This window comes from Tepidiforma thermophila (assembly GCF_002563855.1).
GTDB classification, from domain to species: domain Bacteria; phylum Chloroflexota; class Dehalococcoidia; order Tepidiformales; family Tepidiformaceae; genus Tepidiforma; species Tepidiforma thermophila.
This window is the reverse complement of sequence record NZ_PDJQ01000001.1, coordinates 1,226,223-1,336,508: the sequence shown is the minus strand read 5'-3', so window position 1 is coordinate 1,336,508 and position 110,286 is coordinate 1,226,223. Positions and strand designations below refer to the sequence as shown.

The following is a 110,286-nucleotide window of genomic DNA, read 5'->3' as shown; positions in this document are numbered from 1 at the left end:
GGCTGGCTGCAGCGGCCGGCTGGCCTGCCGGGGAGATCATTCGAACAGTCGATGGCGCGGCAGCAGTGACGGCAGCAGCCGGGGGCGCGACCTGGACGTGCGAAACGTGGCTGCCCGGAAAGCGGCGAGAGGTGCGGTCGGTGGCGGGCTGGCGGATTGTCGGCCGGCTGCTGGGGCGGCTGCACAGCGACCTTGCACGGGCGGACCCGGGGACGCAACGGCCGGGGCTCGGCAAGGCCTGGGAGCTGGACGTTTTGACCGAGGCGGCGGGAGCCGGGACATTCAACCGGCTGGTGGCGGCGTTTGGGCACGCGTATCCCGAGGTTGCGGCAGCGGTCCGGCGGGAGCGGTACCGGAACCTGCGGGAGCTGGCTCGGCTGGGCTATCCGGACCTTCCGGAGCAGCCGATCCACGGGAGCTTTTCGCCGGGGCACTTGCTCTGGACCGGGGGTGAACTGACCGGCGTCATTGGCTGGGAGTTCGCACGACGCGACGCGGCGATGTGTGACCTGGCGCCGCTGCTGATGCCGGATGGGCCGCTGGAGCTGCCCTTTGCGCAGGCACTGTTCGAGGGGTACGCGACCGTTCGACCGGTTTCGAACCAGGAGTTCGGCCTGCTGCCTGCGCTGGTGCGGGCGTGGCTGCTGTGGCAGGTGACGGTGCTGCTCATCGGCTGGCGGCTGGCGGGCGGGGACCCGGCCGGGGTTGTGCACACGATGGAGGAGCGTTTCCCGGCGTTTGAGCGGTACGCGCTGGAGCTGGGGATGCTGCGGGCGAACGTCACCGGGTAGCCGAGGGCTCGTCCGGGGCGAGGACCTCGACGGTTTCGTCGGGGGCGGGCCGGCCATTGGCGCGGCGGTCGAGGTAATAGTCGAGGACGACCCTGCCAGCGGCGGCGGCGGGGAGTGCCAGGAGGACGCCGACGACGCCCATCAGCTCGGCGCCGGCGAGCACCGCAAGGAGGACCACGAGGGCGGGGAGATTGAGGGTTTGCCCGTAGATCCGGGGCACGAGAAGGCGGTCTTCGAACTGCTGGTAGACGAGCAGGGCGACGAGGACGATGAGGGCCTGGGTGGGAGATTCCTGGAAGGCGGCGATGGAGGCGGGGACGACGGCGATGATGCCTCCGACGAGCGGGATGATATCGGCGAAGGCCGCGAGGACGCCGAAGGCGATGGCGTTCGGGACCCCGACGAGGAGCATGACGACGGTGGTGTAGACGCCGATGATGAGCGAGGTAATCAGCTGGCCGCGGACGTAGCCGCCGACGACGCGCTCGAGGGCGCGGAGGAAGTGGTGGGCATCGGCCTCGCGGTCCGGGGGAATGAAGCGGAAGAGGAAGGTGCGGAGGCGGTGGGTTTCGACGAGGAGGTAGGCGGTGATGACGGCAACGGTGAGGCCGGTGAGGATGCCAACGAGGACGCGCTGGCCATAGTCGACGACCTGGCTGCCGGAGATGATGCGGTTCCAGTTGATCTCGGCGGCGCGCTCGGGGAGGTCCCAGCGTTCGGTGTTAAAGCCGAGGTCGGAGGCGAAGGTCTCGACGTCGCGGGCGTACTCGGGGAGGTTGTTGCGGAGGTCGCGGAATTCGTCGACGACGGCCGGTGCGACGATGGCAATCATGGAGCCGAGCACGGCGAGGATGGCGACGAGGATGATGACGACGGCGGCCACCCGGTTGATGCCGCGCCTGACCATCCACTCGACGTAGGGCAGGAGGGCGGCCATGAAGATGAAGGAGGTGGTGACGATGAGGAGGAGCGGCCAGAGCTGGACGAGGAACCAGAGGCCAACCAGAACGAGGGCGATGGCGAGGATGCCGCGGAAGGAGAGTTCGAGGCGAATCATGGCGCCGCCAGGGCGGGGATGTAGCGTAGGATGCGGGGGCAGCGGGGAACTGTGCAATGCGAACTGGAGGAGAGGGAGTGTTCCGATCGGTCGATGCGTTTCTGCGGTACTTCGAGGGGGTGCACCGCCGCGCCGTGCGCGATATCGGCGCGCTGCCGCCCGAGGCGGACGGCTGGACGCCACGGACGGGGGACGGCGAGCGGGCGTGGAGCATCAACAAGCTGGTGGGGCACATGTGCGGTTCGCGGCTGTACTTTGCCAGCGCCTACCTTGGCCGGGGGTGGATCAGCCCGCCACCGCCGGATGTCAGCCGGCGGGAGCTGTGGGTACCGGCGCTGGAGGCGAGCTTCGCGGAGTTCAGGGAGCTGCTGGCAGGAACGCCGGACGCGTGGCTCGAGCGGCGCATTCCGATGATCGACAGCGACGGGACGCTTTCGGGATGGCGCATCCTGATGATGATGGTTGAGCATGACATCCACCACCGCAGCCAGATTGACACGTATGCGGGACTGAACGGCTGGGAGGTGCCGCAGATTTACAACCGGGCAGCGGAGACGATCGGCGCGCTGCAGGAGCAGGAGCGGGCGAAGCACGGGGTGAGCGGGCCGGGCCATCCGCTCTGACGTGCGCGGGGGCGATGACGCAGCGAGGGCCCCCGGCAGTCCGGGGGCCCTCGGCGTGGACCCGGGCGAATGGCGGTGCCGGCGCTCAGTCGCTGGAGAACGGGAGTTCGCCCTCGACGCGGCGGCCCTGCTTTTCGTGGATGCGGGCGATGGGCTCGGGCACGGGCTCGTGGACCGTGGTGGTCTTGGTGCCGCGGACCATGGCGATGCGGCCGGTGCGGGAGAGTTCGCGGATGCCGTACGGCTCGCACATCTTGATGAGGCCGTCGATTTTGTCTTCGTCGCCGACGACCTGGAGGATGATGGAGTTGGTGGCGATATCGACGACGTCGGCGCGGAAGACGTTGGCGATGTCGAGGAGCTCGTGTCGGTTCACGTTGTTGCAGCGAACCTTAATCATGGCGAGTTCGCGGGCGACGATGTCTTCCTGGCTGAGGTCGCTGACTTTGACGACGTCGATGAGTTTGTAGAGCTGTTTTTCAACCTGCTCGACGGGGGCGCTGTCGCCATCGACGACGATGGTCATGCGGCTGAGGCCGGGCATTTCGGAGTGGCCGACGGTGAGCGATTCGATGTTGAAGCCGCGCCGGCGGAAGAGGGAGGCGACGCGCATGAGGACACCGGGCTTGTCTTCGACAATGGCGACGACGGTGTGGTGGTTGGCGCGTTTGCGGGAGGCGTGGCCGTTGCTGGAGGGGTTCACCGTGCGAGCTCCTCAGCGGGGGCTTCGATGGTTTCGGAGAGGGCGGCGCCGGCGGGGACCATCGGCCAGACGTTTTCCTCCTGGTCGATCATGAAGTCGAGGAGGATAGGGCCGCGGTACGCGCGGGCTTCGCGGATGGCGGGTGCGACCTCGGCTTTGGTTTCGACGCGGATGGCGCGGATGCCGTAGGCCTCGGCGATTTTGCAGAAGTCGGGCTGGGTCATGGCAACAGCGACGAAGTTGCGGTCGTAGAAGAGCTGCTGCCACTGGCGGACCATGCCGAGGTAGCCGTTGTTGAAGATGGCGATTTTGAGCGGGAGGTTCTCGTCGACGACGACGGCGAGCTCCTGCATGGTCATCTGGAAGCCGCCATCGCCGCAGATGGCCCAGACTTCGGCATCGGGGACGGCGATCTGGGCGCCGATGGCGCCGGGGAGTTCGAAGCCCATGGTGCCGAGGCCGCCGGAGGAGATGAGCTGCCGGGGGCGCTTGAAGAAGTAGTGCTGGCCGGCCCACATCTGGTGCTGGCCGACGCCGGTGACGATGGTGGCGTTGCCCTCGGTCTCTTCGTAGAGGGTGCGGACGACGTACTGGGGCAGCATGCGGCGGCTTTCGCGGATATGGAGGCTGGGGTGCTCCTCGCGGACCTGGTCGATCCAGTTGAGCCACTCGGTGTGCTTCGCCTCGCGGACGTGCTCGGTAAGGCGAGGGAGGACGTTCTTGGCGCTGCCGACGATGGGGACGGCGGTTGGGAAGTTCTTGCCGATTTCGGCGGGGTCGATGTCGATGTGGATGATTTTGACGCCGGGGTTGAAGTCCTTGAACCGGCCCATGGCGCGGTCGTCGAAGCGCATGCCGACGCCGATGACGAGGTCGGCGTTATCGGCGGCCATGTTGGCGTAGAACATGCCGTGCATGCCGAGCCAGCCGTAGGAGAGGCGGTGCGCTTCGGGGAAGGCGCCGATGCCGAGGAAGGTGGTGATGACGGGGATTTCAGCTTTTTCGGCGAGGGCGACGAGTTCGGCCTGGGCATCGGACCAGATGACGCCGTGGCCGGCGATGATGATGGGCCGGCGGGACTGGTCGATGAGTTCGGCGGCGCGGCGGATCATGCCGGCGTGGCCTTCGTAGGTGGGCCGGTAGCCGCGGAGGTGGATCTTTTCGGGCCAGTCGAACTCGGCGGTTTCCTGGAAGACGTCTTTGGGGATATCGACAAGGACGGGGCCAGGGCGGCCGGTGCGGCAGATGTGGGCGGCCTCGCGGATGGTGAGGGGGATTTCCTCGGCGCGCATCACCAGGTAGTTGTGCTTGGTGATGGAGTGGGTGATGCCGGTGATGTCGGCTTCCTGGAAGCCGTCTTTGCCGAGGAGGGTGCGGCTGACGTTGCCGGTGAGCGCGAAGACGGGGACGGAGTCCATCCAGGCGGTGCAGATGCCGGTGACGAGGTTGGTTGCGCCGGGGCCGCTGGTGCCGAGGCAGACGCCCATCTTGCCGCTGGCGCGGGCGTAGCCATCAGCCATGTGGGCCGCACCCTGCTCGTGGCGGACGAGGACGTGGCGGATGCCGGGGTACTGGGGGAGGGTGTCGTAGAGGGGGAGGACGACGCCTCCGGGGTAGCCGAAGATGACTTCGACTCCTTCGCGCTGGAGGCCTTCCAGCACCATTTGTGCGCCTGTCATGCGCGCCATGGGAAACCCTTTCCGCGGAGCGAACGCTCAAGCCGGCTGAACCCGGTGGGGAAGCCGGCTGCCTGCCGCGCCGTGCGGTCGCGGCTGCCCGTGGGGTGGGCGCTGGCGGGAGGGGTGGCCGGTAAGCCGATTGCCCTCCGTTCGTTCCGCAGAATACGAGATTACGTCGATATTTCGGCGGAGGGAAGGCCGCCGAGGCGTGCGCGGATGGCGTCAATCTCGGGGATGGGGAGGGGGTCGACGCCGCGTGCGATGGCGAGGTGGAGGGAGAGGGCGTCGACTGCAACAAGGCCGGCGAGGACCTGCTCGAAGGGATCGGCACCAGGTATGTCGAGTTGCTGCCAGGGGATGCCTCGGTCGGCGGCGAGGTCGGCGACGGCGTCGAGGTAGGGTGCGGCGGGGTCGCCGGCAGCGGCGAGGGCGATGATGGCCCAGTGCCTGGCAGCCAGGGGGTCGAATCCGACGACGAGGTTGTGGGCGGCTTCGGGGAGGATGGCGGCTGCGGCGAGGGTCTTGGCGTTTTCGGCGAGCTGGTTGCGGGCGCGCTCGGCGACCGGGGCGAGGCGTGCGCCGGCAAGGACGAGCGGCACCCGGCCGGCCAGTGCTTTGGCGGCGGCGCGCACCGGGTTGCGGTCTGCCGGGATGCGGGGGGCGAGCGCTTCGGCGTAGCTGGTGCACAGGGCGCCGGCGGCATCGACGGCGGGGGTGGTGACGACGTAGAGACCGAGCCGTTCGAGGATGCGGAGGAGGGGCGCGAGGATGTGGGCGACGGCCGCGCGGGGCGGGGCATCAGTAGTGAAGGCCCAGACCGGGATGCCGTCGTCGGCGCAGCGTTCGCCGAGGCGGCCGCCACGGGTGATGGCGAGGAGGCTGGCATCGCGCCGCCATGCGTCGTCGTAGAGGGCGAGGGTTTCGGCGGTGTTGCCTGAGCAGGAGACGGCGACGACGAGGGAGCGTTCGCCGACGAAGTTGGGGAGCTGGCGGCCGCGGACGACGCAGACAGGGATCTCGCTGGTCGCGGCTGCGAGGCCGGCGACGATATCGCCGGCGGCGGCGGAACCGCCGGTTGCTGCGATGACGAGGTGGTCGGGCTCGCGGTTGGTCGGGAGTTCGAGGTCGGCGGCGCGGCGCCATTCGGCGCGGAGGACATCGCCAAAGGCGGCGATGTGCCGCCACATGGGCGAGGGGTCGGCGTGGGGCTGGCCGGCGGGCCGGCTCACGCAGGGACCCCGGCGATCGCGCGGCCGGCTTCAAGCACGGGCCGGACGAGGGCTTCGTCGGTCACTTCGGTGTAGATGCGGAGGAGCGGCTCGGTGCCGGAGAGGCGGAAGAGGAGCCAGCCGCCATCGAAGAGATAGCGCCAGCCATCGGTGCGGTCGGAGGCGGTGACCCGACGGCCGGCGATCTCGGCGGGTGCGGCGGCATCGAGGGCGGCGCGGACCAGCTCGCGCTGGCCGGGTTCGAGCTCGTAATCGTCGCGGGCGTAGAAATGGGGGCCGGTGATGGCGAAGACGTTTTCAAGCAGTTCGGAGGGCGGTTTGCCTGTGGCGGCGACGTAATCGAGGAGGAAGAGGCCGGCGAGGATGCCATCGCGCTCGGGCAGGTGGCCGCGGAAGCCGTAGCCGCCAGATTCTTCGCCGCCGATGAGCGCGTCTTTCTCCATCATGAGCGGGCCGATGAATTTGAAGCCGACGGGGGTCTCGAAGCATTCGACGCCATAGTGGGCGGCGAGGAGGTTGGCCATGCGGGTGGTGGTGATGGAGCGGACGATGGGGCCGCGGAGCCCGCGTTCGCCGAGGAGGTGGTTGATGAGGAGGGCGAAGGTGCGGAGCTGGTCGACGTAGCGGCCCTGTTCGTCGACGAGGCCGACGCGGTCGGCGTCACCGTCGTTGGCGATGCCGATGGCGTAGCGGCCGGTGGACATGAGGAGCAGGAATTCGGAGAGGTTGCTTTCGATCGGCTCTGGTGCGCGGATTCCGGGGAAGAGAGGGTTCCGTTCGCTGTGGATTTCACGGACGGTGGTGGAGCCGCCGGAGAGCAGTTCGCCGAAGAGGCCGGCGCCGGCGCCGTACATGGGGTCGACGGCGACGCTGAGGCCGGCGGCGCGGATGCGCTGGAGGTTGACCTGCCGGCCGAGTGCGGTGAGGTAGCCGGGCAGGGGATCGAAAGGCGTGATGGCGTCGGAAGCGGATGGCGCGAGGCGGATGCGCGCAGGGTCGGTGAGGATTTCGGGGACGCGGCGCTCGATGTCGGCGACGATTTCGGGGCTGGCGCTGCCGCCGTAGTGCGGTTTGACTTTGATGCCGTTCCAGTTGAACGGATTGTGGGAGCTGGTGACGACGACGCCGCCTGCGGCGCCGATTTCGATGATGCGGTAGCTGATGGCTGGGGTGGGGGCGGGGCGGGCGGCGAGCTGGACGGTGAACCCGGCGCCGGCGAGGACGCGAGCGACTTCGCGGGCGAAGTGGTCCGAGAGGAAGCGGGTATCGAACCCGACGACGAGGGGTCGGGATGTGCCGCCGTGTTCGGCGAAGTGCTCGGCGACGGCGCGGGCGCAGGCGCGGACGTTTTCGAAGGTGAAGGTATCGGCGATGATGGCGCGCCAGCCATCGGTGCCGAAGCGAACGGGGTTATCCGGCATGGGGCTCATGATAGCTGGCACCTGCGTCAACGATCGTCCCCGCGGGGGGCCGGCTGCCGGGGGCGATGGCCCCACCGGGGCCAAGGACGCACCGGTCGAGGATGGCGCCTTCGCCGACGGTGGCGCCATCGGCGATGACGGAGTCGCGGACGACGGCGCCGGGGCCGATGCGGACGTTCTCCCAGAGGACGGAGGCAGAGAGTTCGGCGCCGGGGGCGATGTCGCAGCCGGGGCCGACGGCGGTGCCCGTGATGCGCGCGCCGGGCGCGATGCGGGCGGCGGGGTCGATGGCGTTGGCTGCGCCGAGCAGGGCGCGATGGAGGGCGAGGTAGCGCGCCGGGGTGCCGAGGTCGGCCCAATGGCCTTCGAAGCGATAGCCGAGGACGGGGCGGCGCCGTGCGACGAGGGAGGGGAAGAGGGTTTCCTCGACGCGGACGGCGCCCGGGGGGATCTCGTCGACGATGCGGCGCTCGAAGATCCAGGCGCCGGCGTTGACGAGGCGGCCGGGGGCCTCGCCGGGGGGCGGTTTTTCGACGAAGCCGGTGATGAAGCCGTCTGCGTCGCAGACGGCGACGCCGAACTGGGAGGGGTCGTCGACTTCGTGGAGGGCGACGGTGAGGTCGGCGCGGCGGGCGAGGTGGGCAGCGAGCGCAGCGGAGAAATCGAAATCGAGGTAGACGTCGCCGTTGAGGACGAGGAAGCGGTCATTGATGCCGGCGACCTGGACGGCGTTGCGGATGGCGCCTCCTGATTCGAGACGGGTGGTTTCGATGACTGGCAGGAGTTCGAGGGGCCCGCGGGGGCCGGCGGGGTAGCAGCGGGCGAGGTCTTCGTTGGCGAGGCCGAGAGCGAGGACGACGCGCTGGATGCCGGACCGGGTGAGCCAGTCGAAGAGGTATTCGATGGCGGGCCGGTTGCAGACGGGCACGAGACTTTTGTGGCGCCGTGCGGTGAGGGGGCGGAGGCGGGTGCCCTGGCCGCCGACCAAGAGGATGGCGTCCACGGTGGCTAGCGACCGGCGGCTGCGCGGAGGTCGGGTGCGCGGGAGGTATCCTCCCAGGGGAGGTCGAGGTCGGTACGGCCGAAATGGCCGTAGGCGGCGGTGGGGCGGTAGATGGGCCGGCGGAGCTGGAGGTCTTCGATGATGGCGCCGGGGCGGAGGTCGAAGACTTTGCGGACGGCGGCGAGGATTTCGGAATCGGGGATGAGGCCGGTGCCGAAGGTTTCGACGCCGATGGAGGTGGGGTGGGCGACGCCGATGGCGTAGGAAAGCATGAATTCGCAGCGGCTGGCGAGGCCGGCGGCGACGATAGTCTTGGCGACCCAGCGGGCGGCGTAGGCGCCGGAGCGGTCGACCTTGGTGGGGTCTTTGCCGGAGAAGGCGCCGCCGCCGTGGCGGGCGACGCCGCCGTAGGTATCGACGATGATCTTGCGGCCGGTGAGGCCGGCGTCGCCGCGGGGGCCGCCGATCACGAAGCGGCCGGTGGGGTTGACGTGGATGATGACGTCCTTACTGAGCAGCGGGCCGGCGACGGGTTCGATGACGTGCTTTTTGACCTGGGTCGTGATGAACTCCTGGTCTTCGACATCGGGGGCATGCTGGGTGGAGATCACGACAGTGTCCACCTGGATGGGGTTCCAGTGCTCGTCGTATTCGACTGTGACCTGGGATTTGCCGTCGGGCCAGACCCAGGGGAGGAGGCCGGTTTTGCGGACTTCGGCGAGGCGGCGGGTGAGCCGATGGGCGAGGGAGATGGTCAGGGGCATGAACTCAGGGGTTTCGCGGCAGGCGAAGCCGATCATCATGCCCTGGTCGCCAGCGCCGATGTTGCGGGGGTCGCTGTTGTTCACGCCCTGGGAGATATCGGGGGACTGTTCAGAGATGGAGGTGATGACGCCGCAGGTGTGGCCGTCGAAGCCTTTGACGGAGGAGTCGTAGCCGATATCGACGATAGTTTTGCGGACGAGCTTGTTGATATCGACGTAGCCGGAGGTGGTGATTTCGCCCATGACGAGGACGAGGCCGTTGGTGGTGGCGGTTTCGCAGGCGACGCGGGCCTGGGGGTCCTGCTCGAGGAGTGCGTCGAGGACGGCATCGCTGACCTGGTCGCAGAGCTTATCGGGGTGGCCTTCGGTGACGGACTCGGAGGTGAGGAGCTTGCGTTCGGACACGTGCTGCCCTTTCGGTGATGGAGTTGCCTTCGCGCGGGCATGAAAAATCCCCTCGCGCCGGTGGGATTGGCGGCGAGGGGCGGGCCTTCCCGCAAGCCCGCCTTTTGTTGCCCGTGCGGCCGAGGCCGCGGGGCCGCGTCGGTTTGGCACCTTGGAGGCATAACCAGGTTGCCGGGCACGAACGCCCTCTTGACGCTTGCAGCAAGGGTAGCAGGCGGGCTGTCGTCGCGGAAGATGCGGGGGAGAGCGTCAGGCGGCGGGGGCGAGGGCGAGGACCTGGATATCGCCCCAGGGGGTTTCCTGGAGGGCATCGGCTTCGCCGGTTCGGAGGAGTTCGAGGACGGCGAGGAAGGAGACGACGACTTCGACGCGGGTGGCGCACTCGAGGATGGCGCGGCGGAAGGAGAAGCGGCCGCGCCGGCGGAGCCGTTCGCGGAACTGTTCGAGGCGCTGGGCGAGGGTGATGGTGGTATCGCGGGGGAGGATGGCGCGCGGGCGTGCTTCGCGGGGGCGGCGCTGAAGGAGCTTGAGCATGAGGGCGTGGAGGCGCTCGATGCTGACGCCTTCGAGGGGGGAGGCTTCGGGCAGGGCGGGCGGGGGAGCGAGGCGGGTGTAGATGCGGAGGCCGGCTTCCTGGCGCTCTTCGAGGAGTTCGACGACCTGGAGGAAGCGGCGGTATTCGCGGAGGAGTTCGACGAGCTCGGCGCCGACGTCGTCGTCTTCGAGGGAGGGCGCCTCCTCCCCCTGGGGGCGGGGGAGGAGGGCACGCGATTTGAGGTAGACGAGGCGTGCGCCGACGGCGACGAACTCTGCGAGTGCGGAGGGGTCGAAGCCTTCGCCGTTGTGGATGGCGGCGAGGTACTGGTCGGTCACCGCGACGAGGGAAACGGCGGTAATATCGAGGTCGTCCTTCTCGATGAGGTGGAGAAGGAGGTCGAGCGGCCCCTGGAAGACGGGCAGCGAGATTTCTGCCATAGCTCCTGCCGGCGCGATGCCCCCCCGCTGAGGCGGCGCCGGTACGGTCTTGCGACCGTGTGTGCTGTTACGCGCTGGCAGGCGCCCACACCCCCGGGAGCGTCCGCTCGACTGCAGCGGCGACAGCACCGACCGAGCGCATCATGGAAGCGAAGCGTTCGTATGTCAACGACTGGGCGCCGTCGGAGAGGGCGTGGTCGGGGTTGTTGTGGACTTCGATCATGAGGCCGTCGGCGCCGGCGGCGATGGCTGCCATGGCGACGGGTGTGACGAGGGAGGCCTTGCCGGTGCCGTGGGAGGGGTCGGCGATGATGGGGAGGTGGCTGAGCTCGCGGACGAGCGGGATGGCGTTGACGTCGAAGGTGTTGCGGTAGGCGGTTTCGAAGGTGCGGATGCCGCGCTCGCAGAGGATCACGTTGGGGTTGCCCTGGGCCATGATGTACTCGGCGGCGAGGAGCCACTCTTCGATCTGGCCGGAGAGGCCGCGCTTCAGCATGACGGGTTTCTTTGCGCGGCCGACTTCATCGAGCAGGATGAAGTTCTGCATGTTGCGTGCGCCGATCTGGATGATGTCGGCGTACTGGCAGACGGCGTCGATGTCGCGGACGCTCATGAGCTCGGTGATGACGGGGAGGCCATGCGCCTTGCCGGCGGCGTGGAGGTAGCGGAGGCCCTCTTCGCCGAGGCCGCGGAAGGTGTAGGGGGAGGTGCGGGGCTTGAAGGCGCCGCCGCGGAGGATGTTGGCGCCAGCGGCTTTGACGGCGCGGGCGGAATCGAAGATGTGCTCTTCGTTTTCGATGGAGCAAGGCCCGGCCATGATGGCGAGTTCGGTGCCGCCGACTTTGACGCCGTAACCGACATCGATGACGGAGTCAGCAGGGTGGAACTCGCGGGAGGCGAGTTTGTAGGGGCGGGTGACGCGGTGGACCGATTCGACGCGGGGGAGCGCCTGGAAGATGTCTTCGAGGCCGGGTTCATCGGACCCGATGACGCCGATGATGGTGCGCTCCTGGCCGACGGAGAGGTGGGCCTGGCGGCCGGTTTCTTCGATGCGCTTGATGATGACGTCGATGTCATCGGGGGTGGCTTCGGGGGAGACGACGATGATCACGGGTAAGGCTGCTCCGTTTGTGGTTGGGGTTGTGCTAGGGGACGTTGGACGCGAGGTCGGGGCGAAGCCGAGCGGCCTCGCGCAGGTAGATGTGGCGGATTTCACTCTGGGCTTTGTCGGTATTCCAGTGGAGGAGCACCCGGATACAGCGCGGGAGCATGCCGGGGACGGACATCTCGTGGCTCTGCATGAGGGGGACGAGGGTCCAGCCGAGCTGGCGTGCGGCCACGGCGGGGAATTCGGCGTAGACGTCGGGGGTGGTGGTGAGCCAGGCGGAAGCGATGTCCTCGATGCGGATTCCGTTGGCCTCGACCATGTGGATGAGGAGTTCGCGGGTGCGCTCGAGGATCTCTTCTTTCTGGTTGCGGTCGACGGTCGTCGCGCCGCGGACGCCGCGGACGGGCATACGCGCAGGTCCTCCTGGGTGTTCCTGGGGGTGGGATGGCAGGCTTCAGGACGGGCGGGCGCCAAAGGCCCCGGCCGGGGGACTGCCATATGCACGGCCCACAGGTGGACGCGGCCACGCCTGTTGAGGCGCAGCCGGCCGTCTGTGGGCCGCGATCACCTGTCCGCTACCGGCCGGAGACATCCTCCACGAACTCCCTGACGCGCTGGGCGCGGTGGTTTTCCTCCGCAGCGTCGATGGCGGTGATTATAGCAGAGCCGACGACGGCGGCATCGGCGACCCGGCGGACGGCCTCGGCCTGCTCGCGGGTGTTGATGCCGAAGCCGACGGCGAGCGGGAGGCTGGTCCGGGCGCGGACGCGGCTGATGAACTCGGGGAGGGTATCGAGGGCGACGTTGCCTTTGCCGGTGGTTCCGGTGACGGAGACGCAGTAGAGGAAAGCATCGGCAACGCTGGCGATGCGGGTAATGCGCTCGTCGCGGGTTGTGGGGGCGACGAGGGGGACGAAGCTGAGGTCGTGGGCGCGGCAGGCCTGGAGGAAGCTGCCGGCCTCTTCGGGCGGGAGGTCGACGACGATCCAGCCGTCGGCGCCGGCGGCGGCGGCTTCGGCGCAGGCGCGTGCTTCGCCGCGGGCGAGGATGGGGTTGTAGTAGCCCATGAGCAGTACGGGGACGGTGAGACCCTGCTCGCGGGCGGCACGGACAAAGGCGAAGCAATCGGCGAGGGTGACGCCCTGCTGGAGGGCGACCTGGTTGGCGTGCTGGATGGTGGCGCCGTCGGCGAGGGGGTCGGTGAAGGGCACGCCGAGTTCGATGACGTCGGCGCCGCCTTCCTGCATGGCGAGGAGGATGGGGACGGTATCGGCGCGGCGCGGGTAGCCCGCGGTGATGTAGCCAACGAAGAGCTTGCGGCCGGTTTCGCGGGCGCGGGCGAAGGTTTCGCGGAGACGCTGGGACATGGGCGGTTTCAGGACCTCGCGAGGAGCAGGATAAAGCTGAGCCCGTTGAAGAGCACATGGAAGGCGACGGCATCCCAGAGGCTGCCGGCGCGCCAGTAGAGCCAGGCGAGCACGAGCCCGATGGCGAAGAAGGGGAGGAGGGTGGCGGGGTCGCGGTGGCTGAGGGCGAAGAGTGCGGCGCTGAAGGCGGCGGCGGGCCAGAAGCCCCAGCGGAGGGTGCCGGTGAAGGCGAGGCCGCGATAGACGGCCTCTTCGCTGAGCGGGGCGGCGATGACGGTGGCGAGCCCGTAGAGGGCGAGGGCTGCAGGGTCGCGGAGGACTGGTTCGACGGTGGCGGGGGACGGCACCGGGACGAGGGGGCCGATACCGAGCGCCTCGACGGCGGCGGCGTAGACCCCGGTGAGGGGGTAGCTGATGGCGACGCAGAGGGCGGGGAGCCAGAGGCGCCCGGCGTCGAAGCGGTCGAGGCCGAGGGTGCGGGCAAGCTGACGCGGATGCTGACGCGCGCCGAGCAGGAGGGCGCCGAGGAAGAGGGCAGAGCTGACGAGGGCCATGGCCCAGGCGACGCGGACGGCGACCGGGTCGGCGAGGAGGCGCGGCGGCGCGGGGAGGGGGTTCCCGGCGACGGCGCGGGCGAGGGCGAGGTCGGCGTAGGCGGCAATGCGGGAGGCTTTTTCGAAGGCGTCGCCGGCGTCGCGGAAGCTGGCTTCGGCGCCGAGCAGGCGGGCGATAGGGTCGATGAGGGCGAGCGGAAGGAGGTAGGCGGCAACAGCGGCCCAGAGGCCGAGCAGGACACTGAGTTCGTTCCAGGGCGCGGGGCGAAGGCGGTTGGTGGTCATCCGAAGGCGAGGATGGAGAAGCTCACGGCGTTGAAGACGAAGTGGAAGAGGATGGGGTACCAGAGCGTACCGCTGCGAGAGAAAAGCCAGGCGAGGGCGACGCCGATGGCGAAGAAGGGGACGACGCTGCCGGGATCAAAGTGGACGAGGGAGAAGAGAATGCCGGATATGGCGGCGGCAGGCCAGAATCCCCAGCGGCTGAAGCCGCCAAAGACGAGGCCGCGGAAGAAGAGCTCTTCGGTGAAGGGGGCGCCGACGAGGGTGACGGCGGCGGCGATGCTGAGGGTGAGGTCGTCGCGGGTGATCTCGATGGGGACGGTGCTGCGGGGTTCGAGCCAGGTGATGCCGAGGCGGTCGACGAACTGGACCCAGGCATAGGTGCCGGCGTAGGCGAAGAAGACGGCCGCCAGCGGGAGCCAGGCCCCGGGCCAGTCGAAGCGATGGAGGCCGAGCGCGCGGGCGAGGTCGCGGGCGGAGCGGCCGGTGCTGATGCCGACGATGGCGATGACGGCGGCCTGGGAGACGGCGGTGACGATAAAGAGCACCTGGAGGCTGGCCTGGTCGGCGAGGAGGTTCGGCGGGGCGGGCAGGGGGTCGCCGCGGGAGGAGGCCGCGAGGCGCTCATCGGCGTAGGCGGCGATACGGGCGGCCTTTTCGAAGGTGTCGCCGACGTCGCGGGTGCGGAAGTCGAGGTCGAGGGCGAGCGCGACGCCGAGGGCGACGACGTTGGTCAGCACCATGAGGGCGATGAACGCGGCGAGGCCGGCGACGGCCTGGCGGGGCCCCCAGGGGATGAGGGACCGGCGGGCCCCAGTGCTCAGAGGGTCACTCCGAGGGCGGCTGCCACGGTGTGCATGTCCTTGTCGCCGCGGCCGGAGAGGCCGACGAGGATGTCCTTGCCGGGGCCGAGCTCGCGGGCGAGGCAGATGGCGTGGTAGATGGCGTGGCTGGGTTCGAGGGCGGGGATGATGCCCTCGGTGCGGGTGAGGGCCTGGAAGCCTTCGAGGGCCTGGCGGTCGTCGACGGCGACGTACTCGGCGCGCTCACTGGTCTTGAGCCAGGAGTGCTCGGGGCCGACGCCGGGATAATCGAGGCCGGCGGAGATGCTGTGGGTTTCGAGGATCTGGCCGTTGTCGTCCTGGAGGAGGTAAGTGCGGGTGCCGTGGAGGACGCCGGGCCGGCCGGCGACGAGGGTGGCAGAGTGCTTGCCGGTACCGACGCCATCACCGCCGGCTTCGACGCCGACGAGGCGGACGGGGTCGTCGATGAAGGGGTGGAAGAGGCCGATGGCGTTGGAGCCGCCGCCGACGCAGGCGACGGCCACATCCGGGAGCTTGCCGGCCTGCTCGAGCATCTGGGCGCGGGCCTCGCGGCCGATCACGGACTGGAAGTCGCGGACGATGGTAGGGAAGGGGTGAGGGCCGATGGCGGAGCCGATGATGTAGTGGGTGGTGCGGACGTTGGTGACCCAGTCGCGCATCGCTTCGTTGATGGCGTCTTTCAGGGTCTTCGAGCCGGAGTCGACGGAGACGAGGGTGGCGCCGAGCATCTTCATGCGGAAGGCGTTGAGCGACTGGCGCTTGATGTCCTCGGAGCCCATGTAGACGACGCATTCAAGGCCGAGCATGGCGCAGACCGTAGCGGTGGCGACGCCGTGCTGGCCGGCGCCGGTCTCGGCGATGATGCGGGTCTTGCCGAGGCGGCGGGCGAGGAGTGCCTGGCCGAGGGCGTTATTGATTTTGTGGGCGCCGGTGTGGGCGAGGTCTTCGCGCTTGAGCCAGATGCGGGCGCCGCCGACTTCGCGGGTGAGGCGCTCGGCGAAGTAGAGCGGGGTGGGACGGCCGACGTAGTGGCGGAGGAGGTGGTCGAGCTCCTGCTGGAAGGCAGGGTCGCTGCGGGCGTCGAGGTAGGCGGCTTCGAGGTCTTCGTGGGCGGCGACGAGGGTTTCGGGGATGTACCGGCCGCCGAATTCGCCGAAGCGGGGCGGAAGCTGGGTCGCAGTTTCAGATATCACGGCTGGCACCTTTCGCCGCGCGGATGAAGGCGCGGATTTTCTCGGGGTCTTTGACGCGGCCGGTTTCGACGCCGGAGGAGACATCGACCGCCCAGGGGCGGACGGTGCGGACCGCCTCGGCGACGTTTTCGAGGGTGAGGCCGCCCGCGAGGATGATGGGGAAGCGGGCGGCAACGTCTTCGGCGATGGACCAGTCGAAGGCGAGGCCGGTACCACCGAGGGCGGTGTCGTGGGCGGTATCGAGCAGGGTTCCGGCGGCGAGGCCGGGCACGATGCGCTCGGTGATGTCGGCGGGGTCATCGCCCTGGCGGACGTGGATGGTGCGGAGGACCGGGCGGCGGATGGCGCGGACGAAGGCGTTATCTTCTCCGCCGGAGAGCTGGACGAGGTCGATGCGGGCGGCCTCGGCGATGTCGTTGACCTCGTCGGAGGTCATGCGGGCGAAGACGCCGACGAGGAGGGGCCGGGCGCGGGCGAGGGCGAGTTCGATGGCGTCGGCCCAGGCGGGGAACCAGCTGCGGGCCGAGACTTCGCCGAGGGCGGGGCCCGAAAGGGCGAGCGGGGTTTCAGTGCGGCGGCGGCCGGCGATAGCCTCGACGATGTCGTGGCAGTCCTGCGGGGTAACCTGGCGGCGGGACTCGGCGAAGACGAGGCCGATGAAGTCGGCGCCGGCATCGGCGGCGGCGAGGGCGGTGGCTGCGTCGCGGATGCCGCAGATTTTGACGAGGGTCATGGGGCGGCCCCGGGGGCGGCTGCAGGGACGCCGCGGAGTTCGCGGATCTTTGCGGCGGGGTCCGGCGCAACCATGAGGGATTCGCCGACGAGGACAGCTGCGGCGCCTACGGCGGCGAAGCGTTCGACATCGGCGCGGGAGCTGATGCCGCTGAGGGCGGCGAGCGTGGCACCGGGCGGGGCGAGGCTGGCGAGGCGGTCGGTGGTTGCGAGGTCGACCCGGAAGCTGCGGAGGTCGCGGTTGTTGATGCCGACCAGGGCGGCGCCGAGTTCGGCGGCGCGGGACATTTCGTCGGCGTTGTTGACCTCCACGAGGGCCTGCATGCCCAGCCGGACGGCTGCGGCGTACAGGTGCCGGAGCCGGGCGTCGTCGAGCGCGGCGACGATGAGGAGGACGGCATCGGCGCCGTGGACGCGGGCTTCGAGCAGCTGGTAGTCGTCGATGATGAAGTCCTTGCGGAGGATTGCGGGACGGTCCGGACCGAGTTCTTCGACGGCGGCGCGGACCGCGGCCATATCGGCGAGGGTTCCCTTGAACCAGGTGGGTTCGGTGAGGACGGAGATAGCGCTTGCGCCGCCGCGGGCGTAGCGGAGGGCCTGGGCGGCGGCATCCATGCCGGGGGCGATGTCGCCCTTGCTGGGGGAGGCGCGCTTGACCTCGGCGATGACGGCGATGGGGGCGTCGCGGCGGAGGCGGGCGATGAAGTCGATGGCGGGCGGAGCCTCGGCGAGGCGGGCTTCGAGCTCGGACGGGGGCACGGCGGCCTTCGCCTCGGCGACGTCGCGTTCGCGGCGGGCGAGGATGGTGTCGAGGATGGTGGGGCTACCCACCGGCGGCCTCCCGGGAGAGCGCGATGTAGGTATCGAGGACTTCGCGGGCGCGGCCCGAGGCGACGGCCTCGCGGGCGAGGCGGACGCCTTCGCGGAAATCGGCGGCGCGGCTGGCGACTACGAGGGCGGCGGCGGCGTTCATGAGGGTGAAGTCGGTCTTCGGGCCTTCAGCGCCATCGAGGATGGCGAGGATGTCGCCGGCGTTGGCTGCGGCGTCGCCCCCGGCGACGGCGGACAGTGGGGCGGTGGGCAGGCCGAAATCGGCAGGGCTGATGGTGCGCTCGGCGACGGCGCCATCGGCGACGACCCATGCGCGGGTCGGGGCCGCGGGGCTGATTTCATCGAGGCCGTCTTCGGAGTGAACGACAAGGGCGTATTCAACGCCGCGGAGGGCGAGGGCCTCGGCGACGAGCGGGCCGAGGGGGGCGGCGCCGACGCCGACGAGCTGGCGGGCGGGCGCGGTTGGGTTGGAGAGCGGGCCGAGGATGTTGAAGACGGTGCGGATGCCGATTTCGCGGCGGGCGCCGCCGACGTGGCGCATGGCGGGGTGCATGCGCTGGGCGAAGAGGAAGCAGAAGTTGCAGGCATCGATGATGCGGGCGATGGCCTGCCCATCGAGGTCGATGCGGGCGCCGAGGGCTTCGAGGACATCGGCGCTGCCGCACTTCGAGCTGGCGGCACGGTTGCCGTGCTTGGCGACGCGGACGCCGCAGGCGGCGACGATGAATCCGGCGGCGGTTGAGACGTTGATGGTATCGATGCCGTCGCCGCCGGTGCCGCAGATGTCGATGGTGCCGGCGGCGGGCACGGGCTCGGCATGGCGGAGCATGACCTCGAGGCAGGCGGCGATTGCGGGGGCTGATTCGCCGCGGATGCGCCATGCGGCGAGGAAGGCGCCGACCTGGGCGGGGGTGGCGGCGCCGGTCATGAGCTCCTCGAGGGCGGCGGCGGCGAGCGCCGGGGGGAGGTCTCCAGCGTCGACGAGGGACTTGATTGCTTCCTGGACGGCCATCAGGCGGGACCCCGGGCAGGGATGCAGGTTCCAGTGTGGCGAATCAGGCGGGCCATTCGCCACCCTCCATGCGGAGGAAGTTCGCGAGGAGCTCCTTGCCGTATTGCGTGGCGATCGACTCGGGGTGGAACTGGACGCCTTCGACGGTGTAGCGGCGGTGGCGGACGCCCATGATGATGCCGGATTCAGAGCGGGCGGTTACTTCGAGCTCGGGCGGGAGCGTCTCGGGGGTGCCGCAGAGGGAGTGGTAGCGGACGGCTTCGAAGGGCGAGGGGATGCCGGCGAAGACGCCGCGGCCATCGTGGGTGATTTGCGAGGTTTTGCCGTGCTTGATTTCGCCGGCGCCGGCGATGGTGCCGCCGTAGACGTCGTAGATGCACTGGTGGCCGAGACAGACGCCGAGGACGGGGACCCTGCCGGCGAAGGCGCGGATGACATCGCGGGAGATACCGGCGTCGTCGGGGTCGCCGGGGCCGGGGGAGATGACGACGTGGTCGGGCTCGAGCGCGAGGCACTCCTCGAGGGTGACCTGGTCGTTGCGGAAGACGCGGACATCGGCGCCGAGTTCGCAGAGGTACTGGTAGAGGTTGTAGGTGAAGGAGTCGTAGTTATCGATGAGCAGGGTGGTCACTGGTCGAGGGCTTCCTCCCGGTGGAGATCATCGGCGATGAGGCGGAGGACGGCGGCGAGCTCTTCGGGCGTGTAGCCGTAGCCGCGGCGGTCGAGGCGGAACTTGGCGGCGAGGTAGGCGGGGTCGAGCGCGGCCGGCGAACGGAGGTCGAGGGGGTAGGCGGTCCCGGGCTCGCCGATGAGGGCGACGAGGAAGTAGCCGTCGCCGGCGGAGCGGGTGAAGGGTGCGGATTCGCGGAGGAGCGGCACGAGGGCGAGCTCGACGCCGCCGGAACGGTAGAAGCGGACGGCGACATGGGCGATGTACTTCTGGAGGGGCGGATAGGGGGCGCTCATCGGCCGAACCCCTGTTCGACGACGAGCTCGAGGACGTGTCCCGGGGTGCGGGCGGTGAAGTCGGGGAGGGCATCGAGGGTGGCGGCGGCATCGATGCTGCCCCAGAGGGCTGCGACGGAGCGGATTCCGGCATTGCGGGCGGCCCAGATGTCGGCGGGGCTGTCGCCGACGATGACGGCGCGTTCGGGGTAGTCGGCGAGGAGGCGGTCGAGCGCGGCGTAGACCGGCTCGGGGTCGGGTTTGTGGCGTTCGGTATCGTCGAAGCCGATAACGGCGCGGAAGTATGGGAGGAGGCCGGCGGCCTCGAGTTCTTCGACGGCGCCGTACGAGACCTTTGAGGTGACGACGGCCATGGGGATGCCGGCGGCGTGGAGGGAGCGGAGGACGGCTTCGATGCCCTCGAAGGGGCGGGGCGCAGGGCGGCCGGGGGCGTAGTAATGCTCGCGGTAGGCGCGGGTGAAGCGCTGGTAGTCGTCGCCGAGGAGGCGGCGGGCGAGGTCTTCGAGGGTGCCGCCGCGGTTGGAGCGCCAGAGCTCGACGGGGTCGACGGGTTCGCCGAGGACGACCTGGTGGGCGTGGGCGAGCGAGGCCATCCGGGCGGGGAGGGTCTCGAGGAGGGTATCGTCGAGGTCCCAGAGGATGGCGCTCACGGGGCGGCCTCCGTGCGGCCGGGCCGGGGGATGCCGCGGCGGGCGAAGACCTCTTCCATGACCGGCCAGGCTTCGAGGGCTGCCGGGAAGCCGGCGTAGACGGCGACCATACGGAGTACTTCGATGACCTGGGCCGGGGATGCGCCATGGTTGAGGGCGCCTTCGACGTGTGAGCGGAGCGGGCTGCCCGTACGGCCCTGGGCGGCGAGCATGGCGATGACGAGCAGGCTGCGGGTGCGGCGGTCGAGGACGGGGCTGGACCAGCCGCGGGCGAGGGCGAAGTCGACGATGTCCTCGGCGAGTTCGGGGGCGGTGCGCCGGAGGTCCTGGAAGGCGGCGCCCGGGTCGCGGCCGCCGAGAGTCCGGAGGACGTCGAGGCCCGCAGCCCGTGCTGCGGAGGAGGCGGGGGCTGCTGGTTCGCGCACGGCTTCGGCGAGCTCTGCGCCGAGGGCTGCGAGGATTTCGCCGGTGCGGTCGGGCGGCTGGACGAGGCCGAAGGCTTCGAGGATGGCCTGGCGGACGCCGGGCAGGAGGTCGATGGCGTCGAGCTCGTCGAGGGTGAACCAGCCGCTGCCGACACCGGGCGGGGGGGCCGGTTCGCCCTGCCAGCCGGTGGGGGCGTAGAGGTTGTAGACGACCTGGCCGTCCTCGGCGGGGAAGTAGTGGGTCTGGAGGAAGTCTTCTTCGACGGCGGGAGCGTGCACGCCGAGCCGCTGGAGGATGCGGTCCATTTCTTCGTCGACGTCGTCGACGCCGGGCGGGAGGGGGCCGGAGGGGAGCTCCCAGGGCGCGCCGGGCTGCGGCCGGACGAGGAAGATGCGTCCGCCGCGCTCGAGGATGGCGGCCATGGTGATGTGCTGTTTCATGTGGTTTTGATTGCGATCGTATCGAGGACGGAGAGGAGGAGGATGCGGAGCGGTGGGGGGAGGTCGGCGCGGAGGACGTCGTCGCGGCCGAGCCAGCGGCCGGCGGAAGGGGGCGGGTCGGGCTGCCACTGCCAGACGGTGTAGAAGCCCGAGAACCAGGGGCGCTCTTCGGCGGGGTCGCGGTAGTCGAAGGCGCCCTGGGCCCAGATGGCGGAGGCTTCGATGCCGAGCTGGTCCCAGAGGTGAGCACGGAGCTCAACCTTGCGGTCTTCGGCGAGGGGACGGAAGACGCCGCCGGGGAGGCCGAGCGCGCCGTTGACGTCGCGCAGGAAGACCTGCCCGGGGCGGACGAGGATGCCGTAGACGCGGTCGGGGCGGCGGTCGGACATGGGGCGGCTCCGTTGGTCAGCCGTAGCCGATACTCCCGGTTTTGAGCTGGGCGGCGGCGACTTCGGCCTGGTCGATGGCGCGCATGAGGGCGCGCATCTTGTTGACGGTTTCCATGTATTCGGTTGCGGGGACGGAGTCGTAGACGATGCCGCCGCCGGCCTGGAGGTAGGCGACGCCGTCCTTGACGACCATGGTGCGGATGGCGATGCAGGTATCGAGGCTGCCGGCGAAGCTGGCATAGCCGACGGCGCCGCCGTAGATGCCGCGGCGGGAGGGTTCGAGCTCGGCGATGATCTCCATGGCGCGGACCTTGGGGGCGCCGGAGAGGGTCCCGGCGGGGAAGACCGAGCGGAAGGCATCGAAGCGGGTTTTGTCGGGGGCGAGCTGGCCGGAGACGTTGGAGACGATGTGCATGACGTGGGAGTACTTCTCGATGTGCATCAGGCTATCGACGCGCACGGTGCCGGGGCGGGCGACGCGGCCGATATCGTTGCGGCCGAGGTCGACGAGCATGATGTGCTCAGCGCGCTCCTTTTCGTCGGCGAGGAGTTCGGCGGCGAGGCGTTCGTCCTCTTCGGGGGTTGCACCGCGGGGGCGGGTGCCGGCGATAGGGTGAGTGGTGACGATGCCGTCTTCGACGCGGACGAGGAGCTCAGGCGAGGCGCCGACGACCTGGAAGCCGCCGAGGTCGAGGTAGAACATGTAGGGCGAGGGGTTGATGGTCCGGAGCTGGCGGTAGATGTTGAAGGGGTGGACGGCAGTGGGGCGGCGGAGGCGCTGGGAGGGGACGACCTGGATGGCGTCGCCGGCGATGATGTACTCCCGGATCTTCTCGACCATCAGCTCGTAGCCTTCGCGGCCAACGTTGGACTCGGCCTGGCCGTTGGTGCGGAGGACGGCGGCGATGTCCTGGTGGGGGAGAGGGACGGTGGGGTTTTCGAGGCGCTCGACGATGGCGTCGATCCGGAAGGCGGCCTGGCGGTAGGCGCTCTCGACGTCACCGTCGAGGCGGCAGTGGGCGATGACCTTGATGGTGTGGTGGATGTGGTCGAAGACGACCATGGCATCGGTGAAGAGCCACATGGACTCGGGGATGCCGATTTCATCTACCTCGGGCGGGCGGACGCGCGGCTCGAAGTGGCGGACGGCATCGTAGGCGACGTAGCCGATGGCTCCGCCGGTGAAGGCGGGGATGCCGGGGGTGACGACCTGGCGGAAGCGGGCGAGCTCCTGCTCGACGGGGATGAGGGGGTCGCCCTCCCACTCCTGGCCGGGGCCGGTACGGAGCACGCGGTAGGGCTGGGTGCCGATGAAGGAGTAGCGGGCGAGCCGCTCACCGCCCTCGACCGATTCGAGGAGGAAGGAGTAGGGGCCGTTCGCGACCTTCAGGTAGGCGGAGACGGGCGTCTCGAGGTCGGCCGTGACCTCGCGGTAAACGGCCACGAGGTTGCCCTGGCCGGATTGGGCGAGCTGGCGGACCTCGTCGAGCGTTGGGCGGAGCATCAGTACTTCTCGAGGTAGTTGAGGTCGAGGGCGTCGTGGACCATGTCCATCGTTTCGCGGGCGATACGGCGCATCCGCTCGGAGCCGGAGGCGAGGGCATCGCGGACGAGCCGCATGTGCGCCTGGTAGTAGGCGCGGCGCTCGCGGAAGGGGTCGAGGAGGTCGTTGAGGACCTTCGTGAGGCGATCTTTGAGGACTTTGTTGGGGACGCCGCGAGTTTCGTACTCGCGCTCGAGTTCGGCGAGGCCCTCGGTGTCGGGGTCGAAGGCGCGGAGGTAGAGGAAGATGGGGTTGTCGTCGCAGCGGCCGGGTTCGTTGGCAGCGCGGGGCGGGCCGCCGTACATGGCGCGGACCTTGCGGGCGACGGTTTCGGCGTCGTCTTTGAGGTCGATGGTGTTGCCGCGCGATTTGCTCATCTTGGCGCTGCCGTCGATGCCGACGAGGCGGGGGACGCGGCCGACGAGGGCTTCGGGCTCGGGGAAAACCTCTTTGAAGCGGCGGTTGAAGCGGCGGGCGGTTTCGCGGGTGAGTTCGATGTGGGGGAGCTGGTCTTCGCCGACAGGCACGAGGTGGGCGCGGGGCATGAGGATGTTGGCCACCTGCATGACCGGGTAGGTGTAGAAGGCGACGGGCACGGACTTGCGCTCGGTGGAGCCGTCCTCGGGGTTCTCCATGGCGGCCATTTCGGCCTTGAGGGTGGGGTTGCGCTCGAGCATGGAGACGGGGAGGAACCAGCCGAGGAGGGTGGCAAGCTCGGCGTGTTCGGGGACGAGGCTTTCGATGACAAAGGCGGAGCCTTCGGGGTCGAGGCCGACGGCGAGCCAGTCGAGGGCGACCTCCCAGACGGCCTCGCGGACGCGGGGGATGTCGTCGGCGTAGTCGGAGACCTGGTAGTCGGCGATGAGGAAGTAGCACTCGTAGTCGTGCTGGAGCCGCACCCAGTTTTCGAGGGCGCCGGCGTAGTGGCCGAGGTGGAGGGCGCCGGTGGGGCGGATGCCGGTGAGGATCCGCTTGCGGTCGGTCACCGGGGGCCTCCGAGGCGGCCGGGCGGGCGGCCCGTGCCGGACTGGGGGCCGGGCGGCCGGCGGCGGGCTGACGCGCGGGAGCGCCGGCAGCGCCGGCGCGCTCGGCGACGCGCAGGTAGGCGTTGATCTGTTTGCCGGCCTGTTCGATGAGTTCGAGCTCATCGGCGAAGACGGTTTCGGGCTCGTTGGTGAGCGCGGCGAGGACGTGGAGCCAGGAGCGGCAAGCGGCAAGCGCACCGCGCGCCTCGCGGAGGATGGCGGCCTGGGCCTGCCCCTCGCGGGCGCCGGCTTCGGCGATGCGGGCGGCGGCTTCGCCTGCGGCCTCGAAGGCGCGCTCGTGGGCCTCCTGGGAGGCGCGCAAGTTCGAGCCGATCTTCAGGCGGCCGATGGACGCGGCGAGCCGGATGGCCGTGTTCCAGGCCTCGATGTCGTGGTGGTCGGCGGACGTCATATCAGGCGGCAGCGGCGTAGCAGCCGTCGAGGAAGGCGAGGAGGCGGTCGCAGGCGGTGTCGACGGCGCGGATGACGGCGTCTTCATCGGTGCAGGCCTCGGCGATGGCCTCCATTTCGGCGCCGGAGTGGGCGATATCGGCGACGAGATGGACGGAGAAGAATTCGAACTGCTTCGGCTCGAAGCCGTAGAACTCCGTGAGGCCTTTGATCTTCTGCCAGGCGATGGCGGGGACCTGCCCTTCGTAGGCGAAGAGGGTGCCGAGCGCCTCGGCGATGGGGGCGGTGGAGGTCACCTGGCGGAAGTGGTCGACGAGGGCGCGGGTTTCGGGGCGAAGCTCGGCGGTGATGACCTCGTCCGGTTCGACGCCGACGGCGCGGGCGAATTCGAGCCAGAGGGTTGGGTGGTTCCGTTCGCCGTGCTCTTCGTCCCAGAGGTTATCGAGGATGAGCTGGCGGATCTTGGGGCTCTCGGTGCGGGTGTGGATGGCGGAGAGGAAGCGCGGGAAGGCGGCCTCGAAGTGGTAGTACTGGCGGGCGTACTCCTGCATTTTGTGCATGGGGAGGGTGCCCTGGGTCCACTCGACGTAGAAGGGGTGCTTGAGCATGGACTTGGCCTCGAGGACGGCCTTGAGGCGGGCTTCGAATTCGGTGGAGACGGCGAGCATGGACACGGCGGGTACTCCGGGTGTGGTCTGGGGTGTGGTGCTTTCAGGATAGCTGGCGCGGGCGTTAGATGACGGGGAGGTCCTTCATCGCCTCGCGGACCTTCTCTTCAGGGTAGAAGTCGTCGATGAGTTTGCCGGCGAGGTAGTCGTCGTAGGCCTGGAGGTCGAGGAGGCCGTGGCCGGAGAGGTTGAAGAGGATGACGCGGGAGCGGCCCTCCTCGCGGGCCTGGATGGCTTCGTCGATGGCGGCGCGGATAGCGTGGGAGCTTTCGGGGGCGGGAACGATACCTTCGGTGCGGGCGAAGAGGGTGGCGGCTTCGAAGCAGGCATTCTGGGGGTAGGCGCGGGCTTCGATGTAGCCCTGGTCGTAGAGGTGGCAGATGAGCGGGGCCATGGCGTGGTACCGCAGGCCGCCGGCGTGGATGCCCGGGGGCATGAAGGTGTGGCCGAGGGTGTACATCTTCATGAGCGGGGTGAGCCCGGCGGTATCACCGAAGTCGTAGCGGTATTCACCCTTGGTAAGAGAGGGGCAGGAGGCGGGCTCAACGGCGAGGAAGCGGGTGGCGGTTTTGCCGGCGAGGCGGTCCTTCATGAAGGGGAAGATGAGTCCGGCAGCATTTGAGCCGCCGCCGGCGCAGCCGATGACGACGTCGGGGTATTCGCCGGCCATCTCCATCTGGGCGATGGCCTCCTGGCCGATGACGGTCTGGTGGAGGAGGACGTGGTTGAGGACGCTGCCGAGGGAGTACTTCGTGTCTTCGCGCATGGCGGCGTCTTCGACGGCCTCGGAGATGGCGATGCCGAGGGAGCCGGAGTTTTCGGGGTCTTCGGCGAGGATTCTGCGGCCGGCTTCGGTGTCGGGGCTGGGGCTGGGGACAACGGTGCCGCCCCAGACCTGCATGAGGGAGCGGCGGTAGGGTTTCTGGTTGTAGGAGACGCGGACCATGTAGACCTTGCATTCGAGGCCGAAGATCTGGCAGGCGAATGCGAGGGAGGACCCCCACTGGCCGGCGCCGGTTTCGGTGGCGATGCGCTTCACGCCTTCCTGTTTGTTGTAGTAGGCCTGGGCGACGGCGGTGTTGGGCTTGTGGGAGCCGGAGGGGGAGACGCCTTCGTATTTGTAATAGATGTGGGCCGGGGTCTGGAGCGCCTGCTCAAGGAAGGTGGCGCGGAAGAGCGGCGAGGGGCGCCAGATGCTGTAGATGCGGCGCACTTCTTCGGGGATTTCGATGTAGCGCTCGGTGCTGACTTCCTGCTTGATGAGCTCCATGGGGAAGAGCGGGGCGAGCGCTTCGGGGCCGATGGGCTGGTGGGTGGCGGGGTGGAGCGGCGGAGGGGGCGGCGTGGGGAGGTCGGCCGCAATGTTGTACCAGTGGGTGGGGATGCGGTCGTCGCTGAGGAGGAATTTGCGGGTTGCCATGGGAGTCCCCTCCATGCGGGTGATGCGGGATGCAGGCGGAGGCCTGCGAAGCAAAACGACCCCTCGTCAGCCAAAGGACGAGGGGTCGCTCGCGGTGCCACCTTTGTTCCCCGCGGCTTGCGCCGGCGGGGCACTCTTCAGCCGCCGCGGGCGAATGCCCGCGAGGGCCATGGCTGTGATAACGGTGCCACTCCGCCGCAACCTACTGCCCCGCGGGGTGCGAGGGTTGGGCTGCGGGGCTCCCGGGCCCATTCGCCTGCTGCGCCGCCGCCGGTTTTCAGCTGCCCCGGCTCTCTGGAGGCTCGCTTCGCAGGGTACTTTTCCCGTTCGTCGCCTGCTCTTCAGTTGAGGTGCTCAAGGTAGGACGGCGGCGGACGGCTGTCAACGGGAGGGCGGCCTCAGGCGCCTTCGGCGAGGAAGGTTTCGAGGGCCTTCCGGGCCTCCGGCTCGACAAGGAGCGGGGCGTGGCCGACGCCGGGGACTTCAACGAGGCGGGCGCGGGGGTTCGCCTCGAGCATTTTGCGGGCCGTCTCGGCGGAGAGGACGTCGCTCTGGGCGCCGCGGATGATGAGCACGGGGCACTCCATGGCGCGGAAGGCGTCCCACGGGTCGAGGGCCGGGGGTTTCGGGGGGGCGGTGCGGACGGCGGGGTCCATCTTCCAGACGTAAACGCCGGAATCGGAGCGGCGGACGTTGTAGCGGGCGAACTCGGCGAGCTGGTCGTCGTTGAGGTGGGCGACCATAGGGGCGTAGTGTTCGCGGTAGTAGCGGACGACGGCTTTGAGGTCGGCGAACATCTCAGGGGCGTTCTGGACGTAGGCGAGGATGCGCTGGAGGCCGGCGGGGTCGATTTCGGGGCCGATATCGTTGAGGACGGCGCGCGAAACCCGTTCGGGGAAGCGTGGGGCGTACTGCATGGTGATGAGGCCGCCCATGGAGGTGCCGACGAGGGCGAAGCGCTGGAGGCCGAGGGCCTCGCGGACGGCTTCGAGGTCTTCGACGTAGGTGTCGATGTTGTACTGGTCGGGCGGGCCCCATTCGGATTCGCCGCGGCCGCGGACGTCGAGGCAGTAGACGTGGTAGCGGGCGGCGAGGATGTTGGCGATGGCGTCGAAGGTGTGGGCCTGGCCGGCGAGGCCGTGGATCATGAGGACGACGGGTGCGCCGGGGGCGCCGCGGGCGAGGAGGTGATGCCGGAGGCCGTTCGCCTGGACGAAGATATCGCGCACGGGGTAGACGGTGGACATGCTGCGGCTCCCGCGGGGTGGTTGGCGGGATTATAGGGAGTCCGGGGGAACGGTCAGAGCGGCTGGCGGCCGGCGTAGCCGGCGTCGACGTCGTGCCAGCTGGTGATGGTGGGTTCGCCGAGCTCGTAGCAGAGGTAGACGATGCGGTCACCGCGGCGGTGGGGGAAGTCGATGAGGCCGCGGGCGGGGTCTTTGAGTTCGATGCCGCGGGCTTCGAGCGCTTCGATGGCGGCGCGGATGGCGGCGCGGAGGGGACCGGCGGGGTCGGACTCGGCGGCGGCAAAGGGCGCGGCGAGGTCGTGGCCGTCGGCGGTGGCGCCGCGGGCGGCGGCAGCCCGGGCGGCGGCGATGGCGCGGAGTTCGAGGGAGGCCTGCCGGAGCCGTTCGAGGATGGGGATGACCTCAGGGAGGGTGGCGCGTGCTTCTTCGAGCGTGAAGAGGCGCATGGCGGGCGGCATCAGACGAAGAGGTGGAGGGGGATGTGGGTGGGGTGGACGGAGGCGCCGGATTCGAGTTCTTTGAGGTCGGCGAGTTCTTCGTGGACGCCGGGGCCGACGACGACGTTGCGGCCGATGCGGAGGCCGGAGGGGATGGTGGCGCGCTTCCCGATGATGGAGATGCCGGTGTTGACGATATCGGGCCGCTCGCGGTTGGGGATGTTCGGGTCGCCGGTGCCGATGACGCAGCCGGCGCCGACGGAGACCTCTTTATCGAGGATGCAGCGGTCGATGACGGTGCCGGAGCGGATGACGCAGCGGTGCTGGATGATGGATTCGCGGACGACGGCGCCGGGTTCGATGACGACGCCGGGGGAGATGACGGAGCGGTAGACCTCGCCGTCGATGCGGGCAGAGGGAGAGATGAGCGACTCGGTGACGCGGGCGTTGGGGCCGAAGCGCGCCGGCGGGGGGATGGAGCCGGCGGTGCGGAGCTTCAGGTCGGGGTCTTCGAGGTCGAGCGGGGGGTTGGGCTGGAGGAGGTCCATGTGGGCGGCCCAGTAGGATTCGATGGTGCCGACATCGCGCCAGTAGTCGTGGTACTGGTAGCCGAAGACGCGGTGGGTGCGGAACATGCGGGGGATGATGTCTTTGCCGAAGTCGTGGGAGCTGGCTTCGCCGAGGTCGGCGTCGGCCTGGAGCTGTTCGACGAGGACATCTTTGTTGAAGACGTAGATGCCCATGGAGATCCAGGAGCCGCGAGGCTCTTTGGGCTTCTCCTGAAAGTCGATGACGCGGCCGGAGGGGTCGAGGTCGAGAACGCCGAAGCGGTGGGCTTCGCTGCGGGGGACACTGTAGACGGCGACAGTGGCGTCGGCGCCCTGGGAGCGGTGGTAGGCGACGAGGTTGCGGTAGGAGGTGAGGTAGATATGGTCGCCGGCGAGGATGAGGATTTCGCGGACGCGGGCTTCTTCGATGACGTAGAGGTTTTGGTAGACGGCGTCGGCGGTGCCCTGGTACCAGTCGGCGTCGGCTTTGCCGAGGTAGGGCTGGAGGATCTGGATGCCGCCCTCGGGGGTGTCGTAGCCCCAGGGCCTGCCGGCGCCGATATGGTTGAAGAGCGAGCGCGGGCGGTACTGGGTGAGGACGGCGAGCTTGCTGATGTCGCTGTTGGCGCAGTTGGAGAGGACGAAATCGATGATGCGGTAGTTGCCGCCGAAGACGACGGCAGGCTTGGCGCGCTGCTCGGAGAGGATGGAGAGCCGGTCGCCCTGTCCGCCGGCGAGGATCATCGCGAGGACGTCGTTCACGGGCTGCCTCCTGCCGCCGGGGTTACGACCCATTCTACGGGCGGCAGCCGGCCCCCGAAACCGGGGACCGGCTGCCTGCGAGGGGCCCGGGTTAGCTGGCGCGCATAGCTGCTGCCTCGGAGCGGAGGACCATCGCGAACGCGCAATCTCGACAAATCACGGTCGCGTAGCTGGTCCGGCGCGTGCCGATGGGTTCGACATCGGCGATGAGGATGCGCGAGTGTGCGCGCGCCTGGCGCCCGCAGAGCGGGCAGGGGCTGAAGGAACTGGTGTTTCGAGTCATCTCCCTACCTCGAAACCCCGCCGGGTTTGAGATTGGCAGAGGTGGGGGCCGGCGTGAATCGGGAGGAGCGCCTAGGCGAAACCCTGATTCGGGGCGGCAGAGACCCGGATGCGCGCACCGGCCCACAGGGTGGCCGGGGCATATACTCGCGGCGAGGAGGCGACGATGAAGGCGCTGCGGCTGGGACTGGCGCAGATCAACACAACGGTGGGAGACCTCGAGGGGAATACGGCGAAGATCCGGGAGCAGCTGGCGGCGGCGCGGGCAGCGGGCTGCGACGTGGTAGCGTTCCCCGAGCTGGCGGTCACCGGGTATCCGCCGGAGGACCTGGTGCTGCGGCGGTCGTTCTGCGAGGCGTCGCGCGAGGCGGCGGCGGAGCTGGCGGAGGCGACCCACGGGCTGGTGGCGGTGGTCGGGTTTGTGGACTGGCGGGACGACGACGCGTACAACGCGGCGGCCGTGTTTGCAGACGGGCGGTGGGTTGATACGTACGACAAGCAGCGGCTGCCGAACTACGGGGTGTTCGACGAGGAACGGTACTTCCGGGCCGGGCGGCGGACGGCGGTGTACCGGGCGGGCGGAGTGCGGTTCGGGGTGAGCATCTGCGAGGACATCTGGTACCCGGGGGCGCCGCTGGATGCGATGGCGCTGGCGGGCGCCGAGCTGTGCATCAATATCAACGCTTCGCCGTATCACCGGGGGAAGGCGCGGGAGCGGGAGCGGATGCTCGCCACGCGGGCGGCCGACAACAGCATTGCGGTGGCGTACCTGAACGCAGTGGGCGGGCAGGACGAGCTGGTATTCGATGGGGCGTCGGTGGTGATGGACGCGGAGGGGCGGGTGGTGGCCCGGGCGCGGCAATTTGCGGAGGAGCTGCTGGTGGTGGACGTGGACCTCGACGAGGTGGCGCAGCGGCGGCTGCACGACCCGCGGCGGCGCGTGGAGCTTCGGGCGCGGGACTGGGAGACAGGCGCGGAGTTCGTGGACCTGCGGACGGCGCTGGAGACGAGCCGTGAGCCCGCCGCCGGGGGGCCGGTCGCGGAGCTGATGGGTGAGGAGGAGGAGGTGTGGTCGGCGCTGGTGCTGGCGACGCGCGACTACCTGCGGAAGACGGGCTTCGGGGAGGCGATCGTCGGCCTTTCGGGCGGGATTGACTCGGCGGTCGTTGCGGCGGTTGCAGTTGATGCGATCGGGGCGGAGCGGGTGATTGGCGTTTCGATGCCGAGCCGGTATTCGAGCGAGCACAGCAAGGCGGATGCGCGGGCGCTGGCGGAGAACCTCGGCATCCGGTTCCTGACGATCCCGATCGAGCCGGCCCATGCGGCAATGCTGGAGATGCTGGCGGACGTGTTCGAAGGATCGGACCCGGGGACGGCGGAGGAGAACCTGCAGGCGCGGCAGCGCGGGAATGTGCTGATGACGCTTTCGAACAAGACGGGCGCCATTGTGCTGACGACCGGGAACAAGAGCGAGATGGCGACGGGGTACGCGACGCTGTATGGCGACATGGCGGGCGGCTATGCGGTGCTGAAGGATGTGCCGAAAACGCTGGTGTACCGGCTGGCGCGGTGGCGAAACGCGCGGGCGGGGAAGCCGTGGATCCCGGAGCGGTCGATTACGAAGCCGCCGAGCGCTGAGCTGCGGCCGGGGCAGCTCGACCAGGATTCGCTGCCGCCGTATGAGGTGCTGGATCCAATCCTTGAGGCGTACGTGGAGGACGACCGGACGGTGGACGAGATTGTGGCGATGGGGTTCGAGCGGGCGACGGTGGAGCGGGTGGTGCGGATGGTGGACCGGAATGAGTACAAGCGGCGGCAGGCGGCGCCGGGCGTGAAGATCACGCCGCGGGCGTTCGGGCGGGACCGGCGGCTTCCGCTGGCCGCGAAGTACCGCTGAGCGGATTACGCACGGCGGGGTGCGGGCGTGGTAGGATCGGTGCGGCAACGAGTGTATACAATCTGCGGGTTCCGCCGCGAGGGGGTAGGCACGTGACCGAGGTGATTGCACGGGGGCTCGAAGGCGTCAACGTCACAGCGACGAAGCTGTGCCGGATCGACGGCCAGAAGGGCGAGCTGATCTACGCCGGGTACAACATTTTCGACCTGGCAGAGCATTCGACGTTCGAGGAGACGGCGTTCCTCCTGTGGAACCTGCGGCTGCCGACGCGGGATGAGCTGGAGCAGCTGAAGGCGGACCTTCGGCGGGAGCGGCCGCTTTCGGACCTGAACGCCAGGGTGCAGCGGGAGATCGTCGGCAAAATCCGGCCGATGCGGGCGCTGGAGATCTCGGTGATTATCGCGGGGGCGCTGGATCCGAAGTCCAGCGACCTTTCGCAGGAGCAGCTGAAGAAAACAGCGGCGCTTCTGACGGCGCGGATGCCGACGGTGCTGGCGCAGTATCACCGGCTCCGGCAGGGGCTCGACCCTGTGCCGCCGAGGGATGACCTCGGGCATGCGGCGAATTTCCTCTGGATGCTGAAGGGCGAGGAGCCGAACGAGCTCGAGGCGCGGGTGTTCGACGTGGCGATGATCCTGCACGCCGAGCACGAGATGAATGCCTCGACCTTCTCGGCGCTGGTGACCGCGTCGACGCTCAGCGACATGTACTCGGCGATCGCCTCGGCGATTGGGACGCTGAAGGGGCCGCTGCACGGCGGCGCGAATGAGGCGGTCTACCGGACGCTGGAGGCTATCGGCACGGAGGAGAATATCCCGCGGTACGTGGACGACCTGCTGGCCCGCGGCGAGCGGGTGATGGGCATCGGGCACCGCGTGTACAAGACGACCGACCCGCGGGCGATCATCCTCGAGCAGCTGGGGCACAAGCTGGCGGCGACATCGCCGGACCGGAAGTACTTCGACCTTTCGCTGAAGCTGCGGGACTACCTGGCGAAGAAGCTGGAGGGAAAGCCGCTCTACCCGAACGTCGACTTTTTCAGCGCGTCGGTTTACAAGATGCTGGGCATCCCGAGCGACCTGTACACGCCGATCTTCGCGATGTCGCGGATTGCGGGGTGGACGGCGCACCTGCTGGAGCAGTATGCGGACAACCGGCTGGTGCGGCCGAACGCGCTCTACGAGGGCGCGGACCCGCGGCCGTACGTGCCGCTCGAGCAGCGGTAGCTCCGGAGACTTCGAGCAGCCCGCGAGGCCGGTCGCATGCGGCCGGCCTCGCGTCGCTGTTGCGGGGCACGGCTCACCCGGATTCTGCCTGGAGCCGCTGGCGGTAGCCTTCCTCGCCTTCGAGGCGCCGGAGCTCGGCCTCCCGGGCTTCGCGCTCGAGGCGGGCTTCGCGCTCCTCGGGGGTTTCGGCGATGAGTGCGCCGTGTTCATCGACGTGGATGACGGCCTCGAGGGGGTCACCGATGACGGCGTACCGGTTGCCGCCGATGAACACGAGGGGGCTTTTCTCGCGGGAGGCGAGGAGCCAGTGGCCGGCGTAGGCTTCGTCGTCGGCCTGGACTTTGACCGGCTCGGCGACGAAGAGGGTGTGGTCGCCGGTCTTGATCGCGTCCTGGACGAGGCATTCGATCCAGGCGAGGCAGTCGCGGATGAGTGGCGCGTCGATGACGAGCGGGGCGAAGGTCTCGAGGCCGGCGGCTTCGAGCTTGTTGGTTTCGAGGCCGGTGAGGGAGCCGAGGAAGGCGGTGTGCTTGAGGAGGGACGGGCCGGGGATGTTGATGGCGAAGGCGCCGCTGAAGCGGATCATGGCGGCGGTGTGGCGTTCGGGGGCGACGACGACGCCGAGGCGGGGCGGGTCGATGGAGAGCGGCGTCATCCAGGCGATGGGGGCGGCGTTGGTATAGCCGCGCCAGGCGGTGGTGATGATGCCGACGGGGCCGGGGTTGAGGAGACGGCGGGCATCGGCGGGGTCGCAGAGGCGGCGCATGGGTTGGCCTCCGGTGAGGGTACTGGGCCGGACGGCGAAACAGCCGGGCAGGGGCCCGGCTGTCGCAGCGGTGTTGTGAGCCGGCTGTCGGTCAGTGGCGGCCGGAGCCGTTGGCGGACATGCGGCGCCAGCGGAGGAAGTTCCAGTACTGGAGGAGTTCGGGCAGGTCTTCGGGGTGGCGCTCCAGTTCCTGGATGAGCTGGGCGATTTCGCTGTCCTTGACGTAGAGCATCTCGCCCTCTTCGCCGAGGAAGTAGTGGAGGGGGCGATTGAGGATGCGGGCGACGTTGAGGAGCATGTCGATGCCGACAGAGCGCTGGCCTGCTTCGTAGAGGCTGATGGCGCTCTGGGTGGTGTTGAGCGCCTGGGCGAGCTGGCCCTGGCTCATCCCGGCATCGCGGCGGGCTGCCCGGATGCGGCTCCCGAGGCTCGCGGAGACAGGGGGCTTACCGGTTTCGGAGGACGTTCTCATCATGCGTGCAGGACTCCGTGTAGGGACGGTGGAATAGGGGCGCCGTGGGCTGTGGCCGAGGCGTTTGCAGGGACAAGGTAGCCAGCGGCTACCTAGTGGTCAATCAGCCGCATAAGGTTGCGCAATTGCGGATGGCGGTGCTGATGGCAGCGAAGGCGGGCTTAGGGCGTTAGCGAACGGGGGCCTATACTGGCCTCATGGCAGAAGAGGTGGCAATCGAACTGGCTTCTTCGAGCGAGGAGGAGACGCGGGCGCTGGGGGAGCGGCTGGGGCGCCACCTGCGGCGCGGGGACGTTGTGCTGCTCAGCGGGGACCTCGGCAGCGGGAAGACGTGCCTGACGCAGGGCATCGGCCGGGGGCTCGGCTGCCGCGGGCAGGTGAACAGCCCGTCGTTCGTGCTGATGAACGAGTATGCGGGACGTGAGGTGCTCTACCACGTCGACCTGTACCGGATCGAGGACGTGGAGGAGCTGGACGAGCTGGGGTTATGGGACTACGCGGAGAAGGGCGTGCTGGTGATTGAGTGGCCGGAGCGTGGGGCGGAGCTGCTGCCCGGGGACGGGCTGGTGGTTGAACTCCGCCCGGGCGAGCAGGGGCCGCGGACGCGGCGGCTTCGCTTCATCGCCCGGGGTGCGCGGGGCCGTGAACTGGTGGAGGCGCTGAAGGCAGCGTGAGCACCATCCTGGCCATTGATTCAGCATCGGACCGGTTTGCCGTGGGGGTCGACCGCGTCGGCCAGCGGGAGATCGTTGTGGCCGAGGAGGAGCGGAGCCATACGACGGGGCTGCTGGCGGCCATCGAACGGCTGCTGGGCGGCGAGCGGCCGGCAGCGATCCTGGTCGTGACGGGCCCGGGCTCGTACGCGGGGCTGCGCGTGGGCATCGCCACGGCGCAGGGCCTTGCGCTGGCGACGGGCGCGCCGCTCTATGGGGTCCGGACGTTCGAAGCGATTGCGCTGGCCGCCGGCGGGGACGGGGCGGTGACGGCGATTCACCCGGCAGGCCGGGGGGAGTGGGGCGTCCAGCGCTGGGCGGGACGGGAGCCGGCGGGAGAGATTGCCCTTGTGGCGGCGCTGCCTGGGGGCGACCGGCTTGCAGGCGAAGGAGCCGGCGCGCTGGGCGGCCTGGAGGTTGGCCCGCGCGAACGGGTGGCTGCCATGCTGGAGCGGCTGGCGCCGGCCGCCCGGCGGGGCGAACTTGCGACGGGTGCGGAACCGTTCTACCTGCGCGAACCTGCGATCACCATCTCCCGGCGGCAGCGAACGGCCGGGTAAGGAGGGCCCTGTTGGAAACCACGGAGCGAACGCTGTTCCTGATCAAGCCGGACGCGATGCAGCGGGGGCTGGCGGGAGAGATTATCGCGCGGCTGGAGCGGCGCGGGCTGAAAATTGTGGGGATGAAGCTGCTGCGGGTTACCCGGGAGCTTGCTGAGCGGCATTACGCGGAGCATGTCGGGAAGCCGTTCTTCCCGGGGCTGGTGGAGTTCATTACGAGCGCGCCGGTCATCGCGATTGCGTGGGAGGGACAGGACGCGATCAAGGTCGTGCGGGCGACCATCGGGGCGACGAACCCGGTGGAGGCGGCGTCGGGCACGGTGCGCGCAGACTTCGGGCTGGACAAGGGGCGGAACCTGGTGCACGCGAGCGACGGCCCGGAGAGCGCGACGCGGGAACTGGCGCTGTTCTTTGCACCGGACGAGCTGCTGAGCTGGGACCGGGATGTCGACCGGTGGGTCGCTGAGTAGCGAGCCCGCGCCGGCGGTGGCGGTGTTCTGCGGTTCGAGCGCAGGGCAGCGCCGGCAGCACCTCGAGGCAGCGCGGGAGGCGGGACGGGAGCTGGCCCGGCGGGGCGTCACGATCGTCTACGGCGGGGCGTCGGTGGGGCTGATGGGGGCGCTGGCGGACGCGTGCCTGGTGGCCGGCGGGCGGGTTATCGGGGTTATCCCGCGGCAGCTGGTGGACCTGGAGCTGGCCCATACGGGGCTGACGGAGCTGCATGTGGTGGAGACGATGGCCGAGCGGAAGGCGCTGATGGCAGGGCTGGCGCAGGGCTTCCTGGTGCTGCCGGGGGCGTACGGGACCCTTGACGAGGCGTTCGAGATGGTGACCTGGCGGCAGCTGGGGCTGCATGCGGGGCCGCTGGTATTCGCGAACGTGGGCGGGTACTACGACGGGCTGCGGCAGTTCCTCGACCGGGCCTGCGAGGACGGCCTGCTCTCGCGCGCGAACCGGGGGCTCGTTTCGTTCGAGGCGGACGTGCGGACGGCGATCGCGCGGCTGCTGGCGGAGCTGGGCGGCTAGCGCGCGAGGAAGTGCTCGATGATGCGGGCGGCAAATTCTGCGCCGAGCGGCAGGGCGTCTTCGTCGATGACGAAGCCGGGGTCGTGGTGGCGGCCGGCGATGCCCCTGGCTTCGTTGCGGGCACCGAGCCAGAAGTAGCAGCCGGGCCGGGCTTCGAGGAAGACGGACATGTCTTCGGCGCCCATGGTCGGAACGCCGATGATGCGGTCGGGGCCGAAGTAGCCGCGGGCGAGCTCGAGGACGTCGGCGGTGACGACGGGGTCGTTGACGAGGGGCGGACAGGAGGTTTCGTGAGTGAGGGTGAAGGTTGCGCCGAAGGCGGCGCAGACGCCGGCGAGGATCTCTTCGGTGCGGCGGATCATGAGGTCGCGGACCGAGGTGCTGTAGGTGCGGATGGTGCCGGTCATGACGGCGGATTCGGCGATGACGTTGCCGCGGAAGCCGGCCTGGATTTTGCCGATGGTGAGGACCGCCTGCTCGGACGGGGGGAGTGAGCGGCTGACGACGGTCTGGAGGGCGGTCACGGCGTGGGCGGCGACGACGACGGCGTCGACGGACTGGTGAGGGGCTGCAGCGTGGCCGCCGCGGCCGGTGATTTCGATGCGTATGGCCGTCGGGGCAGCGAAGAAGGGGCCGGGGGCGAGGTTGATGGCGCCGATGGGGATATCGGCGCTGATATGCAGGCCGAGGGCGACCGCGACGCGGGGGTTTTCGAGGACGCCATCGGCGATGCAGGCGGCGGCACCACCGGAGGCCTCTTCTGCGGGCTGGAAGACGAAGCGGATGGCGCCGGGCAGTCGGTGGCGTTCGGCCTGGGCCCAGGCGGCGAGGGCGAGGGCGATGGCCATGTGGGCATCGTGGCCGCAGGCGTGCATAACGCCGTCGTTTTGCGAGGCGAAGGGGAGGCCGGTTTTTTCGGGGACGGGGAGGGCATCGATGTCGGCGCGCCAAAGGACGCAGGGACCGGGGCGGCCGCCCTGCACGAGGGCGGTGGCGCCGGTCCGGGCGATGGGGCGGACATCGGCGAGGCCGATTTCGGCGAGGCGGCGGAGGAGGTAGCGCTGGGTTTCGTGCTCCTGCCAGGAGCATTCGGGGTGCTGATGGAGGTGGCGCCGGTCGGCGATGAGCCGGTCGGCGAGGGCGCGGATGGCGGGGCGGACCGGCGGGAGGCTGGCAGTTGCCATGGCGGGAGCTTAGCAGGTACGGGCGAGGGCTACTTGCCGAGCGCAGCGGAGCCGGCGGACTCGGGCGGGCGGGCGCCTGGCAGGCGGAGGACGCCCTGGACAAGGAGTACGCCGGCGAGGATGACGCCGAGTCCGGCGAGGAGGTTCCAGCTGATGGCCTCGCTGAGGAAGGCCCAGCCGAAGAGGACACCCCATGGCGGGATGAGGTAGGTCACGAGGACCGAGCGAACGGCGCCGATCTGCTGAATGAGGCCCATGTAGGCGACCACGGCGAGGCCGGAACCAAGGATGCCGAGGGTCGCGGCCGAGGCGACGACATGAGGGGACCAGTCGACGCCGGCGAAGGCGCCCGTCGCTGCTGCTGCGGGGAAAAGGGCGGCTGCCGCGGCGGCGACCTGGCCGAAGGCGATGACTGCCGGCGAGAGGTGGCCGAGGGCGCGGCGGATGGCGATAGCGGACGCGGCGTAGCTGAGGGTGGAGGCGAGGACGAGAGCCACGCCGGCGGCATCGCTGGAGAGGTGCACGAGGGATGCCGGGCCGGCCAGGATGACGATGCCGGAGAAGCCGAGCACGAGACCGACACCCTTCGTACGGTTGACGCGTTCCTCGCGGAGGAAGGCGACGGCGAGGACGGCAGCCCAGAGCGGCGCAGTGGAGTTCGCGATCGAGGCCATACCGCTCGAAATGTGGTGCTCGGCGAGGGCGATGAGCGTCCAGGGGACGGCGAAGTTGGTGACGCCGAGGGCGGCGAGGAGGACGGCATCGCGCGGGGCGGGCCGCGCCCGGCGCACGGCAGCGGCCGCGAACGGGGCGAGCGCGGCAGCGCCGAGGAGAGTCCGGACGCTGGCGACGCCGAGCGGGTCGAGGCCGGCGTCCAGCTGGACCTTGATGAACAGGAAGGAGGCGCCCCAGACGACGGAGAGGAGGGCCAGCGTGAGGATGTGGCGGGTGGTCATACGCGGAACAGGGTGCATCCAGCGTAGAGCGCCGGGGCTGCGCGGGACAGGGCCGCCGTCAGGCAAGATTCCGCTGGAGGTGGTCGGTTTCGCGGAGGAGGTGGAGCCAGTCGGCCGGGGCGAGCGGCGGGCCGGTGAACCCGGGGCAATCGTCGTGGCCGAGGAGGAGGGGCACAACCGGACCGGAGGCTGCAGCGGCTTCGAGGGGCGGCAGCGACTGGTAGACGGGGCGCTCCGTTTCGACGTTCCAGTAGACGACGAAGTGGGGATAGAGGCGGCAGGCGGTGGGGCGCGCCTCATAGACGCCGCAGTGGTGCGCGGGCTGCAGGAAACGGCAGCGGCCTTCGTCGCGGGCGAGGAGGTAGGGCTGGGCGAGCGGGAGGCGTACCGGCTGGCCTTCTTCGAGTTCGAGGAACTGGACCGGCTGGAGGCCGGTGGTGCGGGCGAAGTGGTCGACGTCGCGGTCGTGCATGGCGACGGAGAAGACGCGGCAGCAGGCGGCCTCGCAGGCATCGGTCTTACAGACGAAGGCGGGCGACCCGGGCAGGATGAGATGGTAGGCCCGGAAGCGGGAGGCGGCAGCCTGCCAGGCGGCGCGCATGCGGGATTCGAGGGCCGGGGCATCGATCGGCGGGGCGGGCATATTGTGATCGTACGCCGGGCGGGAGCATGGCGCGGGGGTTTGCCCGTGGGGGCGCGCGGCCGTATCCTTTCCGCTTCGCCGGGCGGGTAGAAAGCGACGGAAGATGACGAACGAGACGACCCACGACGAGATGACGCCCGAGGCACGGGCGAAGCTGAAGAAGCAGCTGACGGACCAGGCGGTGAAGCTGGCGGTGAACGGCCGATGGCAGGAGGCCGTGCAGGTCAACCGCGAGTACATCCGGCTCTTCCCGAACGAGGCGGAGGGGTACAACCGCCTGGGGAAGGCGCTAAGCGAGCTGGGACAGGTGCAGGATGCGCTGGATGCATACCAGAAGGCGCTGGACCTCGATCCCACTAACCTCATCGCGAAGCGGAACATCGACCGGCTGGCCGCGCTGCGGGACCGGCCGGTGGATGCGCCGCCGACGCACGTTGACACGCGGCTGTTCGTCGAAGAGACGGGGAGTGCGGCGGTCGCTTCGCTGCAGGCGGTTGACCCGAAGGTGGCCGCGGTGCTGGATGCGGGCGACATCGTGCAGCTGGAGGTGCAGGGGAACGCGGTGAACGTGCTGACCGTGCGCGGCGAGTACGTGGGGATGATCGAACCGCGGATTGGACTGCGCCTGGCGCGGATGATGAAGGCCGGGAACCGGTACAGCGCGGCGATGGTGAGCACGGGCGAGCACCCGAAGGTCATCCTGCGGGAGACGTTCAAGCACCCGTCGATGATCGACAAGGTGAGCTTCCCGCAGTCGCGCATTTCGGACATCCGGCCGTATACGCGGCGCGGGCTGCTTCGGCGCGAGGAAGAGGAGGAGTGGGGCTACGAGGAAGAGGAGGAGATCGAGGACGAGGTGGAGAACGGCTGGAGCGAGACCGGCGAGGACCTCGAGACGACCCCGGACGTGGACGTCGAGAGCGACGAAGACGAAGAGTTCGCGTAAGCTGCCGGCGCACGGCGGGCTCGCCGGCGCGCGCACGCGAACATTGAAGGGGGAAGCGCATGATTTCGAAGCAGGAACTTGCGGACGGGATCCGGTTCGCCGGTCGGCGGGCTGCCGCTGCGGCTGAGCGGACGAAGGACTGGGACTACCAGCTCGGGCACCAGTGGACGAGCGGCGACGCCTTCCGGCACATTGCAGCGGTAGCGGGCGGGGCGGCCGGGCTGTACCCGCTGCTGGATGCGGGGGTGCTTTCGGGCATCGGTGCGGAGCGGATCGCGCAGAACAACGCCGCGGCGATTGCCGGGCTGAAGGACAAGAGCCGCGAGGAGATTATCCAGGCGATCCTCGACGGCCACGAGGCATCGGCGAAGTTCGTGGAGACGCTTGACGAGGCGGACCTTGCGAAGGTGGTGAAGCTGGGCGGCTACGAGATGGAGAAGGCGGAACTGGTGGCGCAGATCTGGATTCACCACACGATTGCGCACGCCTACGAGGCGAGCGCGCGCTGGCCCATCACCTAGCTGCCCCGCCGGGGGGCCATCCGGGGCCTGCACCGGGACCGTTCGCACCACGCATGTGCCGGCGGGCGGGGTAGACTGCGCGCATCGCATTGAACGAGGAGTGCAGGCATGCAGGTTTCACCCGTGCCGACGCTGGACCCGGAGACGAACCGGATCCGGGAGGCGACGGCGAACATCGTCAACCGGTACATCATCCCGAACGAGGACCGGCTGGGGGACTACCGGAACCCGGAGACGCAGCGGCTGCGGCATGAGATCCAGGAGCATGTGAAGGCGGCCGGGCTGTGGGCGCCGCACCTGCCGAAGGAGTACGGCGGGATGGGGATCGGGTTCATGAAGCACGCCTACATGAACGAGATCCTGGCGTGGAGCCCGTATTCGAACCCGCTGTTCGGCGTGGTGGCCCCGGATTCGGGGAACCAGACCATCCTGCTGAAGTACGGGACGGAGGAGCAGAAGAAGAAGTGGCTGGAGCCGCTCATCCGGGGCGAAATCCGGTCGTGCTTCTCGATGACGGAGCCGGACGCGCCGGGTTCGGACCCGTACGCCATCCAGACGCGGGCGGTGCGCGACGGCGACGAGTGGGTCATCAACGGCCGGAAGTGGTTCACGACCGGTGCGGACGGGGCGGCCTTTGCGATCGTGATGTGCCGGACGGAGGAGCCGGACGGGCAGGGCGGCCAGAAGGAGAAGATGACCCAGATCATCGTGCCGACGGACACGCCGGGCTTCCGGATTGTGCGGAAGATTAAGGTCTGGGGGATTGAGTCGAACCACTGCGAGGTGGAGTACCGGAACGTGCGGGTGCCGGTGACGAACCAGCTTGGGCGGACGGGCAGCGGCCACCAGGCGGCGCAGGATCGGCTGGGCGCCGGGCGGGTGTTCCACTGCATGAACAGCGTGGGGCAGATGTGGCGGGCGTTCGACCTGATGGTGCGGCGGTCGATAGAGCGCGAGGTCCGCGGGGGAAAGCTGGAGACGAAGCAGTTCATCCAGGGGTTCATTGCGGACTCGTACATCGACATCGTGACGGCGCGGCTGATGACCATCCACACGGCGGAGGTCATCGACACGGGGCAGGACGCGCGGACGCTGATCTCGGCGCTGAAGGTGTACGTGCCGGCGGCGCATGAACGGGTGGTGGACCGGGCGATCCAGGTGCACGGGGCGATGGGCGTGAGCGGCGACACGCCGCTGGCCGGGATGTACACGGGGGCGCGGACGCTGCGGATCGCGGACGGGCCGGATGAGGTGCACCGGATATTGATCGCGAAGAACGTGCTGAAGGTGTACCACGACGGAGCGAGCTGGGACTTCGGCGTGGCCTGAGGCGCTGCGCGCGCAGAGTGCGGGCCGGTCCCGTGCCGGGGGCAGGGGCCGGCCCGGGGTCAGCCGTCGCCAGGTTCGAGGAGGTAGATGCAGACGGGGTCGCCCGCGGGGCGCCAGGCGACGCGGCGGAGGGGCGTCTCTTTGAGGGCGGCGGCGAGGCAGTTTTGCTCGGCTTCGCAGAGGAGCGGGTCGACGGCGGCAGCCGCGGCGACCGGGCAGTGGTGGAGGACCAGCCGGGTTTCGCCGGCGCGCTCGTCGACCTCGGGCATATAGCCGGCCTGCTCAAACACGGCGACGACGCCGCGGAGGGGGGACCCGCGGGATTCGCGCTCGAACGCGGCGCGGTAGGTTTCGATAGTGCTGGCTTCCAGGCGCTCGAGGACACGTTCGCGGACCTCCGCGGGTTCCGCGGCGAGGGCCTCGAGCAGGTTGATGAGGGCCTGCTGGTGGAGCTTCGGGAAGAGGGCCTCAGCGCGGGGGGTGAGAAGGTAGCGGTGGCGCGGCCGGCCGGGGCCGCGGCGCTCGGGCTCGTGGCTGACGAGGCCCTGGGCTGCGAGGGTCTGGAGGTGCTGGCGAGCGGCGCCGACGGAGAGGAAGCAGTGGACGGCGATCTCCTCCACGGTAGCGGCGTGGAGGCGCTTGAGGGCGACGAGGATGGCCCGGCGGGTTGGGTCGAGGAGGTCGAGGCAGGAGTGCTCAGACATGGTGCTCGTATTGTCAAACCGGCGACGGCGTCCAGGCGGTGAGGCGGGACGTCCGCGCCGGACCGGGGCTGGTCGCCCGCGCAGCGACGGCGCGCCGCTCGTCGCAGGCTGGCGGCAAAGATACGCGCCTCGACGCTTCCGCGATCATCGCGAGGCGATAGCGAAGACTTTCACAATAATTTTCATTGTATGCGAAAGAATTCGGCACCGGCGCAGGGTTCGGCGGACTGCCAGAATGGTGCAGCGATGAATGGGGAGCTGAAGCGCCGGGTGCTGGCGGTCTGCCGGGAGGCTGGGTTCCCGCTGGCGGGGGTGGCGCGGGCTGCGCCGGCGGGCGGGGCGCGGGCCGCGGCGGAGCGGGCCCTGGCGGAGGGCCTGTTCGGGGAGATGCGGTGGATGGACGCCGACTGGGTTGAACGGGCGACCGACCCGGGGCGGTTCCTGGCGGGCGCGAGGAGCCTGGTGGTGGTTGCGCTGCCGGCGCACGCGCCGGACCCGCCGCGGCCGGCGGACGGCCGGGCGCGGGGGCTCGTGGCGCGGTACGCGCGGGGGCGGGACTACCACCGCGTGTTCGAGGGGCGGCTGCGGAAGGCGGTGCGCCGGCTCCGGGAGGAGTTCGGGGCGGAGGCGCGGGCGACCGTGGACTACGGCCCGCTGCTCGAGCGGCCGTATGCGGCGGCGGCAGGGCTTGGCTGGCTGGGGAAGTCGACGATGCTGCTGGCGCCGGGGTTCGGGCCGTGGGTGCTGCTGGGGGTCATCGCGACGACGCTGGAGCTGGAGCCGGACCCGCCGCTGCGGAAGAGCTGCGGGAGCTGCCGGCGGTGCATTGTTGCGTGTCCGACGCAGGCGATTGCGCCGGACGGCGGGGTGGTGGATGCGCGGCGGTGCATCAGCTACCTGACGATTGAGCACCGAGGGGTGGTCCCGCGGGACTTGCGGGCGGCGATCGGAGCGCGGGTGTTCGGCTGCGACGACTGCCTTGATGCGTGCCCGGTTGGGGCGAGCCGCTGGGAGGCGGACCCGGAGCTGCAGGCGGCGTCGGCCGAGCGGGCGTGGCCGGAGCTGCGGGCGTTCGTGGAGATGGACCAGGCGGAATTCGAGGCGGCCTACCGGGGGACGGCGCTGATGCGGGCGAAGCGGGAGGGGATGGCGCGGAACGCGTGCATCGCGCTGGGCAATGTGGGGTCGGCGGAGGAGGCGCCGGTACTGGCGAGGGCGCTGGAGGACGGGTCGGCGGTGGTGCGGGGCCATGCCGCGTGGGCGCTCGGGCGGCTGGCGGCGCGGACCGGTGCGGACGTGCAGGAACTGCTGACGTGGCGGCTCACGGCGGAGGATGACCCGTGGGTGCGCGAGGAGATTGCGCTGGCGCTGGAGGAGGCTGACGCGCGAACACGGACAGGGTAGGCTATCGGCGCGAAGTTTGACCCCGGACTCACGGGGGAAAGGAGTGAGGACCATGGGTGAGATGGTGACGTTCCCGGCGAACGGCGGGACCTGCAGTGGGTACCTTGCGAAGCCGGCATCCGGTTCGGGCAAGGGCGTGGTCGTGATCCAGGAGTGGTGGGGGCTGAACGACAACATCAAGGGGATCGCGGACCGGTTCGCGGCGGAGGGTTTCGTTGCGCTGGCGCCGGACCTGTACCACGGGGTGGTGACCAAGGAGCCGGACGAGGCGGGGAAGCTGCTGATGGCGCTGAACATCCAGCGGGCGGAGGCGGACCTGAAGGGGGCGGTGGCGTACCTGAAGGAGATGACGGGCGGCCCGGTGGGGACGGTGGGCTTCTGCATGGGCGGGGCGCTGAGCCTGTTCGCGGCGTGCAACAGCGATGGGGATGTGGGGGCGTGCGTCGACTTTTACGGCGGGCACCCGGCTGTGAAGTACAACTGGGACAACCTGACGGCACCGGTGCTGGGGATCTGGGCGGAGCACGACGACTTCGTGAACCCGAACATCCCGACCTACAAGGCGGAGCTGGAGAAGCGGAACATCCCGCACGAGTTCATTACGTACCCGGGGACGCAGCACGCGTTCTTCAACGACGAGCAACCGGAGCCGCAGTACAACCCGGCTGCTGCGAAGGATGCGTGGGAGAAGACGCTGGCCTGGTTCCGGAAGTACCTGTAAATCCCGGCGGACGCTGGAAGCCCCGGCGGCGCAGCCGGGGCTTTTTGTTTGGCGACGGAGGTTCGAGCGATGGGCGCGCTGGATGGCAAGGTGGCGATCGTGACGGGCGGCGCCTCGGGCATCGGGAAGGCGATCGTCGAGGCGTTCGTGCGGGAAGGGGCGCGGGTGATAGTGGGCGACGTGGACGCAGCGGGGATCGGCCGGCTGATCGGGGAGCTGGGGCACAACCAGGTGGACGGGGCGGAGGTGGACGTGCGAGACGAGGCTGCAGTCGAGCGGATGGTGGGGCAGGCGGTCCGGCGGTTCGGGCGGCTGGATATTGCCGTGAACAACGCGGGGGTCGGCGGGTTTGCGCCGATCCAGGCGTACCCGCTGGAGGAGTGGGACCGGGTGGTGGGGATTTCGCTGACGGGGACGTTCCTGTGCATCAAGCACGAAGCGGCGCGGATGATGGCGCAGGGGAAGGGCGGGAGCATCATCAACATCGCGAGCCTGAACGCCATCCAGCCGGCGGAGGGGTTTGCGGCCTACTGCGCGGCGAAGGCGGGGGTGGCCATGCTGACGAAGGTGGCCGCGCTGGAGCTGGGCCGGCACGGAATCCGGGTGAATGCGATTGGGCCAGGGCTAATCCACACGCCGGCGACGGCGCCGATGACCGCGGTGCCGGGGCTGGAGGCGGCGTTCATCGCGGAGACGGCGCTGGGGCGCGCAGGCGAGCCGGAGGACGTTGCCGGGCTGGCGCTCTACCTGGCTTCTGATGCGTCGTCGCTGATGACGGGTCAGACGCTGTACATCGACGGCGGCGCGAGCCTGAAGAAGTACCCGGAGCTGTTCTCGTTCGTCGGCGCGGCCGGGTCAGGTGCGGGGTGAGGAGGAGGATGGGCCTTCGCCGGGCTGACCGGGCCGGCCGCCGGGATCGTCCCGCCTGAAGACGCGGTCGACGATCTGCATCCACTCCTGGTGGGCGACCTCCCAGGGGAAGTCGGGGTCGTCGGTGTGGGGCGGGTCGTAGCGGACCTGGTCCCAGTAGGCGTCGCGGGGGAAGGGCTGGGCGAACTGGCGGGCGAGGTCGCGGGCTTCCGGGGAGAGTTCGACGACATCGACGGGCTCGGCGGCGGCCGATGGCGGGTGGCGCACGAGTGCGCTGCCGTTGCCCGGGAGGAACGGACGGTAGGCAGCGGCGCCGAGGAGGCCCGAGACCGGTCGCGTGTCCATCGAGAAGCCCCCGCAGCTGCGCGGCAGCGCAGATGCTCTATTCAGGTTTTCGCCTTAGGGGAAAACCCGTACGGGGGCAGTTCCGGGGAGGGAGGGTTGCGGGGCGGGGTCAGGGGCGGGCGATGTACTCGAGGAGCTGCATGGCGAGGCCGGCGTGCGCGGTGCGCGGGGTGAGGACGAGGCCGAGGCGCTCGAAGGCGGCAGCGGCAGCGTCGAGGCCGGCTACGGGGAGGACGAGGTGGTCGATGCGGGTGAGCACCGGTGGAGTGTAGCGGGCCGGATTGGTCCGATGGGGGCGGCCGGGGGAAACTGAAACGACGGTTGCGCGTTTTTTGCTATCGGTGGAGGTGCGATGACCCGGCCTGCGAGCGCACGGACTGCAGTGACGGCGGCCCTGACCGGGGACCCGCTCTGGTACAAGGACGCGGTGATCTATGAGCTGCACGTGCGGGCGTTCCACGACGGGAACGGCGACGGCATCGGCGATTTCCCCGGGCTGACGCAGAAGCTGGACTACCTGCAGGAGCTGGGGGTGACGGCGATCTGGCTCCTGCCGTTCTACGAGTCGCCGCTGCGGGACGACGGGTACGACATCGCCGACTACCGGAAGATTCACCCGGCGTACGGGACGCTGCGCGACTTCAAGGTGTTCTTGCGGGAGGCGCATGCGCGGGGGCTGCGGGTGATTACGGAGCTGGTGATCAACCACACGAGCGACCAGCACCCGTGGTTCCAGCGGGCGCGGCGGGCACCGAAGGGGAGCGTCTACCGGAACTACTACGTCTGGAGCGACACGGCGACGGAGTACGCGGACGCGCGGATCATCTTTAAGGATTTCGAGCGCTCGAACTGGACGTGGGACCCGGTGGCCGGGCAGTACTACTGGCACCGGTTCTATTCGCACCAGCCGGATTTGAATTTCGAGAACCCCCGGGTGCGGCAGGAGATTTTTGAGGTGGCCGACTTCTGGCTCGAGCTGGGGGTGGATGGCTTCCGGCTGGACGCGGTGCCGTACCTCTTCGAGGCGGAGGGGACGAGCTGCGAGAACCTGCCCCAGACGCACGCATTCCTGAAGGAGCTGCGGGCGCATGTGGACGCGAAGTTCCCCGGACGGATGCTGCTGGCCGAGGCGAACCAGTGGCCGGAGGATGCGGTGGCGTACTTCGGGGACGGCGATGAGTGCCATATGGCGTTCCACTTCCCGCTGATGCCGCGGCTGTTCATGTCGGTGCGGATGGAGGACCGGTTCCCGACCACGGAGATCCTGGAGCAGACGCCGCCGATCCCGGAGACGTGCCAGTGGGCACTCTTTTTGCGGAACCACGACGAGCTGACGCTGGAGATGGTGACGGACGAGGAGCGGGACTACATGTACCGGGTGTACGCGGCGGAGGACCGTGCGCGGGTGAACCTCGGGATCCGGCGGCGGCTGGCGCCCCTGCTGGCGAACAACCGGCGGCTGATCGAGCTGCTGAACGCGCTGCTGTTTTCGCTCAAGGGGACGCCGGTCATTTACTACGGCGACGAGATCGGGATGGGGGACAACATTTACCTCGGCGACCGGGACAGCGTGCGGACGCCGATGCAGTGGAGCGCGGACCGGAACGCGGGGTTTTCGCGGGCGAACCCGCAGAAGCTGTACCTGCCGGTGATTATCGACCCGGAGTACCACTACGAGTCGGTGAATGTGGATGCGCAGCAAGCGAACCCGTCGTCGCTGCTGTGGTGGATGCGGCGGCTCATTGGGCTGCGGCGCCGGCACCCAGCGTTTGCACGGGGGAGTCTGCAGTTCGTGGAGTGCGACAACCACCGGGTGCTGGCGTTTGTGCGGGAGTACGAGGGGGAGCGGGTGCTGGTGGTGGCGAATCTTTCGCGGTTTGCGCAGGCGGCGCACCTCTCGCTGGGGGCGTACGCGGGTGCGGAGCCGGTGGAGCTGTTCGGGCACGTGCGGTTCCCGCGGGTTGGGAGCGAGCCGTACTTCCTGTCGCTCGGGCCGCACTCGTTTTTCTGGTTCGAGCTGGCGACACCGGGGCCGGACGGGCGGCCTGAGCCGACGCTGCCGGAGCTGCGGGTGGGGGTGAGCCCGGAGGAGCTGTTCGACGGCCGGCGGGATGCGCTGGATGGGGTGCTCGCGGAGTACGTCCCGGCGCGGCGGTGGTTCGGCGGGCTGACGCGCCGGCCGCGGCGGGTGCGGGTGGTGGACCGGGTGCCGCTGCGGGCCCGGGGGGTGCCGGCGACGGTGTTTGCGGTGGTGCAGGTGGAGTACGAGCAGGGGGAGCCGGACCGGTTCGGGCTGCTGCTCTCGGCGGCGCCGGAGGAGCGTCGGCCTGCGGTGGAGGCGGCGGCGAGCTGGGCGGTGCTGGCGACGGTGGTCTCGGCGGGCGGAGAGCGCTGGGTGCTGGTCGACGGACTGGCGCTGCCGGAGGTATGCGCGGCGCTCCCGGGGCTGTTCCGGAGCCGGTCGCGGCTGGCCGGCGAGGCCGGGGCGCTGGTGTTTGTGCCGGAGCCCGGGGTGCGGTTCAACGGGGTCGAGGGGACACCGGCGGTGAGCCGGGCGGAGCAGAGCAACACGTCGGTGCATTTCCCGGGGCAGTTCGTGTTCAAGGCGATCCGGCGGATCGAGGCGGGGACGCATCCGCAGGTGGAGCTGGGGGAGCTGCTGGCGAAGACGCGGGCAGCCTCGATGGTGCCGAAGCTGGCCGGGCGGGTGGAGTACGTGCGAGGAGGCGAGCGGCCGGCGGTCGTCGGCGTGCTTGAGGCGGCCGTGCCGCACCAGTACGACGGGTGGACGTTCGCGACGGAGCAGCTGGAGCGGATGCTGGAGGAAGTGGCGGCAGCGCGGCTGGAGCCGCCGCGGGTGGCCGAGAGCGAGCACCCGCTGACCTGCGGGCCGGAACCGGCCGAGCTGGCGGCGTATGCCGGGCCGTGGCTGGAGTTTGCGGAGACGCTGGGCCGGCGGACAGCCGAGCTGCACGCAGCACTGGCGGGGATTGACCACCCGGACTTCGTACCTGAGCGGTACACGCCGTTCTACCAGCGGGCGCTGGCGCAGGGGCTGCGGGTGCAGGCGCGCCGGGCGCTCAGGGCGCTGCGGCGGTGCCTGCCTTCGCTGCCCGCGGAGGCGGTCGAGCTGGCGGGGCTGGTGCTGGAGAAGGAGGACGCGTTCGTCGCGCGGCTGCAGCAGGTGGGCACGCGGAAGCTGGAGGGGCTGCGCATCCGGGTGCACGGCGACCTGCACCTCGGGCAGGTGCTGGTGGCAGGACGGGAGCCGGTGTTCATCGATTTCGAGGGCGAACCGGCGCGGTCGCTGGGGGAGCGGCGGCTGCGGCGTTCGCCGCTGCGGGATGTGGCGGGGATGGTGCGGTCGTTCCATTACGCGAGCAGGGCGGCGCTGCGGCAGGTTGTCGAGGGGCATGCGGCGGGCACCGGGACGGACCTCGAGCGGTGGGCGCTGGGCTGGTACCTGTGGACGGCGCGGGCGTACCTCGAGGGGTACCTCGCGGTGGCGCGGGCGAGCGGGCTGCCGGGCGGGAGCCCTGAGGAGCAGCGGTTCCTGCTGGATACGTTTGTGCTGGACAAGGCGTTCTACGAGCTGGCGTACGAACTCGACCATCGCCCGGGCTGGGCGGAGATTCCGCTCCGCGGGCTGCTGCTTTCGGCGGCACAGGAGGGACTGTGAGCAAGCGTGAGAGGGATTCGGCGTTCGGGGACCTGGACCTGCACCTGTTCAACGAGGGGAACCACGCCGGGCTGTACCGGCTGATGGGCGCTCACCCGGTGGCAGGCGGTGTGCGGTTTGCCGTGTGGGCGCCGAACGCCGGCGAGGTGGCGGTCGCGGGGGATTTCAACGGGTGGGACCCGGCGGCGAACGAGCTGCGCTGCCTGGGTCCTTCGGGTGTGTGGGAGGGCGTAGTGCCCGGCGCGAAGGCGGGCGACCGGTATAAGTACGTCATCCGGAACCGGGAGACGGGCGAAGTGCTGTGGAAGGCGGACCCGTTTGCGTTCCAGGCGGAGCTTCCGCCGGCGACGGCGTCGGTGGTGGCCGGGCTCGAGTACGCCTGGGGCGACGCGGACTGGATGGCCCGGCGCGGCGAGGTGAACCGGCACGACCGGCCGATCGCGATCTACGAGGTCCACCTGGGGTCGTGGCGGCGCGGTCCGGACGGGGCGATGCTGGGGTACCGGGAGCTTGCGCCGCTGCTGGCGGAGCACGCGGTCCGGCACGGCTTTACGCATGTGGAGCTGATGCCGGTGATGGAGCACCCGTTCTACGGGTCGTGGGGCTACCAGGTGACGGGGTTTTTCGCGCCGAGCAGCCGGTGGGGGTCGCCGCAGGATCTGATGTACCTGGTCGACACGCTCCACCAGGCGGGCGTGGGGGTGATCCTGGACTGGGTGCCGTCGCACTTCCCGGATGATGCGTTCGCGCTGGCGCGGTTCGACGGGACGCACCTGTACGAACACGCGGACCCGCGGCGGGGCTACCACCCAGACTGGGGGAGTCTCGTGTTCAACTACGGGCGGCACGAGGTGCGCTCGTTTTTGCTGAGCAGCGCGATGTTCTGGCTGGACGTGTACCATGCGGACGGGCTGCGGGTAGATGCGGTGGCTTCAATGCTCTACCTAGATTATTCGCGGAAGCCGGGAGAGTGGGAGCCGAACGTGTTCGGGGGGCGGGAGGACCTGGACGCGATCCGGTTCCTGCGGAAGCTGAACGAGACGGTCTACCTGCTGGCGCCGGGCACGCAGACGGTGGCGGAGGAATCGACGGCGTGGCCGATGGTTTCGCGGCCGACGTGGATGGGCGGGCTGGGGTTCGGCTTCAAGTGGGACATGGGGTGGATGCACGACACGCTGCTCTACTTCCGGAAGGACCCGGTGCACCGGAAGTACCACCACAACCTGCTGACCTTCCGGGCGCTGTACGGGTTCACGGAGAACTTCGTGCTCGCGCTTTCGCACGACGAGGTGGTGCACGGGAAGGGGTCGCTGCTGGCGAAGATGCCGGGGGACGACTGGCAGAAGTTCGCGAATTTGCGGCTGCTGTTCGCGTACCAGTGGACGCTGCCGGGGAAGAAGCTGCTGTTCATGGGGCAGGAGTTCGGGCAGTGGGCGGAGTGGAACCACGACCGGGAGCTGGACTGGTGGCTGGCGGGCTTCGACCGGCATGAGGGGCTGGCGCGGCTGGTGGCTGACCTGAACCGGCTGTACCGGGAGTACCCGGCGCTGCACGCGACGGACCACGACCCGGCGGGGTTCGAGTGGATCGAATGTGACAATGCGGACGAAAGCACGCTGGCGTATTTGCGGCGTTCGCCGGACGGGAAGCGGGAGGTTGCGGTGGCGCTAAACTTCACGCCGGTGCCGCGGGTGAGCCACGTGATCGGGGTGCCGCATGGGGGGACGTGGCGGGAGGTGCTGAATACGGACGCGACGGAGTACTGGGGGAGCGGGATGGGGAACCTCGGGGGTGTCGAGGCGGAGGCGATGCCGGCGCACGGGAGGCCGTGGTCGCTGCACATTGTGCTGCCGCCGCTGGGCGCGGTGGTGTTCGCGCACGAAGAGGGATAGGGACGGGCCGAAGCGTTGCAAATTGCAACCCAATGAGCCTGGCCGTAGACTGCCGCGCCATGGCGCAGGAGGCAGCGACGGGGGGCCAGGCCGCGCGGCCGGTCTCGCGGAATCCGTTCAGCGTGCCGCAGTACCGGGCGTGGTGGCTGGCATCGGTGGCGGCGGGCTCAGGGGTGGGCATCCAGGCGGTGACGGTGCCGCTGTTCATCCGCGACCGGGTGGACTCGGAGCGGCTGCCGCTGGCGATCGCGGCGGCGCTCATCTGCCAGACGCTGCCGGGGGCGGTCTTCGCGCTGCTGGGCGGGGTGGTGGCGGACCGGGTGGAGCGCCGGCGGGTGCTGATCCGGACCTACCTGGTTGCGGCGGCGGTGTCGCTGGTCTACGTGGTGCTGGCGGGCGCGGATGTCCGGTGGGCCTGGCCGGTGTTCATCCTGGCGGCGATTGTGGGTTCGGCGGGCGCGTTCACGAACCCGGCGCGGCAGGCGATGATGCCGCAGATTCTCGACCAGGAGCAGATCCAGAACGGGGCGATTTTCGGGACGCTGGCGTTTATGGCGACGCTGCAGTTCGCCGGGCCGGCGGCGGGCGGGCTGCTGGCAGACGGGGCCGGGCTGCCCGTCGCATTTGCGGCTGAGGTGGGGCTGCTCGGGCTGGCGGCGCTGCTCTTCTGGCGGATTGCGACCGACCGGCCGGTTCCGACGGGGCGGAGCGTGCGCGCGGACCTGGCTGCGGGCGTGCGGTACGTGCTGCGGGAGCCGACGCTGCGGGGAATCCTTGCGCTCGGAACGGTGCCGGGGGTGCTGATCATGGGGCCGTTTGCGGTGACAGTCGTGCTGATGGTTGGGGAGGAGTTCGGCGCGCCGGACCGGTGGGTGGGGCTGCTGTGGGGGTCGTTCGGCGCGGGCATTGTCGCGGGGTCGTTGCTGCTGAGCGTGGCGCGGGTGCCCCGGCGGGGGCTGCTGCTGGCGGGCTCGCTTGTGGGCGGCCCGCTCTTCACCCTTGGTTACGGGCTGGCGCCGAACACCGGGACGGCGATGGTGTTCCTGTTCGCGGCCGGTATCGCCGGTCCGGCGATTTTCATCAACTTCGCCGTTGCGCTCCTGCAGGAGCATGCGGACCGGGCGATGATGGGCCGGGTGATGAGCATGTACGGCCTGGCGTTTACGGCGAGCGTGCCGGTGGGGTACCTGCAGGCGGGTATCCAGGCGAGCCTGTGGGGCGCGCGGCCGACGCTGGTGACGAGCACCGCCTTGTGTATTGCGGTCGGCATGGCGGCTGTGCTGTCGTTGCGGCCGGTGACGCGGCTGCGGTGAGGCGGAAGCGCAGCCCCTACGCGGAGGATTGACGGGAGGACGCGGCTGTCAGGGGAGGAGGGAGCGGGGGAGGGCGCCTTCGTGTTCGAGGAGGCGGCGCTTGAGGGCAAGGCCGCCGGCGAAGCCGTGGAGGGTGCCGTCGGCGGCGACGATGCGGTGGCAGGGGAGCCAGAGGGGCGCGGGGTTGGCGCCGATGATGGCGCCGGCGGCGCGGGCTGCCCCGGACCCGAGTCCGGCCCGGGCGGCGAGCCACGCGTAGCTCCGGGTTTCGCCGGGGGGAATATCGCGGAGGGCGAGCAGGACGCGCCGGGAGGCGATGGGGAGCTCCGGGGGCAGGTCGACGGGAAAGGCTGCGAGGGCGGCGAGGTCGCCGCGTGCATAGTCAAGAAGACGGGCGCAGGCCTGGCGGAGGGCGTCGGAGTCGGCTTCGCGGCCGCCGAAGGCGCGTAGTTCGCCCAGGGCGGCATCGCGGGTGGGGTGGAAGAGGGTGGCGTGGCGGATGCCGCCGGGGGCGAGCGCGATGCCTGCCCAGCCGAGGTCGGTTTCGATGACAGCGGCCGGGAGGCTGGCAGTGATTGCGGGAGCGCGGACGGTCATTGGGCCTGCCGGTTTTTGCGGCCGAAGAGCCGGCCGAGGAGCGCACTGCGGAGGGAGCGGTAGGAGGCGGCAGCCTCGTCATCGGCGATGCGCTGCTGCCCGGGGCGGGCGTAGCGGGATTCTTCGTAGGCCTGGCTGAGGCGCTCGGCGGGCTCTTCGCGCTGGATGGCCCGGCCGAGGCGGCGGGACCATTCGCGGGGGGTTTCGGCCTCCCGGGCGCCGAGGCCGGCCCAGGCGGCGAGGCGCTGGGTGTGCGCCCAGAGGCGGGCGCGCTGGTCGAGCCCGGAGAGGCCCCAGTTCCAGGCGAGGCGGAGGCCGACGGCGCCAGCGGCGAGGACGGCGAGCAGGGCGAGGACGGGGATGAGGAGGATCCAGTTAAACCTGTCGTTGAGGATGGGGTCTTCGGCGAGGGCTTCCTGGACGGGATTGGCGCCGCCGGTCGGGTCGACGAGGTCGGGGCCGAAGAGGTCTTCGAGGGAGGGTTCGACGAAGGGGTCGGATGGGACCAGGGGCTGGCTGAGGCCGCCGGCGCCGCCCTCGGGGCGGTCGGAGGTGGGATTGAATTCGACCCAGCCGTAGGAGGGGAAGAAGACTTCGACCCAGGAGTAGGCGTCGCTCTTGCGGACGGTGTAGAGGGTTTCTTCGCCGGTGCCGGGGGTGAGGACGTAGCCGACGGCGACGCGGCAGGGGATGCCGACGGTCCGGAGCATGACGCACATGGCGCTGGCCTGGTAGTCGAAGTAGCCGCGTTTCAGGTCGAAGAGGAGGAATTCGACGGCGTCGCGCCCCGGCGGCGGGGCCGGGACGGCCAGGTCATAGGGGAAGGTGCGGAGGTAGGCTTCGATGGCCTTGGCCTGCTGGTAGGGGGTCGTCGCGCCGGCTTCGGCGATGATGCGGCGTGCCTCGTCGCGGACTGACTGGGGGAGGTCGTTCGGAAGCTGGAGGTAGCGGTCGGTGACCCACTGGGGGTAGGCGGTGCCGGCGGCGTTGAGCTGCTCGGCGGTCGCCCGGGAGATGGAGCCGAAGCTGTTGTAGGTATCATCGGCCCCGAGGGCGCGACGGCTGCGCATCCGTTCAATATCGCCGGCCTGGCCGGGGGCGGCATCGATGCGGGTATCGACATTGGCGGCGAGGGGGACGCCGGGGGTGAGGATGGTGCTTTCGGACGAGAGGAGTTTGACGCGGAGGATGGCGACGGTGCGGGCCTGGTAGGTTGCGGACTGGGCGTCGACGGCGAGTTCGCGGGCATCGACACGGGAGGAGTCACGCGGGCCGGCCTTCCAGCCGGCGCCGGTGTAGACCTCGTAGCTGGTGGCGCGAAGGAGGCCGGGCTCGGCGGCGTTGACTTCGAAGAGGCGGCGGGTTCCGAGGGTGACGTCGCCCTGGATGGGGAGGGTGTTGCCGAAGGTGTGGAGGTTCGTGCCGCGGCGCGAGTCGATGTTGTGGAAGAGGCGGAGGAGGTGGTCGGACTGGGAGGTGAACGGCCGTGTGAGGGTTTCGAAGGCGGACTGGGCGGCGCGGGCCTGGTTCCCGAGCGGGAGCTGCCAGGCGATGACGACGAGGGCAGCGGCGACGACAACGGTGAGCTGGATGAGGCTGACGGAGATGAATTCGGGGTAGTCGATGCCCTCGGCGCGCCAGCGGGCGAGGTGCTTCTGGAGGTGGACGCGGGAGAGGAGAACGATGGCGCCGAAGAGGAAGACGACGAAGTCGCCGGTGGGCTGGCCATCGAGGAAGGAGATGTTGGTGAGGAGGATGAAACCGCCGGGCAGGAGGGCGAGCCAGGCGTTATGCCAGCGGAAGAGGCACCAGGCGGCGGCGTAGGCGGCGAGCCAGGCAAGGGCCTGGACGAGGGTGACGAAGGGGAGGTTGTCGTTGCTGATATCGCCGGCCCGGACGACGTGGAACCATTCGACCATGCGGACGCGGAAGTCGGCGAGGCGGTCGGCGAGGGTGGGGCCATCGGCGTAGGTTTGGGCGACGAGGACGACGACGGCGGCGCCGAGGGCGAGGCCGACGGGGTGGATGGCGAGCGCATGGAGACGTGCCCGGGCGGAGAGCATGCCGATGGCGAGGCCGAGGAGGACGGTGGGGATGAAGGGGGGCATGCCCTCCACCCAGTTGGCCTGTTCGAGGGAGTGGGCGATGGCGACGAAGGTGATGACGGCGACGGCGAAGGTGAGCCAGTCCTCCCAGCTCATGACGATGCGGGGGAGGTTGAGCGCGACCGAGCCGACCGTGCGGACCGGGGTCCGCTCGATGGAGGGGTTCAGGCCTGCCATGCGCCACCTCCTGCGCCGGCGGGGCCGAGCGCGAGGGAGAGGTCGTCGCCGCGGCGGACGACGTAGGTAAGGATATCGGACGCGGTGAGCTGCCCGTAGAGGAGGAGGGGTGAGCGGTCGCTGCCGAAGGTGGAGGGGTCGATGAGGACGACGGCAGCGCGGACGCCGCGCTGGGTCAGCGACTGGATGGCGGTGAGCCAGTGGTCATCGGTTGCGGCGGTGACGATGACGAGGGTGGTGTGGCGGCCGAAGCGACGCTGTTCTTCGAGGAGGAGGGCGCCGAGGGGGGCATCGCCGACGGCGCTGGCGGTGGCGAGGGTTTCGAGGATGCGGGTGAGCTGGTTTTGGCCGCGCTCGGGCTCGAGGATGCGGAGGTCGCGGCCGAACTGGAGGAGGCCGGCAGGGCGGTTAGCGATGATGTAGTGGCGGGCGACGCTGGCTGCGATGCGGACGGCGTACTCTTCGGTGGAGTCGTCGCCGGACCCGACGTGGACGCGGCGTTCGAGGTCGAGGATGACCCAGATATCGGAGGCGGGGTCGAGTTCGAAGGTTTTGACCATGAGCTCGCCGGTGCGGGCGGTGGAGCGCCAGTGGATGCGGTTGAAGGCGTCGCCGGGGGCGTATTCGCGGACGCCGGCGGCGTTGGGGGTGATGTAGTGGGTGCGGCGGCGGAAGCGGCCTTCGCCGGGGAGGTTGGCCGGCGGGGCCTGGAAGTGGGGGAGGTCGACCACGGGCGGGTAGACGAGGATCTGCTGGGCTTCGCCGAAGGTGCGGGTTCGGCGGAAGATGCCGAAGGGGTCGACGGCGGTGACGGTGAGGGGGCCCCATTCGTAGAGGCCGCGGCGCAGGAGCGGCGTCGTGACGAGCCAGTTGCGGGAGCGGCGGGGCGGGATATTGAGGATGCGACGCGAGCGATGGCCGGGGAGACCGGAGGGGTCTTCGACTTCGAGCCAGATCTTCGGGAGGAAGGTGGTGTTGCGGACCTCGATGACCTCGAGGGCTTCCTGGCCGACCTGGGCGCGGGAGGTGCGCCGGTCGACGTTGGCCTGGAGGCCCCGGGTGTTCCACCAGGTGAAGAGCCAGGCGAGGGGGAGGGCGATGGCGATGATGTAGACGAGGCGGAAGAGGAGCCAGAAGCCGGTGGCGAAGGCGACGAAAACGCAGACGAGCAGGATGGCGAGGACGAGGGAGAGCGTCCGGCGTTCGGGGGCGAGGACGGCAGCGAGGGGGCGCCGCATGGCGGGTCAGGCGCGGGCGCGGGCCCCGGGGACGGGGACGCGCTGGAGGCACTGGGCGATGACGTCGGCCTGGGTGACGCCCTTGACCTTGGCGCCGGGGCTGACAATGACGCGGTGGGCGAGGGTGAAGACGGCGAGGTCTTTGACGTCATCGGGGATGACGAAATCGCGGCCTTCGAGAAGGGCCTTGGCCTGCGCGGTGCGGAAGAGAGCGAGGGAGCCGCGGGGGCTGGCGCCGAGGTAGACGGCTTCGTGCTCGCGGGTGGCGTTGGCGAGCTGGACGATGTACTGCTTGATGAGCGGGTCGACGTAGATTTCGCGGACGGCACGCTGGAGCTGGAGGATTTCGTTGGCGTCGGTGACCTGCTGGAGGGCTTCGATGGGGTGGCGGGTCTGCTGGTTATCGAGGACGAGGACCTCGTCGGTGGGGGAGGGGTAGCCGAGGAACATGCGGATGAGGAAGCGGTCGAGCTGTGCCTCGGGGAGGGGGAAGGTGCCTTCGTATTCGATGGGGTTCTGGGTGGCGAGGACCATGAAGGGCTGCGGCATGCGGTAGGTGATGCCATCGACGGTGACCTGCCGCTCTTCCATGGCTTCGAGGAGGGCGGACTGGGTCTTGGGGGTGGCGCGGTTAACTTCGTCGGCGAGGACGACCTGGGCGAGGATGGGGCCGGGGCGGAATTCGAAGTCGCCGGTTTTCTGGTTGTAGATGGAGACGCCGGTGACGTCGGAGGGGAGGAGGTCGGGAGTGAACTGGATGCGGCGGAAGGTGCAGCCGGTGGAGACGGCGATAGCGCGGGCGAGCATGGTTTTGCCGACGCCGGGGACGTCTTCGATGAGCATGTGGCCGCCGCAAATGAGTGCGGTGACGGCGAGGCGGATTTCGCGGGTTTTGCCAACGATGACCTTTTCGACGTTGGCGATGATCCGCTCGGCGACAATCCTTGGGTCTTCCACGGGCCGACTCCGGGGGGCCGGGGCACGGGGGTGGAGGATGCCCCGGGGTGATTGGCCGGATTATAGCGCCGGCGGATAGGGGGCCGGTTAAGTCCCTTTCTGGCCTGCGGGCGCGAGGTCGGCCGGGAGCGGCTGGCCGGGGGCGAGGATTGCGCGGAGGACGAGGTCGGCGAGCTCGACCTCGAGGCGGGAAGGGACGAGGGGAGGGCAGGCGGCCATGACGACGAGCGGGTCGGCGGCGCCGGCGATGAAGAGGCGGGTTGTGGCCACATCGAGGTCGGCACGGAAGCAGCCGCGGCGGATACCGCGCTCAATGGCGGCATCGAGGCGCGGGTCGGTGAGCCAGGCGAGGACGCGGCCGCGCATGGTCTCGAAGGTGGGGGCCGACATCATCTCCATCGCAAGGGGGGCAGTGGTGGAGAAGGTGCGGAGGAGGGTGGCAATGTGGCGGCGAACCAGCTCGACCGGGTCGTCGATGGCGAAGACGGCCTCGAGCTCGGCGTCGGTTTCATCGAGGACGCTGGCGGCGACGGCGGCGACGAGGTCGGACTTGGCGGGGAAGTTGCGGTAGATGGTGCCGATGCCGACGCCGGCGCGCTCGGCGAGGTTGCGCATTTCGACGGCGGTGCCGTGTTCGAGGAAGAGGTTTCGCGCGGCTTCAATGATCCGCTCGCGGTTGATGCGGGCGTCGGCGCGTTCGGAACGGGGTGCTGGTGCTGCCATGTTCGATAACGAAGATACAGGAATTTGGTGTTGATCGGAACCGGAGTTCCGCTTCACACTGGTTTGTGTCCCGCGGGGTAGCGGCGGGCACGGCGACAGGAGTTTGCACGATGGCTGAACAGGGAGCACGTGACGTGACCGTGATGGAGCGATGGGCGCGGTTTGTCCACCGGCGGAAGTTGCTGGTGCTGGCGGCGTGGCTGGCAATCCTCGTGGCCGGCGGCGCGGCGGCGCGGAGTTTCGGCGGCGAGTTCCAGACGGAGTTCACGCTGCCGGGCTCGGAATCGCAGCGGGCAACCGATCTGCTGAAGGAGCGGTTCCCGGCGCAGGCGGGCGGCGAGGCGGACATCGTCTTCGAGGTGCCGACGGGCATCGACGGTGCACGGCCGCAAATTGAGGAGGTGCTGGCCCGCATCCAGGCTGAAGTCCCGGACGTTGCGGCGATTGAGTCGCCGTTCGAGCGTCCGGGCTACATTTCGCCGGACGGGACGATTGCCCGTGCGGTGGTGCGGTTCACGTTCGATGCGGACAAGGTGCCGCACGAGACGGCGGTACAGCTGATTCGGCTGACGGAAGAGGCTGCGCGGCCGGGCTTCACGGTAGAGCCGGGAGGCCGGGTCATCCAGTTCAACGAGCAGGCGGAGTTCGGCTCGGAGATTTACGGGCTGATTGCGGCGGTCTTTATCCTGCTGATCGCCTTCGGGTCAGTGGTGGCGATGGGCGTGCCGATCGGGGCGGCGCTCTTCGGGCTCGGCACCGGGCTTGCGCTGATTACGATCGCGGCCCGGTGGGTCGGCTTCCCGAGCTTCTCGTCGCAGTTCGCGGCGATGATCGGCATTGGTGTCGGCATCGACTACTCGCTGCTGGTTGTCACGCGGTTCCGGGAAGCGATCCACGCGGGGAAGCGGGTGGAGGAGGCCGTGGTGGAGGCGGTGACGACCTCGGGCCGCGCGGTGATGTTTGCGGGCATTGTGGTGGCGATTGCGTTTTTCGGGCTGTTCGTTGTGGGGCTGCCGTTCGTGGCGACGCTGGCCACTGCGGGCGCGGTGGTGGTGCTGGTGGCGGTGGCGATTGCTCTCTCCCTGACGCCGGCGCTGCTGGCGGTCTTTGGAACGCGCGTGGATCGGCTGCGGGTGCCGTTCCTGCACCAGTCGGAGGGGGTGGACCCGCGAAGCCCGTGGTACCGGCTGAGCCGGTCGATCCAGGCGCGGCCGTGGCCGTTTGCGCTGATAGCGGGCGGGCTGCTGGTGGTGCTTTCGCTGCCGATCCTGGATATGCAGCTGGGGTTCACGGATGCCGGGAACCGCTCGCCGAGTTCGCATTCGCGGAAGGCGTATGACCTGATTGCGAAGGGGTTCGGCCCGGGCACGAATGGGCCGCTGCTGGTGGTGGCAGACGCGCGGAACGGGAACGGCGGGCTGCAGCAGGCGGTGGAGCTGCTCCGGGCGACGCCTGGGGTGGCGAGCGTGACCGAGCCGGTGCTGAACCCGGAGGGGGACACGGCGGTTATCACCGTCATCCCGACGACGAAGCCGCAGGACCACGCGACGACCGAGCTGGTGCACCGGCTGCGGACCGACGTGCTGCGGCGGGCCGAGGCGAATGGGGATCGGTTCTACGTAACCGGGGTGACGGCCGGCCAGATCGACGCGAGTGACCGGATTTCGCAGCGGATGCCGTACCTGTTCATCGGGGTGATCGGGCTGAGCTTCATCCTGCTGACGGCGATGTTCCGGTCGGTGGTGGTGGCTCTCAAGGCGGCGATCATGAATCTGCTGTCGATCGGGGCGGCGTACGGCGTGGTGGTGGCGGTGTTCCAGTGGGGCTGGGGCGGCGAGCTGATCGGGGTCGGCACGGGACCGGTGGAGGTGTTCCTGCCGATGATGATGTTTGCGATCCTGTTCGGGCTTTCGATGGACTACGAGGTGTTCCTCATCAGCCGGATTCGTGAGGAGTACCTGAAGACGGGTGATACCGGGCTGGCGGTTGCGAACGGGCTGACGGCGACGGCACGGGTGATTACCGCGGCGGCGGCGATCATGGTGACGGTGTTCCTCGCGTTCGTGCTGGGGCCGGAACGGGTGATCAAGGAGTTCGGCATCGGGCTGGCGACCGCGATTTTCGTGGACGCCACGATCGTGCGCATCCTGCTGGTGCCTTCGACGATGGAGCTGCTGGGCCGGTGGAACTGGTGGATGCCGCAGTGGCTCGATCGGCTGCTCCCGAACCTGCACGTGGAGGGTCCTCCGCCATCCGAGGGCGAGATTGCCGGGGCGCCGGCAGGCGGCCGCTAACGGCTGCGGCCGGGTGAACCGGGTAGACTGCCCGGTATGAGGGTTGACTGGGTGGGACGGGCGCGCGCGCTCGCGGAGCGATTCGCGGAGCGTGCACCCGTGCACGACCGGGAAGGCTCGTTCCCGTTCGAGAATTTTGCGGAGCTGCGGGAGGCGGGGTTCTACGGGCTGACGGTGCCGCAGCGGTACGGCGGCGCGGAGGCGCCGCTGGCCGTCTACCTGGGGGTGCTGGAGGAGCTGGCGCGGGGAGACGGTTCGACGGCGCTGGCGTTCATGATGCACCTGAAGACGTTCGGGCAGGAGCGGGAGGCGCCGAGCTACCCGGAGCGGTGGTTCGCGCACCTGTGCGAAGGGGCGGTGCAGCGGGGGGAGCTGGTGAACACGGTCGCGACGGAGGAGGGGCTTGGGAGTCCGTCGGGCGGCGGGGTGCCGGAGACGGTGGCGCGGCGCGAGGGCGACGGCTGGGTGCTGGAGGGGCGGAAGACGTTTACCACGCTGGCGCCGGTGCTGCACCACTTCATCGTGCTGGCGCGGATTGAGGACGGCCGCAGCGGCGACTGGCCGCGGATTGGGAACTTTCTCGTCTGCCGGGGCGAGCCGGGGCTGCGCATTGTTGAGACGTGGGATGCGCTGGGGATGCGGGCGACGGGCAGCCATGACGTGGTGCTGGAGGGGGTCCGGCTCCCGGCGGACCGGCTGCTGAACGAGCGGGAGGCGGGTTCGCCGGACCCGCGGGCGGGGGCGGGCCTGGCGTGGTTCGCGCTGGGGCTGTGCGCCGTGACGATCGGGGTGGCGTCGGCGGCGCGGGACTACGCGGTCGGGTTCGCGCGGGAGCGGACGCCGAACGGCCTGCGGCCGATCCGGGAGCTGCCCGGGGTGCGGAGCAAGGTGGCGCGGATGGATCTGCTGCTCCAGCGGAGCCGTGCGCTGATGACCGATGCCGAACGGGCATGGACGGGGCAGACATCAGAAGGGATGCCGCCCATCGACCGGGTGGCGGTGGCGAAGGTGGAGACGCTGAACGCTAGCATCGAGGCGGTGGAGCTGGCGATGCGGGTGGTGGGGGGAGTCAGCCTGCAGCGGTCCCGGCCGCTGGAGCGGTATTTCCGGGATGTGCGGGCGCCATTGCATAATCCGCCGCTGGAGGACCGTGCGCTGGAACAGCTGGCGCGGAGGGCGCTCGATGGGGCGTTCGAGCCGCCGCGGGCGGCGGAGTAGGCGGGCGCTGCTTAGCCGTCTCAGGTACCGGGGACTTTGAAGTCGCGTCCGATGGTGATGACGACGTCGGGGAGGGCGGTGTCGTCGGTGGGGACGACGACGATTTCTGAGGCGGGGATGCCGAGCCATTTGGCGATGTCCTCGGCGAGGACGCGCCGTTCGAGGTGGTAGAGCGTGATGGTCGTGTGCGGCTGCTGCGGGGCATCGGGGCCGTAGTAGACGGTGGGGAGCCCTTTGACGTACGCGAGGTAGCGGCCGAGGGCGGCGGCTCGGGCGGCGCCATCGGGACCGTAGCCGTTCTGGATTTCGACGTTGCTGTCGCTGTAGGCGGGCTTGGTGAAGACCTGGTTGAGCCAGTACTGGACGTTTTCGGGGTTCCAGGCAAGGACGGCTGCGCCGGCGGCGGTGGTGAACCCGGTGACGGTGGGGACGTCGTTCACCGGGTCGCCGAGGGAGTAGGTTTTGAGGCGGCCGTCGGTGGATCGGAGGAGGTCGAGGTAGCCGGGGAATTTGGCGTAGGGGATATCGGTCTTGACGGTTGAGGCGTAGGCGTTCCAGAGCCCGGCGGGGTCACGCAGGATATCGAGCTGGAAGGCCTTGTTGAGGGCAGCCTGGAGGACGAGCTGCTGGCGCTTGACGCGTTTGAGGTCGGAGTCGTACTCGCGGTGGCGGCCGAAGGCGACGGCGTGGTAGCCGTCGAGGTGGTTGAGGCCGGGCGGGAATTCGACCCAGACGCCGTGGATATCGTCGTTGCTGTAGAACCAGGCGGGGACAGCGAGGTCGGGGGGGATATCGACGTCGACGCCGCCGAGGGCATCGACGAGGAGTTCGACGCCTTCGAAATCGAGGATGACGTAGTGGTCGATTTCGATGCCGAAGTTGAGCTTGAGGTCGGCTTTCAGCTCTTCGACGCCTCCGCGGATGGTGCCGGTGGCGCGGACGCCGTCGCCGAAGGACTGGTTGATGCGGCGCTGGCTCTCGGGGGCTTTCGGGTTGGAGACGTCGATCCAGAGGTCGCGGGGGAAGCTGAGGACGGCGGCGGTTTTGGCGACGGGGTCGATGGTGGCGACCATGATGGTGTCGGTGAGGTAGCCGCTGTTGGGGTTATCGTCGAACTGGAACCCGGGGCGCTTGTCGACGCCGAGGACGAGGAGGTTGATGCGCTTGCGGAGGACGCTGTCTTTGCCGGGGTCGGTGATGGCGACGATCGGGGTATTGAGGCTGGCGAGGGGCCGGATGATGCCGAGTTCGGTGAGGGAGCGGCCGGGGAAGAGCGCGGGGGTGACCCGGGCGAGGAGGGCGAGGCTCGAGTAGAAGGAGGCGAAGGCGAAGGTGAGGAGGGCGAGAACAAAAAGGAAGCGCTGGGAGGGGGAGAGGAGGGGGCGCGCCGCTCGAGTGGGCCGGGCGACGGCGCGCGCGGGCGGGTAGGGTGAGCGCTCGACGCGACCTGTCACACGGTCCAAGCTACGCGCGGGTTGCGGGGAGGGTCAATCGGCGGGTTTGCGGAACCTTGCCGTGGGGCAACGGGGCGGTCAGCCCATGCCGAGCTCTTCGAGGCGGTCGTCATCGATGCCGAAATAATGGCCGAGCTCGTGCAGGACGGTTTTCCGGACCTGCTCGCGGACCTCGTCTTCGGAGTTGCAGATGGCCTCGATGTGCTCGTGGTAGATGGAGATTTTGTCGGGGGCGACAAGGTTGTAGTTCTCGCCGCGGTGGGTGAGCGGGATGCCGTGGTAGAGGCCGAGGAGGAGGTCGTTGGGGCCGATGCCGGCGAGCTTGCGGTCGCGGGCGGTTGGGCGGGATTCGATGACGATATCGACGTTGTGGACGCGGGCGAGGAGCTCCGGGGGCAGCGAGGCGACGGCCTCGCGGACGAGACGGCGGAAGGTTTTACGGTCGACGCGCATCAGCGGGGCGAAGGGGAGGCGCTCCAGATGGTGCGGAAAGCGCGCCCGCCGAGGATGGCTTCGCGCTGGGCGTCGCGCTCGAGGGCGATGAGTTCCGCGAGCGCGGCCTCGGCGCGGGCGACCGCGCCGGGGTGGCCGGCTGTGATGAGGCGGTCGCGGACTGCCTGCCAGGCTGCGGTGCCGGCGAGGGAGGCGACGTAGCGGGGCCAGAAGACGGTCACGAGCCGTGGCGGAGCACCGAGGCCGGGGCGCAATTCACGGAGGTGACGGTAGCGGGCCTCGATGGAGGGGAGGGGGTCGACCGCGCAGACGAGCGGGGGCTCGGAGGAGGTGGCGCGGAAGTCGAACAGGAGCCGACGGTGGACGGTGACGAAGCGGGCGATTACGACGTCGTGCGACCGGATGGTCGCGATGATGTCGTCCAGGTCAACGCTGAAATCGTTGTCCACGGCGTTTGTGATTGTAGGGGGCGCGGGAGGGGCTGGCGAGTGACGGAGATGTGACAGGTTGCGCCGGGCGGGGCGGCAGGGAGGCGGGGTTGCCGACGATATGGGTGATGCTGGGACGATGGCGACGCTGGGGAACACGCCGGCGGGTGGCGCAGCTGATCCGCGAGGGAGTCGGCGTTTCGGAGCGGACGTGGACGGTCGAGCGGCTGGAAGACAGCACGGACCTCGCGGTGCGGGTGGCGGCGTGGGCGCGGGAGGAGATGGCAACGATGCGGCGGCCGTTCGGGGTGGACCACGTGGCGGTTGCCCTGGCCTGCCGCGACGGCGGGGGGCGCGTGTTCGCGAGCGCAAGCCTTGGGGTGGTGCGGCCGGGCGCCTTCTACGGGGGCGAGGCGGAAGCGCGGCTGGCGGAGGCGCTCGAGGGCGCGCTGCGGCTGGCGCCGGGGGGCAGGGCAGAGGTGCTGGTGGCGCTGGTGCGGCTGGGCGACCTGGCGTTTGAGCTGCAGGGCGCGCAGCAGGCTGCCTGAGCGGTTGCCGGTGACGCGGGAGGGGGTACACTCGCGGCTATGACGAGTGTGGCGAACCCGGCGCGGGCGAAGGAACGGATCCAGCGGCAGATCGAGAAGATCGGGCGGCTGCGGGGGAGCGGGCCGAATCCGTTCGATTACGACCTCTGGGACGACCGCACGGTGGAGATCCTGACGGCGATTTATGGCGAGGGTTCGCCCGAGCTGCGGCGGTACGAGGAAGCGGCGGGCAAGCGGGGCCGGCTGCCGGGCGTGCGCGGGCAGGCGGAGAACATGACCCTGAACATCCACGGGCCGTGGGGCATCCTCGCGCGGCTGGAGCGGGCGGAACGGGTGCTGCAGGAGCTGGTGCGGGAGCTGGACGCGGCGGCGGGCTGAGGCACGGGCTTCCCGCGGCAGGGGAGTGCTAGGCGCGTTCGACGGTGTAGCGGAGCTGGACGAAGCCGGCGGCGTGTTCGCGGACGCCTGCGAGGCGGAGGGGCGGAGCGGTGACGCGGCGGGGGAGGAGCGGTGCGCCGGAACCGAGGGTGACGGGGGCGACATCGACGATGATTTCATCGAGGAGGCCGGCGTCCCAGAATTGGCCGACGAGGTCGCCGCCGCCGACGAGCCAGATATCGCGGCCGCCGGCAGCGCGGGCCATTTCGGCGTAGACCGGGCGGACGTCGCCCTGTACAAAGCGGATTTCGGCGCCGGCGGGGGCCGGCCAGGCGCGGTGGGTGAAGACCCAGGCCGGCTGGACGTAAGGCCAGGGCTTGGGGTCGCCGCCGGGCGGCAGGAGCTCGTGGTCGAGCAGCCAGCTCCAGGTGGTGGCGCCCATGGCGAGGGCGCCGATGCGTTCGATGAACGCGGGCCAGTCGGGCGGCTCAGCAAGGTTGAACTGGAAGAGCCAGTCGAGCGAGTTGTGCTGGTCGGCGATGAAGCCGTCGAGGCTGACGGCGGTGTAGTAGATGGTTGTCACAGGGCGGGCTCCGGGGGCGTACTGGCGGCGTCAGGCGGTGCGGACGGCCTCGAGGTGGCGGGAGATGAAGCCGCCGGGGAAGCGGGCCGCGAGCTCGGCGCGGAGGCGTTCGAGGCGCTGCTGGTAGGCGGGCGAGGCGAGCGCCTCGGTGGTCATGATGATGGCGTCTTCGCGGTTATCGGCATAGTAGCGCTTGCGGACCCCGACTTCGTAGAAGCCGTAGCGGCGGTAGAGGGCGCGGGCGGCGTCGTTCGAGACGCGGACTTCGAGCGTGACGGAGTCCATGCCGGCCGCGTTGGCGAGTTCGATGAGGCCGTGGAGGACGAGTCGGCCGTAACCGCGGCGCTGGAGTTCGGGCCGCACCGCGACGGTGACGATGTGGGCCTGGTCGACCATGAGCCAGAGGCCGCCAAAGGCGACGAGCGGGGAGGCGGGGGCACTGTCCGCGCGGACGACGAGGTAGCGGGCCATGGCGTTGGCGGTCAGTTCGCGCTCGAAGGCGGTGGTGGGCCAGCCGGCGGTATAGGCAGCGCGTTCGACGGCGATGACATCGGGGATGTCGGCTGGCTGCATCGGTTCGAGCACGGGCACCGGCATGGGGCGATCGTACTCCAGCCGTTGAATAACGGTGTGGAGAAGGCGAATTGTTGCCGATAACCGGGGTGCTATGGCGCAGTTTCCGGTGCCGGGTACGCCGGTGACGGTGGTGCTGCGGTCGACCCAGCCGGCGCAGTGGGCGGGCGAGGTGGCGGCCGTGCGCGAGGGCGGGCTGGCCGTGCGTATCGACGGCGCGATGCCTGCGTGGGACCCGGATGCGGAGTACGTGCTCGTGGCACTGGACGGTACGCGCCGAATGACGCAGCGGGCGGCGTACATCGGACACACGGAGCGGGCGGTGGCGTTCCGTTCGCTGGGGCCGTGGCAGCCGGTGTACCGGAGGCAATACCCTCGCTACCGGGCGGAGTACCGGGTTGAGGTGCGGTCGGTGCTGGGGAGTTCGCGGCAGGATGGGCGGATGGTGGACATTTCGATGGGCGGTATGGCGGTGCGGGTGCCGAGCCGGCCCGGGGGGCGGCAGGTGCAGGTGCGGGTGTGGGCGGGGGCGTTCAGCAGCGAGCTGCTGTGTGCGGTGGTGGGTGCGGAGGAGCAGGGCGGGGAGGTGCTGCTGCGGCTGCAGTTTGTGGAGCTGCTGCCGGCGCAGCGGGCGTTTGTGCGGCAGGTGGTGGAGGAGCTGGCCGCCCGGGTGCAGGAGCAGGCATCGTAGGCGGGGCTGGCAGAACTGGTGCTCGGGACCTCCAGCGCGGAGAATGCCGGGCATGAGCGTTGCGGCGGCGACGGTGCGCACATGGCGGGTTGAGGCCGAGGGCGGCGAGCCGGCAGCCCTCGCAGCTGTGGAGTTCCGGTCGGGGCATCCGGCAGCGGAAACGGGGGTGCCCCCGGCGCCCGGGGAGCGCGACGGCGCCATCGTGTTCCGGCTGGAGCGGGAGGCCGGGTCGCCGGGGTTCACGGTTGAGGCCGGGCCGGAGCGGCTGGTCGTGGCGGCCGGGACGCTGCGGGACCTGCTCGACGGGGCCGCGTGGCTGCGGCGGGAGCTTGGGCTGCTGACGCCCTGCCCGGGGCGTGAGGTTGCGGGGCCACCAGGGGGAGAGGTTCGCGAGGGGCGGCACGAGTTCCGGCCGGCGTTCCGGGAGCGGGGCCTGGTGCTGGGGTGCGATGGGCTCCACGAGCAGTGGCGGGAGTGGTTCGCGTTCGCAAGCCGAAATGGGCTGAACACCGTGTTCCTGCACGATACGCCGCCGAGCCCGTGGGACCGGCCGGGCGGCGGACGCACGGGGCGATTGTTCGCGCTGTGGGACCGGGAGGGGGAGGCGGTCCGGGCAGAGGCACGGCGGCTGGGACTGCGGCTGGAATTCGGAGGGCACCACCTTTCGACCCTGGTGCCGCGGGAGGCGTTTGAGGAGCACCCGGAGTGGTTCCCGGAGCGGGACGGCCGGCGGTCGCGGGAGTTCAACCTGTGCGTTTCGAACGCGGGGGCGCGGCGGGCGCTGCAGGAGGGGGCGCGGCGGTTTTTCGCGCGGTTCGCGGGGTGCGACATCTACCACCTGTGGGCGGACGACCTGCGGGGTGGCGGCTGGTGCGCGTGCGCGGGCTGCGCGGAGCTGACGCCTTCCGACCAGGCGCTCCTGGCGACGAACCTGGTGGCAGAGGCGGCCGAGGAGGCGGCGCCCGGGGCGCGGATTGCGCACCTGGCGTACCACGACACGATTGCGCCGCCGACGCGGGTGGAGCCGCGCGCGAACGTGGATGCGCTCTGGGCGCCGCGGAACCGGTGTTATGCGCACGCGCTCGATGACGAAGCCTGCTTGCGGAACCGCCAGCACCTGCAGGAGCTGCGGGGGCTCATTGCGTGGTTCGGCGGGCCGGAGCGGGTGCGTGCCTTCGAGTACTACAGCGATGGGATCCTGTTCAAGTGGATGGCTCCGCCGCACCTGGAGGTGCTGCCGCGGGATGCTGCGGCATACCGCGAGCTGGGACTCGGCGGACTGCTGGACCTGGCGGTTTCGCCACGGCCGTGGTGGGGACCGACGTGGCACGCGTGGTGGTTCGCGCGGTGCGCATGGGACGGCGGAGGGGACGCAGCGGAGGCGCTGGCGTCGTTCTGCCGGGCGAACTTTGGCGAGCAAGCGGCGGTGTTTGCGGAGGCGTACCGACGGCTGGATGCGGCCTGCCGGCAGCTGCTGGACCGGGGCGGGCTGGAGCCGATGGGTCGCGGCGACGTGCTCGACTACAACGACCGGCCGGCCGAGGAGCTCCGGGGGCTGGCCGGCCGGGCAGCACGGGCGCTGGAGGAGTTTGCGGCGGCGGCGCAGGCGCTGCCGATTGCGGTCGACGGGGCGGGGCTCGAGGCGGTGGAGGAGCTGGCGCCGACGGTGGCCGCCGGCATGCACCTTGCGGAGCGGGTGATTGCGTGGGATGCCGTGATGCAGGGGCAGGCTGCGGAAGCGCAGGCGCACCTTGGGATGGCGGATGTTCATCTCCGTGCGCTTGGAGACTGGTACCATGCGCACGGAGGGTCGGCGTGGAGCGCGCTCGCGGAGCCGATGCTGCGCGGCGCGCGGTGGCATACCGACCGGGTGCGGGCGATGGCCGCGGGGCGGGGCGATCCCGTACGTTGACGTTCGCGTCAATGTTGTTAGACTGGGGAGGGTCATGACTGATACGACCGGCCAGGAACGGTTTCTCCAGATTGGCGAGGCCGCGGAGCGTGCGAAGCTGACGCAGCGCACGCTGCGGTACTACGAAGAGAAGGGGCTGCTGGCGCCGCCGACCCGGATGGAAGGCGGGTTCCGGCTGTATTCGCCGGAGGACATGGAGCGGATCGAGCGGATTCGGCAGCTGAAGGAGCTGCTGGGCTTTTCGCTGGCCGAGATCAAGGAGATGCTGGACGCGGAGGATGTCCGGCTGCAGATCCGGGCGGGCTGGCGGGCGGATGCGGATGCGGCCGAGAAGGCGGAGAAGCTTCGCCGGGCACGGGAGGTGACGCTCCACCAGATTCAGCTCATCGACCAGAAGATGGCGAAGATGGCGAGCATGCGGGAGCAGCTGGCGGAGCGGATCAGGAAGTACGATGAGGCACTGCTGAAATACACCGACGCGGGAGCGGGGAGCGAGGGCACGGCGCAGGGTTCGACGGCGGCAACGCAGAGCTAAGCGTTATGCCCGGTTGAGCACGACGGGGCCGGGTGCGCTACGCTAGCGGGCGATGGCTGTCACGGACCGTTTCGACCGGCCCCTGCGCGACCTGCGGATTTCGGTGACGGACCGGTGCAACTTCCGCTGCGTGTACTGCATGCCACGGGAGGTGTTCGGGCCGGATTACCAGTTCCTGGAGCGGGATGAGCTGCTGACCTACGAGGAGATCACGCGGGTGACGCGGATTCTCGTGGGGCTGGGCGTGGAGAAGGTGCGCATCACGGGCGGCGAACCGCTGGTGCGGCGGGACCTCGACCGGCTGATCGCGGCGATCCGGGCCATCCCCGGGGTGCGGGACCTGACGCTGACGACGAACGGGAGCCTGCTGCGGGCGCAGGCGAAGCGGCTGGCGGCAGCCGGGCTGCAGCGGGTGACGGTGTCGCTCGACTCGCTGGACGACGCGGTGTTCCGGGCGATGAACGATGCCGGGGTCGGGGTAGCGACGGTGCTGGACGGGATTGCAGCGGCGCGCGAGGCCGGCCTGTGGCCGATCAAGGTGAATGCGGTGGTGAAGCGCGGGGTGAACGACCACACGGTGGTCGACCTGGCGCGGTACTTCCGGGGGACGGGCATCATCGTCCGGTTCATCGAGTTCATGGACGTGGGGACAACCAACGGCTGGCGGCTGGACCACGTGGTGACGGGGCGGGAGATCGTGGAGATGATCAGCCGGGAGTTTCCGCTGGAGCCGGCGGAGGCGAACTACCGGGGCGAGGTGGCACAACGGTGGCGGTACGTGGACGGGGCGGGCGAGATTGGCGTGATTACGTCGATTTCGCAGCCGTTCTGCGGCGACTGCACGCGGCTGCGGCTTTCGCCGGAGGGCCAGCTGTACACCTGCCTGTTCGGCGCGAAGGGGCACGACCTGCGCGGACTGCTCCGCTCGGGGGCGAGCGATGCTGAGGTGGAGGCGTTCGTGGCGTCGACCTGGCGCGGGCGGAGCGACCGGTATTCGGAGGAGCGTACGGAGGCGACGGCGGGCCTGCCGAAGGTGGAGATGTCGCACATCGGCGGCTGAGGGTTCGCTGGCGAACGCGGTTCGGACGGCGTAGGCTGCGCGCATCCAGCTTTCGGAGGCGCGCGATGACGATTCGCGAGGAGTTCACGGTCACGAGGGAGGACGGGGTGCTGGCCGGGCCGCTGCGGCAGCCGGTCAACACCTCGCGGGAGGCGAAGGGGTCGATTCACGACGATGCGACCGCGACGCGGCTGGGGTTCCGCGGCGGGACGGTGGCGGGGTCGATCCACATGGAGCTGTTTCCGCCGCTGCTGCGCGAGGCCTGGGGGAGGCGGTGGTTCGAGCGCGGGACGCTATCGCTCTACTTCCTGAATGCGACGACCGACCGGGAGCCGGTGCGGGCGTTCATCCAGGAGCCGCCGGCCGGTGCGGCGGATGCGCAGGTGGAGGCGTGGGTGGTGCGCGACGACGGGATGCAGGTGGCGCAGGGCACGGCGTCGGTCGGCGACCCGGGGGTTCCGACGGCGCTGCAGGCGCGGCCGCTGGAGCGGTTCGAGCCGGGGGAGCTGCGCATCCTGGCCGGTGTGCAGAAGGGGCACCGGTTCGCGCCGGTGGAAGTTCGTTGCGACCCGGCGGAGCAGGAGCGGCGGCTGGCTGTGACGACGGAGCCGATGGACTGGTACCGGGGCGAGGGGTTGCCGTGGGGCGCGCCGCCGGTCTTGATGGCGCCGCTGGTGCAGATGCTGTACGCGAAGAGCGTGGCACAGGTGCGGAGCGGATTCGGGGCGGTGGGGCTCTTCGGGGCGATCGAGGTCCGGAATGTGAACGGGCCGGCGCTGGTGGGGGAGACGTACACGTGCACGGGCGAGGTGATCGCCGTTGGGCAGAGCCCGAAGACGGAGTATCTGTGGTTCGAGACGGGGCTGGATGATGCCGCGGGCCGGAGGGTGGCAGAGATGCGGATGCTGCTGCGATTCATGAAGGCGTCGAGCAGCCTGTACCCGGAGCTGCAGCAGAGCTGACGTTTCGGCAGGAATGGAACGGCCCCGGCCGGCGGAAGGAGGAACACCGGCCGGGGCCCCAGCCACGCCGAGGGGTTCGGCAGGGGTACTGTACCATCAGTGAGATGAAGTATCAATACCCCAGGCAGGAAATCTTTCCCTCCGAGCCGATCGGAGCCCGTTAGGGGCGCGGCGGCACGACGCAGAGAACCGGCCCGGGCGGTCTGCCGCGGGCCGGTGGCGGTGAGGGTTGCGCCGGGATGCGCCGGGCTGCCGGGAAGGGGACTCAGGCGCCGCCGACGCCGGCAGCGAAGGGTGAGCGGAGCGGGCGGACCGGTTCGTCCTTCGGGACGGCGCGGCGCTCGGGCGGGAGCGGCTTCGGGTACCAGCGGTCTTCGAACTCGTTGAACTTGTCGCGGAGGTTGGGCATGACCTTCTCGGCGAACATCTGGGTGTTGTAGATGGCGACGTCGCGGGGCATGGAGCCCATCTGGAGGAGGAGCATGAGGTGGCCGACGCGGAGGTTCTCGGCGAGTTCGTTGAGTTTTTCGGTGACGTAGTCGGGGCCGCCGGCGATGACATAGCCCTGCTCGACGAGGCCTTCCCAGCTGAGGCGGGCCTTGGCGTTCTGCTGGGCCTGTTCGAACTGGGATTTGATGCCGGCCTTGACGGTGCGGAGGGTGCGGTAGCCGGGGGCATCGGCGAAGCCAGGGAAGACGTGGAGGCAGCGGTTGTAGAAGTAGTCGATATGGGGCCAGTAGAGCTCCTTGGCCTCGGCGGCGTTATCGGCGACGCAGACGACCTGGGCGAAGCCGGCGTGGTAGGGGTTGGGCTCGACGCCCTTGTCGCGCATGCGGGCCCAGAAGCCGTCCATGATGGTCTGGGCGCGCTTGTAGCCGGAGTAGGAGAGGTAGGAGTAGAGGTAGCCCATATCGGCGCACCACTCCCAGGTTTCGATGGAGCCGCCGCCGGGGATCCAGATGGGCGGGTTCGGCTTCTGGAGCGGGCGCGGCCATGGGTTCATGTAGCGGATCTGGGTGTATTTGCCGTTGAAGTGGCTGACGCCCTCGTTGTGCCACGCCTGCATGATGAGGTCGTGCGCCTCGTAGTAGCGCTCGCGGAGCTGGGCACCGGGGACGCCGTAGGCGAAGTTGGTATCCATGCTGGTGCCGACGGGGAAGCCGGCGACGAGGCGGCCGCCGGAGAGGATATCGAGCATGGCGAACTCTTCGGCGACGCGGAGGGGCGGGTTGTAGAGGGCTATCGAGTTGCCCATGACGACGATGGCGGCGCGGTTGGTGCGGCGGGTGAGGGTGGCCGCCATGATGTTCGGGCTGGGCATCAGGCCGTAGGCGTTGGAGTGGTGCTCGTTGACGCAGATGCCGTCGAAGCCGACCTTTTCGGCGAATTCGAGTTCGTCGAGGTATTCGTGGTAGACGTGGTTGGCCTTTTCCTCGTCGAAGAGGCTGTAGTCGACGTCGACCCAGACGGAGCGGTGCTTCTGCTGGAAGTCGTCCGGCAGGTAGGGCCAGGGCATCAGATGGAACCAGTGGAACTTCATGGCAGGGGCCTCCTCGGGGTGAGCTGTGCGAGCGGCCGGCGATTCGCCAGTCCCGAACGATTGCGGGAGTATAGCAGGCCTGCAGCGCGGTGATTGGCACGGGCGGGGGCGGTTCAGGGGAGTTCGACGTTGATGACGACGAGTTCCGGCTGGGCGCCGATGGTGTAGGGAGACGGGAAGTAGCGGCCATCGACGAGGACGCCGATAACGGCGCCGACGCGGTTGGCGCAGGATTCGCCGCCGGTGTAGAAGTCGATGCCGAAACCGCCGTCGACGTTGAGGCGGGACGGGCCGGGGACGCCGTCGAAGGTGACGAAGACTTCGAGGGTGCCGGCCGGGACGGGGACGCCGCCGCGGGTGAGCGCCCCGGCGACGCGGGCCGTGGGGAGGGTGCCGGGACCGAGGGCGCCGGGCGGACAGTAGGGGCGGGCTGCGGCCGGTTCGGGGGTTGGGGTCGGGGTGGGGACAGGGGCCGAACCGGACTGGCCGCCGGTGGAGCCGCCGGAGCCGGAGACAACGGTGGGGCGCGGGGTGGCGGTGGCGGTCGGTGTCGGTGTTGCCGGGGTGGGGGTCGGGGAGGGCGTGGGCGTCGGCGTGGTGGTAGGCGAGGGGGAGCCTGCGGTGGTCGGCGTCGGGGTGAAGCTGACGCCCGGCGCGGCGGGCGGGGCGTCGCCGCTGCGGATGAGGAGCCATGCGCCGATGGCGGCGAAGATGACGCCGAGGATGCCGAGGGTCGTCCAGGCGAGCGCCTGGCGTGCGGGGGTCGCGAACAGTGCGGCGAGCCGGCTCATGCGTGGACAGGGTACGGGAGCGGGCGGATGCCGTCAGGTGGCGGGGGCGCCGAGCCAGTGGTCGATGGCGCGGGGAGCGGTGCTTTCGAAGGGGAGAACGACGGGGGAGCCGGTCCGCGCGGATTCGTAGGCGGCGCAGATGATTTCGAGGACGCGGAGTGCGTCGCGGCCGGAGAAGCGCGGCGCGGCGCGGCCGGCGACGGCATCGGCGAAGTGCTCGAGCTCCTGGGGGAAGCCGAACTGCCAGGCTTCCTCGTACATGACGTGGTGCCAGCCGGAGGGCCCGGCTCCAGGGCCAGGGCCGGGTTCGCGGTAGAGGTCGATGGCGGGGCCGCGGTCGAGGTTGGCGACGAGGCGCCCGCGCGGGCCGACGACTTCGAGGAGGTCGGCGCCGCCGGGGGCAGCCCAGGAGGCCTCGACGGTGGCGAGGGCGCCGCCGGGGAAGCGGAGATGGACGAGGGCGTGGTCTTCGGCCGGAGTGCGGGCTGCGTGGAGGAAGCGGCTGAGGACGGCCGAGACCGATTCGGGCCAGGCGCCAAGGAGGCGGGAGACGAGGGCGACGCCATGGGCGCCCATGTCGATGAGCGCGCCGCCGCCGGTGCGGTCGACCTGCCAGAACCAGTCGGCGTAGGGCCCGGCGTGGGCCTGGACCTGGCGGACGAGGTACGGCTCGCCGAGCTCGCCGCGGCGGACGAGGGCGGCGGCGCGCTCGTACATGGGGGCGAAGAGGAGGTTTTCAGCGCAGGCGAGGAGGACGCCGGCGCGATCGCAGGCATCAACCATCTCGCGGGCGGCGGGCAGGCCGCAGGCGAGCGGTTTCTCGCAGAGGACGTGCTTCCCGGCAGCTGCGGCGGCGATGGCGACGGGTGCGTGAAGGTCGTTGGGGGCGGCGATAGCGACGGCGTCGATCGGCGCCTCGGCCAGCAGGCGGCGCCAGTCGTCGAAGGCGTGGGGGATGCCCCAGCGGCTGGCGAACTCAGCGGCGGAGCGGGGCGAGGCGACGGCGGTGAGCTGGACGGCGGGGACGCGGGCCGCTGCGTGGGCGTAGACGCCGGCGATGAAGCCGGCGCCGACCAGACCGAGGCGGAGGGCCATGCGGGGATTGTGGGCGGGCCGGGAGCGGGGTGTCGAGGGCGGGGTCAACCGCCGAGGAGGACGGCGAGGGCGCGGTCGAGGTCGGTGAAGCCGGGGAGGACGTGCTCGGCGCCGGCGGCGCGGAGATCGGCTTCGGTATAGCGGCCGGTTGCGACGCCGACGGGGCGTGCGCCGACGGCGAGGGCGGCCGCGACGTCGAGGGGGGTATCGCCGATGACGCAGGCGCTGGCCGGGTCGGCAGGCACGCCGACGGCTGCGGCGAGCGCGTCGATGGCGGCGGCGACGATGCGGCTGCGGTCGGCGTGGTCGTCGCCGAAGCCGCCGGCGGCGAAGTGCTGCCAGAGGCCGAAGTGGCCGAGCTTGCGGCGGGCGCCTTCGCGGAGGTTGCCGGTGGCGAGGCCGATGCCGGGGAGTTCGCGACAGAGGGCTGCGAGGAGGGGTTCGACGCCGGGCAGGACCTGTCCGCCCTGTTCGGCGAGGGCGGCAGGGAGGTGAACGAGGTAGGCGTCGCGGACCTCAGTGAAGCGGACGGCGGGGTGGCCGTGGCGTTCGAGGACTTCGGCGATGATGGCGCGGTCGGTGCGGCCGTCGAAACGGACGCCGTCGGTCGCGCGGGCGACGCCGATGACCTGTTCAAAGGCGCGGTCGAGCGCCATCCTGCCGGCACCGCTGGTGGCGATGAGGGTGAGGTCGATATCGAAGAGGAGGAGCGGGGGCACGGCTGGAGTGTAGGGCGTCGCGGGCGTGCGGGCGGTAAGGGTGTGCGGCCGGAGGGCTGGCCACGGTTGCAACGCCAACACTTTCGAACGGAGTTCGGTTTTGTTAGCATGCGCCGAAGCAGTGGATGGAGGGACAGCGCCATGACTGAGACCGCAACGAACGAGGTGCCGCTGGGGATCCAGCTGACGCCGCTCAACCCGGAGTACCAGCGTGACCCGTTCAGCCTGCTGGACCGGGTGCGTGAAGCTGGCCGGGTGATCTGGGACGAGCAGTTCGGCCGGTGGCTTGTGGCCCGGTTCGAAGATGTGCACGCGATTTTGAACGACCGCGACCTGCTGGTGGACCCGCGGAAGGCGAATGAGAAGTCGTTCAACGCGATGTTCCGGCAGCGGCTGCTGGGCGAGGACCGGGAGCCGAGCATGCTGTTCCAGGACCCGCCGGCGCACACGCGGCTGCGGGGGCTGGTATCGAAGGCGTTCACGCCGCGGGCGATCGAGCGGATGCGGCCGCGGATCGAGGAGATTGCGAACGAGCTGTGCGACCGGGTGGAGGGGCAGGAGCGGTTCGACCTGATGGCGGCGTTCTGCCAGCCGTACCCGACGATTGTGATCGCCGAGATGCTGGGGGTGGACCCGAAGGACCAGGCGGACTTCAAGCGGTGGACGGACGACAGCGTGGCGGCGGGGTTTGACCCGTTCGCGAGCGAGGAGGTGCGGCAGCGGGCGATGCGGGCAGGGGAGGAGCTGCAGGCGTACCTGCGGCGGGTGATCGCAGAGCGGCGAGCCGAGCCGCGGGACGACCTGATCACGGCGATGCTGCGGGCCGAGGAGAACGGGGACTTCCTCAATGACGAGGAGGTGCTCTCGATGATCGGGCTGCTGCTGGCGGCGGGGAACGTGACGACGACCGACCTGCTCGGGAACGGGATGAAGAACCTGCTCCGGCACCCGGACCAGGCGCAGCTGCTGCGGGAGCGGCCGGAGCTCATCGAGAATGCGGTGGAGGAGATGCTGCGGTACGAGGGGCCGGTGACGTTCAGCGGGCGGATTGTGCCGGACGATCGGGTGATTGCGGGGTGCCCGATGCAGAAGGGCGACTCGATCACGGTGGCGCTGGGCGGCGCGAACTACGACCCGCGGCTGCACAAGGACCCGCACAAGTTCGACGTTACGCGCGAGGACATCGACCATGTGGCCTTCGGCGGCGGGCGGCGGTACTGCCTCGGCGCGCCGCTGGCACGGCTGGAGGCGCAGATCGGGGTGCGGGTGCTGCTCGAACGGTTCCCGACAATGCGGCTGGCGCAGCAGGAGCTGAAGTGGAAGCGGGTGCCCGGCTTCCGCGGGCTCGAGGAGCTGTGGGTCGAGGTGTAGTCAGCCGACGCCGGGATTGACGGGGGCGTCGCCGATGACGCCCTCGCGGCGGAGTTCTTCGACCTGTTCGGCGGAGAGGCCGAGAAGGCCGCGGAGGATTTCGTCGTTGTGTTCGCCGAAGAGCGGCGCGTGGCGGCGCGGCCAGGGGTCGGCCTCGCGCAGGCGCCAGGCGGTGCGCGGCTGCTTCCAGGGGTGCATCCGAGGGTGGGGGAGTTCGACCCAGAAGCGGCGCGCCGCGAGGTGGGGGTCTTCGTGGATGGTGACGGTGTCGAGGACGCGGCCGGCGGGGATGCCGGCGCCGGCGAGCAGTTCGAACGTTTTTTGGGGGTCGCGGGCGGCGAGGGCGGCGCTCATGCGGGCGTCGATGACGTCGTGGTCACCCGGGCCGCCGGGGAGGGCGGGGTCGATGCCGAGGAGGGCAGCGGCGCGCGCCCACTCGCCGCGGGTGCGGAAGGTGACGGCGAGCCATTGCTCTTCGCCGGCGCAGCGGTAGACACCCTGGGCGAACCAGCGAGGGTCGCGGTTGCCGCGGTGGACGGGCCGTTCGCCGCGGAGAGATGCGGCGACGAAGGCTTCGCCGATGAGGGAGGAGAGGACTTCGCGCTGGGCGAGGTCGATGCAGGCGCCGCGGCCGGTGCGGCGGCGGGCGATGAGGGCGAGGGCGACCGCTGCGGCAGCCGCCTTGCCGGCGACGGGGTCGCCGTAGGAGATGCCGGTTTTGAAAGGGACGCCGTCGTCGCCGTAGCCGGTCATGGAGGCGAGGCCGCTCATTTGCTCGATGATTGGGCCGAAGCCGACGTGGCTGCGTTCGGCGCCGGTCTTTCCGTAGCCGGCCATGGAGACGAGGATGATGTCGGGCCGGGCCTGGCGGAGGACGTCATAGCCGAGGCGGAGGTTTTCGAGGACGTCGGCGCGGTAGTTTTCGATGACGACATCGCAGTGGGGGACAAGGCGGAGGAACGTTTCGCGGCCGAGGGGGTGGGCGAGGTCGAGGGTGAGGGATTTCTTGTCGCGGTTGTAGTCGTTGAAGTAGTAGGAGGCGTTCCAGGGTTCTTCGACGCCGGGCAGGGGGATGAGGGTGCGGATGTTATCCCAGGCGCGGGGGGATTCGATTTTGATGACCTCGGCGCCCATTTCGGCGAGGATGCGGGTGGCATAGGGGCCGGCCCACATCATGGTGAGGTCGGCGACGCGGATGCCTTCGAGCGGGAGGCGCTTCATCGCGACGGGCTCCACTCGGCGAGGATGTGGGCGGCGGGGACGGGCTCGGCGAGGGCGCCGGGACGCCAGCCGAGGCCGAGGAAGGGCCTGCCGGGGATGCGGGCCTGGCCGGCGGGGGCATCGACGGAATCGAAGAAGCCGCGCTCCAGCAGGGTCTGGTTGTCGAGCAGTTCGAGCGGGGTGACGACGGCGCCGATGGGGACGCGGTGGCGGGCGCCGAGTTCGAGGAGTTCGGCCTTTGTGCGCTCGCCGAACCAGGCGTAGAGCTTCGCCTGGAGTTCGTCGTCGTGGTTAGGGCGCTGGAGGGGGTCGCGGAAGCGAGGCTCGTCGAGTTCGGGGTCGCCGATGAGGGCGAACAGGGCGGGGACCTGGCGTTCGAGGGCGCAGACGCCGGCGTAGCCGTCGGCGCAGGGGTAGAGGCCCCAGACGGCACGGACGTGATTGCCGGAGCGGATGGAGACGGCGCCTTCGTAGGCGCCGCGGGGGCCGTAGAGCTCGAGCATGCCGGCCATGGATTCCTGGAGCGAGATATCGACCCAGTCGCCTTCGCCGTGGACGAGGGCGCCGAGGTACGCCGTGACGGCGGCGCCGGCGGCATCGAGCCCGCCGAGGTAGAGGGCCTGGCTGCCGCCGGTGACGAGGGGCTCGCGCTGGTGCATCCCGGTGAGGGACATGATGCCGCCCATGGCGAAGGCGGTGATGTTCGTGGCGGGGAAGGCCGCGTAGGGGCCGTCCTGGCCGTACGGGGTGATGGAGACGACGACGAGGGCGGGGCGCTCGGCGCGGAGGGCGGCGGGGTCGAGCCCGCGGGCGGTGAGGGCGCCGGGCGGGCCGTCCTCGATGATGATGTCGGCGGAGCGGGCGAGCGCGGCGAGTTCGGCTGGAGCGGCGCGGACGCGGCGCTTGCCGGGGAGGAGGTAGACGGCTTCGTCGGGCGAGAGGGATTCGGCATCCGGTTCGACGCGGACGACGTCGGCGCCGAAGCCGGCGAGCCAGCGGGCGGCGAAGGCTGCAGGGATGCCGCCGCCGATTTCGAGGACGCGGACGCCATCGAGGGGAAGGGAGGGGGATGCTTCCATCGCCGGCGGATTCTACCGGCGGGGGCGGAGCGCGTCAGTCGAGGTAGACGTCGCCGAGCGGCTCGCGGGGGACGTCGTCGTGGGCGTTGATCATGTGACGGGCGAGGACGGCGAGGCGCTCGAAAATGGGGTCCTGGAGTTCGCGGGGGACGCCGGCCTCGGTCCAGGCTTCGCGCATGAGGCGGAGCCAGCGGCCGGCGGCGCGCTCGTCGATGACGAAGGGGAAGTGCCGGCGGCGGAGGCGCGGGTGGCCGTAGCGGTCGCTGTAGGAGGTTGGGCCGCCGAGCCACTGCTCGAAGAACCAGGCGAGCTTCTGTTTGCCGGGCTCGAGGTTTTCGGGGTAGAGGGGGCGGAGGATGTCGTCGGTTTCGACGCGACGGTAGAAGGCTTCGACGATGCGCCAGACGGCCTGGTAGCCGCCGAGCTGGTGGTAGGGTGCGGGAGCTGCGGATTCGGCGGGATTCACAGGATTGATGATAGCCGGGCGGCGGGCGCGCGGGGCCGGGCGAGGGGGTAAGATGAGGATGGCCGGGTGACCGGCGAGTGCGGCGCGCCCTCGTAGCTCAATCGGATAGAGCAGCTGACTTCGGATCAGCAGGTTGTGGGTTCGAGTCCTGCCGAGGGCGCCAGCTTCGTTTTCTGCCGGGCGGGAGCAGCCTACCAGCGTTCTTCGTGGACGAGCTCTTCGAGGGGTTTGCGCTTGCGGGCGACGGCCGGCGGCGGGCCGGAGCGTTCGGGGTCGAGGTAACCGAAGCCGATGACGCGATTGATGAAGACCTCGGGCGGGATGCCGAGGAGTTCGCGGACGCGCTCTTCGGGGAGGTGGGCCGGGCAGGAGCCGATACCGTCGTTCCAGGCGGCGAGCATCATGTTCTGGGCGCAGCGGCCGGCATCGAAGGGGTGTTCGTTGACCTGGGCGATGACGATGACGACGGCGGCATCGGCGAGCCAGCGGGCCATGGGGCTGAGGTCGGCGAGGGCCTGTTTGCCTTCGGGCGAGCGGACGACGATGAAGCGGTTCGGTTCGGCGTTCTTGGAGGAGGGCGTCATGCGACCGGCCTGGAGGATGCGCCGGAGGGACTCTTCAGGGATGGGCTGCGGGAGGAAGGCGCGCCGGTCGCGCTTCGAGATGGTGCCGCGGTAGAGGTCCATGGCAGGGATTGTACGGGAGCGGCAGAGGCGGGTGGTTGACGGCGAGGGCGGGCCCGGCAAGACTCAGCGAGCCCCCTCGAAGCCGACGTGTGGTCCCTGGGGCATTCCGAGGATGCGGAGGAGTTGCGATGGCCGAAACGCCCCCGGGTGAGCTGGTCGACCTCGCCGCACTGGAACGGTTCGTGAACGAGCACGTGCCGGGCGAGCCGGGCCCGATTACGGTCGAGAAGCACGTTGCCGGGTTTTCGAACGAGACGTTTTATGTTGAGCGCGGGAGCGAGCGATGGGTGATGCGGCGTCCGCCGCGGGGGCCGCTGCTGCCGACGGCGCACGACGTCATCCGGGAGTACCGGTACATCGCGGCGCTGCACGGGCGGGCACGGGTGCCGCGGCCGGTGGCGGTGTGCGAGGACCCATCGGTCATCGGGGCGCCGTTCTACCTGATGGAGCGGCTGGATGGCGTGGTCATCCGGTCGGAGGTGCCGGCGGCGTACGACACGCCGGAGGGGCGGCGGAGGGTGGCGGAGGAGCTGGTCGATGCGCTGGTGGAGCTCCATGCGGTCGACTGGCAGGCCGCGGGGCTGACGGGGAAGGGCGAGACGTACCTGCCGCGGCAGGTGGAGCGGTGGGCGAAGCAGTGGGAGCTGACCCGGCCGCGGACGCGGGAGCTGCCGGGGCTGGACGAGGCGACGGCGTGGCTGCGGGCGCGGCTGCCGGCGGAGGCGGATGTTTCGGTGGTGCACGGGGACTACAAGCTGGACAACGTCATCTTTGCGGCAGACGAGCCGCGGCTGCTGGGGATCCTGGACTGGGAGATGGCGACGATCGGGGACCCGCTGGCGGACCTCGGCTGGCTGCTTTCGACGTGGGGCGACCAGGGCGACCCGCCGGGGACGCGGCAGCTGAACAACCGGTCGACGCTGACGGAGCTGGAGGGGTTCCCGAGCCGGGAGGAGATGGCGGCGCGGTACGAGGCGAAGAGCGGGCGCTCGATGAAGCATTTCGGCTTCTACAGCGTCCTGGCGGTATACAAGATGGCGATCATCCTCGAGGGGCTGTACATGCACTACCTCGAACGGACGGCTTCGAACCCGGGAGCCGCGGATTTCGAGTGGTATGTGCCGGTCCTGATCGAGCGGATGCATCGACTGATGGGGGAGTCGGATTAGATGGCAACAAAGCGCCTTTCACTGTCGGTCCCGCTGGACGGGGTGTCGCTGCGGGAGCACCCCGAGGTGTGCCAGGAGGCGGAGCGGCTCGGGTACACCGACGCATGGTCGTATGAGGTTGATGCGATCGACGCGTTCACGCCGCTGGCGGTCATCGGGCTGCACACGAATCTCCGGCTGGGGACGGCGATTGCGAACGTCTACACGCGGGGACCGGCGACGCTGGCGGAGACCGCGGCCGGGGTGGCGGAGGTAGCGCCGGGGCGATTCAACCTGGGCATCGGGTCGGGGTCGCAGCCGATCGTGGAGCTGTGGAACGGCGGGAAATTCCGCAAACCGGCGACGCGGGTGCGGGAGATGGCGCTCTTCCTGCGGAAGGCATTTGCGGGCGAGCGGGTGGTGTTCGAAGGGGAGACGTTCCGGGTGGACGGATTCCGGATGGCGAAGCCGCCGAGCCCGCCGATTCCGATTCATATCGCGGCGCTCCGGGAAGGGATGCTTCGGGTGGCGGGGGAGGTGGGCGACGGGGCGATCATCAACTGGCTTTCGGCAGAGGACGTCAAGAAGAGCGTCGCGGTGGTTCGCGAGGCGGCGAAGGCGGCAGGGCGGAACCCGGATGATGTGGAGATTACGGCGCGGCTGATGGTGTGCATCGACCCGCTGACGCCGGAGGTGGCGATGCTGCAGCGGCGGCACCTGAACGCCTATTTGAACGTGCCGGTGTACAAGGAGTTTCACCGCTGGCTGGGGCGCGAGCCACTGCTTTCGGCGATGTGGACGGCATGGGACAGCGGCGACCGGAAGGCTGCGCTGGCGGCGGTGCCGGACGTGGTGGTGCAGGACCTGTTCGTGGCGGGCACGGCCGACGAGCGGAACGCGCACGTACAGCGGTACCTGGAGGCGGGGGTCGATACCGCGTTCCTGCAGTTCATTTCGTTCGACCCGGACCCTGCGGTGCGGCGGGCGCGGGTGCTGCAGGCGATGCGGGAGATGTCGCCGAAGGCGGCGGGGATGTAGCGCGGGCCGGCCGGCTGGCGTGCGTCTTCAGACGTTGAAGAGGATGTGGAGGACGTCGCCGTCCTGGACGACGTACTGCTTGCCTTCGGTGCGGAGGAGGCCGCGCTTTTTGGCTTCGGCTTCGCTGCCGGCGGCGAGGAGGTCTTCGCAGCGGATGACTTCGGCGCGGATGAAGCCGCGCTGGAGGTCGCTGTGGATTTTGCCGGCGGCTTCGGGGGCGGTTGCGCCGGCGGGGATGGTCCAGGCGCGGCACTCATCGGGGCCGGCGGTGAGGAAGGAGATGAGGCCGAGGAGGCGGTAGCTGGCGCGGATGGCGCTGGCCATGCCGCTTTCGGTGACGCCGGCGGCGGCGCGGAACTCGGCGGCTTCCTCCTCGGAGAGTTCGTTGAGGTCCATTTCGAACTTGCCGGCCATGACGGCGACGTCGCGGCCGGGGCCGGCGTACTTCTCGCGGTAGACGGCTTCGAGTTCGGCGCGGCGGGGGAGGTCCTCCTCGCCGATGTTGATGAGCAGGAGGAGCGGCTTGGCGGTGAGGAACTGGGTGCCTTCGAGGAGCTGGCGGTCGTCGTCGGAGAGCTCCTGGGCGCGGATGGGAATGTCGTTTTCGAGGCCGGCCTTGAGCCGCTCGAGGAGGGCCTTGAGGCGGAGGGGGCGTTCGCGTTCGCCGGCCTTCATGGAGCGGATTTCCGTCTCGAGGCGCTGGAGGCGGCGCTCGATGATGGCGAGGTCGGCGAAGGCGAGTTCGAGGTCCATCGTCTGGATGTCGCGGTCGGGGTCGACCGAGCCCTCGGGATGGGGGACAGAGTCGTCGCGGAAGGCGCGGACGACGTGGATAAAGGCGTCCATTCGGGCGAGGTCGTTGATGAACTTCCCCGCCGGGCCCTCGCCTTTGCCGAAGGACTCGCCGGCGGCGGGGAAGTCGACGTACTGGATAGTCGCGTAGGTGACCTTCTTCGGCTTATAGAGCCGGGCCAGGGCGTCGACGCGCTCGTCGGGGACGTTGACGACGCCGATGTTGGGCTGGGTGGAGGAGGAGTAGGCGCCGACCTGGGCGGAGCCGCGGGTAACGGCGTTGAAGACGGTGGTCTTGCCGGAGCGGGCGAGGCCGATGATGCCGAGCTGCATGGGCTTAGGGTGAAGCGGGAGCTTCCAATGAGGAAGTGGGGCAGGAGGGCGGTTCGAGGGGCGGGAGGGCTTCGCGGAGCCGGTGGAGCCACTCGAGGCGGAGGGCATGCCAGCGGGAGGCGAGGCCGCTCGAACTCGGGATGACCCAGGGGATGGTGCGGCCGATCCGCTCGGGCTGCTCGCCGTAGGGCCGGCGGGCGAGCTCGGCGGCGGGGATGCCAAGCGCGTGCCGGGCGAAGTGCTGGTAGATGCCGCGGCCGCTGAAGCAGGCGATGGCGGGCTGGAATTCGAGCAGTTCGCGGTGGAGGCGGAGGGCGCCGGCGCGGATCTCGTCGGCGGTGAGGTGCTCGGCGCGGACGGTCGGGCGGCAGCAGAGGTCGGTGAAGCCGATGCCGGCCTCTTCGGGGAGGAGGCGGTCGTCTTCGGGGCGCACCGGGCGGCCGGCGATGCCGGACTCGGAGAGGTGGACCCAGAAGCGGTTGCCCGGGCGGGCATAGTAGTGGCCGGCCCGCGCGGAGTAGATGGCCGGGTTGTAGCCGATGAAGACGAGCCGCAGGCCGGGACGGAGGAGGTGGGGAAGGGAACCGGGGCAGCCGCAGGGGAGTTCGGTCATTCGAGGGCGAAGCGGACGCGCGGGTTGGCGAGGTGGAGCGCCTCGAGGCGCAGCGGTGCGGTTTCGCCGGCGGGACGTTCGACGATGAAGCGGAGTTCGACGGTGGAGGTTTTGCCGAGCGGGGGAGCGAAGCCGGGCTGGCCGTCGGTGGTTGCGGAGGCGGCGGGAATCCAGTTTTCGATGCCGGCGACTTCGAGGGTCCAGTCGGCGAGGGTGGCGTCCCAGGTTTTGTTGCTGGTGATGCGGAGGCGGAGGGCGACATCGGCGCGCTGCATGCCGGGGGAGGGTTCGCCAAGCGGCTCGGAGGCGATGCCGACAGCCTCGACGGCGATGACGCGGCCGTCGCCTTCGAAGACCTCGCCGCCAGCGATCTTCTTTTCGCCGTAGATGCTCTTGAGGATGGGCGGCAGGGCGTAGAGGCCGACCATCAGGCCGACGAGGACCCCGATGATGGCGCCGGCGGCGATGCAGCCGGTCCGCCCCTGGCGGTCGGGGGATGGGGTTTCGAGGAGGATGCGGCGCCCGGGTTCTGAAGGAGTCACCAGCGACAACCGTACGGCGGGCTGGCGGTTCGGTTCAACGACGGTGCGGCGAGGGCGAGGCGGCCGTAGAATCGGGGCCCGTGAGTGAGCAGCTGACCCGCGAGGAGATCCTGGAGCAGGCATACCGGCTGGGGCTGGACCAGCTGGGCGGGACGCTTGCGACGACCCATGCAGAGGACGGCACACCGTACGTGACGTTTGTGCTGTTTCACCTGCGGCCGAACGGGGAGGTGCTGTTCGGGAGCGGCACGCGCCCGCAGCACACCCGGAATATCCGGGCGACGCCGGAGGTATCGTTCCTGGTCGACAACCGGGAGGTGATCCGGTCGGACTGGACGGCGTTCAACCGTGTGGTTATCGAGGGGCGCGCGGAGGAAGTGGCGCGGGAGTCTGAGATGTATACGCCGCTCCTGCAGGAGCTGGAGTCGAAGAACAAGATGGCGGCGGTGTTCACCGACCGGGGCATCCTGTTCCGCATCCGGCCGCGGCGGCTGATATTGATGCGCGGGTTTGAGGCGGCGCGGCACATCGTCGATTTCGAGGGCGAGGACGCGGACTGACGGCCGCGAGCTAGAATCGGGGGATGGAGTACCCGGAGGCGGTCGGATACCTGCTCTCGCTGAGCGATATGGAGCGAGGATACCAGGCGTCGGCGAACCCGACGATGAGCGTGGCGTCGATGCGGTCGCTCCTTGCGCGGCTGAACGACCCGCACCTCGGGCGCCCGACGGTGCATATCACCGGCTCGAAGGGGAAGGGCACGACCTCGGCGATGGTCGCGGGGATCCTGCGGGAGGCGGGGTATTCAACCGCGCTGTACACGAGCCCGCACCTGCATTCGTTCACCGAGCGGATCGCGATCGGCGGGGAGCCGGTGAGCCCGGAGGAGTTCGCGGCGGGACTTTCGGCGATCCTGCCGGCGGTGGAGGCGGAGCGGGAGAGCGTCCACGGGGACGTGTCGACGTTCGGGGTGCTGACCGCGCTGTTTTTCTGGCTGGTGCGGGCGCAGCTGCCGCCGGTGGACTGGCAGGTGGTGGAGGTCGGGCTGGGCGGGACGTTCGACGCGACGAACGTGTTCGAGGCGACGGACGTGGCGGTGATCACGCCGATTTCGCTGGAGCACACGCAAATCCTGGGGAGCACGACGGTCGAGATTGCGCGGGACAAGGCGGGGATCATCAAGCCCGGGACAACAGCGGTGGTGGCGAGGCAGCGGGACCCAGCGGTGCTCGACGTCATCCGCGAGCGGTGCGCGGAGGTGGGGGCGGAGCTGGTGGACGCGGGGGCGCTCTACGACGTGGAGGTCACGGAGATGCACCCGTGGGGGCAGCGGCTGAGGGTGCGGCGGCCAGGCGGGGAGATGCTGGAGCTGCGGACGCCGATGCTCGGGCGGCACCAGGCGGAGAATGCGATGACAGCCGTGGCGGTCGCAGACGCGATCCGGGCGCGCGGGTTCGAACTCGACGACCGGGCGATTGCGGAAGGGCTGGCGCGGGTGCGGGTGCCGGGGCGGCTGGAGGTGATGGGCCAGAAGCCGCTGATTGTGGCGGACGGCGCGCACAACGGCGAAAGCGCGGCGGCGCTGGCGCGGGCACTGCGGGAGTATTTCACCTGGAAGCGGTGTTTCCTGGTTCTTGGGGTGACGCGGGATAAGGACCTGCGGGCGATGGGGTTCGAGCTGGCGAAGCTGGCGGAGCTCATTGTGTGCGTCGGTTTCCGGAACCCGCGGTCGCTGGACCCGTACGAGATGATCCAGCAGATCGGCTTCCTGGGGCCGGCGGCGGTGGCAGAGGAGACGGTCGCGGCGGGGCTGGAGACGGCGCTGGCGCATGCGAACCCGGATGACCTGGTGTGCGTGACGGGCTCGCTCTATGTGGTGGCGGAGGCGCGGGAGGCGATCCTGGGGGAGAGTGTCATCCGCGGGTAGGGGCTGCGGCGTAGATAACGGGTGAAGACCTGTGCACGGTTGACCGGTGCCGCGTCTATCGGCACGATAGGCGCGCTCCTGTATTCGAACACAGGCCCGAAAAATTGCACGAGGGGACAAGGATCATGAGCTCCTACTGGGACAGCTACTGGCGCCGCCGGCGGGTCAGCCGGCGGCGGGTTATTGCTGGCGGGTCGGCGGCGACGCTGGGACTGGCGACGATGGCGATTGCCGGCTGCGGCGATGACGATGACGATGAGGGCGGGAACGGGGGCGGCACGCAGCTGACCCCGGCGGCGCCGACGCAGGACACGTCGGAGAAGCCGGTCGCCGGGGGAACGCTCCGGCTGCTGGGCGGGCCGATTGGCTCGGTCATCGACATCCACCGGACGAACACGCCGTGGGAGTCGTCGTTCCTGTGGCACTGGTGCGGCAACTTCCTGATGCGGTTCCAGAAGGTGGCGCCGTTCCTGCCGGAGCCCGACCTTGCGGCAGCGCAGCCGGAGATTGCGGACGGGGGGACGACGCTGATCTTCAAGCTGCGGCCCGAGGCGAAGTGGCAGAACAAGCCGCCGGTCAACGGCCGGCAGGTGACGGCCGAGGATGTGAAGGCGTCGTTCGAGCGGATCAAGGCGCTCGGGGCGAAGTCGCCGCGGTCGGGCAACTATGCGATTGTGGACTCCATCGAGGCGATCGATGCGACGACGGTGCGCTTCAAGCTGAAGGCGCCGAAGGCGGACCTGCTGAACGCGATGTCGGACCAGTACGACCTGGTCATTCCGAAGGAGATTGCCGACCGCGGGGACGATGCGATCACAAAGCCTGAGGATGTGGTCGGTTCGGGGCCGTACGAGATTGCGGCGTTCGAGGCGGGCCAGCGGATCGCGGTGAAGAAGCGGGCGGATGGGTACTGGAAGCCGAACACGGCCTGGCTCGACGGTGCGGAGGTGGTGAACCAGACGGATAACCAGGCGCTGGTGAACGCCATCCGGGCGAACCAGGCGGATTCGGTTGGCCTGCCCGCGGACCTGGCACGGCAGTTCGAGAATGACCAGAACTTCTACATCACGCGGGCGCCGAACCCGACGCGCGAGTGCCTGCTAATTAACCACACGAAGGAGCGGTACAAGGACCTGCGGGTTCGGCAGGCGCTCTGGCGGGCGGTGGACCGGAAGCAGGTGTACGACAACGTGTACGCCGGCGGCGGTGTCGCCGGCGGGGCGATGACGCCGGCGGCCGCGGGCTGGGTGCTCCCGGACGCTGAGCTGGCGAAGCTGCCCGGCTTCGGGAAGCGGGAGGACGAGATCAAGGAGGCGAAGGCGCTGCTCGCCGCAGCCGGCTACCCCGACGGGTTTGAAGAGACGATCATGACGGCGACGGCGTTCAACGCGAACCAGGTGACGGACGTGATCGTCTCGAACCTGCGGGAGGTGGGCATCCGGCTGACGATCGACAATGTCGGGACGGACTTTGCGACGATGCTGCGGCGGCAGATCGCGGGTGAGTACAACCTGGCAGGGACGCTCTTCCTCTCGGGGCCGTACCCGGATGCGCAGCTGCTCATCTACCACCACAGCGACCCGGCGAAGGGCTCGCGAAACTACGGGAAGTTCGCGGACCCGGAGATCGACAAGCTGCTGGATCAGCAGTCCGTGGAGTTCGACTACGAGAAGCGGAAGCAGATCGTGTTCGAGATCCAGCGGAAGCTGGCGACGGCGCCGGGGCCGGTGTGGATCGGCTCGCGGATCATGTTCACGGTCTACAACAAGAGGGTGCGCAACGCAGTAGCGACGCCGTTCCTCGCCGGCTACGACGACGCCGAGGACGTGTGGATCAAGGCGTAACCGCCGGGGAGACGGTCTGGTAGGATTCGGGGCCCCGGGGAGCGCTTCCCCGGGGCCTCTTTGGGGGATTGGCGATGCAGAAGATCATCCTGCGGCGGCTGGTGCTGTCGATCCCGACGCTGCTGATCGTGTCGTTCCTGATCTTCGGGATTCTGCGGCTGGACCCGGACGCGGCGGTGGCGGCACGGCTCGGCGAGGGGTACACGCCGGAGGCAGCGGAGCAGCTGAAGGAGGAGCTCGGGCTGAACAACAACATTGCCTTTGAGTACGTGAAGTGGGTGGGGAACCTGCTGCGGGGAGACTGGGGCACCTCGATGTACAGCTACGAGCCGGTGCTTTCGGAAGTGATGCCGAAGGTCGGGGTGACGCTCGAGCTGGCGCTGGTGGCGGTGTTCTTTGCGGTGGTGATCGGGGTGCCGATCGGGGTGATTTCTGCGATCCGGCAGGACTCGTGGATTGACTACGTGCTGCGCGGGTTCTCGGTGCTGGGGCTTTCGGTGCCGGGCTTTGTGGTGGCGACGTTTGTGCTCGCGTTCCTGGCGATCCAGTTCAAGTGGATCCCACCGACGCAGTACGCGGCGCCATGGGAGGACCCGGTGAAGAATTTCCAGCAGTTCGCGCTTGCGGGGCTGATCCTGTCGCTGGCGACGGCGGCTTCGGTGATGCGATATACGCGGACGATGATGCTGGACGTGCTGCGGCAGGACTACATCCGCACGGCGTGGGCGAAAGGGCTGCGGGAGCGGGTGATTATCATGCGGCACGCGCTGAAGAACGTGCTGCTTCCGGTGATTACGGTCATCGGCCTGACGATGGCGACGCTGGTGGGCGGCACGGTGATTTTCGAAACGCTGTTCACGATGAACGGGGTGGGGCGGCTGCTCATCCGGGGTGTGTACGAACGGGACTATCCGCTGGTGCAGGGAATCACGCTGCTGTTCGCGCTTGCGGTGGTGCTGATCAACCTGGCTGTCGACATTTCGTATTCACTGCTCGATCCGCGGGCGCGGGGGTGAGGTGACGCATGGCTGATGCTGCTGCCCAGGTGGTGATTGCCGAGCCGCTGAGCCGACCGGCCCCGGGGGCGTTCGGGCGCACGGTCGGGTTCTTCCGCACGCTGATGCGGACGAAGCCGCTCGGCTTTATTTCGCTCATCATTATCCTGGCTCTCGGGGTGCTTGCGGCGTTCCCCGGGGCGTTCGCGACGCATGAGCCGGCGGACACGCGGGCCGGCGTACGCCTGCAGAAGTACTGTCTCGGTCCGCAGGACACGTTCCTGTGCCCGACGGTGGTGGAGAGGTCGGCGACGTTCGGCGACCGCAACGTGCCAGGTAAGCTTTCGAACCCGTTCGGGACAGACCAGCTCGGCCGGGACAACTACAGCCGGATCGTGTACGGGGCGCGGAATGCGTTTTACGTGGGCGTTGGGGCAGTCCTGATTTCGACGGCGCTGGCGCTGTTCGTCGGGGTGACCTCGGGCTATTTCGGCGGGCGGTACGATGCGATTCTGCAGCGCCTGGTGGATGCAGTGATGGCGCTGCCGGTGCTGGTGGTGTTGCTGGCGGCGACGACGATGCTGGGCGGGGCGACGTTCGGAAAGCTGATCGTGCTGCTGGGCCTGCTCGGCGGGTTCTCGGGGTCGCGGGTCATCCGGTCGGCGGTAATTTCGGTGCGGTCGGCGCAGTTCCTGGAGGCGGCACGGGTGCTGGGGGCGACGGATGCGCGGATTATGGTGCGGCACGTGATACCGAACATTTTCGGGCCGCTGATGGTGCAGGCGACGATCGGGATCGGGTCGATCATCCTGGCGGAGGCCGCGCTGAGCTTCCTTGGCTTCGGGGTGGTGAACCCGGACCAGCCGACGTGGGGGCAGATGCTGCAGATTTCGCAGCAGATTGCGAGCATCCGGCCGGACCAGCTGGTGTGGCCGGGGCTGTTCATCGCGCTGGCGGTATTCAGTTTCAACATGCTGGGCGATGCGCTGCGGGACCTGCTGGACCCGCGGCTGCGGGGCGCGCGCGGCAGCTTCAGCTGAGCCGGGCTGGACGCTTCGGCGGGGGGATCGGAACCTCTGGGCATGCGGTTCCTCGAACGGCTGGCGGCGGGCCGGTTCGCTGTGGCGCTGGAGATCACGCCGCCGCAGCGTCACCTGCCGAAGGTGCTCCTGCGGCGGGCGCGGCTGCTGGGTGATGCGGCCGACGCAGTGAACGTGATCCAGCGGCCGGACCGGCAATCGAGCCTCGCGGCATCGCTCGAGCTGCGGGCAGCCGGGATCGACCCGGTATGGCACCTGGCGGCGCGGGGGATGTCGGCAGCAGAGGTGACGGCGGCGGCGGAGGCTGCCAGGGCCGGGGGCATCGAGCAGGTGCTTTGCGTGGCGGGGGACCATGCCGCGAATGGTGCGCCGGGGGTGACGGTGCGGGAGGCGATCGGGCTGGTGCGGGCAGCGATGCCGGGCGTAACCATCGGGGCGACGCTGAACCAGTACGCGCGCGACCCCGCACGGGCGCGGCGGAACCTGCTGCCCAAGCTGCTGGCGGGCGCCACGTACGTGCAGACGCAGCCGACCTTCGATGTGGGCGGGCTGGAGGCAGAGCTGGCTGCGGTGCGGCCAGAGGCTGAAGGGGTGGCCGCGGTGGCGATGGCGATGCCCCTCCTGACGGCGGAGGCGGGGGAGCGAATTGCGCACCGGCTGGGGCTGGAGCTGCCGGGGCGGCTGCGGGACATTCTTTCGGCGGGCGACACCGAGGCGGCGTGGGCGTATTTCCGGGAGACGGTGGCGCGGCTGGTGGAGTCGCCGGCGGTGCAGGGTGTGGCGATTATGACGTTCGAGATGGACCCCCCGCCGGAGATGGGCGAACGGATTGTGGCGGCGCTGGAAGCGGCCGGGGCGCGGTGATGGCTGTCCGGCTCCGGGTGGCGACGTGGAATCTGCGGAACATCGCTGACCGGTGGGCTGAGCGGAAGCCGCTGCTGCTGGCGGCATTCCGGGAGCTCGCGCCGGACCTGTGCGGTCTGCAGGAGGTGGCGTTCGGGACCGAGCGCCAGGACGACGCGCTGGCGGCCGAACTGGGCGGGCACCCGCGGCAGTTCGCTGCGGAAAGTCCGCGCTTTCCCGGGTTCGGGAACGCAATCATCGCAGACTGCGGCGAGGTGCTGGCCCACGAGGTCGCTGACCTGGGCTTCGGGCGGACGGCGCAGCGGGTGCTGGTGGCGCTGCCGGGCGGGCTGGCCCTGTGGTTCGGGAACACACACCTGCACCACCCGCCGGATGCAGGGGCTGAACGCGAAGCCCAGGCGGGGCGGCTGCTGGCGTGGCTGGACGCGGCGCCCCGGGCCGACGCGGAGGTTTTGGTCGGCGATTTCAATGCGCCGCCGGGGGAGCCGGCCTACCGGGCGATGGAGACGGGCGGCTTCCGTTCAGCGTACCGGGAGGTGCACGGGGCGGAGCCGGCGGTGACGTGGCCCTCGGGGATCGTGGCGGAAGGGATGGATACGGACGGGGACCCCGCATGCCTCGACTACATCTGGCTGCGCGGCCGGGTGACCGCGACCCGGGCGTGGCTCCACGGCACGACGCCGGCGCCATGGGACCCGACGCTCTACCCGAGCGACCATTTCGCGGTCGCGGCCGAGGTTGCGGTGGGCTGAGCCCGCTCCCGGCGCCGTCCGATGATGGTGGAGATGGACTGGTGCCGCTGCTGCGAGGAGGGGAGCGCCGGCTGGGAGCTGGCCTGGCGTCCGCTGCGGCGCTACCGGCGGTGGCTGCCGACGGAGCCGGACCGGGAGGAGCGGGTGGAGGTGTGTGAGGGGTGTGCCAGGTGGCTGGCAGGGCTCGTCATCGACGCGCGCGGCGGTAGCGGGAGCCGCCTGTTCGGCCAGCCCGGTGCGAACGGCCGCCACCTGGTGTTCGATGACCAATGTGCGGCCTGCTGCGAGTCACCGGCAGAGCGGGCGTATGCGGTGCGGTGGGCGAGCGGCCCGGCCGTGCGCGGGGAGCTGTTCCTCTGCACGGCCTGCGCGCGGTGGCTGCTGGGGCTGGCCCGCTCGGGGCGGACGGTGCGGGGGATGGGCGAGCGGTACCTCGATGGCGCGTACGGCGCGTGGCCGCACCCGCGGCTGCGGGGGATGCGGACCTGGGTGAGGGTGCGCGAAGCCGGGGCGGCGGCGGTGCTCGCGGCGGCGACGGAGACGATGGGGCTGGAGCTGTGCGAGGCGCCGGGCGAGGCCGATGCGGTGCTGGTGGAGGCGACGCCCGCAGGGCAGGCGCGGGCTCTGGCAGCCTCGCTCGGGCCGGCGGCGCGGAAGATGGTGGTGCTTGCGGCACACGGCTGCCGTGCGGATGTCGCGAGGGCGCTCGAGCTTGGCGCGGCGGGCTGGGTGACGGTCCCGGCGACGCCGCAACAGGTGACGGCGGCGCTGGCGCGGCTGGCGCGGGGCCAGGCAGGCGGTGCGTGGGACCCTGCCACGCTCCTGCCGGTCGCCGAGCGGCCAGGCGGCGAACGGCCGTGGCTGTGGATGCCGGTGCCGGGCGACGATGGGTGGGAGCTGGCGTGGCTGGTCCGGCGATTCTGCCGGGGCTACGACACGGTAACGGCGACCGAGGGAGGTATCGCGGTGGTGCCGGTGGTGCCGCCGGCGTGCATCGGGCGGGTGCGTGAACGGCTGCGGGAGGCGGTGGGCGGCGCGGCGGCCATCGAGGTGCGCCGCAGCGGGGAGCTGCCGGCGCGGCGGTTCGAGGCTGCGGGATAGCGCTGCAGCGCATGCGGGAGTCCCCCGAGGGCAGGAGTGGACGGTTTATGGCATGCTGCGCGCATGTACACGATCCGGGTGACGCCGGAGGGACGGCTGCACGCCGAGGCGAGCGGGCGGCTCTCGACGGCGGAGGCGCTGCGCCTTGCCTCGCAGGGATTCGCGCTGGCGGATGCCGGGGCGATTACGGACCTGCTCGTCGATGTGCGGGGCGTGGAGCGGGGCCCGGGACAGTGGCTCGTGCTCGGGGCGGTGATTGCCAGCCGGATGGAGGGGCCGATGCGCCTGGCGGTGGTGGCCGGCCCTGCGCAGGAGCCGGTGGTGCGGCGCATCCTGCGGTATGCGGGGCTTCGCAACCGGGCGGCGGTGGTGATGACCGAGGAGGAGGCGCTCCGGTGGTTCGCGGGCCGGCTCCGGGAGCGCGGGCGGGAGGCGGCTTCGCGGGCTGCGGCTGCGAAGGCTGCGCCGACAGGTGCGGATGCGGAGGAGATCAGGCCGAAGGCGGGATAACGACGGCTTCGCCTTCGACGACGGTTTTGCCGTCCTGGTTGGTGACGGTGGTCTTGAACTTCACCCAGCGGCGCTGTTCGAGCTTTTCGATGGCTTCGACGCGGGCCGTGAGGGTATCGCCGAAGAAGACGGGCGCCCGGAAGTTGAGGGTCTGGCTGACGTAGATGGTGCCCGGGCCGGGGAGCTGCATGGCGAGGACGGTGGAGATGAACGAGCCGGTGAGCATGCCGTGCGCGATGCGCTGCTTGAACATGCCGCGGCCGGCGCTGACGGCATCGACGTGGGCGGGATTGAGGTCGCCGGTGATGCCCGCGAAGAGGTAGACGTCGGATTCGGTGATGGTTTTGGAAAAGGTTGCGGAGTCGCCAATGGAGATATCGTCGTAGGTCGCCATGATGGGAAGGATGGGGCCGGCACCGGTTGCGGGAAAGCGGCGGCTCAGGGGGTGGGGAGGAAGAGCTGGTACCTGCCGGCGATGGGGGTGCCAGCGGCGAGGGGGGCATCGATGACGAGGGTCACGGGGCCGACGGATTCGCCGATGGTGTTGCGGACGGCAGCGACCAGGGTGACGTTCCGCCCCTGGCCGGAGGCGATGACCAGTTCGGAGCGGCTGCCGAGGGTTGCGATGGCGGCGAAGGTTTGGCCGGCGGCGGCGATGGTCGCGGTGCGGAAGTTGAGCTGGCCGAAGAGTTTGGAGCCGTTTGCGACCCAGAGGTCGATGAGGACGACGTGGGTCATGCCGGCGGTCTCCTGCTTGCGGATGGCGCTGGCGAGCTGGAGTGATTCGCTGCCGCCGGCGGCGACGAGGATGCAGGAGAAGTACTCGATGGGGTAGACGGCTGCGCGGGTGGCCCTGACAGAGATGCCGCTGATGGCCTGTTCGACGGAGAGGGCGACGGCGGTTTCGCGGAGGGTGCCGCACCGGGTGGGCTGCTCGAGCAGGGCAGGGTCGACGGTGGGCGTAGCTGACGGTGTGGAGCGCGCGCCGGCGACGGCTTCTTCGGGCGCAGCCGGTGGCGACGGCGACGGGGACGGGGAGTGCGGGACGGGCGATGGGGACGAGGTGGGCGACGGGGCGGCGACGGTCGGTGACGAGGGGACGGACGCGACCCTGGGGGTGTCATCGGCGGTGGAGTGCCTGGGGGAGGGCTGGACGGCGAGCGCAAGGAGGAACGCGCCGGCGACGACAGCAGCGGGGAGGAGGTAGGCCGGGCGGAGGAAGCGGCCGATGGCAGGATTCGGCTGGAGGGTTCCCGGCGGGCGATTGCGCGTTTCCACCGGTGTTACGGTATGGCCCGAAGCCCGCGGTCGGGATCCGGAAATCCCTGATTTGGGCGGCGGCGTACATGGATATGGAGGGAACGTCGCTCCAGGGGTGGTGGCGGGACGTGGCCGCGCGGGCCTCGGCGCGGGCACCCGGCCCGCCTCCGGTCGGGCGGGCGGACGCGGGAAAGCGACCCGGTCCGCCCGTCACCGATTGACTGGCCGATAATTCTGGCTTGATCAACTGTTTGGCATGCTTACACTGTCCGGGTGGTGTTCTTTCGCCCGGACCGGCCGGGCTACGGTGAGAACCCGTACCCGGAGCTGGAGCGGCTTCGCCGGGCGGAGCCGGTGCACTGGAGCGCGAATCTCGGAGCGTGGGTGCTGACGCGGTACGCGGAGTGCGAGCAGGTGCTCCTCGATGCGGAGACGTTTTCGGCGGACCCGGCCGATGAAGGCGGGCCGGCGGGCGAGCGGGTGGCAGCGCACCGGGCTGCCATGCCGCTGGGCGATGCACCGATCCTCGGGCATGAGGATGGCCCGGACCACGCCCGGCTGCGCGGGGTGGTGAACCGCGCTTTCGGGGCGCGGGCGATCGCCGGGCGGCAACGGGACATCCGCGCGATCGTGGCGGAGCTCCTCGGGCGGGCGGAGCCGGGCAGGCCGTTCGAGCTGATGGGCGGGCTGGCGCGGCCGCTGGCGGCGATGACGGCGCTCCAGCACTTTGGGCTGCCGCCCGCGCGCTGGGAGGGATTTCACGCGGCGGCACTGGCGGTGATGCGGGCGCGGGTCGAGGGGCTTTCGGACCCGGCGGCGCCGGCGGGGGCTGAGGCGGCGGCTGACTACATCCTCGAGGCGCTGGACGAAGCCGCCCCGGCGCCGGGGGAGGACGGTTCCACGGTGGCGAGCGAGCTGGCGCGGGCGCTCGATGCCGGGGAGCTTTCGGCGGCGGAGGCGGTGATGCTGCTGGTGCACATCGGACTGGCAGGGAACGGGCCGACGGCGATGGCACTCGGCCACGCGGTTGCTGCGCTGGCTGCGCACCCGGCGGCCGGGGAGGCGATGCTGCGCGGCGACCTTGCGCCGGGTGCGGTGGTGGAGGAGACGCTGCGGTGGGACAGCCCGACGCACGCGGTGCCGCGGTTCGCGCTCGCCGATGTGCAGGTGGGCGGACGGCGGGTCCGCGCTGGCCAGCGGCTGCTGGTGATGATCGGGGCGGCGAACCGGGACCCGGAGCGGTTTGCGGAGCCGGACCGGTTCGATCCGTGGCGACGGGAGGACCGGCACCTGAGCTTCGGCGTGGGGAAGCACTACTGCCTGGGTGCGCCGCTGGCGCGCGCGGAGCTGGCGATTGCGCTCGAGGAGCTGGTCCGGCGGTTCGGCGTGCCGCGGGTGGTCGAGGCGGTACGGGGCGGGACGCTGCTGGTCCGCGGGTTCGAACGGCTGGTCATCGCGCCGCGGGAGCCCGGCGAACTGGAGGGCTGAGGTTCGGATTCGTCAGAGGGCGCAGAGGCGGCGGGCGCCCTGGAGGCCGGTCGTTTGGAGCAGCTCGAGCGCGGAGGCGCCAAGGACGGGCAGGGGGTCTTCGAGAATTTCGGCAAGCGGCGCGAGCACGAAGGCGCGCTCGGCAATGCGCGGGTGGGGGATGGTAAGGTCGGGGGTTTCGAGGCGCAGGTCGCCGTAGAAGAGGATGTCGAGGTCGATGGGGCGCGGGCCCCAGCGGCGGCCGGGGCGGCGGCCGAGGGCGTGTTCGATGCCTTTGAGCGCGGCGAGGAGGGACGCGGGCGGGAGGTCGGTTTCGGCGAGGACGGCGGCGTTAAGGAACGGCGGCTGGTCGGCCGGCACGGGGGGAGTTTCCCAGGCGAATGAGCGACGGACGACGGCCACGCCGGCTTCTTCGAGGGCGGCGACGGCGGCGCGGAGGTTGCCGAGGCGGTCGCCGAGGTTGGACCCGAGGGCGATAGCGACGCGGGTCACGGGGCTGGGGGCTGGCGCCAGCCGGCGCGGGCGATGGCGTCGGTCATGCGGGCGACGCGGACCATGGCGGCGACATCGTGGACGCGGACGATATCGGCGCCGGCGGCGATGCTAAAGGCGACGGTGGCGGCGGTGCCTTCGAGCCGCCGGTCGACCGGCGCATGGAGGACGAGGCCGATGGTGGACTTCCGGGAGGTGCCGACGAGGAGGGGCAGGTCAAAGCGCCAGAGCTCGGGAAGACGGCGGAGCATCTCGAGGTTCTGCTCGGGGGTCCAGCCGAAGCCGAAGCCGGGGTCGAGGATGATGCGTTCCGGGGGGATGCCCGCGCCGGAGGCGATGGCAAGGGTGGCCTCGAAGCCAGCGGCGATGTCACCGGCAACATCGCGGAAGGTGCGGCCGCGCTGGTTGTGCATGGCGATGAGGGGGCAGCCTGCGCTGGCGACGACGGCGGCCATGGCAGGGTCGCGGCGGAGGCCCCAGATGTCGTTAACGGCGTCGGCGCCGGCCTCGAGCGCGGCTTCGGCGACGGAGGCGTGGTAGGTATCGACGGAGATGGGGAGCCCCGTGGCGGCGCGCACCGCGCGGAGGCAGGGGAGGAGGCGGCGGAGTTCCTCGGCGGGGTCGAGTTCCTGCGCGCCGGGACGGGAGGATTCGGCGCCGATATCGAGGATGTCGGCGCCCTCGGCCTCGAAGCGGCAGGCGAGGGCTGCGGCAGCGCCAGGGTCGGCATTGACGCCGTCGCCGCTGAAGGAGTCGGGGGTGACGTTGATGATGCCCATGACGTACGTGCGGGCGCCCCAGCGGAATTCGCGGCCGCGGATGACGGTGGCGGGTGCGCGGTAGGTGCGCGCGAGGGGCCAGGAGACAGGCCGGGCGGTGGTCATCCGGGGAGGATTTCGAACTCCTGCTCGATCGGCTGGCCGTCCTGGATGTACCAGGCGCGGACCTCCGGGTTGGCGCGGTCGGCAACGCCGATGACGAAGTGGACGAAGGGCGGGCCGAAGAATGGGCCCATCATGCGGATGTCGGTGGGGCTGGGGATGGGCGGCGAGCCGGTGTGGGAATGGTAGAAGCCGGCGAGCTCTGCGCCGGCGGCATCGATGGCCTCTTCGTGGCGGCGGGTTTCGAGGGGGTCGATGGAGAAGCGGTAGGGGCTGTTTTCGGCGTTGCGGGCGCGGCGGATTTCGGTGACGACGCCGTTGCGGGCGGCGATGAGGCCGCAGGCTTCGATGGGGGCGTCTTCGAGGGCGTGGGCGATCATCTGGTCGAGCTGCGCCCTGGTGAGGCGGATGGCGATGGCCACGGCGTCTCCGGGAGGTGGTGCGTGTGTCCCTATTGTAGGGGCGGGCTGCCGGAGAAGCTCGGGCCAAGAGGCGAACGCCGGGGCCCGGCGAGGTGCTGCAGGTCGAGAAGGGTGGGGTATGGGGACAGGCTGCGGCCAGTCGGTTACGGGACTGCGGGCACCGGAACGCGGGGGAGCGGAATTGGCGGGGTGACCGGGTGAGCGGGCGTTCGGCAGCGGAAGGGGGACCAAGTGGGCCCTCGCGCAGTCCGGCACGATCGTTCATGCTTGGGCAACCAGCGTAGAGGTGGATTGAACCATGGCAGAGAACGGACCGATTCTGATCCCGCTCGACGGTTCGAGCCTTGCGGAGCATGCGCTCGTGGATGCTGCGTGGCTGCGACGGATTACGGGGCTGCCGGTGCGGCTGATCCATGTGATGGAGCACGACGGGACGCCGGAAGAGCGGCAGCATGCGGCGGAGAAGTTCCGGGAGTACGCGACGGCGCAGGCTGAGAAGCACGGGCTGGGCGAGGTGACGTGCGACGTGGTCGTTGGGCCGCCTGCGAAGGAGATTCTGCAGGCGTCGGAGACGGCGTCGTACATCGTCATTGCGACGCACGGGCGGGGCGGCTTCAAGGCGATGATTCTCGGGAGCGTGGCGGACAAGGTGATCCGGGGCGCGAAGGTGCCGGTGCTGGTGGAGCCGGGGACCGAGGCGCCGGAGCCGCCCGGGAACGGGAGGCCGATTCTCGTGGCGCTGGACGGTTCGGAGGAGGCCGAGCGGGGGCTGTCGCTTGCGCGGGAGCTGGCGGCGAAGGCGGAGCTGCCGCTGGTGCTGCTGCGGGCGTACAGCGTGCCGCCGCCGGCGGGGATTGAGTTTTCGTACTACCCGGCGGACCTTTCGGCGACGCTGGAAGCAGCGGCACGCGAGTATCTGCAGGCGACAGCAAAGCCGGGCGAGCGGACGGTGCTGGTCCAGGGCGATGCCGCGACGGCAGTTCTCGAGGTCGCGGACCGGGAGAACGCCAGCCTGATTGTGATGACCTCGACGGGCAAAGGCGTGCTGAAGCGGCTGGCGCTGGGCAGCACGACCGACCGGGTGGTGCACAGCACGCATCGGCCGGTGCTGGTGGTGCCCACGCACCACGACTGAACGGCGGCAAACCGGCGCACGGCGATGGGCGGAGGGGACGGCGGCACGGACCGGACGAAGCGGGAGTTCCCGCGCTCGCGGCTCGAGGAGCGGGCCGCGGCATGGGTTGCCGAGGGCGGGCTGGACGAGGCGACCTTCTTCGCGGCCTACGACCTGAACTCGGCGGGGCAGCTCTTGCTGAGCGCGCTGAACCAGGCGACGCAACGGGCAATCGGGCTGACGTACGAGGCGTGGCGGATCCTGTGGCTGCTCGAACTGGTTCAGAGCAGCGAGCCGCGGCGGCTCGCGCACACGCTCTGGCTGAGCCGGCCGGCGGTCACAGCTGCGCTGAATCGGCTGGAGGAGCTGGGCTACATCACCCGACAGCGTGCGGCGAATGACCGGCGGCTGGTGGTGGTGGAGGCCACGGCGGCCGGGCGTGAGGCGGCGCGCCGGGGACGGGAGGCCTACGTGCAGCTGGTGGGGCAGTTCTTCGAGGGCTTCAGCAGGGAGGAGCGGACGGCGCTCTCGCGGCTGGCGCGGGCATTCTGGCGGCTGAACTACGAGACGGCGCGCCGGGCGGGCATGGAGCCGAAGGTGCGGCCGGCGGTGGTTGCGCTGCCGCAGGAGGAGCGCACGGAGGGGACGGGCGGAGGCGAGCAGGCGGGGGGCTAGCGTACGTTCACGCGAACGTTAGAATAGGCGGCCGGAGGGACAGAGATGGCAACCGGACCGCTGCAGGGCGTCAAGGTACTCGAGTTTTCGCAGATCATCGCCGGGCCGTTTTGCGGGATGCACCTGGCCGACATGGGGGCACAGGTCACGAAGTTCGAGCCGCTGGAAGGGGAGCCGTGGCGGGTGTTCGTGGAGCTGGTGCCGAAGGAGTCGCGGACCTTCGCGAGCCTGAACCGCGGGAAGCGGGGCGTGGCGATGGATATGACGCGGCCGGAGGCGCAGGAGGTGATCCACCGCCTGGTGCGCGACGCGGATGTGGTGGTGATCAACTATCGCCCGGGCGTGGCCGAACAGCTGCGGATCGACTACGAGACGCTGCGGGCGATCAATCCGCGGCTGATCTACTGCGAGAACACGGCGTACGGGCGATACGGGCCGCTGGCGCACCGGGGCGGCTACGACCTGGTGGTGCAGGCGATGACCGGCCTGATGGCGGGCGAAGCGAAGATGCAGGGCGACGTGCCGACGTACATCTACCCGGCGGTTGCGGACTACGCGACGGGGATCCAGATGGCTAACGCCATCTGCGCGGCGCTGTTTTACCGGGAGCGGACCGGGAAGGGGCAGCGCATCGACTGCACGCTGATGGGGACGGCGATTGCGATGCAGACGAGCCAGTTCACATGGATCCGGGCGTTCGACGAGGAGGTTATCCCGCCGATGCTCGCGGAGCTGCAGCAGGCGCGGGCGGAGATGAAGAGCTTCGCGGAGCAGGTGGCGGTGCATAACAAGTACCGGCCGGCGGCCGCGGGGAACATTTACTACCGGGTGTACCAGACGAAGGACGGGTTCATCGCGGTGGGGGCGCTGAGCCAGTCGCTGCGGCTGAAGGTGCTGGCGGCGACGGGGCTTCGGGACCCGCGGTTCCGCGAGGACGGGAGTTTCGAGATGAATCCGCCGGGATGGGAGGTGGAAGGCCCGAAGCTGGTGCAAGAGGCGGAAGCGCTGTTCCGGACGAAGACCACGGAGGAGTGGGCGGAGATCCTTGAGCGGCACGGCGTGCCTGCCGGGCCGCTGTACTTCATCGAAGAGCTGTTCGACCACCCGCAGACGCTGGCGAACGGGCTGCAGGTGGAGCTGGAGCACCCGCTGCTGGGGCCGTACAAGATGGTGGGGCCGCCGTTCCAGATGTCGGAGGCGCGGCTGGCGGCGCAGGGGCCGAGCCCGATGCTGGGCGAGCACACGGATGAGGTGCTGGCGGAGGCAGGGCTGGGCGCAGAGGAGATTGCGGCACTGAGGTCGGCGGGCGTGGTGCGGTAGCGGGCGGCGGGGTCAGCGGGCGCCGGCCGCGGCGCGGAAGGCTTCGACGGTGCGGCGGATGCCCTCTTCGAAGCTGACCTCGGGCTGCCAGCCGAGGACTTCGCGGGCGCGGGTGCAATCGAGCCAGAAGTTGCGGACGTCGCCGGGGCGGGGCGGGCCGTGGCGCGGGGGAACAGTGTTGCCGGTGGCTTCGGAGAGGACGCGGTAGATTTCGTTGACGGTGGTGCCGACGCCGGTGCCGATGTTCGCGACGAGGCCGTTGCCGGCTTCGAGGGCGAGGAGGTTGGCGCGGGCGACATCGGCGACGTAGAGGTAGTCCTTGCGCTGCTCGCCATCGCCGTCGATGGTGCAGGGCTGGCCGGCGAGCATCAGGCCGGTGAAGATGGCGACGACGCCGGCCTCGCCGTGGGGGTCCTGCCGGGGGCCGAAGGCGTTGCCGTAGCGGAAGGTGGTGAATTCGATGCCGGCGGTGCGGGCGGCGAGTTCGACGTAGAGTTCGCCGACGTACTTCGAGGCGCCGTAGTTGGAGCGGGGCGCGATGGGGTGGCCTTCGGGGACGGGGAGGGTTTGCGGCTCGCCGTAGACGGTGCCGCCGGAGGAGGCGTAGACGATTTTGCGGACGCCGTACTGGATGGCGAGGGCGCAGACGCGGGCGGTGCCGCCTCCGTTGACTTCGAGGTCATGGACGGGGTCGGCCTGGCCGACTTTGACGCTGGCCTGGGCGGCGTGGTGGCTGATGACCTCGGGGCGGAAGTCGGCGACGATGCGCTCGAACTCGCGGGCGTGGATATCGACCTCGTAGAGGCGTGCTTCGCGGTTGACGTTGGAGCGGCGGCCGGTGGAGAGGTTGTCGACGACAGCGACGTCATGGCCGGCTTCGACGAAGGCATCGACGATGTGGGAGCCGATGAAGCCGGCGCCGCCGGTGACGAGGATGCGCATCGCAAACCAGTGTGCGGGACGGGTGCCAACGGGCAACCGCTCAGGCGGGCTGGCGGAGGCGGGCAAGGCCCCAGCCGATTGCGGCACAGGTGCTGCCGGCGATGACGCCGCCCGCGAGGATGGGGACGATGAAATCGGTGATCGGTGCGCCGGAGGCGACCTGGGCCCACTTGGCGATGCCGACGTTGAGGGCGAAACCGGCGGCGAAGCCCCAGGCTGCCCAGTGGCGCTCGCGGGGGGTGCGGCCAAGTTCGAGCTCGGCGAGGACGCCGGCAACGGGGTTCGCCTGGTCGAGCTTTGCGGCTTCGGCTTCTAGCGCGGCGACGAGCTCGTCGATGAGCGCATCAGGGACTGACTCGAGGATGCGCTCGAAGGCGGCGGGGTCGTCTGCGGGGGCGGGGCCGGGAGCTTCGAGCTCATGCCGGAGCGCGGCGAGCGGGCGGGCGCAGGGGTCGCAGAGGGGGCGGCCGCGGGTCCAGTCGGCGAACGTGAGGGCACGGCCGCAGGAGGTGCAGCGGGTGCGGTTGGCGGCGGCTGGCATGGTCACCCCTCGGTGGGCGGCGGTGTGGGGGTACCGTTCGAACCGCCCTCGGTGGGCGGGCGCGGAGTGGGCGTCGGGGTCGGGGTTCGAGTGGGGGTGGGCGTTGGGGTGGGGGTTTGGGTCGGGGTGGCAGTGGGGGTGGGCGTCGGGGTGGCGCCTTCGCTGCCGGCGGGGGTGGGCGTGGGCGAGGCGGGCGGGGCGTGGGGTCGGGGTGCCGGGCCGCGGGGTGGGCGTCGGGGTGGTGCGGTCGCCGGCAAGGGTCGCGGTGGGGCTGACGCCGGGGGTGGGGGAGGAGACGCCCTTGCCGGGTTCCTCGTCCTGGGCGGCGAGGACTTCGTTCTGGGGCTGTTCGGAGAAGACCTCCATGCCGGCGCCTGCGCCCTGCAGCTGGGAGAGGAGCTGAGGCAGGCGGGAGCCCTCGGACTGGTCCTGGGGGGCGGGGGTGGCGACCGAGCCATCCGGCGCGTAGGCGAGGCAGCCGGCGGCCACGAGGCCTGCGAGGGGGAAGCTGACCAGGGCAGCGGCGAGGCGCGGGAGGTTGCCGGGCATGATTCGAGGGTAGGGCTGGGGGGCCGCGGACGGCATCGGCAGGGCACCGATTCGCCGGCGGCGGATGCCGTAGGGGAAGATCCGGCCGGGGCGCGGCGTTGGCGGCATGGGGTTCTTACCTCACGCTGAGGTTGGCGGTGGCAGCGCTGCGGTATTCGGTGCCGCCGGCGGTGGCGAAGGCTTCGATGGTGACGGCAGTGTCCCGGAAGGCGCGGCGGTCGATGCCGGTGATGGGCAGCTCCCAGCGGGCGGAACCGGCGGCGGTCATGACGTTCTGGACGGGGTCGTTCTGCCAGGCGGCGGACGTTGCGTTCCAGTACTTGCCGTCGGAGGCGCGGCGGATGACCAGGCGGACCTGCGTCGGCGCGAGGGTGCCGGATTCGACGCGGAAGGCGAGGCGGGAGCGCGGGACGGGGCCGGCGACGGCCGGGAAGGTGAGCTGGGGGGTCGCGGTGGGCGGCGCAGCCGTGACATCGAAGGGGGCGCTGGTGGCCGGCGTGAGCGGCGGCGAGGCGGTTGCGGTCAGGATGTAGCCGGTGCCGGCGGGGGTGACGGCGCAGCCGGAGAAGGCGGCCACCCCGGCCGCGACGGTCTTCGAAAGGCCGCCGGTGCAGGTCAGTGCGGCCCCGCCGGAGACGGCAAGGGTAACGACGGTGGTGTTGTCGGAGGTGACGGTTGCGCCGGCGTCGGTTTGCACGGCGACGATGGGCTGCACGGCCAGCGGCTGGCCGGCGACACCGTTGCCGGGCTGGGTGGTGAAGGCGAGCTTGCTGGCGGCTGCGGTGACGGTGAAGGTCTGCGGGGCGGAGGTGCCGCCGCCGGGGGCCGGGTTGAATACGGTCACGGAGAAGGTGCCGGGCGCGGTGAGGTTTGCGGCGGGGACGACGGCGGTGAGGCTGGTGGACGAGTTGAAGGTGACGGACGCGAGCGGGGTGCCGTTCCAGCGGACTTCGCTGGCGGCGACGAAGCCGGAGCCGGTCAGCGCCACGGTGACCGGGCCGGAGCCGGCGACGGCGCTCGACGGGCTGATGGAAGTCAGCACGGGCAGCGGGTTGGGGGCACCGGGGACTTCGATGGCCAGGTCGTTGGTGCCGCCGACGTTGTACTTAGCGGTGATGGTGTAGGTGCCGGGCGCTGAGGGGGTAAAGGTGACGCCGGACTGGTTCGCGCCGCAGCCGGAAGCGGGGGATACGGTGCCGTCGCCGGGGCCGGACACGATGAAGTCGCCGAGCTGGAGGAGGGGTTGGGCTGAGGGGGCGCCGACCATCAGGGCGGCATTGGCGGGCTGGGCCGCCCCGGCGGCGGCGGTGTCCGGGTCGTCGGTGGGGACAGCGGCGGTGCAGACGGTAATCGGCGAGTCGACCGCGGGGGCGCCGGAGGTGCGCTGGAGACCGACTTCGTGCACGGTGATGGCGGGCAGCGTGACGCCGGAGATGCCGAGGGCGGGAGCGGAGATGACCGGGGCGATGTCGTCGCCGCTGGCGGTGTTCTCGGGACGGAGGGTGGTGGTGATGGTGAGCGTTTCGCCGTCGGCGAGGGTGGCGTCGGTGCAGACGGCCTGGCTGCCGGCGTAGCTGCCGGTGCCCGAGGAGCATGTCACGCCCTGTACGATGGCGTTGGGAAGGTCGACGGTCGCGGTGAACGGGCCGGTGGCGGTGCCGGAGTTGTTCAGGAGTGTGGCGGTGTAGGTGAGGGAGGCGCGTTCGAAGGTGGCGGGCGGTGATGCAGAGCCGGCCGCGGTGAACATCGAGGCGGCAAACACGGTGAGGGTGCCGGCGCCGACGAAGGCATCGTTGCCGTCGGCGGCGGAGTCGGGTGCGCCGTCGGATGGGCCGGCACGCATGACGGCATTCGCGGCAGATGTGGTGGCGTCAGCGGTGATGGTGAAGCGGAGGGTGAGGACGACGAGGTCCCCGTCGGAGACAGGCCCGTAACTGCAGCGGACGGTTCCGGCGATGGGGGTGTTGTCCACGCAGGTAACGGAAGGGGGGTCGGAAAACCCTTCGACGAAGAGCAGGGCGGCGGGGTAGGTGAGTTCGAAGAGGAGCGGCGGGACGCCGGGGCTAACGGCGACGTTGGCGGTGACGGTGAAGGTGACCTCGGAGCCGACCTGGACGGTGGCGGGGGCCGCAGGCGACTGGGTGACGGTGAAGCTGACGTCACCTTCGGCGAGGGCGCGGGCCGGCCGCGAGCCCCCCAGGAGCAGGAGGAGGACGAGCGCGGCGAGAGCGGCCGGCAGGAGGAGGCGCGCGGGGAGGCCGCTGGAGGTGAGCACTGGGGGCCTCCTAGTAGGTGTAGCTGATGGTGATGCCGCGGAGCTTCGAGGCGGGGCCGCCGGTGAGGTCGACGACGACGAAGTAGACGTTGGCGCCGTTATCGACCTGGTGGGGGTAGGCGGAAACGGTCTGCGGCGAGGGGCCGGCGCTGGAGAGCACCTCGGCGAGCTTGAAGACCTGGCCCGGGGTATCGCCGTTGGCGAGCGGGGTGTAGTCGAGGCGGATTTTGACGGTGTCGCCGGAGCCTTCGAAGGCGGCGGTCATGGCGGTGATGGTGGCGCCGTGGGGCAGATGGACCGGGGCGAAGTAGCGGTGGGAGGCGGGGTCGGTGGTGAGGGGGTAGAGCTGGTTGAAGCCCTTTTCGTACACGGCGAGGTCGCTGGCGGGGACGAAGGTGCTGGCGGCGATGCTGATCTTGCCGGCGCCGCCCGGAGCGGAGCCGGTGGGGGGTGCGCCGGTATTGAATTCGCGGCCGTTGCCGGTGTAGTGGATCCAGATGGCGTCGCCGGGATTGATGGTCGAGAGGGTGTTGACGAAACCGGGGACGCCGGGGGCGTAGAGCTGGTAGGACTGGGTGGCGGGGTCCCAGCGATAGACGGCGGTGTATTCGCCGGTGAGGGGGGCGAGCGCCTGCGCGGGCGGGGCGGATTCGCCGAAGTAGGCGATGTTGTTCCAGCCGCGAAGGAGCTGGGCGGCGCTGGCGCCGGTGCCGCCGGCAATGATGGCGGAGGCGGCAACGACAGCTGCCAGCGCGGGGAGAGCGACGGCAGTAAGGAGCCGGGTTCGCATGGGTGACCTCCGGGAGCGGCTGCTCGAGTCGAAGGTCAGGGTAGGGAGGATGCGTGCCCGGCCTTAATGGGCAAAGCCCCGAGGGCTGGAAGGGGGATCACCGCGTTCGGGGGCGGGGAAACCCTGATCTGCGGGGTGCGTGCCGCGGGGGAGGGGCACAGGCAGCCCTGAGTGGTGTGTGACGGGCGGTGCGGGGGTTACTGCCAGATGCGTTTCGCGACGACGACGTCGCGGTGGAGGTATTCGAGGCCGGTGTCGTCGAGTTCGCCGCCGCAGGTGATGAGGGTCACCCATTCGTCGTAGTCGGCCTTCTGGGGGGCGTCGATGATTTCGCCCATGGGGATGGTGTCGCGGTGGTAGCGGGTATTGGAGAACACTTCGTAGCGATACTCGGTGCCGTCTTCCATGACGACGATGACGAGGTCGCCGGGCTGGGCTTTGGCGAGGTTGACGAACGGCGCCGGTTTGGAGTGGTAGTAGACGTGGGCGCTGAAGATGGCGTTGCCGCCCCAGCCGGGCCGGTCGTAGATGGAGTACCAGCCGACGGCGGTATTTTCGGCCTTCGGGGTTTCGAGGGCGTTGGTGGAGTCGATGCCGAGCTCCTCGATGGGGGCATCGACGCCGAAGCGGGGGATCTTGAGGCGGGCGACCTTGCCGGCGAAGGGTGTGGGCGTGGCAGTGGGGCTGGGGCGCGGCGTCGGGGTCGAGGTAGCGGTTGCGGTGGGCTCGGGGGTTGGGCTGGGTGCGGGCTGGTCGCTGGCGCTGCTGCTGTTGCAGGCGACGCCGACGACGAGGAGTGCGAGGCCAAGCACGAAAACGGCAACGGCGAGGTTTCGGGCAGACTGCACGGAGGCGGCTCCGGGATGTTCGGGATTGTGGGTTTACCGTAGCGCAGGGCGGCGCAACGGGCTCGGCTTCGAAAACGCGCGGTAAGGCCGGGAGGTTACTGGATACGCCGGGCGACGACGACGTCGCGGTCGAGGTATTCGCCGAGGCCGTTGGGCTGGGTGGCGACGAAGCGGCCGCCGCAGGTGATGAGGGTTATCCACTCTTCGCCATCGGGCCTCGGGGTGCCGTTGACCACGCCTGCGATGAGGTCGCCCATGGGGATGGTGTTCACGTCGTACCGCTGGAAGAAGAAGACCTCGTAGACGTAGGCGGGGCCGTTTTCCATTTGGATGGTGATGCGGTCGCCGGGCTTCGCTTTGTAGAGGTTGGCGAAGGGGCCGGGTTTGAAGTTGTAGTTGACGTGCGCGGAGAAGACGGCGTTCCTGCCGAAACCGGGCTTGTCGTAGATGTAGTACCAGCCGACCTTGTTGACGCCGTCGTGGGGGGTATCGAGCTGGTTGTTGGGGAGGAGGCCGATCTCTTCGATGGCGTGGTCGATGCCGAGGGACGGTGCAACCATGCGGGCGATTTTGCCGTCGAAGGGGGTCGGGGTGGGCGTCGGGCTCGGGACGGCGGTGGGGCTGGCTGTCGGGGTTGGGGTAAGTGTCGGACGGACGTCGAAGCCCACGACGGTTACGGGCGCGGACGGTGCTTCGGCAGGGGAGTATGCCCAGCCGACGGCGAGGAGGCTGATGCCGGCGACGAAGGTGAAGACCGCGGCGTACGGGAGGATGCGCATAGGATTCCCGGGGCAGTTCCCTACCCCTGTCAACATGGTATACGACCGGAACCAAAGGGCGGGTTAGTCCTTGCGGCGGCGGAGGGCGACGGCAGCAGCCGCGGCGCCGCCGACGATGACGAGGAGCCCGCCCATCAGCCACGGCCACAGGGTGATGCGCTGTTCGCCATCGGCAGCATCGGCGGCGGCGCGGGCATCGGGCGGAGACGGGACAAGGGTGCCGGGGAGCGTGATATCGTCGGTGGGCGGCGGCCCGGTGGGGGCGGGGCGCGGGGAGGGGGAGGGGCCGCCGGGCACGGTGGGGCTGGGCGTGGGGAGGGGAATGACGGTAGGCGAGCCGAGGCTGAGGTCGAGGCGGATCGGACCGGGCTCCCAGGCGACGGACTGGAGCGCGGGGCGGCCGTCGACCGTGAAGGTGATGACGGCGCCGGTGCGGCCGCAGCCGGGGCGCTGGGATTCGTGGAGGACGGTGACGACGTAGGCGGTGGCGTTTCCATCGCGGAAGGTGAGCCGCTCGCCGGGGGCGGCCTGGGTGCAGTCAGTGGCGCCGATGAAGGCGCGGACTTCGGTGCCGGTCGGAGCGGGCTGGCCGTCGATGGTGACGGAGCCGTAGACGGTGGCGGGAAGCTGGGGCTGGGCAGCAGCCGCGGCTGCGCCGGCCGCGAGGAGGGCGGCGGCGAGCGGGAGGAGGATGCGCACGGGAGGATGGTAGCGCGGGCGGCGGGGGAGCCCAACTGCGGGGATTCGATCGATTGACGGATGTCGCGTACTTTATGTTTCCCCCTGGGGAGGCAGCTGCATGGCGAACATCGGGCATACGCTGCGTGAGGCGCGGGAGCGGCGCGGGCTGACCATCGAGCAGGTGGCGCAGGAGACGCGGATTTCGCCGCGGTTCCTGGAGGCGCTGGAGGCGGAGGAGTTCGACGCGCTGCCGGCGCCGGTCTATGTGCGGGGATTTCTGCGGTCGTACGCGAATTTCCTGCGGATCGACCCGCAGCCGCTGCTGGACCAGCTGGTTGGGGGAGAAATTGGGTTTCCCGCGGGACCGGCGGGCTACGTGGGCGGGCCGCGGCCGCCGGGGCGGCCGACCACGTCGCGCGAGCGGACGGACCCGTTCCGGCGGGCGGCAGGACCTCCGCCGGCAGCAGGGATGGGAGCCGATGACGACGAGCGCTGGGCGCCCGAGCCCGCAGAGCGGGGCGTGCGGGACGCCGGGCCGACGCCGATTGCGCCGCCGTCGTACCAGGGGGAACTGAATCCCGACCCGTACGGGTTCGAACGGGGGCCGGCGCCCTACCGGCGGGCGACCGGGGGTGTGCTGCTGGAGCGGCCGGAGCTGCCGGGGCAGGGCGGGGTGCCGCGCGGTGTGCTGCTGGCCCTGGGGGCTGCGATGGTGGCGGTGGTAGCGCTGGCCGTTGCGGTCGTGCTGGGGGGCGGGGGAGACAGTGACGGCACCCCTGCGGGGGGTGCGCCGGGCGAGCCGACGCGGGCCGTGACGCCGGCGGCGGTGGTTCCGGTGGGGTCGCCGACGCCGCGGACGACAGGGACGGCGGCAGCATCGCCGACCGGCACGGGCACGCCGGCGGGGACCGCGACGGCGACCGTGACCGGCACGCCGGGAAC

General features: G+C 70.1%; 114 protein-coding genes, 1 tRNA gene and 1 riboswitch (2 of these 116 running past the window's edge). Of the genes, 44 read left to right on the top strand and 71 right to left on the bottom strand.

What is annotated here, in order from left to right; genetic code table 11:
• Positions 1-791, top strand: partial view of a phosphotransferase enzyme family protein gene (locus A9A59_RS06480; protein ID WP_165772553.1) — the 3' portion only. 178 nt of this gene lie to the left of the window's left edge; only the last 791 of its 969 coding nucleotides appear in the window; the start codon falls outside the window, past its left edge; the stop codon is at positions 789-791.
• Here the strand turns inward: A9A59_RS06480 and A9A59_RS06475 are convergent.
• The gene (locus A9A59_RS06475) at positions 781-1,848 is read right to left on the bottom strand and encodes an AI-2E family transporter (protein WP_098503504.1); all 1,068 of its coding nucleotides are present in this window, start codon (positions 1,846-1,848) and stop codon (positions 781-783) included. The genes A9A59_RS06480 and A9A59_RS06475 overlap by 11 nt on opposite strands.
• 77 nt (positions 1,849-1,925) lie before the next feature.
• On the opposite strand from A9A59_RS06475, the gene A9A59_RS06470 reads away from it, so the two are divergent.
• Complete coding sequence (locus tag A9A59_RS06470; protein WP_165772552.1) at positions 1,926-2,471, top strand: DinB family protein; 546 nt, start codon at positions 1,926-1,928, stop codon at positions 2,469-2,471.
• Positions 2,472-2,556: 85 nt separating this feature from the next.
• Here the strand turns inward: A9A59_RS06470 and ilvN are convergent, their stop codons facing one another.
• The 29 genes from ilvN to A9A59_RS13715 form a co-directional block, all read right to left on the bottom strand.
• Entirely contained in the window at positions 2,557-3,174 is a 618-nt protein-coding gene (gene ilvN / locus A9A59_RS06465) for an acetolactate synthase small subunit (protein WP_278286815.1), read from the bottom strand.
• Positions 3,171-4,862 carry a biosynthetic-type acetolactate synthase large subunit gene (gene ilvB, locus A9A59_RS06460; protein WP_098503502.1) on the bottom strand — a complete coding sequence of 564 codons (1,692 nt, stop codon included), beginning with the start codon at positions 4,860-4,862 and terminating at the stop codon, positions 3,171-3,173. Before ilvB ends, ilvN begins: the two co-directional genes overlap by 4 nt.
• A 161-nt stretch (positions 4,863-5,023) precedes the next feature.
• On the bottom strand, positions 5,024-6,082 hold the full coding sequence (locus A9A59_RS06455; protein WP_133117535.1) for an SIS domain-containing protein: 1,059 nt from the start codon (positions 6,080-6,082) through the stop codon (positions 5,024-5,026).
• A complete protein-coding gene (locus tag A9A59_RS06450; RefSeq protein WP_165772551.1) occupies positions 6,079-7,503 on the bottom strand; it encodes a phosphoglucomutase/phosphomannomutase family protein in 1,425 nt (474 codons plus the stop codon). Before A9A59_RS06450 ends, A9A59_RS06455 begins: the two co-directional genes overlap by 4 nt.
• Positions 7,493-8,506, bottom strand: coding sequence for a nucleotidyltransferase family protein (locus A9A59_RS06445; protein ID WP_165772550.1), 1,014 nt, complete (start codon positions 8,504-8,506; stop codon positions 7,493-7,495). Before A9A59_RS06445 ends, A9A59_RS06450 begins: the two co-directional genes overlap by 11 nt.
• Positions 8,507-8,511: 5 nt before the next feature.
• Complete coding sequence (gene metK / locus A9A59_RS06440; RefSeq protein ID WP_098503499.1) at positions 8,512-9,675, bottom strand: methionine adenosyltransferase; 1,164 nt, start codon at positions 9,673-9,675, stop codon at positions 8,512-8,514.
• A gap of 93 nt (positions 9,676-9,768) precedes the next feature.
• Positions 9,769-9,876: riboswitch (SAM-I-IV-variant riboswitch) on the bottom strand.
• Between the two features lie 48 nt (positions 9,877-9,924).
• Complete coding sequence (locus tag A9A59_RS06435; protein WP_098503498.1) at positions 9,925-10,650, bottom strand: segregation and condensation protein A; 726 nt, start codon at positions 10,648-10,650, stop codon at positions 9,925-9,927.
• 67 nt (positions 10,651-10,717) lie between these two features.
• A complete protein-coding gene (gene aroF, locus A9A59_RS06430; RefSeq protein ID WP_098503497.1) occupies positions 10,718-11,761 on the bottom strand; it encodes a 3-deoxy-7-phosphoheptulonate synthase in 1,044 nt (347 codons plus the stop codon).
• 34 nt (positions 11,762-11,795) lie between these two features.
• Positions 11,796-12,167 (bottom strand): chorismate mutase, encoded by a 372-nt coding sequence (aroH, locus tag A9A59_RS06425; protein ID WP_098503496.1) that lies wholly within the window; start codon positions 12,165-12,167, stop codon positions 11,796-11,798.
• Between the two features lie 166 nt (positions 12,168-12,333).
• A complete protein-coding gene (gene trpA / locus A9A59_RS06420) occupies positions 12,334-13,125 on the bottom strand; it encodes a tryptophan synthase subunit alpha (protein WP_098503495.1) in 792 nt (263 codons plus the stop codon).
• 8 nt (positions 13,126-13,133) lie between these two features.
• Positions 13,134-13,964: a CPBP family intramembrane glutamic endopeptidase gene (locus A9A59_RS06415; protein WP_098503494.1), complete on the bottom strand. Its 831-nt coding sequence runs from the start codon at positions 13,962-13,964 to the stop codon at positions 13,134-13,136.
• On the bottom strand, positions 13,961-14,704 hold the full coding sequence (locus A9A59_RS06410; RefSeq protein ID WP_098503493.1) for a CPBP family intramembrane glutamic endopeptidase: 744 nt from the start codon (positions 14,702-14,704) through the stop codon (positions 13,961-13,963). Before A9A59_RS06410 ends, A9A59_RS06415 begins: the two co-directional genes overlap by 4 nt.
• A 77-nt stretch (positions 14,705-14,781) precedes the next feature.
• Positions 14,782-15,975: a tryptophan synthase subunit beta gene (gene trpB / locus A9A59_RS06405; RefSeq protein WP_423242395.1), complete on the bottom strand. Its 1,194-nt coding sequence runs from the start codon at positions 15,973-15,975 to the stop codon at positions 14,782-14,784.
• Entirely contained in the window at positions 15,968-16,711 is a 744-nt protein-coding gene (locus A9A59_RS14260; protein WP_098503491.1) for a phosphoribosylanthranilate isomerase, read from the bottom strand. The genes trpB and A9A59_RS14260 overlap by 8 nt, the downstream gene beginning before the upstream one ends.
• The gene (gene trpC / locus A9A59_RS06395) at positions 16,708-17,541 is read right to left on the bottom strand and encodes an indole-3-glycerol phosphate synthase TrpC (RefSeq protein WP_098503490.1); all 834 of its coding nucleotides are present in this window, start codon (positions 17,539-17,541) and stop codon (positions 16,708-16,710) included. Before trpC ends, A9A59_RS14260 begins: the two co-directional genes overlap by 4 nt.
• Entirely contained in the window at positions 17,534-18,553 is a 1,020-nt protein-coding gene (gene trpD, locus A9A59_RS06390; protein ID WP_098503489.1) for an anthranilate phosphoribosyltransferase, read from the bottom strand. Before trpD ends, trpC begins: the two co-directional genes overlap by 8 nt.
• Before the next feature lie 43 nt (positions 18,554-18,596).
• Positions 18,597-19,184, bottom strand: a complete 588-nt coding sequence (locus tag A9A59_RS06385; RefSeq protein WP_098503488.1) for an anthranilate synthase component II — start codon at positions 19,182-19,184, stop codon at positions 18,597-18,599.
• The gene (locus A9A59_RS06380) at positions 19,181-19,519 is read right to left on the bottom strand and encodes a hypothetical protein (protein ID WP_098503487.1); all 339 of its coding nucleotides are present in this window, start codon (positions 19,517-19,519) and stop codon (positions 19,181-19,183) included. Before A9A59_RS06380 ends, A9A59_RS06385 begins: the two co-directional genes overlap by 4 nt.
• On the bottom strand, positions 19,516-20,169 hold the full coding sequence (locus tag A9A59_RS06375; protein WP_165772548.1) for an HAD family hydrolase: 654 nt from the start codon (positions 20,167-20,169) through the stop codon (positions 19,516-19,518). The genes A9A59_RS06380 and A9A59_RS06375 overlap by 4 nt, the downstream gene beginning before the upstream one ends.
• Positions 20,166-21,035, bottom strand: a complete 870-nt coding sequence (locus A9A59_RS06370; protein ID WP_098503486.1) for a carboxymuconolactone decarboxylase family protein — start codon at positions 21,033-21,035, stop codon at positions 20,166-20,168. Before A9A59_RS06370 ends, A9A59_RS06375 begins: the two co-directional genes overlap by 4 nt.
• On the bottom strand, positions 21,032-21,424 hold the full coding sequence (locus tag A9A59_RS06365) for a hypothetical protein (protein WP_098503485.1): 393 nt from the start codon (positions 21,422-21,424) through the stop codon (positions 21,032-21,034). Before A9A59_RS06365 ends, A9A59_RS06370 begins: the two co-directional genes overlap by 4 nt.
• 16 nt (positions 21,425-21,440) lie before the next feature.
• Complete coding sequence (gene trpE, locus A9A59_RS06360) at positions 21,441-22,928, bottom strand: anthranilate synthase component I (protein WP_098503484.1); 1,488 nt, start codon at positions 22,926-22,928, stop codon at positions 21,441-21,443.
• On the bottom strand, positions 22,928-23,953 hold the full coding sequence (gene trpS, locus A9A59_RS06355) for a tryptophan--tRNA ligase (protein ID WP_278286812.1): 1,026 nt from the start codon (positions 23,951-23,953) through the stop codon (positions 22,928-22,930). Before trpS ends, trpE begins: the two co-directional genes overlap by 1 nt.
• A gap of 452 nt (positions 23,954-24,405) precedes the next feature.
• Positions 24,406-25,071, bottom strand: a complete 666-nt coding sequence (locus A9A59_RS06350; RefSeq protein ID WP_098503482.1) for a CADD family putative folate metabolism protein — start codon at positions 25,069-25,071, stop codon at positions 24,406-24,408.
• A gap of 64 nt (positions 25,072-25,135) precedes the next feature.
• The gene (locus A9A59_RS06345) at positions 25,136-26,491 is read right to left on the bottom strand and encodes a TrpB-like pyridoxal phosphate-dependent enzyme (protein WP_098504818.1); all 1,356 of its coding nucleotides are present in this window, start codon (positions 26,489-26,491) and stop codon (positions 25,136-25,138) included.
• Between the two features lie 398 nt (positions 26,492-26,889).
• Positions 26,890-27,738 (bottom strand): alpha/beta fold hydrolase, encoded by an 849-nt coding sequence (locus A9A59_RS06340; protein WP_098503481.1) that lies wholly within the window; start codon positions 27,736-27,738, stop codon positions 26,890-26,892.
• Positions 27,739-27,791: 53 nt separating this feature from the next.
• A complete protein-coding gene (locus A9A59_RS06335; protein WP_098503480.1) occupies positions 27,792-28,196 on the bottom strand; it encodes a DUF2203 domain-containing protein in 405 nt (134 codons plus the stop codon).
• Positions 28,196-29,485: a glucose-1-phosphate adenylyltransferase family protein gene (locus A9A59_RS06330; RefSeq protein ID WP_278286811.1), complete on the bottom strand. Its 1,290-nt coding sequence runs from the start codon at positions 29,483-29,485 to the stop codon at positions 28,196-28,198. The genes A9A59_RS06335 and A9A59_RS06330 overlap by 1 nt, the downstream gene beginning before the upstream one ends.
• A gap of 91 nt (positions 29,486-29,576) precedes the next feature.
• Positions 29,577-29,768 carry a hypothetical protein gene (locus A9A59_RS13715; RefSeq protein WP_133117533.1) on the bottom strand — a complete coding sequence of 64 codons (192 nt, stop codon included), beginning with the start codon at positions 29,766-29,768 and terminating at the stop codon, positions 29,577-29,579.
• A gap of 165 nt (positions 29,769-29,933) precedes the next feature.
• On the opposite strand from A9A59_RS13715, the gene A9A59_RS06325 reads away from it, so the two are divergent.
• Positions 29,934-31,664: an NAD+ synthase gene (locus A9A59_RS06325; protein WP_098503478.1), complete on the top strand. Its 1,731-nt coding sequence runs from the start codon at positions 29,934-29,936 to the stop codon at positions 31,662-31,664.
• A 92-nt stretch (positions 31,665-31,756) separates the two neighbouring features.
• Positions 31,757-32,890, top strand: coding sequence for a citrate/2-methylcitrate synthase (locus A9A59_RS06320; protein WP_098503477.1), 1,134 nt, complete (start codon positions 31,757-31,759; stop codon positions 32,888-32,890).
• A gap of 73 nt (positions 32,891-32,963) precedes the next feature.
• Here the strand turns inward: A9A59_RS06320 and A9A59_RS06315 are convergent, their stop codons facing one another.
• Positions 32,964-33,656, bottom strand: coding sequence for a flavin reductase family protein (locus tag A9A59_RS06315; RefSeq protein WP_098503476.1), 693 nt, complete (start codon positions 33,654-33,656; stop codon positions 32,964-32,966).
• A 91-nt stretch (positions 33,657-33,747) separates the two neighbouring features.
• On the bottom strand, positions 33,748-34,131 hold the full coding sequence (locus A9A59_RS06310; protein ID WP_098503475.1) for a helix-turn-helix domain-containing protein: 384 nt from the start codon (positions 34,129-34,131) through the stop codon (positions 33,748-33,750).
• 194 nt (positions 34,132-34,325) lie between these two features.
• Between A9A59_RS06310 and tsaE the strand changes: the two genes are divergently transcribed.
• Genes tsaE through A9A59_RS06290 form a run of 4 tightly spaced genes read left to right on the top strand, consistent with a single transcriptional unit; the run spans position 34,326 to position 36,427 of the window.
• On the top strand, positions 34,326-34,802 hold the full coding sequence (gene tsaE, locus A9A59_RS06305) for a tRNA (adenosine(37)-N6)-threonylcarbamoyltransferase complex ATPase subunit type 1 TsaE (protein WP_098503474.1): 477 nt from the start codon (positions 34,326-34,328) through the stop codon (positions 34,800-34,802).
• Positions 34,799-35,401, top strand: coding sequence for a tRNA (adenosine(37)-N6)-threonylcarbamoyltransferase complex dimerization subunit type 1 TsaB (gene tsaB, locus A9A59_RS06300; RefSeq protein WP_098503473.1), 603 nt, complete (start codon positions 34,799-34,801; stop codon positions 35,399-35,401). Before tsaE ends, tsaB begins: the two co-directional genes overlap by 4 nt.
• 11 nt (positions 35,402-35,412) lie before the next feature.
• Positions 35,413-35,871, top strand: a complete 459-nt coding sequence (gene ndk / locus A9A59_RS06295) for a nucleoside-diphosphate kinase (protein ID WP_278286810.1) — start codon at positions 35,413-35,415, stop codon at positions 35,869-35,871.
• The gene (locus A9A59_RS06290; RefSeq protein ID WP_098503472.1) at positions 35,846-36,427 is read left to right on the top strand and encodes an LOG family protein; all 582 of its coding nucleotides are present in this window, start codon (positions 35,846-35,848) and stop codon (positions 36,425-36,427) included. Before ndk ends, A9A59_RS06290 begins: the two co-directional genes overlap by 26 nt.
• On the opposite strand, the gene A9A59_RS06285 is transcribed toward A9A59_RS06290, so the two are convergent.
• From A9A59_RS06285 to A9A59_RS13520, 3 genes are read right to left on the bottom strand one after another with little or no spacing between them, the layout of a single operon-like run.
• Positions 36,424-37,611, bottom strand: coding sequence for a M20 metallopeptidase family protein (locus tag A9A59_RS06285; RefSeq protein WP_098503471.1), 1,188 nt, complete (start codon positions 37,609-37,611; stop codon positions 36,424-36,426). The genes A9A59_RS06290 and A9A59_RS06285 overlap by 4 nt on opposite strands.
• Before the next feature lie 29 nt (positions 37,612-37,640).
• Positions 37,641-38,567, bottom strand: coding sequence for a DMT family transporter (locus tag A9A59_RS06280; protein WP_165772547.1), 927 nt, complete (start codon positions 38,565-38,567; stop codon positions 37,641-37,643).
• 58 nt (positions 38,568-38,625) lie between these two features.
• A complete protein-coding gene (locus A9A59_RS13520) occupies positions 38,626-39,210 on the bottom strand; it encodes a YkgJ family cysteine cluster protein (protein ID WP_106427065.1) in 585 nt (194 codons plus the stop codon).
• Positions 39,211-39,313: 103 nt separating this feature from the next.
• Between A9A59_RS13520 and A9A59_RS06270 the strand changes: the two genes are divergently transcribed.
• From A9A59_RS06270 to A9A59_RS06260, 3 genes are all read left to right on the top strand, one after another.
• Complete coding sequence (locus A9A59_RS06270; RefSeq protein WP_098503469.1) at positions 39,314-40,156, top strand: tetratricopeptide repeat protein; 843 nt, start codon at positions 39,314-39,316, stop codon at positions 40,154-40,156.
• Positions 40,157-40,215: 59 nt separating this feature from the next.
• Positions 40,216-40,677 carry a hypothetical protein gene (locus A9A59_RS06265; protein WP_098503468.1) on the top strand — a complete coding sequence of 154 codons (462 nt, stop codon included), beginning with the start codon at positions 40,216-40,218 and terminating at the stop codon, positions 40,675-40,677.
• A gap of 108 nt (positions 40,678-40,785) precedes the next feature.
• Positions 40,786-42,006, top strand: coding sequence for an acyl-CoA dehydrogenase family protein (locus A9A59_RS06260; protein ID WP_098503467.1), 1,221 nt, complete (start codon positions 40,786-40,788; stop codon positions 42,004-42,006).
• 59 nt (positions 42,007-42,065) lie between these two features.
• Here the strand turns inward: A9A59_RS06260 and A9A59_RS06255 are convergent, their stop codons facing one another.
• The gene (locus tag A9A59_RS06255) at positions 42,066-42,710 is read right to left on the bottom strand and encodes a helix-turn-helix transcriptional regulator (RefSeq protein ID WP_098503466.1); all 645 of its coding nucleotides are present in this window, start codon (positions 42,708-42,710) and stop codon (positions 42,066-42,068) included.
• Between the two features lie 246 nt (positions 42,711-42,956).
• On the opposite strand from A9A59_RS06255, the gene queG reads away from it, so the two are divergent.
• The 3 genes from queG (at position 42,957) to A9A59_RS06240 (ending at position 45,705) form a co-directional block, all read left to right on the top strand.
• Positions 42,957-44,114 (top strand): tRNA epoxyqueuosine(34) reductase QueG, encoded by a 1,158-nt coding sequence (gene queG / locus A9A59_RS06250; RefSeq protein ID WP_165772546.1) that lies wholly within the window; start codon positions 42,957-42,959, stop codon positions 44,112-44,114.
• Positions 44,115-44,166: 52 nt separating this feature from the next.
• Complete coding sequence (locus A9A59_RS06245) at positions 44,167-44,835, top strand: dienelactone hydrolase family protein (protein WP_098503464.1); 669 nt, start codon at positions 44,167-44,169, stop codon at positions 44,833-44,835.
• Between the two features lie 69 nt (positions 44,836-44,904).
• Positions 44,905-45,705 (top strand): SDR family NAD(P)-dependent oxidoreductase, encoded by an 801-nt coding sequence (locus tag A9A59_RS06240; RefSeq protein WP_098503463.1) that lies wholly within the window; start codon positions 44,905-44,907, stop codon positions 45,703-45,705.
• Here the strand turns inward: A9A59_RS06240 and A9A59_RS06235 are convergent.
• Positions 45,691-46,050 carry a hypothetical protein gene (locus A9A59_RS06235; RefSeq protein WP_098503462.1) on the bottom strand — a complete coding sequence of 120 codons (360 nt, stop codon included), beginning with the start codon at positions 46,048-46,050 and terminating at the stop codon, positions 45,691-45,693. The two genes, A9A59_RS06240 and A9A59_RS06235, sit on opposite strands and share 15 nt — an antisense overlap.
• Positions 46,051-46,159: 109 nt before the next feature.
• Positions 46,160-46,309 carry a VOC family protein gene (locus tag A9A59_RS14060; protein ID WP_165772545.1) on the bottom strand — a complete coding sequence of 50 codons (150 nt, stop codon included), beginning with the start codon at positions 46,307-46,309 and terminating at the stop codon, positions 46,160-46,162.
• Between the two features lie 93 nt (positions 46,310-46,402).
• Here A9A59_RS14060 and treS point away from each other — a divergent pair, with 93 nt between their 5' ends.
• The 3 genes from treS to A9A59_RS06220 are packed head-to-tail and all read left to right on the top strand — an operon-like array spanning position 46,403 to position 52,934.
• On the top strand, positions 46,403-49,729 hold the full coding sequence (gene treS, locus A9A59_RS06230) for a maltose alpha-D-glucosyltransferase (protein WP_098503461.1): 3,327 nt from the start codon (positions 46,403-46,405) through the stop codon (positions 49,727-49,729).
• A complete protein-coding gene (glgB, locus tag A9A59_RS06225; protein WP_181950229.1) occupies positions 49,726-51,621 on the top strand; it encodes a 1,4-alpha-glucan branching protein GlgB in 1,896 nt (631 codons plus the stop codon). Before treS ends, glgB begins: the two co-directional genes overlap by 4 nt.
• Before the next feature lie 59 nt (positions 51,622-51,680).
• On the top strand, positions 51,681-52,934 hold the full coding sequence (locus A9A59_RS06220) for an MFS transporter (protein WP_165772544.1): 1,254 nt from the start codon (positions 51,681-51,683) through the stop codon (positions 52,932-52,934).
• Positions 52,935-52,982: 48 nt separating this feature from the next.
• On the opposite strand, the gene A9A59_RS14255 is transcribed toward A9A59_RS06220, so the two are convergent.
• The 5 genes from A9A59_RS14255 to A9A59_RS06195 form a co-directional block, all read right to left on the bottom strand.
• Positions 52,983-53,531 carry a methylated-DNA--[protein]-cysteine S-methyltransferase gene (locus tag A9A59_RS14255; protein WP_098503458.1) on the bottom strand — a complete coding sequence of 183 codons (549 nt, stop codon included), beginning with the start codon at positions 53,529-53,531 and terminating at the stop codon, positions 52,983-52,985.
• Positions 53,528-55,813 (bottom strand): transglutaminase domain-containing protein, encoded by a 2,286-nt coding sequence (locus A9A59_RS06210; protein WP_098503457.1) that lies wholly within the window; start codon positions 55,811-55,813, stop codon positions 53,528-53,530. The genes A9A59_RS14255 and A9A59_RS06210 overlap by 4 nt, the downstream gene beginning before the upstream one ends.
• Positions 55,801-57,051: a DUF58 domain-containing protein gene (locus A9A59_RS06205; protein WP_098503456.1), complete on the bottom strand. Its 1,251-nt coding sequence runs from the start codon at positions 57,049-57,051 to the stop codon at positions 55,801-55,803. The genes A9A59_RS06210 and A9A59_RS06205 overlap by 13 nt, the downstream gene beginning before the upstream one ends.
• 6 nt (positions 57,052-57,057) lie before the next feature.
• Positions 57,058-58,008, bottom strand: coding sequence for an AAA family ATPase (locus tag A9A59_RS06200; RefSeq protein ID WP_098503455.1), 951 nt, complete (start codon positions 58,006-58,008; stop codon positions 57,058-57,060).
• Between the two features lie 87 nt (positions 58,009-58,095).
• Complete coding sequence (locus A9A59_RS06195; RefSeq protein WP_098503454.1) at positions 58,096-58,731, bottom strand: TetR/AcrR family transcriptional regulator; 636 nt, start codon at positions 58,729-58,731, stop codon at positions 58,096-58,098.
• Positions 58,732-58,841: 110 nt separating this feature from the next.
• Between A9A59_RS06195 and A9A59_RS06190 the strand changes: the two genes are divergently transcribed.
• Both A9A59_RS06190 and A9A59_RS06185 read left to right on the top strand, forming a co-directional pair.
• Entirely contained in the window at positions 58,842-61,025 is a 2,184-nt protein-coding gene (locus tag A9A59_RS06190) for an MMPL family transporter (RefSeq protein WP_098503453.1), read from the top strand.
• 36 nt (positions 61,026-61,061) lie between these two features.
• Positions 61,062-62,243, top strand: a complete 1,182-nt coding sequence (locus A9A59_RS06185) for an acyl-CoA dehydrogenase family protein (protein ID WP_098503452.1) — start codon at positions 61,062-61,064, stop codon at positions 62,241-62,243.
• A gap of 20 nt (positions 62,244-62,263) precedes the next feature.
• Here the strand turns inward: A9A59_RS06185 and A9A59_RS06180 are convergent, their stop codons facing one another.
• The 3 genes from A9A59_RS06180 to A9A59_RS06170 form a co-directional block, all read right to left on the bottom strand.
• Positions 62,264-63,697, bottom strand: coding sequence for an LCP family protein (locus A9A59_RS06180; RefSeq protein WP_098503451.1), 1,434 nt, complete (start codon positions 63,695-63,697; stop codon positions 62,264-62,266).
• Positions 63,698-63,775: 78 nt separating this feature from the next.
• Entirely contained in the window at positions 63,776-64,150 is a 375-nt protein-coding gene (locus A9A59_RS06175) for a metallopeptidase family protein (protein ID WP_098503450.1), read from the bottom strand.
• Positions 64,150-64,599 carry a hypothetical protein gene (locus A9A59_RS06170; protein ID WP_098503449.1) on the bottom strand — a complete coding sequence of 150 codons (450 nt, stop codon included), beginning with the start codon at positions 64,597-64,599 and terminating at the stop codon, positions 64,150-64,152. Before A9A59_RS06170 ends, A9A59_RS06175 begins: the two co-directional genes overlap by 1 nt.
• 146 nt (positions 64,600-64,745) lie before the next feature.
• Here A9A59_RS06170 and A9A59_RS06165 point away from each other — a divergent pair, with 146 nt between their 5' ends.
• Both A9A59_RS06165 and A9A59_RS06160 read left to right on the top strand, forming a co-directional pair.
• Entirely contained in the window at positions 64,746-65,126 is a 381-nt protein-coding gene (locus tag A9A59_RS06165) for a hypothetical protein (protein WP_098503448.1), read from the top strand.
• 39 nt (positions 65,127-65,165) lie between these two features.
• Positions 65,166-65,504: a hypothetical protein gene (locus tag A9A59_RS06160; protein ID WP_098503447.1), complete on the top strand. Its 339-nt coding sequence runs from the start codon at positions 65,166-65,168 to the stop codon at positions 65,502-65,504.
• A 28-nt stretch (positions 65,505-65,532) separates the two neighbouring features.
• On the opposite strand, the gene A9A59_RS06155 is transcribed toward A9A59_RS06160, so the two are convergent.
• Together A9A59_RS06155 and rimI are read right to left on the bottom strand one after the other, a co-directional pair.
• Positions 65,533-66,087: a dihydrofolate reductase family protein gene (locus A9A59_RS06155; RefSeq protein WP_098503446.1), complete on the bottom strand. Its 555-nt coding sequence runs from the start codon at positions 66,085-66,087 to the stop codon at positions 65,533-65,535.
• 30 nt (positions 66,088-66,117) lie between these two features.
• Positions 66,118-66,684, bottom strand: coding sequence for a ribosomal protein S18-alanine N-acetyltransferase (rimI, locus tag A9A59_RS06150; RefSeq protein WP_165772543.1), 567 nt, complete (start codon positions 66,682-66,684; stop codon positions 66,118-66,120).
• Between the two features lie 70 nt (positions 66,685-66,754).
• Between rimI and A9A59_RS06145 the strand changes: the two genes are divergently transcribed.
• From A9A59_RS06145 to A9A59_RS06125, 5 genes are all read left to right on the top strand, one after another.
• Positions 66,755-67,351: a PilZ domain-containing protein gene (locus A9A59_RS06145; protein ID WP_098504815.1), complete on the top strand. Its 597-nt coding sequence runs from the start codon at positions 66,755-66,757 to the stop codon at positions 67,349-67,351.
• A gap of 52 nt (positions 67,352-67,403) precedes the next feature.
• Positions 67,404-69,263 (top strand): DUF4838 domain-containing protein, encoded by a 1,860-nt coding sequence (locus A9A59_RS06140; protein ID WP_133117532.1) that lies wholly within the window; start codon positions 67,404-67,406, stop codon positions 69,261-69,263.
• A 34-nt stretch (positions 69,264-69,297) separates the two neighbouring features.
• Complete coding sequence (locus A9A59_RS06135) at positions 69,298-69,798, top strand: MerR family transcriptional regulator (RefSeq protein ID WP_165772542.1); 501 nt, start codon at positions 69,298-69,300, stop codon at positions 69,796-69,798.
• 52 nt (positions 69,799-69,850) lie between these two features.
• A complete protein-coding gene (moaA, locus tag A9A59_RS06130; protein ID WP_098503442.1) occupies positions 69,851-70,858 on the top strand; it encodes a GTP 3',8-cyclase MoaA in 1,008 nt (335 codons plus the stop codon).
• 65 nt (positions 70,859-70,923) lie between these two features.
• A complete protein-coding gene (locus A9A59_RS06125; RefSeq protein ID WP_098503441.1) occupies positions 70,924-71,820 on the top strand; it encodes a hypothetical protein in 897 nt (298 codons plus the stop codon).
• 265 nt (positions 71,821-72,085) lie between these two features.
• On the opposite strand, the gene A9A59_RS06120 is transcribed toward A9A59_RS06125, so the two are convergent.
• The 4 genes from A9A59_RS06120 to A9A59_RS14045 all read right to left on the bottom strand — a co-directional run bounded on the left by A9A59_RS06120 (position 72,086) and on the right by A9A59_RS14045 (position 75,965).
• Positions 72,086-73,360 carry an LLM class flavin-dependent oxidoreductase gene (locus A9A59_RS06120; RefSeq protein WP_098503440.1) on the bottom strand — a complete coding sequence of 425 codons (1,275 nt, stop codon included), beginning with the start codon at positions 73,358-73,360 and terminating at the stop codon, positions 72,086-72,088.
• Positions 73,361-73,473: 113 nt separating this feature from the next.
• Positions 73,474-74,151, bottom strand: a complete 678-nt coding sequence (locus A9A59_RS14250) for a hypothetical protein (RefSeq protein WP_106427064.1) — start codon at positions 74,149-74,151, stop codon at positions 73,474-73,476.
• A 33-nt stretch (positions 74,152-74,184) separates the two neighbouring features.
• A complete protein-coding gene (locus A9A59_RS06110; protein WP_098503439.1) occupies positions 74,185-75,246 on the bottom strand; it encodes a Gfo/Idh/MocA family protein in 1,062 nt (353 codons plus the stop codon).
• 44 nt (positions 75,247-75,290) lie between these two features.
• The gene (locus A9A59_RS14045) at positions 75,291-75,965 is read right to left on the bottom strand and encodes an HAD family hydrolase (protein ID WP_165772541.1); all 675 of its coding nucleotides are present in this window, start codon (positions 75,963-75,965) and stop codon (positions 75,291-75,293) included.
• A 141-nt stretch (positions 75,966-76,106) separates the two neighbouring features.
• Here A9A59_RS14045 and A9A59_RS13705 point away from each other — a divergent pair, with 141 nt between their 5' ends.
• Positions 76,107-77,336 (top strand): cytochrome P450, encoded by a 1,230-nt coding sequence (locus A9A59_RS13705; protein WP_165772540.1) that lies wholly within the window; start codon positions 76,107-76,109, stop codon positions 77,334-77,336.
• On the opposite strand, the gene A9A59_RS06100 is transcribed toward A9A59_RS13705, so the two are convergent.
• From A9A59_RS06100 to A9A59_RS06090, 3 genes are read right to left on the bottom strand one after another with little or no spacing between them, the layout of a single operon-like run.
• The gene (locus tag A9A59_RS06100; RefSeq protein ID WP_098503437.1) at positions 77,337-78,572 is read right to left on the bottom strand and encodes a CaiB/BaiF CoA transferase family protein; all 1,236 of its coding nucleotides are present in this window, start codon (positions 78,570-78,572) and stop codon (positions 77,337-77,339) included.
• The gene (locus tag A9A59_RS06095) at positions 78,554-79,636 is read right to left on the bottom strand and encodes a CaiB/BaiF CoA transferase family protein (RefSeq protein ID WP_098503436.1); all 1,083 of its coding nucleotides are present in this window, start codon (positions 79,634-79,636) and stop codon (positions 78,554-78,556) included. The genes A9A59_RS06100 and A9A59_RS06095 overlap by 19 nt, the downstream gene beginning before the upstream one ends.
• A 34-nt stretch (positions 79,637-79,670) precedes the next feature.
• Complete coding sequence (locus tag A9A59_RS06090; protein ID WP_165772539.1) at positions 79,671-80,102, bottom strand: globin domain-containing protein; 432 nt, start codon at positions 80,100-80,102, stop codon at positions 79,671-79,673.
• An 86-nt stretch (positions 80,103-80,188) separates the two neighbouring features.
• Between A9A59_RS06090 and A9A59_RS06085 the strand changes: the two genes are divergently transcribed.
• Positions 80,189-80,265, top strand: a tRNA-Arg gene (locus tag A9A59_RS06085).
• 28 nt (positions 80,266-80,293) lie between these two features.
• Here the strand turns inward: A9A59_RS06085 and A9A59_RS06080 are convergent.
• Positions 80,294-80,788, bottom strand: coding sequence for a nitroreductase family protein (locus tag A9A59_RS06080; protein WP_098503434.1), 495 nt, complete (start codon positions 80,786-80,788; stop codon positions 80,294-80,296).
• A gap of 128 nt (positions 80,789-80,916) precedes the next feature.
• Between A9A59_RS06080 and A9A59_RS06075 the strand changes: the two genes are divergently transcribed.
• Positions 80,917-81,957, top strand: a complete 1,041-nt coding sequence (locus tag A9A59_RS06075; RefSeq protein ID WP_098503433.1) for a phosphotransferase family protein — start codon at positions 80,917-80,919, stop codon at positions 81,955-81,957.
• Positions 81,958-82,974 (top strand): LLM class F420-dependent oxidoreductase, encoded by a 1,017-nt coding sequence (locus tag A9A59_RS06070; RefSeq protein WP_098503432.1) that lies wholly within the window; start codon positions 81,958-81,960, stop codon positions 82,972-82,974.
• A gap of 27 nt (positions 82,975-83,001) precedes the next feature.
• Here the strand turns inward: A9A59_RS06070 and ychF are convergent, their stop codons facing one another.
• The 3 genes from ychF to A9A59_RS06055 are packed head-to-tail and all read right to left on the bottom strand — an operon-like array spanning position 83,002 to position 85,254.
• Entirely contained in the window at positions 83,002-84,099 is a 1,098-nt protein-coding gene (gene ychF, locus A9A59_RS06065; protein ID WP_098503431.1) for a redox-regulated ATPase YchF, read from the bottom strand.
• Positions 84,100-84,103: 4 nt separating this feature from the next.
• Entirely contained in the window at positions 84,104-84,712 is a 609-nt protein-coding gene (locus A9A59_RS06060) for a mismatch-specific DNA-glycosylase (protein ID WP_098503430.1), read from the bottom strand.
• Positions 84,709-85,254: a hypothetical protein gene (locus A9A59_RS06055; RefSeq protein ID WP_133117529.1), complete on the bottom strand. Its 546-nt coding sequence runs from the start codon at positions 85,252-85,254 to the stop codon at positions 84,709-84,711. The genes A9A59_RS06060 and A9A59_RS06055 overlap by 4 nt, the downstream gene beginning before the upstream one ends.
• Before the next feature lie 80 nt (positions 85,255-85,334).
• Between A9A59_RS06055 and A9A59_RS06050 the strand changes: the two genes are divergently transcribed.
• From A9A59_RS06050 to A9A59_RS06010, 9 genes are all read left to right on the top strand, one after another.
• Positions 85,335-85,814, top strand: coding sequence for a pyridoxamine 5'-phosphate oxidase family protein (locus tag A9A59_RS06050; protein WP_165772538.1), 480 nt, complete (start codon positions 85,335-85,337; stop codon positions 85,812-85,814).
• 23 nt (positions 85,815-85,837) lie between these two features.
• Positions 85,838-87,181, top strand: coding sequence for a bifunctional folylpolyglutamate synthase/dihydrofolate synthase (locus A9A59_RS06045; RefSeq protein ID WP_098503427.1), 1,344 nt, complete (start codon positions 85,838-85,840; stop codon positions 87,179-87,181).
• 125 nt (positions 87,182-87,306) lie between these two features.
• Positions 87,307-89,025, top strand: a complete 1,719-nt coding sequence (locus A9A59_RS06040) for an ABC transporter substrate-binding protein (protein WP_098503426.1) — start codon at positions 87,307-87,309, stop codon at positions 89,023-89,025.
• A gap of 74 nt (positions 89,026-89,099) precedes the next feature.
• Complete coding sequence (locus tag A9A59_RS06035; RefSeq protein WP_098503425.1) at positions 89,100-90,041, top strand: ABC transporter permease; 942 nt, start codon at positions 89,100-89,102, stop codon at positions 90,039-90,041.
• Positions 90,042-90,049: 8 nt separating this feature from the next.
• Complete coding sequence (locus A9A59_RS06030) at positions 90,050-91,060, top strand: ABC transporter permease (protein ID WP_098503424.1); 1,011 nt, start codon at positions 90,050-90,052, stop codon at positions 91,058-91,060.
• Between the two features lie 42 nt (positions 91,061-91,102).
• Positions 91,103-91,924 carry a methylenetetrahydrofolate reductase gene (locus A9A59_RS06025; RefSeq protein ID WP_098503423.1) on the top strand — a complete coding sequence of 274 codons (822 nt, stop codon included), beginning with the start codon at positions 91,103-91,105 and terminating at the stop codon, positions 91,922-91,924.
• The gene (locus A9A59_RS06020) at positions 91,924-92,676 is read left to right on the top strand and encodes an endonuclease/exonuclease/phosphatase family protein (RefSeq protein ID WP_098503422.1); all 753 of its coding nucleotides are present in this window, start codon (positions 91,924-91,926) and stop codon (positions 92,674-92,676) included. The genes A9A59_RS06025 and A9A59_RS06020 overlap by 1 nt, the downstream gene beginning before the upstream one ends.
• A 33-nt stretch (positions 92,677-92,709) precedes the next feature.
• On the top strand, positions 92,710-93,777 hold the full coding sequence (locus A9A59_RS06015; RefSeq protein WP_098503421.1) for a response regulator transcription factor: 1,068 nt from the start codon (positions 92,710-92,712) through the stop codon (positions 93,775-93,777).
• A 63-nt stretch (positions 93,778-93,840) separates the two neighbouring features.
• On the top strand, positions 93,841-94,287 hold the full coding sequence (locus A9A59_RS06010) for a hypothetical protein (protein ID WP_098503420.1): 447 nt from the start codon (positions 93,841-93,843) through the stop codon (positions 94,285-94,287).
• On the opposite strand, the gene A9A59_RS06005 is transcribed toward A9A59_RS06010, so the two are convergent.
• Both A9A59_RS06005 and A9A59_RS06000 read right to left on the bottom strand, forming a co-directional pair.
• Positions 94,268-94,681: a MaoC family dehydratase gene (locus A9A59_RS06005; RefSeq protein WP_098503419.1), complete on the bottom strand. Its 414-nt coding sequence runs from the start codon at positions 94,679-94,681 to the stop codon at positions 94,268-94,270. The genes A9A59_RS06010 and A9A59_RS06005 overlap by 20 nt on opposite strands.
• A 44-nt stretch (positions 94,682-94,725) precedes the next feature.
• The gene (locus A9A59_RS06000) at positions 94,726-95,565 is read right to left on the bottom strand and encodes a hypothetical protein (protein WP_098503418.1); all 840 of its coding nucleotides are present in this window, start codon (positions 95,563-95,565) and stop codon (positions 94,726-94,728) included.
• A gap of 255 nt (positions 95,566-95,820) precedes the next feature.
• On the opposite strand from A9A59_RS06000, the gene A9A59_RS05995 reads away from it, so the two are divergent.
• Positions 95,821-97,035 carry a cytochrome P450 gene (locus A9A59_RS05995; protein WP_098503417.1) on the top strand — a complete coding sequence of 405 codons (1,215 nt, stop codon included), beginning with the start codon at positions 95,821-95,823 and terminating at the stop codon, positions 97,033-97,035.
• 12 nt (positions 97,036-97,047) lie between these two features.
• On the opposite strand, the gene folK is transcribed toward A9A59_RS05995, so the two are convergent.
• Genes folK through A9A59_RS05980 form a run of 3 tightly spaced genes read right to left on the bottom strand, consistent with a single transcriptional unit; the run spans position 97,048 to position 98,830 of the window.
• Complete coding sequence (gene folK / locus A9A59_RS05990) at positions 97,048-97,527, bottom strand: 2-amino-4-hydroxy-6-hydroxymethyldihydropteridine diphosphokinase (protein WP_098503416.1); 480 nt, start codon at positions 97,525-97,527, stop codon at positions 97,048-97,050.
• Positions 97,524-98,411 (bottom strand): dihydropteroate synthase, encoded by an 888-nt coding sequence (folP, locus tag A9A59_RS05985; protein ID WP_098503415.1) that lies wholly within the window; start codon positions 98,409-98,411, stop codon positions 97,524-97,526. The genes folK and folP overlap by 4 nt, the downstream gene beginning before the upstream one ends.
• Complete coding sequence (locus A9A59_RS05980) at positions 98,408-98,830, bottom strand: M67 family metallopeptidase (RefSeq protein WP_098503414.1); 423 nt, start codon at positions 98,828-98,830, stop codon at positions 98,408-98,410. The genes folP and A9A59_RS05980 overlap by 4 nt, the downstream gene beginning before the upstream one ends.
• Before the next feature lie 298 nt (positions 98,831-99,128).
• Between A9A59_RS05980 and A9A59_RS05975 the strand changes: the two genes are divergently transcribed.
• Genes A9A59_RS05975 through A9A59_RS05965 form a run of 3 tightly spaced genes read left to right on the top strand, consistent with a single transcriptional unit; the run spans position 99,129 to position 101,939 of the window.
• On the top strand, positions 99,129-99,965 hold the full coding sequence (locus tag A9A59_RS05975) for a universal stress protein (RefSeq protein ID WP_098503413.1): 837 nt from the start codon (positions 99,129-99,131) through the stop codon (positions 99,963-99,965).
• Between the two features lie 24 nt (positions 99,966-99,989).
• Positions 99,990-100,619, top strand: coding sequence for a MarR family winged helix-turn-helix transcriptional regulator (locus A9A59_RS05970; protein WP_098503412.1), 630 nt, complete (start codon positions 99,990-99,992; stop codon positions 100,617-100,619).
• A gap of 45 nt (positions 100,620-100,664) precedes the next feature.
• Complete coding sequence (locus A9A59_RS05965; protein ID WP_098503411.1) at positions 100,665-101,939, top strand: CaiB/BaiF CoA transferase family protein; 1,275 nt, start codon at positions 100,665-100,667, stop codon at positions 101,937-101,939.
• 12 nt (positions 101,940-101,951) lie between these two features.
• Here A9A59_RS05965 and A9A59_RS05960 read toward each other — a convergent pair whose 3' ends face one another.
• The 7 genes from A9A59_RS05960 to A9A59_RS05925 all read right to left on the bottom strand — a co-directional run bounded on the left by A9A59_RS05960 (position 101,952) and on the right by A9A59_RS05925 (position 109,362).
• Entirely contained in the window at positions 101,952-102,881 is a 930-nt protein-coding gene (locus A9A59_RS05960) for an NAD-dependent epimerase/dehydratase family protein (RefSeq protein ID WP_098503410.1), read from the bottom strand.
• A gap of 40 nt (positions 102,882-102,921) precedes the next feature.
• Positions 102,922-103,971, bottom strand: coding sequence for a hypothetical protein (locus A9A59_RS14040; protein WP_106427063.1), 1,050 nt, complete (start codon positions 103,969-103,971; stop codon positions 102,922-102,924).
• 115 nt (positions 103,972-104,086) lie between these two features.
• On the bottom strand, positions 104,087-106,246 hold the full coding sequence (locus A9A59_RS05945) for an IPT/TIG domain-containing protein (protein ID WP_098503408.1): 2,160 nt from the start codon (positions 106,244-106,246) through the stop codon (positions 104,087-104,089).
• A gap of 10 nt (positions 106,247-106,256) precedes the next feature.
• Positions 106,257-107,036, bottom strand: a complete 780-nt coding sequence (locus A9A59_RS05940) for a hypothetical protein (RefSeq protein WP_098503407.1) — start codon at positions 107,034-107,036, stop codon at positions 106,257-106,259.
• Positions 107,037-107,233: 197 nt separating this feature from the next.
• Entirely contained in the window at positions 107,234-107,884 is a 651-nt protein-coding gene (locus A9A59_RS05935; protein WP_098503406.1) for a class F sortase, read from the bottom strand.
• A gap of 95 nt (positions 107,885-107,979) precedes the next feature.
• Complete coding sequence (locus A9A59_RS05930; protein WP_165772537.1) at positions 107,980-108,663, bottom strand: class F sortase; 684 nt, start codon at positions 108,661-108,663, stop codon at positions 107,980-107,982.
• 63 nt (positions 108,664-108,726) lie between these two features.
• A complete protein-coding gene (locus A9A59_RS05925; RefSeq protein ID WP_098503404.1) occupies positions 108,727-109,362 on the bottom strand; it encodes a hypothetical protein in 636 nt (211 codons plus the stop codon).
• A 100-nt stretch (positions 109,363-109,462) separates the two neighbouring features.
• Here A9A59_RS05925 and A9A59_RS05920 point away from each other — a divergent pair, with 100 nt between their 5' ends.
• Positions 109,463-110,286: the 5' portion of a helix-turn-helix domain-containing protein gene (locus tag A9A59_RS05920; protein WP_098503403.1), read on the top strand. The gene runs 388 nt beyond the window's last position; only the first 824 of its 1,212 coding nucleotides appear in the window; its start codon is at positions 109,463-109,465; its stop codon lies off the right edge, out of view.

Bases quoted from the DNA above. Each gene is read 5' to 3' on its own strand.
- A9A59_RS06035 (WP_098503425.1), top strand. From the start codon at position 89,100: ATGCAGAAGATCATCCTGCGGCGGCTGGTGCTGTCGATCCCGACGCTG.
- A9A59_RS06380 (WP_098503487.1), bottom strand. From the start codon at position 19,519: ATGAGCGCCCCCTATCCGCCCCTCCAGAAGTACATCGCCCATGTCGCC.
- A9A59_RS06255 (WP_098503466.1), bottom strand. From the start codon at position 42,710: ATGTCTGAGCACTCCTGCCTCGACCTCCTCGACCCAACCCGCCGGGCC.
- A9A59_RS06045 (WP_098503427.1), top strand. From the start codon at position 85,838: ATGGAGTACCCGGAGGCGGTCGGATACCTGCTCTCGCTGAGCGATATG.
- A9A59_RS06365 (WP_098503485.1), bottom strand. From the start codon at position 21,424: ATGTCCGACCGCCGCCCCGACCGCGTCTACGGCATCCTCGTCCGCCCC.
- A9A59_RS06030 (WP_098503424.1), top strand. From the start codon at position 90,050: ATGGCTGATGCTGCTGCCCAGGTGGTGATTGCCGAGCCGCTGAGCCGA.
- A9A59_RS14260 (WP_098503491.1), bottom strand. From the start codon at position 16,711: ATGACCCTCGTCAAAATCTGCGGCATCCGCGACGCAGCCACCGCCCTC.
- A9A59_RS06160 (WP_098503447.1), top strand. From the start codon at position 65,166: ATGACGAGTGTGGCGAACCCGGCGCGGGCGAAGGAACGGATCCAGCGG.
- moaA (WP_098503442.1), top strand. From the start codon at position 69,851: ATGGCTGTCACGGACCGTTTCGACCGGCCCCTGCGCGACCTGCGGATT.
- A9A59_RS05970 (WP_098503412.1), top strand. From the start codon at position 99,990: ATGGGCGGAGGGGACGGCGGCACGGACCGGACGAAGCGGGAGTTCCCG.
- A9A59_RS06070 (WP_098503432.1), top strand. From the start codon at position 81,958: ATGGCAACAAAGCGCCTTTCACTGTCGGTCCCGCTGGACGGGGTGTCG.
- A9A59_RS06220 (WP_165772544.1), top strand. From the start codon at position 51,681: ATGGCGCAGGAGGCAGCGACGGGGGGCCAGGCCGCGCGGCCGGTCTCG.
- folP (WP_098503415.1), bottom strand. From the start codon at position 98,411: ATGACCACCGCCCGGCCTGTCTCCTGGCCCCTCGCGCGCACCTACCGC.
- A9A59_RS06010 (WP_098503420.1), top strand. From the start codon at position 93,841: ATGTACACGATCCGGGTGACGCCGGAGGGACGGCTGCACGCCGAGGCG.
- A9A59_RS13705 (WP_165772540.1), top strand. From the start codon at position 76,107: ATGACTGAGACCGCAACGAACGAGGTGCCGCTGGGGATCCAGCTGACG.
- A9A59_RS06315 (WP_098503476.1), bottom strand. From the start codon at position 33,656: ATGCGCCGCCTCTGCGACCCCGCCGATGCCCGCCGTCTCCTCAACCCC.
- A9A59_RS06450 (WP_165772551.1), bottom strand. From the start codon at position 7,503: ATGCCGGATAACCCCGTTCGCTTCGGCACCGATGGCTGGCGCGCCATC.
- A9A59_RS06025 (WP_098503423.1), top strand. From the start codon at position 91,103: ATGCGGTTCCTCGAACGGCTGGCGGCGGGCCGGTTCGCTGTGGCGCTG.
- A9A59_RS06080 (WP_098503434.1), bottom strand. From the start codon at position 80,788: ATGGACCTCTACCGCGGCACCATCTCGAAGCGCGACCGGCGCGCCTTC.
- A9A59_RS06265 (WP_098503468.1), top strand. From the start codon at position 40,216: ATGATTTCGAAGCAGGAACTTGCGGACGGGATCCGGTTCGCCGGTCGG.
- A9A59_RS06345 (WP_098504818.1), bottom strand. From the start codon at position 26,491: ATGGCAACCCGCAAATTCCTCCTCAGCGACGACCGCATCCCCACCCAC.
- A9A59_RS05965 (WP_098503411.1), top strand. From the start codon at position 100,665: ATGGCAACCGGACCGCTGCAGGGCGTCAAGGTACTCGAGTTTTCGCAG.
- A9A59_RS06370 (WP_098503486.1), bottom strand. From the start codon at position 21,035: ATGAAACAGCACATCACCATGGCCGCCATCCTCGAGCGCGGCGGACGC.
- A9A59_RS06120 (WP_098503440.1), bottom strand. From the start codon at position 73,360: ATGAAGTTCCACTGGTTCCATCTGATGCCCTGGCCCTACCTGCCGGAC.
- A9A59_RS06340 (WP_098503481.1), bottom strand. From the start codon at position 27,738: ATGTCCACCGTCTACCCCGTGCGCGATATCTTCGTCCAGGCGAACGGC.
- A9A59_RS06325 (WP_098503478.1), top strand. From the start codon at position 29,934: ATGAAGGCGCTGCGGCTGGGACTGGCGCAGATCAACACAACGGTGGGA.
- A9A59_RS06335 (WP_098503480.1), bottom strand. From the start codon at position 28,196: ATGCCGCCCGCCATGCGCCTCTTCACGCTCGAAGAAGCACGCGCCACC.
- A9A59_RS06285 (WP_098503471.1), bottom strand. From the start codon at position 37,611: ATGGCAACTGCCAGCCTCCCGCCGGTCCGCCCCGCCATCCGCGCCCTC.
- A9A59_RS06095 (WP_098503436.1), bottom strand. From the start codon at position 79,636: ATGGAAGCATCCCCCTCCCTTCCCCTCGATGGCGTCCGCGTCCTCGAA.
- A9A59_RS06350 (WP_098503482.1), bottom strand. From the start codon at position 25,071: ATGCTCGCCGTCTCCACCGAATTCGAAGCCCGCCTCAAGGCCGTCCTC.
- A9A59_RS06195 (WP_098503454.1), bottom strand. From the start codon at position 58,731: ATGGCAGCACCAGCACCCCGTTCCGAACGCGCCGACGCCCGCATCAAC.
- A9A59_RS06210 (WP_098503457.1), bottom strand. From the start codon at position 55,813: ATGGCAGGCCTGAACCCCTCCATCGAGCGGACCCCGGTCCGCACGGTC.
- aroH (WP_098503496.1), bottom strand. From the start codon at position 12,167: ATGCCCGTCCGCGGCGTCCGCGGCGCGACGACCGTCGACCGCAACCAG.
- A9A59_RS06205 (WP_098503456.1), bottom strand. From the start codon at position 57,051: ATGCGGCGCCCCCTCGCTGCCGTCCTCGCCCCCGAACGCCGGACGCTC.
- A9A59_RS06240 (WP_098503463.1), top strand. From the start codon at position 44,905: ATGGGCGCGCTGGATGGCAAGGTGGCGATCGTGACGGGCGGCGCCTCG.
- A9A59_RS06175 (WP_098503450.1), bottom strand. From the start codon at position 64,150: ATGCGCGTCGACCGTAAAACCTTCCGCCGTCTCGTCCGCGAGGCCGTC.
- A9A59_RS06185 (WP_098503452.1), top strand. From the start codon at position 61,062: ATGAGGGTTGACTGGGTGGGACGGGCGCGCGCGCTCGCGGAGCGATTC.
- A9A59_RS06270 (WP_098503469.1), top strand. From the start codon at position 39,314: ATGACGAACGAGACGACCCACGACGAGATGACGCCCGAGGCACGGGCG.
- A9A59_RS14250 (WP_106427064.1), bottom strand. From the start codon at position 74,151: ATGAGCCGGCTCGCCGCACTGTTCGCGACCCCCGCACGCCAGGCGCTC.
- trpE (WP_098503484.1), bottom strand. From the start codon at position 22,928: ATGCTCCGCCCAACGCTCGACGAGGTCCGCCAGCTCGCCCAATCCGGC.
- A9A59_RS06140 (WP_133117532.1), top strand. From the start codon at position 67,404: ATGAGCGTTGCGGCGGCGACGGTGCGCACATGGCGGGTTGAGGCCGAG.
- A9A59_RS06415 (WP_098503494.1), bottom strand. From the start codon at position 13,964: ATGACCACCAACCGCCTTCGCCCCGCGCCCTGGAACGAACTCAGTGTC.
- A9A59_RS06125 (WP_098503441.1), top strand. From the start codon at position 70,924: ATGACGATTCGCGAGGAGTTCACGGTCACGAGGGAGGACGGGGTGCTG.
- A9A59_RS05930 (WP_165772537.1), bottom strand. From the start codon at position 108,663: ATGCGCATCCTCCCGTACGCCGCGGTCTTCACCTTCGTCGCCGGCATC.
- A9A59_RS14040 (WP_106427063.1), bottom strand. From the start codon at position 103,971: ATGCCCGGCAACCTCCCGCGCCTCGCCGCTGCCCTGGTCAGCTTCCCC.
- A9A59_RS06410 (WP_098503493.1), bottom strand. From the start codon at position 14,704: ATGGTGCTGACCAACGTCGTCGCCCTCGGCGTCGCGCTCGCCCTCGAC.
- A9A59_RS06020 (WP_098503422.1), top strand. From the start codon at position 91,924: ATGGCTGTCCGGCTCCGGGTGGCGACGTGGAATCTGCGGAACATCGCT.
- A9A59_RS06145 (WP_098504815.1), top strand. From the start codon at position 66,755: ATGGCGCAGTTTCCGGTGCCGGGTACGCCGGTGACGGTGGTGCTGCGG.
- A9A59_RS06310 (WP_098503475.1), bottom strand. From the start codon at position 34,131: ATGATGAGAACGTCCTCCGAAACCGGTAAGCCCCCTGTCTCCGCGAGC.
- rimI (WP_165772543.1), bottom strand. From the start codon at position 66,684: ATGCCGGTGCCCGTGCTCGAACCGATGCAGCCAGCCGACATCCCCGAT.
- A9A59_RS13520 (WP_106427065.1), bottom strand. From the start codon at position 39,210: ATGCCCGCCCCGCCGATCGATGCCCCGGCCCTCGAATCCCGCATGCGC.
- A9A59_RS05975 (WP_098503413.1), top strand. From the start codon at position 99,129: ATGGCAGAGAACGGACCGATTCTGATCCCGCTCGACGGTTCGAGCCTT.
- A9A59_RS06280 (WP_165772547.1), bottom strand. From the start codon at position 38,567: ATGACCACCCGCCACATCCTCACGCTGGCCCTCCTCTCCGTCGTCTGG.
- queG (WP_165772546.1), top strand. From the start codon at position 42,957: ATGAATGGGGAGCTGAAGCGCCGGGTGCTGGCGGTCTGCCGGGAGGCT.
- A9A59_RS06005 (WP_098503419.1), bottom strand. From the start codon at position 94,681: ATGGCGACCTACGACGATATCTCCATTGGCGACTCCGCAACCTTTTCC.
- A9A59_RS06040 (WP_098503426.1), top strand. From the start codon at position 87,307: ATGAGCTCCTACTGGGACAGCTACTGGCGCCGCCGGCGGGTCAGCCGG.
- A9A59_RS06235 (WP_098503462.1), bottom strand. From the start codon at position 46,050: ATGGACACGCGACCGGTCTCGGGCCTCCTCGGCGCCGCTGCCTACCGT.
- A9A59_RS06060 (WP_098503430.1), bottom strand. From the start codon at position 84,712: ATGACCGAACTCCCCTGCGGCTGCCCCGGTTCCCTTCCCCACCTCCTC.
- A9A59_RS05940 (WP_098503407.1), bottom strand. From the start codon at position 107,036: ATGCGAACCCGGCTCCTTACTGCCGTCGCTCTCCCCGCGCTGGCAGCT.
- A9A59_RS06245 (WP_098503464.1), top strand. From the start codon at position 44,167: ATGGGTGAGATGGTGACGTTCCCGGCGAACGGCGGGACCTGCAGTGGG.
- A9A59_RS06435 (WP_098503498.1), bottom strand. From the start codon at position 10,650: ATGGCAGAAATCTCGCTGCCCGTCTTCCAGGGGCCGCTCGACCTCCTT.
- A9A59_RS06075 (WP_098503433.1), top strand. From the start codon at position 80,917: ATGGCCGAAACGCCCCCGGGTGAGCTGGTCGACCTCGCCGCACTGGAA.
- tsaE (WP_098503474.1), top strand. From the start codon at position 34,326: ATGGCAGAAGAGGTGGCAATCGAACTGGCTTCTTCGAGCGAGGAGGAG.
- A9A59_RS06135 (WP_165772542.1), top strand. From the start codon at position 69,298: ATGACTGATACGACCGGCCAGGAACGGTTTCTCCAGATTGGCGAGGCC.
- A9A59_RS13715 (WP_133117533.1), bottom strand. From the start codon at position 29,768: ATGACTCGAAACACCAGTTCCTTCAGCCCCTGCCCGCTCTGCGGGCGC.
- trpD (WP_098503489.1), bottom strand. From the start codon at position 18,553: ATGGCCGTCCAGGAAGCAATCAAGTCCCTCGTCGACGCTGGAGACCTC.
- A9A59_RS06260 (WP_098503467.1), top strand. From the start codon at position 40,786: ATGCAGGTTTCACCCGTGCCGACGCTGGACCCGGAGACGAACCGGATC.
- A9A59_RS14255 (WP_098503458.1), bottom strand. From the start codon at position 53,531: ATGACCGTCCGCGCTCCCGCAATCACTGCCAGCCTCCCGGCCGCTGTC.
- A9A59_RS06475 (WP_098503504.1), bottom strand. From the start codon at position 1,848: ATGATTCGCCTCGAACTCTCCTTCCGCGGCATCCTCGCCATCGCCCTC.
- A9A59_RS06190 (WP_098503453.1), top strand. From the start codon at position 58,842: ATGGCTGAACAGGGAGCACGTGACGTGACCGTGATGGAGCGATGGGCG.
- trpA (WP_098503495.1), bottom strand. From the start codon at position 13,125: ATGTCCCAGCGTCTCCGCGAAACCTTCGCCCGCGCCCGCGAAACCGGC.
- ychF (WP_098503431.1), bottom strand. From the start codon at position 84,099: ATGCAGCTCGGCATCATCGGCCTCGCCCGCTCCGGCAAGACCACCGTC.
- A9A59_RS06290 (WP_098503472.1), top strand. From the start codon at position 35,846: ATGTCGACCGGTGGGTCGCTGAGTAGCGAGCCCGCGCCGGCGGTGGCG.
- A9A59_RS06110 (WP_098503439.1), bottom strand. From the start codon at position 75,246: ATGGCCCTCCGCCTCGGTCTGGTCGGCGCCGGCTTCATCGCCGGCGTC.
- treS (WP_098503461.1), top strand. From the start codon at position 46,403: ATGACCCGGCCTGCGAGCGCACGGACTGCAGTGACGGCGGCCCTGACC.
- A9A59_RS06015 (WP_098503421.1), top strand. From the start codon at position 92,710: ATGGACTGGTGCCGCTGCTGCGAGGAGGGGAGCGCCGGCTGGGAGCTG.
- A9A59_RS05960 (WP_098503410.1), bottom strand. From the start codon at position 102,881: ATGCGCATCCTCGTCACCGGCGGCGCCGGCTTCATCGGCTCCCACATC.
- ilvB (WP_098503502.1), bottom strand. From the start codon at position 4,862: ATGGCGCGCATGACAGGCGCACAAATGGTGCTGGAAGGCCTCCAGCGC.